The sequence below is a fragment of the Streptomyces abyssomicinicus genome (assembly GCF_008974245.1).
Lineage (GTDB): Bacteria > Actinomycetota > Actinomycetes > Streptomycetales > Streptomycetaceae > Streptomyces > Streptomyces abyssomicinicus.
Genome location: NZ_BBZI01000005.1, coordinates 502,666 through 618,008, shown reverse-complemented (window position 1 = coordinate 618,008; position 115,343 = coordinate 502,666). Strand labels below are relative to the sequence as shown.

The following is a 115,343-nucleotide window of genomic DNA, read 5'->3' as shown; positions in this document are numbered from 1 at the left end:
GGTCCGGCCACTTTGTGAAATGTTTCACCCGACCTCTTGGCCGGAACATCTGAATCGTGCTGAGATTCCGCCACCACCACATCCGGCTCGATGGCGTGCTCGGGGAGGGCAACGTGGCGTACACCGCCATGTCCGGTACCGCAACGACCACAGCGACGACCGCAGGCGAGGAGTCCGTCCATGCAGCCGTATGGCGTCTGCGGTCCCGGGCGTGCTGGGCCGACGCCGCCGCCCTGCTCCCCCGCGACACCCCCGACGACGCCCTGCACCGGGCCGCGCTGCTCGTGGAGCGCTGTCTGTACACCGAGGAGGGCTGGGAGGACGCCGAGGACGAGCTGCGCAACGCGGAGGCGATGGCCGGCACCGGCGAGGAGCGGGGCGGGGCGGCCTGCGAGCGCGGCTACCTCGCCTACACGGCCACCCTGCACGGCGTGCGCGACCGCGCGGACGAGGCGCGCTCCGCGCTCGGCCGGGCCGCGGCGCTGATCCCGCCCGGGACGCCGCGGCGGGCCCTGCTGGACTTCCGCCGCGGTCTGGTCGCCCAGAACCTCTCCCTGGCCCCGCAGGCGGCCCGGGCCGCCTACCGCAGGGCGCACGCCGGGGCCACCGCCCATCCCGACCCGCTGCTGCTCTCCTTCACCTGGCGGCACCTGGCCGCCCTCGCCCTCCAGGACGGCGACGTCGCCGAGGCGCGGCACGGCTTCGCCGAGTCGCTGCGGCTGCGGGTGGAGCTGGGCTACCTGGTGGGCACGGCCCCCGCGCTGCTCTCCCTCGCCGACACGGAGCCGGAGCCCAAGGCCCGCCGCCTGCGCGCCGAGGCGCGACGGCTGCACCGGCTGCTGGGGGGCGTGCCGACCTGGCTGTCCCGCCATCTGGAGCAGGACGGCGCGGACCCCTCCGACGAGCCCGCCACGGTGGACGGCGCCTAGGGTCCGGCGGCTCACGGCCCGTGTGACGGCGGCCGGGCGCCGCCGGAGCACCGGCGGAAGCGACGGCCCGTACGGCTCGGGCGACGGAACCGGACGGCCCGCACGACGCGGGCGACGGAACCGGACGGCCCGCACGACGCGGGACGACGACATCGTTCAGGCAGGAAAGGGCGGCATGCGGCTCCTCCTCACATCGGCCGGCATACAGAACCCGAGCATCCACGACGCGCTGCTCGACCTCCTCGGCAAACCGGTCGCCGAGTGCGACGCCCTCTGCGTCCCCACCGCCGCGTACGGTCACCCGCAGGTCACCCCCGCCGCGGCCTGGCGCTTCATCAGCGGCCGCGAGCAGACGCCCATGTGCGAGCTGGGCTGGAGGTCGGTGGGGGTCCTGGAGCTCACCGCGCTGCCCAGCATCGGCCGGGACCGCTGGGTCCCCTGGGTCGAGGAGGCGGACGTCCTGCTGGTGGGCGGCGGCGACGCGCTGTACCTGTGCCACTGGATGCGGCAGTCGGGACTGGCGGACCTCCTGCCGTCGCTGCGCGACAAGGTCTGGGTGGGGCTGAGCGCCGGGAGCATGGTGATGACGCCCCGCATCGGGGAGTACTTCGTCGAGTGGGAGCCGCCGGAGGGCGGCGACGCCACGCTGGGGGTCGTCGGCTTCTCGCTCTTCCCGCACCTGGACCACGAGGCGCTGCCGTGGAACACCACGGCCCACGCCGAGCGGTGGGCGGCCGGGATCGGGGTCCCCTCGTACGCGATCGACGACCGGACCGCCGTGAAGGTGACCGACGAGGGCGTCGAGGTCGTCTCCGAGGGGCACTGGAGGGCGTTCACCCCTCCGTCCTGACCGCCGGCGGCCCGCACGGCCGCCCCGCGCCGCGGACCGCTACAGCTCCGCGCTCGCGAAGTGCTCGCGCACCAGCCGCCGGACCGCGTCCAGGTCCCGCTCCGCCAGGGCGTCCAGCAGCGCGCCGTGCTCGGCCGCGTCGGCGACCAGCTCGCCGTGCCCGCGCGTCCCCGCCCCGGTCTGCCCGGGGGCCGGGGGCCACTGCGAGCGCCGGTGCAGGTCCTCCGCGATCCGCACCAGCTCCGCGTTGCCCGCGAGGGACAGCAGGGCGCGGTGGAAGGCCCGGTCCGCCTCGGCGTAGGTGGCCGGGCAGCCCGTGGAGGCGGCCAGCACGGTCCGTTCGGCCAGCGGGCGCAGCTCGGCCCACCGTTCGGCGGGCACCGTGCGGGCGAGCCGCAGCACCACCGGCACCTCGATCAGGGCCCGCACCTCGGCCAGCTCGGCCAGTGCCCGCGCGCCTCGCTCGACGACCCGGAAACCCCGGTTGAGGACCACCTCGACGGCGCCCTCCAGCGCCAGCTGCTGCATCGCCTCACGCACCGGCGTCGCCGACACCCCGAACCGCTGCCCCAGCACCGGCGCCGAGTACACCTCGCCGGGCGTCAGCTCCCCGGAGACCAGGGCCGCCCGCAGCGCCCGCAGCACCTGCTCGCGCACGGAGGACCGCCTGACCGCGGGCCGGGCCCGCGGCTCCCGCGGTGCGGGCAGCGGCGCAGCGGCCGTCGCCCCGTGGGTGTGGTCCCCGCGCGCCGGGGTCGCGCCAGCGCCGCTCGGCGACGCCGACGCGTCCGCCCGCTCACGCGGACGTGCCTGTTCCACGGGGACCTCCTGGCCAAGGCTTCGGTTGCCGGGTTCCGAGGTTCGGGGCCCGGGGTCCGGGGCCGGATTCCGGTTCCGCTCCGGTTCCGTTCGGACTCCAGCACGATAAGCGCAGGACCTCGGTGTTCCCACCCCCGGCAACTATGAGTAAGGTAAGGCTTACCTGTCATCGCCTCCGCAGCTCACGGGAACGGGAGTCCGTCGTGCCCCTTGCCACCTCGGTCTTTCAGGACGCCTACGACCGTCTCACCGAGGCCTACTCCGGCCTGATCGTGACGGAAGTCGCGCCCGGCGAGCCGCTGCCCTGCGAGCGGTCGGACGCCGAGCCCGGCTGGACGTCCGCCGCCCGCTTCGCCGAGGAGGGCCCCGAGATCGCGGAGCTGGTAGCCCGGGACGAGGCGATGGTCGAGGGCTACTACGGCCGGCGGCCCCGTCCGGACGTGGGCGCCACCCTCGCCCTGCACCGGTACGCCTGGCCGGTCTGTCTCCTGTTCACCGCCCCCGCCTTCCTGGCCCGCCGGGTGCCGCGGCTCACCGTGGACGACGTGGCCGTCCACCACCCGTCCGGCCGGATCGCCGTGCGTCCGCGTGCGTTCGCCTGCCTGCCGGACGACCCCGCCGCCGCGCTGCCCGGTGCCCGGGTGGTGCCGGACGAGGACGCCCTGCGCGCCGAGGTGCGGGCGGCGGCGGCCGAGCACATGGGGCCGGTGCTGGGCGTCTTCGGGCCGCGTATGCGCCGCCGCGGCCGCTCGCTGTGGGGGATGGTGACCGACGAGCTGGTCGAGGGCCTCTGGTACATCGGCAACCTGCTGGGCGAGGAGCGGCGGGCGATGGAGGAGCTGGGCCGGATGCTGCCCGGGGCGACCCTCCCGCTGCCCGGCGCCGCCGGTTTCCGGGAGCTGCCCGGCCCGGCCGGCGAAGCGCTGACCACCCGCGACCGGGTCACCTGCTGCCTGGTCTACACGCTGACCGACAACAACACCTGCGTCACCTGCCCGCGCACCTGCGACACGGACCGGGTCGCCAAGCTGACGGCGGCGCAGGCAGCCTGACATCTGATCGGATCTACGCCCGTCCACCGTCAGGCGGCCTCCCGCCACACCACCCCTGAGGGCGATTTCCCTTCGAACTCCCCTCGCATCCCTAGGGCGCGCGTTCGAGAATGAGGGCGCGAACCCGCCCCTCCGCACCACTCCCTCGGTTCCTCTTGTCCGGAAACCCCGTGCGGGCCACGCCGGTTGGGTCAACATGGCCGCCAGCTACGCCCTTCCCACGCAGGCCCGACGCAAGGGACAACCGGATGAGATTGACCGACGTTTCGCTGGACTGGCTGCTTCCGGGCGCCGTACTGCTCCTCGGCGTGCTGGCGGCGGTGGCGGTGCTCGCGCGCGGCCGGAAGGCGTCGGCGGCGGGCTCGGCCTCCTCGGACGACACCTGGGAGCGCAGCGAGGAACGCCGGCGGCGCAAGGAGGCCGTCTACGGGACCGCGTCGTACCTGCTGTTGTTCTGCTGTGCGGCGGTGGCCGCCGCGCTCTCCTTCCACGGCCTGGTCGGCTTCGGCCGCCAGAACCTCGGCCTGGCCGGCGGCTGGGAGTACCTGGTGCCGTTCGGCCTGGACGGGGCGGCGATGTTCTGCTCGGTGCTCGCGGTGCGCGAGGCGAGCCACGGCGACGCCGCCCTGGGGTCCCGGATGCTGGTGTGGCTGTTCGCGGGCGCGGCCGCCTGGTTCAACTGGGTGCACGCCCCGCGCGGGCTGGGCCACGCGGGCGCCCCGCAGTTCTTCGCCGGGATGTCGCTCTCCGCCGCGATCCTCTTCGACCGCGCCCTGAAGCAGACCCGCCGTGCCGCCCTGCGCGAACAGGGCCTGATCCCGCGGCCGTTGCCCCAGATCCGGGCGGTGCGGTGGCTGCGCGCGCCGCGCGAGACCTACCGCGCCTGGTCGCTGATGCTGCTGGAGGGCGTGCGGAGCCTGGACGAGGCGGTGGAGGAGGTCCGTGAGGACAGCCGGATGCGGGAGCAGACCAGGCGGCGCCGTCGTGAGCAGAAGCGGGTGGAGCGGGCCCACCTGAAGGCGGTCAGCCGTGGGCACGCCCCCGCCGCCCTGCCGGAGCGGTCGGCGCCCCAGGTGGAACTCGAGCGCGCCGACGGCGCCGGCCCGGCCGCGGCGGAGCCCGAACAACTGCCGCTGCGCAGCCGTCCGTCGCTCCCGGCGCCCGAGGAGGACACCATGGCGCTGCGGCAGTTGGACACGCTGGAACGCAAACTGAAGGACTTGGAGCAGCAGTTCGGCTGATCCTCCACCGCGCGCGGGGCCCGCTCGGCCCGCCTCCGGTCAGCGGGCCCGGGCCGTCCCGCCGTGCGCCAGCTCGAACCACACCGACTTGCCGAGGGCGTGGCCGCGCACTCCCCAGGTGTCGGCAAGGGTGGCCACCAGGAGCAGGCCTCTGCCGCAGGTGGCGTCCTCGTCGGCCTCCTGGCCCACCGGGAGCCGCCGGGGGCGCACGAAGTCCCGCACCTCCACCCGCAGCCGCCGCCGGTCGACCTTCACCTTGAGCACCGCGCCGCGGCCCGTGTGCACCAGTGCGTTGGTGACCAGTTCGGTGGTGAGCAGTTCCGCCGTCTCCAGTACGTCGCCGTCCTGCGGCCAGCCCGGCGCGTCGCACCGCACCAGCTCCCGTAGCGCTCGCCGCGCCCGGGGCACGGCGCCCAGGTCGGCCCTGCGCAGCCGTTGCCGCAGTCGCGGCCGCCGTATTCGGAGGCGGGGCCGGGGGGCCGGGACGCCGCCCGTCTCCCGTACCGCCGGTCGCACGACTGGTCCGGTGGACGGCTCCGCCGCGTCGGCGACGGCGGAGCTGCCCGCCTGTGGTGCCTGCCTCTTCATGACCCCCCGTTCGCGCCCGTTCGCGCACTTCGTTCTCGAACACGCTCACGGGAATGCATGCCCGCGTCCGGAACGCGGCACTCATCCCGATCCGGCGGGCGGCGGGGAACGGCCCGTCGCCGCGTCAGGGGCGGGGGACGTTGCGCAGGTTGGAGCGCGCCATCTGCAGCATCCTTCCCACACCGCCGTCCAGCACCACCTTGGAGGCCGAGAGCGCGAACCCGGTCACCATCTCCTTCTTGATCTTCGGCGGGATGGACAGCGCGTTCGGGTCGGTCACCACGTCGACGAGCGCGGGCCCCTTGTGCCGGAAGGCGGCCTTCAGGGCGCCCGCGAGGTCCTTCGGCTTCTCCACCCGCGCCCCGAAGGCGCCGCACGCCTCGGCGACGGCGGCGAAGTCCGGGTTGGTGTTGGCGGTGCCGTGCGAGGGCAGGCCGGCGACCAACATCTCCAGCTCGACCATCCCGAGCGAGGAGTTGTTGAACAGCACCACCTTCACGGGCAGGTCGTACTGCACCAGGGTGAGGAACTCGCCCATCAGCATGGCGAATCCGCCGTCCCCGGACATCGAGACGACCTGCCGTTTGCGGTCGGTGAACTGCGCCCCGATCGCCATCGGCAGCGCGTTGGCCATCGAGCCGTGGGAGAACGAACCGATCACCCGGCGCCGCCCGTTGGGGGTGATGTAGCGCGCGGCCCACACGTTGCACATGCCGGTGTCGACCGTGAACACGGCGTCTTCGTCGGCGAGTTCGTCGAGCACGGAGGCCACGTACTCGGGGTGGATCGGTACGTGCTTGTCCACCTTGCGGGTGTAGGCGCTGACCACTCCCTCCAGCGCGTCCGCGTGCTTCTTCAGCATCTTGTCGAGGAACTTGCGGTTCTTCTTCGGTTTCACCCTGGGGATCAGGCACCGCAGGGTCTCCTTGACGTCGCCCCACACCGCCAGGTCCAGCCGGGAGCGGCGGCCGAGGCGTTCGGGGCGGACGTCGATCTGGGCGATCGGCACGTCGTCGGGGAGGAAGGCGTTGTAGGGGAAGTCGGTGCCCAGCAGGATCAGCAGGTCGCACTCGTGGGTGGCCTCGTAGGCGGCGCCGTAGCCGAGCAGGCCGCTCATGCCCACGTCGTACGGGTTGTCGTACTGGATCCACTCCTTGCCGCGCAGCGCGTGCCCGACCGGCGACTTGAGCAGTTCGGCGAGCCGCATGACCTCGCCGTGCGCGTCCTTGCAGCCGGCGCCGCAGAACAGGGTGACCTTGTCCGCCTTGTCGATCAGCTCGACCAGCGCGTCGAGTTCGGTGTCGCCGGGGCGGACCGACGGCCGGGAAGTGACCAGGGCGGTGTCGTACGCGCCCTCGGGCGCGGGCTGGTCGGCGATGTCGCCGGGCAGGGTGACGACGCTGACGCCGGAGCGGCCCACCGCGTTCTGGACGGCGGTGTTCAGCAGGCGCGGCATCTGCGCCGGGCTGGAGATCATCTCGCTGTAGTGGCTGCAGTCGCGGAACAGCCGGTCCGGGTGGGTCTCCTGGAAGAAGCCGAGCCCGATCTCCGAGGAGGGGATGTGCGAGGCGAGGGCCAGTACCGGGGCCATGGACCGGTGGGCGTCGTACAGCCCGTTGATCAGGTGCAGGTTGCCGGGACCGCAGGAGCCGGCGCAGGCGGCCAGCTGCCCGGTGATCTGCGCCTCGGCGCCCGCGGCGAAGGCGGCGGCCTCCTCGTGGCGCACGTGCACCCAGTCGATGCCCTTGTGGCGGCGGACGGCGTCCACCACGGGGTTGAGGCTGTCCCCGACCACCCCGTACATGCGCCGCACGCCCGCGCGGGTGAGGATGTCGACGAACTGCTCAGCGACGTTCTGCTTGGCCATGGTGAGGCGTGCCCTTCGCTGCGTGCTCACGATCCGTGTCCGGACCGCTCGTGTCCCCGTTCTGGGGACCATCAATCCACGCGGCCCGGGATCACGCCTCCCAGACGGCCACCGCCGTACGGTCGTCGGCGTAACCCTTCACCCGCACCTGCACGTCCGCCAGGAAGCCGGCGAGTCCGGGCGGCTCGGGCGCGGCCCACCGCCGTGCCAGGTGGGTGAGGAGCGCGGGCTCGTCCTCCATCGGTTCGGCCAGGCCGGCCGCGGACATCAGCAGCCGGTCCCCCGGCCGGGCGACACAGGTGCGGAACCGGAACGGCGCGCGGGGCGGTTCGGGCGCCGGTTCGTAGGGGCTCGGAGGGGTGGCTATGCCGAGGTCGAGGGTGAGCTCGCCGGGCTTCGCCCCGGGCCCGGCGGGGCGGGGTTCGAGGTCCTGCCAGTCGCCGTCGCGCAGCCGGTGCAGGCCGCCCTCGCCGACGCCGAAGAACACCCGGGTGCGGCATTCGGGGTCGGCGGGCAGCAGCAGGCAGCGCAGCGACGCCTCGCCCCCGCCGGGCTCGCGGCCCTCACCGGCGGCGGCGCGGAGACGGCCGAGGCTGCGGTCGGTGAGCCGTTGCAGGCCCGCCCGGAGGTCGGCGCGGCGCCCTTCGCGGATGTCCTCGGCGAGCCGGGCGGCGCTGCGGCCGACGGCCTGGCCGATCCAGCGGCAGGCCGTGGCGGCGGCCCGCTGCCCCTCGGGGGTGGCGCGGGCGCCCGTGGCCACGGCCACCAGGACGAGCGCGCGGTCGCCCACCCCGAACCGGGCGGTCAGCAGCGCGTCGCGCCGGACCTCGCCCCGGTAGCGGGCGGAGTCCCCGCGCACGGACGCGGCCCGCAGGGTCAGCGCGCCGTGCCGCGCGCCGTCCAGGACGGTGTCCGGCACCAGGTCCTCCAGGGCCCCGGGGTCCGCCATGGGCAGCGAGGTCGGCTCGGGCTCGTAGCTCGGCGGCTCCTCCCCCACGTACGCCAACGCCCCGGCCCGCCCTTCGCCCTCGTCCCCGGCACCGGTGCCGGCGAGGTCCAGCGTCACGCGGTCGGGGGGTGGCCCACCGGCCCCCTCGGGCCGTGCCTGCGGCGGCACCCCCCGGTCCCCGGAGGCGCCGGCGCCTCCGGGGGCTCCCGCGGCGTCGCCCGCGCCGGACGTGCCCGCGACAGGCGTGCCCGCGACGGCGCCGGTGCCGGGACCGGCCGCCCGCGCGGGGCTGTCGGCGGGTCCGGTTCCGCTCCGCACGCCACGGGGCGCCCCGGGAACTCCGGCCGCCCGGTCGCCGCCTCGGCCCCCGCCACCGGACGCGGCCCCGCCGTCCCCGACGCCCACACCGCCGGCGCCCCACGACGCCCCACCCGGGCCGCCCCCGCCCCGCGCACCACCGGGCGCCCCGGGCCTGCCACCCGCACCGGCACCGTCCGCCGGATCTCCGGGGTCACGATCACCAGGACCCGTGCTCGTCGGGTAGCCGCTCGAGGCGCCCGCACCGCCGACCGGGTCGGCATCGGCGTCGGCCCCGATGCCGTCGGCCGGGCCGGACCCACTCCCGTAGCCGCCGGGCACTCCCGGCCTGCCACCCGTACCAGCGCCGTCCGCCGGATCTCGGGGGGCACGGTCGCCTGGTGTTCCGCCGTCGTCGGCACCGGGGCCCGGGCGCGAGGTGTAGCTGTTCGGTGCGACCGCGCCGCCGGACCCGGGGCGGCCGGCCAGGCCGGACGCGCTCCCGTTGCCGCCGGGCCCCCTGTCACCGCTCCCGGTCCCGGTCCCGGTCTCGGTCCCGGTCCCGGTCCCGCTCCCGCTCCCGCTCCCGCGAGGACGGTCCGCCGGACCGGCGCCCCGGACGGTGCCCGCACCGGTGCCGAACCACCCGGCCGCACCGGACGTCCAGCGATCGCCTCCCTCCCGGGCGCCGGACGCGGCGTCGTCGGCACGCGGCCCCGTCGCAGGTCCCGGCCACGCGTCCGGACCGCCCTGCTCGGCACCGCCGCCGGCGCCGGCCCGGGGACCGCCCTCCTCGGTCCCGCGTCCCCCCGTGCCACCCCGGTGGTCGCCGTCCCTCATGTAGCCGGGCACCCTCGGTCCCGGCGCGCCCCCACCGCCCGGCGGCCCCGGCCTCCGGTCCTCTCCCTGCGCGGCCCCCAGCGACCGTCCTGTGCCCCGGCCGTCCGGCTCGGCTCCGTCCCCGGCCCCGTCGGGAGCGCCGTCCGTGGCGGCGTCGGACCGCCGCGCCCGGTCGCCCGGCCCGGCCCCGCCGCCCTCCGCCCCGGCGGCCGGGCGGTCGGCATCACCTGCGCCGGCCCACCACGGGGCCGTGGCGCGCGGCCCCACGCCCTCCTTCCGCGGCGGCACGGGTCCGCCTTCCGCACCCTCCTCCCACTCGGCCGGTCCCGCCGCGTCCGCGAGGCCCGGCCGGCGCTCCGGCGGTCCACCGTCGGCCGAAGGGCCCACCCGGTCGGACGGTCCGGTGTTCCCCGGGGCGTCCACCACCCGGTCGGCCGGTCCGGGCCCCCGCACGGAACGCGGCCCGCCGCCCGGCCCCGCCGCAGACCGGTCCCCCGGCGCCTCCCAGGCCACCCCGGCCGGTGGGGCGGAGGGCGCCTCGGACCCGGGCTCGGGCCGCGGCGCGGGAACGCTCCGGCCGACCACCGGGGCACCGTCCTCCGCGCCCGCACCGGCACCCGCACCCGCACCCACCGTCCCCGCCACCGAGGCGAACCGGTCGTCGAGGGAGTCCGGAGCCGCCGTCGGCCCCGTGTCACCGGCGGCATCGTCGTACAACTGGCCCCACCAGTCGTCCTCGGACCCGCCCTCGTCCCGGCGGCCGGTGGGCGTCTCCCCCTGTTGGCTCATGCCCCTAATCATCGACCGCGCCAGGCGTCTGAAACCGCGCATCCGGCATGCGGGCGGGACAGCGCGCCTGGAACACATTCTCGGACGACAACCCGAACAACAATCCGAAGTCACCGCAAACCCACGGCCGCGCCATACCCCGCACACACCGCCCGCTTCCGGCACCCTGGAGGAATGGGAGCGTGGGAACTCCTGCTGGCCGGGGCGGTCATCCTGCTCGGCACCTGCGGAGTCTTGGCGCCCGGGGTCCCCGGGTCCTGGCTCGTGTGGGCCGGTGTGCTGTGGTGGGCGCTCAACGAACCGCGGCCCACCGCCTGGGCGGTGCTGGTGGGCGCCACCCTCCTGCTCCTGCTGGCCCAGCTGCTGCGCGCCCAGCTCGCGCACCGGCAGGGCTCCCGGACCACCGCCGTCGGCCGCCGGTCCGACCTGCGCGGCTACGCGGGCGCCGGCGCGTTCCTCGGCTTCTTCCTGCTGCCGGTCGTCGGCGCCGTACCCGGCTTCCTCGGCGGTCTCTACCTGCACGAACGGGTGCGCGAACGCCGCCGCCCCCGCGAGGCGAGGGCGGCGGTCCGGAACCTGATGCGGTCCGGGGGCACAGTGCTGCTCGTGGAACTCTACGCAGCGCTCCTGGTCCTCGGCGCCTGGCTCCTCACAGTCCTCACAAGCTGAACATCAAGCCTTAACCCCGCAGCGCCTTCAGATCGACCGCCCGTGCCAGCGCCTTCATCCCCGCGTCGTTGAAGTGCAGGTGGTCGCCGGGATCGTAGGCGGGCCGGATCCGGTCCGGCCGCCGCGGATCACGCACCGCCGCGTCGAAGTCCACCACCGCGTCGAACGGCGCGTCCTCGCGGAGGTAGCGGTTGACCTGCTGGCGCAGCGCCTCACGCCCCGGGGTGTAGGCGAGATGCCCCCGGTAGGGCGTGAGCGTCGCGCCGACGACCCTGATCCCCTTCGCGTGCGCCCGCTCGGCGATCGTCCGGTACGCCCTGCGGAACGCCTTGATCCCCTCCCTGCCCGCCGCGTCGGTCATCACGTCGTTGATGCCCTCCAGCACGATCACCGTCCGCACGCCGCTGCGCCGCAGGACGTCGGCGTCGAAACGGTGGAGCGCGCTCGGCCCGGACCGGTCGTTGAGGATCCGGTTGCCGGAGATCCCGGTGTTCAGCACTCCGAGGCGGTGCCGCGGGGGCAGCGCGGCGAGCCGGTCGGCCAGCCGGTCCGGCCAGCGGCTGTTGCTGTCGGGCGTCGTCCCCACGCCGTCGGTGAGGCTGTCACCCAGCGCCACCACGCTCCCGGCCGCCCGCGCGGTGCGGACGTCCACGCCCGTCACGTAGTACCAGGACCGGACGGTCGAGGTGTAGGCCCCGCCGTGGACGTCCGCGGCACGGTCGGTGCCGTAGGCGACGAAGTTGGTCTGCTTGGCGATCCGGTGATACGTCGCCGGCCCGTCGTCGAAGGGCGTGTACACCGACACCAGGAGGTTGGAGTCACCCGGCACCTGGAGCCGCACCGGATCGCTGACGATCTCCTTGCCGGCCGGCACCACCGCCGTGGGTCTGCCGCGGAAGAGCACCTGACGCATGGTGCCCGGCACCGCGTCCGGCCGGGGGAAGTAGCCGTGTTCCTGCAGGGCCAGGGTGACCGAGCCGAGGCGGAGCGGACGGATGCCGAGCCGGTTGGAGAGACGGACCCGCGCCGTGCTGCCGCCGACGCTGGTGTGCACCACGTTGCGGATGGACGCGCCGGGCAGCGGAAGCGCGGTGCCGGAGGCCGCGGCCGCCCAGGTGCCGGTCCATTTCTCCTTCTCCCCCCGACGGTCGGGCGTCGCCGCGTGGGCCGGTGCCGTACCCAGCAGAACCAGGAGCAGCGCCACGATGACCCGTACCGCCTTGACCATGTATTCCGTCCTCCGCACTGTTCAGTTGGCCATGCGTCAGGTGAGCCTTGACTAAGCCGACAGTTCCACAACGTAACGCGACCGACACACTCCGTGTCGGTCGCGTCGTCAAGATCCACCCGCAAGAGGGGTGTGACGGAGGTTTAACCCGGCGTCGACGAGGTGGCGGCGGGGCCGTTCGGCCGCGTCGCCCTCGCCCCGCGCCCTTGCCCTGCGCGCGGTGGCCGCACGTGGCTACCGCGCGCGGCCCCGCTTGGCCTCCATCGCGGCCCGCCCCTCGGCCCCGCGGCGCTTCCACTCGCGCCGCATCTCGGCCCTGGCCCGGGCGTCGGTCTTGGCCACGATGTACTGGTTCTCCCGGAGCAGCTTCCGGTAGCTCTCCAGGCGCCGCTCGGGCAGCTCGCCCGAGTCGAGCGCGGCGAGCACCGCGCACCCGGGCTCGGCGACGTGGGCGCAGTCGTGGAACCGGCAGTCGGCGGCCAGTTCCTCGATCTCCGAGAACACCTGCCCGACGCCCCGGCCGGCGTCCCAGAGCCCGACACCGCGCAGCCCCGGCGTGTCGATCAGCACGCCCCCGCCGGGCAGCGCGAACAGGTTGCGGGTGGTCGTGGTGTGCCGGCCCTTGCCGTCGACCTCGCGCGCGGCCTGCACGGTCATCGCCTCCTCGCCGAGGAGCGCGTTGGCCAGCGTCGACTTCCCCGCGCCGGACTGACCCAGCAGCACGGTGGTCCCGCCGGCCACGGTCGCCGCCAGCACGTCGACGCCCTCACCGGTCTCGGCGCTGACCGCCAGCACCTGCACCCCGGGCGCCGTCCCCTCGACGTCGCGCACCAGGTGCCCGAGCGTCACGGGGTCGGGCACCAGGTCGGCCTTGGTGAGCACCACCAGCGGCTGCGCGCCCGACTCCCAGGCCAGGGCCAGGAACCGTTCGATGCGCGCGTACTCCAGCTCCACCGCCAGCGACACGGCGACGACCACGTGGTCCACGTTGGCGGCGAGCACCTGCCCCTCGGACCGCTTGGACGACGTCGACCGCACGAACGCGGTCCGCCGCGGCAGGTACTCCCGCACGTAGCGGGGTTCACCGCCGACCGGGTCCACGGCGGCCCAGTCCCCGGTGCAGACGACCCGCATCGGGTCGTGCGGGGTGACGAACGCGGTGTCCGCGCGCACCACGCCCTCGGAGGTGACCACGTCGCACTGCCCGCGGTCGACCCGGATCACGCGCCCGGGCAGCAGCCCCTGGGCGGCGTACGGGGAGAACGCGGCCTCCCACCCCTCGTCCCAGCCGAAGCGGGCAAGGGAGTGCGACGAAGCCGAAAGAGAAGAGAGATTCAAGGGAAACCCTTCGAAGGGCGGCCCCGGCACCGCGCATCACAGGCGCGGAAGAAGAGAGAAGTGTCAGCCGGAGGCCACGGAGGTGAACGGAACGAACTGCTGGACGCGGGCAAGGCCCATCACAGAGACAGCCATCGGTCACACCTCCCGGAGAATCTCAACTCGCACGAACAGCACTCACCGAGTGCTTCGCGAACACGGCACAGCTTAGAGCCGGCGACGATCGCGCGCCATCGTATTGTTCTCCGGCCCCCACCTGTCGTGGGAAACCGCTCTCAGAGCGTCGCGAGGCCCGGCACCAGCGGGGCCGCGATCTTGACGAGGCCGAGGGGCAGCAGGAGGAGTTGCTCGCGCTCCTGCTCGGAGGTGAGCGCCTGGCCGGCGTCGGCAAGGCGACCCTCTCGCGCCGTTTCGCCACCCGCGACGAGCTGATCAGCGCCGTCTTCGCCGACCGCATGGACGCCTACGCCGCCGCCACCCGCGAAGCCCTCGCCGACCCCGATCCGTGGCGCGGCTTGCCGATCCTGCTCATGGCCAACGCCGGCGTCCTCCACGCCGCGGGCGACGCAGCCCCCGGCGCCCTGTACCGCGCGATGGTCCGCCTCACCCGCGACACGTCCTGACCCGGGCGGGGCGGCCTTCCGGCGCGTCAGCGCTTCTTGGTCTTCTTCCTCTGCACCGGCGTCCAGTCACCTCGATGCAACTGGCAGCGGGCGTAGCCGATCATCGCCGGGTTCTGACACCTCTTACCCGTCTTGGTCCTGGTCGACCCGCACTTGACCTGCTTCCCCATTCCCCCACACCCCTTTGTCCGGCCGAGATTCCCCATCCACAGCACATGCTCGTCGGACTGGGCATCCACTGCTCTCGGTCCAGCCGAGTTCGACCGGTTAACTACCTTTCCTGCCTGAATCATGATCTTCGGGCTCCGCCGTCAGCCGGGCGAGGAAGGTGGGGCGCCCTGTGGTGGGCCTCACGGAACGGTGGCGCTCGGCCGGCCCGGTGTTCGCGGGGGTTCGGGCCGGCCTGGGGGTGGGTTACCGGCGGCGGCGCTGTGTCACCGGGTTGAGCTTGGCGGCGAGCGCCGTGAGGAAGACCGGGAGTTTGTCGACCATGGCCTTGGGGACCGGGGTGGTCTGGACGGTGCCCGTCCTCATGTCCTGGACGACGAGGATGTGGGCGCCGTTCTCCTCGACGAGTTCGGCGGCGAAGAGCAGTGTCTGCGCGGAGGTTTCCATCAGGGCTCCTGGGTGTGGGTGTCGTCGAGCCACGCGGTCCACGCCTTGGTGGCCTGCTGCTCGTCGGTGTCCTCGGCGAACAGGTGGTGACCGAGCCAGATCGGCACGTTCCAGGTGCTGCCGTTGAAGAAGCGGTACAGGGCGTGCGGGCCGCGCAGTCCGACGAAGTCGGCGCTGAGCCAGTCGACGACCACCTCGACGGGGTCACGGTCCGGGCCGGGGGCGAGGAGCGTGAACCGGTCGCCGACGGCCGCGTCGTCGGCGAGGCCGAGGCGTCGGCGCAGGGCCGCGAAATCGGCCGGGTCGGCGGTGGGTCCGGTGCGCCGGGCCGTGACGTAGACGGCGGGGCGGCCGGCGAAGTACCGGAGGTACTCGGCGAGGCCGTGCTGGTAGAGGTCGACGTGCTTCTCGGCCGCGTCCGCCTTGGCGTCCCAGGCCCATGCCTCGTCGACGACGCCCGTGTGGACCCAGTGGATTCCCATCCGCAGGCGGCTCGTCCGGTCGTCCACCGGTTCGATGTGGTAGCTGAGCGTGTTGGAGAACCCGTCCTCCTGGGTGGCCCGGACGGCGAGGTGCCGCGGCGGCTCCCAGTCCACGACGGTGGCGTCGCCCCGGGTCGCCTTCCCGCCGACGCGGGGCTCGATGTCCATCGGGTAGAGCCAGCCCAGGTTGCCGGCGCCGGTGGCCACCGCGTCCCAGACCTGTTGAGGGGTGGCGGGCAGGTCCTGCTCCCGGCGGACCTCGAACTCTCGGGGCATGGTCGGTGCTGCTCCTTCGTCGTCGTTCACGTGCGGTCGGTGCACGGTCGGTCGGTGCACGGTTGGTCGGTGCACGTGCGGTCGGTGCGCGGTCGGTCGGTGGGTGCGCGGTCAGTAGGTGACCGGGAGGGCGGTCAGGCGCCGCTGCAGCGGGTTGGGCCGCCAGTCCGGCGCCGCCCCGTCGGCCGGCCGCAGCCCGGGCAGCCGGCGGACCAGCGTGCCGACGGCCACCTCCGCCTGGAGCTTGGCCAGCGGGCCGCCCAGGCAGAAGTGCGGGCCGTGGCCGAAGCTCAGGTGCCGGTTGCCGGGGCGGGACAGGTCGAGCCGGTCGGGGTCCTCGAAGCGCTCGGGGTCGCGGTTGGTGGCGCCGAGGAACAGGTACACCAACTCGCCCTCCGCCAGCGTCCGTCCGCCGATCTCCACGTCCTGCGCGACGACCCGGACGATCGCCTGGGTCACCGTGTCGTAGCGGGCGAGTTCCTCGACGGCGCCGCGGATCAGGCCCGGGTCGGCGCGCAGCCGGGCCAGCTGGTCCGGGTGGCGCAGCAGGGCCAGCATGCCGTTGCCGATCAGGTGGGTGGTGGTCTCGTCGCCGGCGGTGATCAGGACGAAGCAGGTGGAGAGCAGCTCGGAGTCGGTCAGCCGGTCGTCCTGCGCCTGGGTGGCGACGAGGGCGCTGATCAGGTCGTCGCCCGGTTCCCATCTGCGCTGCCGGATGAGTCCGGACAGGTACTGCTCGTACTGCTCGATCGCCGCCTCGGACTTGTCGATGTCCTCGCCGAGCCGGCCGAAGCGGCGGAACCAGCTGGTGACCCGCGGCCGGTCCTCGTCCGGGATGCCGAAGAGCTCGCAGACGACGGACATCGGCAGCGGGGAGGCGACCGCCTCGATCAGGTCCATGGCCGGTCCCGCCGCGACGGCCTCGTCGACGAGCCGGTCCACGATCCGCCGGACGCCGTCGCGCAGGGCTTCGACGCGACGGGCGGTGAAGGCCTTGTTGGCCAGCTTGCGCAGCCGGGCGTGGTCCGGCGGGTCGGTGTTGGTCATCACCCGGCCGAGTCGCCCGGTGAGGCGGCTGAGGGCCTTGAGGTCGCCGCCGAGCCCGCTGTAGGCGCGGGCCATCCGGTCCCGGTCGTTGGACAGCCGCAGGTCGCCCAGCGCCGCCTCGACGTCGGCGTACCGGGTGAGGTACCAGATGCCCTGGGGGCTCCGGTGGACCGGGTCCTCACGCCGCATGCGGGCGTAGAGGGGGTACGGGTCGCGCCTGGCCTCGGGCGTGAGCAGGGCCGCGGCGAAGTCGTCGGGCAGGCCGGGGCCCGCGGAGCCGCGGGCCCCGGCCAGTGTGCCGGTGGTGGTCATGTCGGCCTGTTACCGCTGGGCGTCCATGGCGTCGGCGAGGCTCCTGGGCCGCATGTCGGTCCAGGCCCGCTCGACGTGCTCCAGGCAGGCGGCATGGGTGTCGGGCCCGTGGGTGACGGTCCAGCCGGCCGGGACGTCCGCGAACTCGGGCCACAGCGAGTGCTGGTTCTCGTCGTTGACGAGGACGAGGAAGGTGCCGTCCTGGTCGTCGAAGGGGTTGGTCATGGGTCAGTCCTCCTGGTGGGAAAGGGTGAGGTGAGGTGTGTCAGTGGTCTCGGGGGTCGCGAACGTCTCGGGGGTCGCGAAGGTCTCGGGGGCATCGGGGGTCTCAGGGGTGCCACCGGTGACCTCGGCGATCCTGGCGGCCAGGATCGGTCCGATCTGGGCCAGCGAGCCCGCCTGGGTCATCTGGTCGTGCCGGGTGGTGATCTCGTGCGAGTCGATCCGGCCCGCGATGTACGGGCGCCAGACCTCCGGGCCGGCGTCGTCGTCGCCCCGGTCGATGGTGGAGTTGAACAGCAGCAGGTCCCCCTCGTACCGGCCGGGGACGAAGTCGACCGCCAGCTTCGCGTTGTTGATCATGATCTGGACGATCACCTCGACCTGTCGCTCGTTCAGGCCGGCCAGCGCGCTGCCCCGCCGGTTCAGCACCTCGGCGACCTCGGCGTAGGTGATCTCCCGGTCGCCCAGCTCGTCCGGGTCGACGTCGAGCACCCCGACGAGCACGTCCCGCACGGTGGGCACCGGTTCCTCCTCGAACCGCACGTCCTTCACCGGATAGGCGTCGAGGATCGCCAGCAGGTCGGTCCGCTCGCCGCGGGCCTGGAGTTCGCAGGCCAGCGCGTGGGCGATCAGTCCGCCCGCGGACCAGCCGAGCAGCAGGTACGGGCCCTGCGGCTGGATCTTCTGGACGTGGTCCGCGTAGTCGGCCGCCATCTCCTCGTAGGACGCCGGCAGCGGTTCGGGCCGGCCGAGGCCGCGCGCCTGGAGCGCGTGGACCGGGTGCTGCGGCCCGAGGTGGTTCAGCAGCCCGCTGTAGGACCAGCTGATGCCGCCGCCGGGGTGGACGCAGAACAGCGGTGTGCCCGTGCCGGTCGAGCGCAGCGGCAGCAGCACGTCCAGCGCGTCGGCCGGGTCGTTCATGGCCAGGCGTTCGGTGAGCCCGGCCACGGTGGGCGCTTCGAACAGCATGCGCAGTCCCAGCTCCAGGCCGAGGGTCTCGCGGACCCGGGAGGCCAGCCGGGCGGCCAGCAGCGAGTGCCCGCCCAGGTCGAAGAAGCCGTCGTCGATGCCCACCTGCTCCCGGCCGAGGACCTCGGCGAACAGGCCGCACAGCAGCTGTTCCTGCGGCGTGCGGGGCCCGCGTCCGGCGGTGTCCGACGCCCAGTGGTCGGGGGCGGGCAGGGCCGCCCGGTCGAGCTTGCCGTTGGCGGTCAGCGGCAGCGTGTCCACGGTGACGAACGCCGCCGGCACCATGTAGTCGGGCAGTTCGCGGCGCAGCCGGCCGGCCAGGTCGGCCACCTCGGGCGCGCCTTCGGGGGCCGGCACCAGATAGGCGACCAGCCGCTTGTCGCCCGGCCGGTCCTCGCGGGCGACCACGGCCGCCTGGGCGACGCCCGGGCAGCCCGTCAGGACCGCCTCGATCTCGCCGGGCTCGATCCGCAGGCCGCGCAGCTTGACCTGGTGGTCGACGCGTCCGGCGAAGTCCAGCGTGCCGTCGGGGCGCCACCGGGCGAGGTCGCCGGTGCGGTACATCCGGCTTCCGGCGGGCCCGTACGGGTCGGCGGTGAAGCGCTCCGCCGTGAGGCCGGGCCGGCCGAAGTAGCCGCGGGCCACGCCCGTCCCCGCGAGGTACAGCTCGCCGACCATGCCCGTCGGCACCGGCCGCAGCCGGTCGTCGAGCACGTAGGCGCGCATGTTGGCCATCGGTCCGCCGATCGGCACGGTCGCGGCGTTCTCCGGGAGGTCGCGCACCGGGTGGCGGGTGGCCAGGGTGGTGGCCTCGGTGGGCCCGTAGCCGTTGACCACCTCGATGCCGGGGCAGGCCGCGAGCACCCGTGCGGCGGCGGCCGGGGAGACCACGTCGCCGCCGGTCCACACCTCGCGCACCCCGGCGAGCAGGCGCGGTCGCTCCTCGGCGACCAGCCGGAACAGTCCGGCGGTCAGCCACAGTCCGGTCACCCCGTGCGTGGTGACCGTGTGCTGCAGCAGGTCGAGGTCGAGCTGCTCGGGCGGTGCGACCACGATCCGGCCGCCGTTCAGCAGCGGGACCCACAGCTCGTAGGTCGAGAGGTCGAAGGCCGTCGGGGAGTGCATCAGCACCCGCTCATGACCGCCGCCGCGCCATTCGGGGCTCAGCGCGAGGCCCGCCACGTCCCGGTGGGTGACGGCCACGCCCTTCGGCCGCCCGGTCGAGCCGGAGGTGTACATGATGTACGCCACCTGCTCCGCCACGCAGGAGACCTCGGTGTCGCACGGGCCGGTCCCGGACGGGCCGGCGTCCGCGGACCGGGCCAGCGCGGCGAGCACCTCGGGGGTGAGCACCAGGGCGGCTCCGCTCTCCCGCAGGATCAGGTCGATCCGGGAGGAGGGGAAGCGGGAGTCCAGCGGCACGTAGGCGCCGCCCGCCTTGACGATCGCCAGGATCGCCACGACCAGCTCCGCCGAGCGGTCCATCAGGACCGCGACCGGCGTCTCCGGCCGTACGCCCTGGCGGATCAGCGCCCGCGCCAGGCGGTCGGCCCGCAGGTCGAGTTCCGCGTAGGTCAGCTCGGTGCCGCCCGCCGCGACCGCGACCGCGTCGGGGGTGGCCCGCACCTGCCGGGCGAACAAGTCCGGCAGCGAGGCCGACGGCAGTTCCACGGCCGTGGCGTTGAACCCGTGCAGCAGCCGGTGGCGCTCCGCGGCCGACAGGAGGTCGATCCGACTGATCGGCCGGTCCGGGTCGGTGACCGCCGCGCGCAGCAGGCGGGCCCAGCGCTCGAACAGCAGCTGCACGGTGGGCGCGTCGAACAGGTCGGTGGCGTACTCCACCGCGCCGACCAGTCCGTCGGCGCCGCCGTCCGGGCGGAACTGTTCGGCCAGGCTGAACGTCAGGTCGACCCGTGAGGTCCCGGTCGGCGCCTCGAGGTGGCAGGTCTCCAGCCCCGGCAGCGCGAAGTCCCCGACGGGCGCGTTCTGCAGGGCCAGCATGACCTGGAACAGCGGGTGGTGGGCCAGCGAGCGCACCGGGTTGGCCACCTCCACCAGGTACTCGAACGGCACGTCCTGGTGGTCGTACGCGGTGAGCGCCTTCTGCCGCACCCGGCCGAGGAGTTCGGTGAAGCCGGGGTCGCCTCCGGTGTCGGTGCGCAGCACCAGGGTGTTGACGAAGAAGCCGACGAGCTCGTCCAGCGCCTGGTCGGTCCGGCCGGCGATCGGGCTGCCCACCGGGATGTCCGTGCCGGCGCCGAGCCGGGTGAGGAGGGCGGCGAGACCGGCCTGCAGCACCATGAACATGCTGGCGCCGCGCTCGGCTGCCAGGTCCCGCAGCGCCTGGTGCAGTTCGGGGTCCAGCCGGACCACGATCCGGTCGCCGCGCTGGGAGGCCACCGGCGGCCGGGGCCGGTCCGCGGGCAGCTGGACCTGCTGCGGGATGCCGGCCAGCTCGTCCTTCCAGTAGGCCAGTTGCCGGGCGAACAGGCTGTCGGGGTCGGTGGCGTCGCCGAGCAGGTCGCGCTGCCATCGGGTGTAGTCGGCGTACTGCACGGACAGCGGGGACCACTGCGGTTCCTCGCCCCGGCAGCGCGCCGCGTAGGCCGCGGCGAGGTCGCCGGAGAGCGGCCCCATCGACCAGCCGTCGGCGGCGATGTGGTGCACCACGACCAGCAGCACGTGCCGGTCGGGGGCGAGGGCGAACAGCTCGGCCCGCACCGGCGGTTCCGCGGCCAGGTCGAAGCCGCGGCGGGCCGCGTCCGCCAGCCGTTGGACCAGCCGGCTCTCGTCGAGCTCGGTCACCGGCAGCTCCGGGAACGCCCGCACGGGGCTCAGCACGACCTGGTGCGGGACTCCGTCGGTCTCGCGGAAGACGGTCCGCAGGCTCTCGTGCCGGGCGATCACGTCGGCGAGCGCGGCGTGCAGGGCGGCCCGGTCGAGGTCACCGGTCAGGCTCAGCGCGAGCGGCATGTTGTAGGTGGCGCTCGGCCCGTCCATCCGGTGCAGGAACCACAGGCGGCGCTGGGCGAAGGACAGTTCCACGCGCTCCGGGCGGGGCCCGGCGGTCAGCGCGGGCCGCGCCGCGCCCGAACCGTCCAGGTGGGCCGCCAGCTCCGCCACGGTCGGGGTCTCGAACAGGGTCCGGACCTCCAGCTCCGCGCCGAGGGCCGCCCGGACCCGGGAGGCCAGGCGGGTGGCCAGCAGCGAGTGGCCGCCGAGGTCGAAGAAGCTGTCGTCGACGCCGACCTGGGCGAGCCCCAGCACCTCGGCGAACAGCTCGGCGAGGAGCTGTTCCTGCGGGGTGCGCGGCGCCCGTCCGGCCGCGGCCGGTCCGAGGTCGGGGGCGGGCAGTGCGCGGCGGTCGAGCTTGCCGCTGCCGGTCAGCGGCAGCGCGTCCAGCGTGACGAACGCCGACGGGACCAGGTGGTCGGGCAGCCGCCCGCGCAGCCAGTCCCGGAGTTCGCCGAGGAGGGCGCCGGTGCCACGGCCGCCGGTCGGGCGGTTGGTGAGCGAGGACAGCGTCCGGCCCGGGGTCCCGGCGGGCCGGTAGGGCTCGACCGGCGATCCGTGGAGCGTCCGCGGGTCGGCGTAGACGACGTCCACGGCGTCGGCGGCGGTGGCCGACCAGGTGACGGCCACCGCGCGGCCGAACTCCCGGCCGAGGGCGTGGAAGTCCTCGGGATCGGGGAGGTCGCCCGCCTCCGGGATGTGCGACCGCTCCAGCAGGGCGGCGAGCGGCCCGTCCTCGTCCTGTACGGCACGGGCGAGGGCGGTTTCCCCGAGCACCCTGCGGTTCGGCACCCCGGTGATCCGCAGCACCTCGGCGGGCGGCTCGGCGAGCAGCTCGCGCAGCTGGTCCGGGCCGGTGATCTGCCGCCCCCACGCCAGGTCGAGGGACCGGGCCGGGGTCCGCGGGGTGACGGGCGGCTTGTGCAGCGTCACGTCGTAGCGGTGGCGGGTCAGCTCGTTGTGGTGGCGGCCGCGCTTGATCTCCACGGTCACCGCGCCGATGCCGGTGTCGGCGCCCTGCTCGCGCAGGACGGTGAAGAAGTCCGGGTCGACCAGGAGTTCCTTCTCCGTCCGCAGGGCCTGCTCGACCGCGCGGCGCACGGCCGCCCGGTCGGCGTCGTGGCCGGCCCGGTGCAGCTGGACGGCGGTGGCCAGCGGGCGCAGCAGCCGCAGGTTGCGGACGTCGCCGACGAAGAGCGCGCCGCCGGGGGCGAGCAGCCGCATCAGCTTCCCGATCACGTCTGCGAGGTAGTCGGCGGACGGGAAGTACTGCACCACCGAATTGATCACGATGGTGTCGAACTCCCCGGCCGGCAGCCCGTCGGTGTCGTGCGCCGGCCGGGTCTCCAGCATCACGCGTCCGGCCAGCCGCTCCTCCCCGGCCACCTGGGCGGTCAGGGCGTCGATCGCGGTGGCGGAGAAGTCGGTGGCCCGGTAGCTCTCGCAGTGGGGTGCGATCCGCGAGAGCAGCAGACCGGTGCCGACGCCGACCTCCAGCACCCGGCGCGGACGCAGGGCGAGGATGCGGTCCACGGTGGCGTCCCGCCACTCCCGCATCTCCTCGACGGGGATCGGCTCGGAGGTGTAACTGCTCTTCCAGCCCACGAAGTCGTGGCCGAGGTCCACCTTCCCGGGGGCGATGGGCAGGGCGTCGTACAGGTCCTGCCACTCGCCCACGTGGTCCGCCTCCAGACCGCTGTCCCGAGCCGTGTCCTCGCGGGGAACGACGTAGCCGACGAGCGCGTCGCCGTGGGCCGCGACGGCGGCGCGGGCGACGGCGGGGTGCTCGGCCAGCGCGGCCTCGACCTCGCCGGGCTCGACCCGGAAGCCGCGGACCTTCACCTGGTCGTCGGCGCGGCCCACGTACTCCAGCTGACCCTCGGACCGGCGCCGCACCAGGTCACCGGTGCGGTACATGCGCTCACCGGCTCCGAACGGGCAGGCGACGAACCTCCCCGCGGTCAGGCCCGGCCGGTTCAGGTAACCGCGCGCCAGGCCCGCGCCCGCGACGTACAACTCCCCCGTCACGCCCGGCGGCACCGGCCGCAGCCGGTCGTCCAGCACGTACACCCGGGCGTTGGCGATCGGCCGGCCGATCGGCGGCACGCCGGCCTCCGGGGTGAGCGGGTCGCTCATGGTGGCGCACACCGTGGTCTCGGTGGGGCCGTAGGCGTTGATCATGCGGCGCCCGGGCGCCCACCGCTCCACCAGCTCGGCCGGGCACGCCTCGCCCGCCACCACCAGCGTCGACACGGTCACGGTGCCGTCCGGCACGGCGGCCAGGACGGAGGGGGGCACCGTCGCGTGGGTGACGCCGAGGTCAGGGTCGGTCAGCGCGGCGAGCGGGTCGGCGGCAGGAGGCAGCACCAGGGTGGCGCCGCCGAGCAGGGCGGTGAAGAGCTCCGACACCGAGGCGTCGAAGCTGGGCGAGGCGAACTGGAGCACCCGGCTGCCGGGTTCGATCGCGAACCGCTCGATCTGTGCGGCGACCAGGCTCGCCACACCGCCGTGGCCGACCACGACGCCCTTGGGGCGGCCGGTCGAGCCCGAGGTGTAGATGACGTAGGCCGGGTGCCGGACGTCCACCACCACACCCGGATCGGTCTCCGGCCCACCGGAGACCTCGGCCACCACGGCGGGATCGTCGACGACCACGGCGGGCCGCGCGTCCTCCAGCATGAACGCGATCCGCGACGGCGGATACGCCGGATCCACCGGCAGATACGCCGCTCCCGCCTTCAGCACGCCCAGCACCGCCACCACCGACTCCACCGACCGCGGCAGAGCCACCGCCACCACCTGCTCCGGACCCACACCCCGAGCGATCAACGCATGCGCGAACCGGCCCGCCCACGCGTCGAGTTGGCGATACGACAGCTCCCTCCCACCACCGACCAGCGCGACCGCGTCCGGCGTCGCCGCCACCCGCGCCGCGAAGGCCTGGGGCAGCGGGACGGCGGCCACGTCCCGGGCGGTCGCGTTGTCCGTCTCCAGCAGCCGGTGCCGCTCGTCGGCCCCGAGGAGGTCGATGTCTCCGATCGCCTGCTCCGGGTCGGCGGTGACCGCCTTCAGCAGGAGCGTCCAGCGTCGGACCAGGGCCTCGACCGTCGAGCGGTCGAACAGGTCGGTGGCGTACTCGACCGCGCCGGCGATCCCGGCGGGGCTCCCGTCCGCACCGAACCGTTCGACCATGCTCACTCCGAGGTCGAACTTGGCGGTCCCGGTCGCGACCGCGTACGTGGCGACGTCCAGGCCGGGCAGCGAGAAGCGGCCCATGGGCGCGTTCTGCACGGCGAGGATGGTCTGGAACAGCGGGTGGTGGGAGAGCGAACGGTTGGGGTTCAGCGCCTCCACCAGGTGCTCGAACGGCACGTCCTGGTGCGCGTACGCCGACAGCGCCGTCTCCCGCACCCGGCCCAGCAGCTCCGCGAAACTCGGATCACCGCTCGTGTCGGTGCGCAGCACCAGCGTGTTGACGAAGAACCCGACCAGATCGTCCAGCGCCTCGTCCGTGCGCCCCGCGATGGGACTCCCGATGGGGATGTCGGTGCCCGCCCCCAGCCGGGTGTACAGCGCGGCCAGTGCCGCCTGCAGCACCATGAACAGGCTGGTCCCGGTACCGCGTGCCAACTCGGCCAGGGCGGCGTGCAGTTCGGGGTCGAGTTCCAGGTCGACGTGGTCCCCGTGCCGGCCGGCGACGGCCGGGCGGGGCCGGTCGGTGGGCAGCCGGAGCAGCTCCGGCAGGCCGGACAGCTGGCGCCGCCAGTGGTCGAGCTGCTCGGCGAACCGGCTCCGCGGATCGGTGGGGTCGCCGAGCAGTTCGCGCTGCCACAGCGTGTAGTCGGCGTACTGCACCGGCAGGGCAGGGCGGTCCGCCGTCCGGCCCTCGCAACGGGCCGCGTACGCCTCGGCCAGGTCGCGGGCGAGCGGGCCGGTGGACCAGCCGTCGGCGGCGATGTGGTGCATGACCAGCAGCAGCACGTGCTCGTCCGGCGCGAGGGCGAACAGCTCCGCCCGCAGCGGCGGCTCCGTGGCCAGGTCGAAGGGCTGCCGGGCGGACTCCGCGAGGCGTTGCGGCAGTTCGGCCTCCGTCACCTCGTCGGGCCGGGCCCGGAGGCGGACCGCGTCCGGGTCCAGCACGCGCTGGCAGGGGACGCCGCCGGCCTCCGGGAACACCGTCCGCAGGCTCTCGTGCCGGGCGATCACGTCGGCCAGCGCCTGGTCCAGCGCGGTCCGGTCGAGGGTTCCGGTCAGTCGCAGCGCCAGCGGGATGTGGTAGGTCGCGGCGGCGGCGTCCATGCGGTGCAGGAACCAGAGCCGGCGCTGGGCGAAGGACAGCGGCACCGGCCCGGTCCGCTCGGACGGGGTCAGTGCCGGGCGGGCCCGGCCGGCCTCGGCCAGCGCCTCGGCCAGCCCCGCGACGGTGGGCGTCCGGAAGAGCGCGCGCAGTCCGAGTTCCACGCCGAGCACCGAACGCACCCTGGCGGCCAGCCGCGTGGCGAGCAGGGAGTGCCCGCCCAGCGCGAAGAAGTCGTCGTCGACCGAGACCGGGGGCACGCCGAGGACCTCGGCGAACAGTTCGGCGAGGATCTGTTCCTGCGGCGTGCGCGGCGCGCGGCCGCCCGCCGGGGACGCGGCGTCGGGCGCGGGCAGCGCGGCCCGGTCCAGCTTCCCGTTCGGTGTGAGCGGCAGCGCGTCCAGCACCGTGAAGGCGGTCGGCACCAGGTAGTCCGGCAGCCGCTCGCGCAGGTGCGCCGCCAGCTCGGCGGGACGGACGGCCGTGCCGGGGCGGGCCGTCACGTAGCCGGCGAGCCGGTCGCCGTGGGCCGCGACGGCGGCCTGTGCGACGGCGGGGTGCTCGGCCAACGCGGCCTCCACCTCGCCGAGTTCGACCCGGAAGCCACGGACCTTCACCTGCTGGTCGGCACGGCCGACGTACTCCAGCTCTCCGTCCGGACGACGCCGCACCAGGTCGCCGGTGCGGTACATCCGCGTGCCCGCCGGTCCGAACGGGCAGGCCGTGAACCGTCCCGCCGTCAGGCCCGGCCGGTTCAGGTAGCCGCGGGCCAGTCCCGGTCCGGCGACGTACAACTCGCCCACCACGCCCGGCGGCACGACGCGCAGCCGGTCGTCCAGCACGTACGCCCGGAAGCCCGCGACCGGTCGCCCGATGGGCGGCACGCCGGACTCCGGGGTGAGCGGGTCGCTCATGGTGGCGCACACCGTGGTCTCGGTCGGGCCGTAGGCGTTGATCATGCGGCGCCCGGGCGCCCACCGCTCCACCAGCTCCGGCGGGCACGCCTCGCCCGCCACCACCAGGGTGGTGGCCGTGAGCTCGGCCCCCTCCAGCGCGGCCAGGGCCGAGGGCGGCAGCGTCACATGGGTGACGGCGAGCCGGCCGTCCGCCAGGGCCTCCAACGGGTCCTCGGCGGGTGCCAGGACGAGGGCGGCGCCGGTGAGCAGCGCGGCGCACAGGTCCCAGAAGGACGCGTCGAAGCTGGGCGAGGCGAACTGGAGCACCCGGCTGCCCGGCGCCACGCCGAGCCGGTCGACCTGCTCGGCCACCAGGCCGGACACACCCGCGTGGCTCACGACGACGCCCTTGGGGCGGCCGGTCGAGCCCGAGGTGTAGATGACGTAGGCCGGCTGCCGGACGTCCACCACGACACCCGGATCGGTCTCCGGCCCACCGCAGACCTCGGCCACCACGGCGGGATCGTCGACGACCACGGCGGGCCGCGCGTCCTCCAGCATGAACGCGATCCGCGACGGCGGATACGACGGATCCACCGGCAGATACGCCGCCCCCGCCTTCAGCACGCCCAGCACCGCCACCACCGACTCCACCGACCGCGGCAGAGCCACCGCCACCACCTGCTCCGGACCCACACCCCGAGCGATCAACGCATGCGCGAACCGGCCCGCCCACGCGTCGAGTTCGCCGTACGACAACTCCCTCCCACCACCGACCAGCGCGACCGCGTCCGGCGTCGCCGCCACCCGCGCCGCGAACAGCTCCGGCAGACTCGCCCCGGCAGGCATGTCCTCGGCGGCGGGCAGCAGTTCGCCGCGTTCCTCCGCGGACAGCAGGTCGATCGCGCCGATCGGCCGGTCGGGCGCGGCGGCGACCGCGGCCAGCAGCCTGGTCCACCGGGCGGCCAGGGCCTCGACGGTGGAGCGGTCGAACAGGTCGGTGCTGTACTCGACCGCGCCGCCGAGTCCGGCAGGCGCGCCGTCGCTTCCGTGCTCCTCGGCGAAGCCGAAGGTCAGGTCGAGCCGCGCGGTCCCGGTCAGCACGGCGATCCCGGAGACCTTGAGGCCCGGCAGTGCGAAGTCGCCGCCGGGGGCGTTCTGTACGACCAGACCGGTCTGGAACAGCGGGTGGTGGGAGAGCGAGCGGGTGGGGTTCAGCGCCTCCACCAGGTGCTCGAACGGCACGTCCTGGTGCGCGTACGCCGACAGCGCCGTCTCCCGCACCCGGCCCAGCAGCTCCGCGAAACTCGGGTCACCGCTCGTGTCGGTGCGCAGCACCAGCGTGTTGACGAAGAACCCGACCAGATCGTCCAGCGCCTCGTCCGTGCGCCCCGCGACCGGGCTGCCGATCGCGATGTCCGTGCCGGCGCCGAGCCGCGTGTACAGCGCGGCCAGCGCGGCCTGCAGCACCATGAACAGGGTCGTACCTGAGCGTCGGGCCAACTCCACCAGCTTCGCGTGCAGTTCGGCGTCGATGCGGAGTTCGAGCAGGGCGCCGCCGTACGACATGGCGGCCGGGCGCGGCCGGTCGGCCGGCAGCTGCAACTGGTCGGGCAGGCCGTCCAGCGCTTCCTTCCAGTAGGCGACCTGGCGGGCGAAGACGCTGTCGGCGTCGTGCTCGTCGCCCAGGATCTCGTGCTGCCACAGGGTGTAGTCGCCGTACGTCACCGGCAGCGGCGGCCGGTCCGGCGCCCCGCCGCCCTGCCGGGCGGTGTAGGCGGCGGCCAGGTCGCGGGCCAGCGGGCCCATGGACCAGCCGTCCCCGACGATGTGGTGCATGACCAGCAGCAGCACGTGCTCGTCCGGCGCGAGGGCGAACAGCTCCGCCCGCAGCGGTACCTCCGAGGTCAGGTCGAAGCCGCGCACCGCCGCTTCGCGCAGCAGGGCGGGCACCTCCGTCTCGGCGGCCGTCCGCACGGTCAGCGGGACGGCGATGTCGGCGGTGTCCAGCACCCGCTGGTACGGGACGCCTGCGGTGTGCGGGAAGACCGTGCGCAGGGTCTCGTGCCGGGCCACCACGTCCGCGAGCGCGGCGCTCAGCGCGTCCCGGTCGAGGTCGCCGGTCAGCCGCAGGGCCAGCGGCATGTGGTAGGTGGCGCTCGGCGCCCCGAACTGCTGGAGGAACCAGAGCCGGCGCTGGGCGAACGACAGCGGCATCGGCTCACGGCGGGGCCGTGGCACCAGGGCCTGCCGCGCGGTGCCGGCGTCGTGCAGCCCGGCCGCCAGCCCGGCGGGGGTCGGGTCGCGGAACAGGGTGCGCAGCTCCAGTTCGACGCCGAGGGTCGCGCGGACCCGCGAGACCAGCCGGGTGGCGAGCAGGGAGTGCCCGCCCAGCGCGAAGAAGTCGTCGTCGACGCCGACCCGGGCGAGGTCCAGCACCTCGGCGAACAGCTCGCACAGGATCTGCTCCTGCGGCGTGCGCGGCGCCCGGCCGCTCTCCGCGGGGGCGGCCTCCGGGGCGGGCAGCGCCGCCCGGTCCAGCTTCCCGTTCCGGGTCAGCGGCAGCGCGTCCAGCGGCACGACGGCGGAGGGCACCAGGTACTCCGGCACCCGGTCACGGAGGTAGGAGGTCAGCGCGGCCGGGCTCGCCGCCGCCCCGCCGGAGGGGACGACGTAGGCGACGATCCGGTCATCCCGGGCGAGCACCGCGACCTGGGCGACGTCCGGGTGCGTGGTGAGCTCGGCCTCGATCTCGCCCGGCTCGATCCGGAACCCGCGCACCTTGACCTGGTGGTCGACCCGGCCGGCGAACTCCAGCTCGCCGTCGGCGCGTCGGCGCACCAGGTCACCGGTGCGGTACATCCGCGCGCCCGCCGGACCGTACGGGTCGGCGACGAAGCGCCCGGCGGTCAGCGCGGGCCGGTTCAGGTAGCCGCGGGCGACCCCGGCACCGGCCAGGTACAGCTCGCCCAGCACCCCCGGGGCGACCGGCCGCAGCGCCGCGTCCAGGACGTAGGCCCGGCAGTTGGCGATCGGGCGGCCGATCGGCACCGGCAGCGGGCAGTCGGCCGGGTCGGCCGGAAGCGCGTAGGCGGTGATCACGTGGGTCTCGGCGGGCCCGTAGTGGTTGTGCAGCACCCGGCCCGGCCGGCGCGCCCGGAAGCGGCGCACGGCGCCGCCCAGCCGCATGGCCTCTCCGGCCTGGGCGACCAGCCGCAGGTGCGGCAGGTCGAGCCCGGCCTCCTCGGCGGCCTCGGCCACCGCCTCCACCACCAGGTTCGGCGCGAACAGTTCCTCGACCCGGTGCCGGTCCAGCCAGTGGGCGAACAGCTCGGCGCTGCGGCGCTGTTCCTCGGTCGGCACCACCAGGGTCTTGCCGTACAGCAGCGCGGACAGCGTCTCCTGCACGGAGACGTCGAAGCTGATCGCGGTGAACTGCGCGGTACGCGTGCCGGGTTCGCCGCCGACGGCCCGGTGGTGCCACTCCAGCAGGTTCAGCAGTCCGGCCGCGGGCATCACGACGGCCTTGGGCCGGCCGGTGGAGCCGGAGGTGTAGATGACGTAGGCCGGGTGCCGGGTGTCGGCGGGGACGGCCGGATCGTGCTCGGGGAGTTCCCCGGCCGGTGCGACGGCCGCCAGGTCGTCGAGCACCACGGCCGGGCGGGCGTCGTCCAGCATGAAGGCGATGCGGGCGGCCGGGTAGTCCGGGTCGACCGGCAGGTACGCCGCGCCCGTCTTGAGCACCGCGAGGACGGCGACCACGAGCTCGGCCGAGCGGGGCAGTCGCAGGGCGACGACCTGCTCCGGGCCGACCCCGCGCGCGATCAGCGCGTGGGCCAGGCGGTTGGCCCGCCGGTTCAGCTCGCGGTAGGTCAGTGCGGTGTCCTCGAACAGCACCGCCGGGGCGTCCGGCGTCGCCCGGACCCGCGCCTCGAACAGCGCGGGCAGGGTGGTGTCGGGGACCGGGTGGGCGGTGTCGTTGCCGGCGACCAGCAGCTCGTGCCGCTCCTGGGCGGTGAGGACGTCGACGCGGCTCAGCGGACGCTCCGGATCGGCGACCACCGCCGCCAGCAGCCGCAGCCACCGGGCGACCAGGGTCTCCACCGTGCCGTGGTCGAACAGGTCGGTGCTGTACTCGACCCGCCCGACGATGCCCTCGGCCGCTCCCCCGGTCCCGCCGCGCTCCAGCAGGTGGAAGCCCAGGTCGAACATGGCGGTCGGCGTCCGGACCAGGACGATCTCCGAGGACAGGCCGCTCAGCGTGAACTCGGTGCGGGGCACGTTCTGCAGGGCGAGCAGCACCTGGAACAGCGGCTGCCGGCTCTGCGAACGGGACGGGTTGAGAGCCTCCACCACGTGCTCGAAGGGCAGGTCCTGGTGCGCGTACGCGCCGAGCGCGGCCTCCCGGACCCGGCCCAGCAGCTCGGCGAAGGACGGGTCACCGCCGGTGTCCGTGCGGAGCACCAGCGTGTTGACGAAGAAGCCGACGAGGTCGTCCATCGCCTGGTCGGTCCGGCCGGCGATCAGGCTGCCGACCGGGATGTCCGTGCCGGCGCCGAGCTTGTCCAGCAGCGACGCCAGGGCGGCCTGGAGCACCATGTAGACGCTGGCGCCGTGCTCCCGGCCCAGCCGGACGAGCCCGGCGTGCAGTTCGGCGTCCAGCTCGATGGCCAGGTGACCGCCGCAGTAGGTGGGGGTCGCGGGGCGGGGGCGGTCGGCGGGGAGGCTGATCTGCTCCGGCAGGCCGGACAGCTGGCGCTTCCAGTGGTCGAGCTGCTCGGCGTGCCGGCTGCGCGGGTCGGCCGGGTCACCGAGCAGCTCGCGCTGCCACAGCGTGTAGTCGGCGTACTGCACCGGCAGCGGCGCCCACCCCGGCTCCTCGCCCCGGCGGCGTGCCGCGTACGCGGTGGCCAGGTCGGCGGCCAGCGGGCCGAGCGACCAGCCGTCACCGGCGATGTGGTGGATCACCAGCAGCAGCACGTGCTCGTCCGGCGAGACGGCGAACACCTCGGCGCGCAACGGCGGTTCGGCCGCGAGGTCGAAGCCGCGCGCGGCGGCCGCGGCCAGCAGGCGCGGCAGGGTCCGCTCGTCGGCCGGGGTGACCGGCAGCCCCGGGCGCGCCCCTCCGGTGGCCAGCACCTGCTGGCGGGGCACGCCGTCCGTGGCGGGGAAGACCGTGCGCAGGGTTTCGTGCCGGTCGACGAGGTCGCCCAGCGCCGCCTCGAGGGCCGCCAGGTCCAGGGGTCCGGACAGGCGCCACGCGAGCGGCATGTTGTAGACGGAGTCGGCGCCCTCCAGCTGGCGCAGGAACCACAGCCTGCGCTGGGCGGACGACAGCGGGACCACGTCCGGGCGCTGCGCCCGCTCCAGGGCGGGCCGCGCCCGGTCCGCGCCGTCCAGCCCGGCGGCCAGTTCGGCCACCGTCGGGGTGCGGAACAGGGTGCGCAGCTCCAGTTCGACCCCCAGGGTCGCGCGGACCCGGGCCACCAGCCGGGTGGCCAGCAGCGAGTGCCCGCCGAGGTCGAAGAAGTCGTCGTCGACGCCGACCCGCGGCAGGCCCAGCACCTCGGCGAACAGTCCGGCCAGCACGTGTTCCCGCGGCGTGCGCGGCGCGCGGCCGGCCCGCGTCGTGGCGAACTCGGGCTCGGGCAGGGCGCGCCGGTCGAGCTTGCCGCTGCCGGTCAGCGGCAGGGTGTCGAGGCGGACGAACACGGCCGGCACCATGTGGTCCGGCAGCCGCTCGCGCAGATGCGCCCGCAGGTCCTCCGGGCGGGGCTCCGCCCCGTGGGTGGGCTGCAGGTAGGCGACCAGGCGGGAGTCCCGCTCCCGGTCCTGCCGGACGAGGACGGCGGCCCGCGCGACCCGCGGGTGTTCGGCGAGGACGGCTTCGATCTCGCCGAGTTCGACCCGGAAGCCGCGGATCTTGACCTGGTCGTCGGTGCGGCCGAGGAACTCCAGGTCGCCGTCCGGGTTCCACCGCACCAGGTCGCCCGTGCGGTACATGCGCGTACCGCCCGCTCCGAACGGGTCGGCCACGAACCGCCCCGCGGTCAGGCCGGGTCGGTTCAGGTAGCCCCGGGCCAGCCCCGCCCCGGCGATGTACAGCTCACCCTGCACACCCGCCGGAACCTGCCGCAGCGCGGCGTCGAGCACGTACAGCCGGACGCCGTCGAGCGGTCGGCCGATCACCTGTCGCGGGCTCGACCCGAGCGGCGCGAAGACCGAGTCCACGGTGCACTCGGACGGCCCGTAGTAGTTGAGGGAGAACACCCCGTCGGCCGCCCGCAGCCGCTCCCAGAGCCGCTCCGGGACGGTCTCCCCGCCCAGCCCGACCATCGAGGGACGCCACGTGGGGTGGTCCAGCAGGCCGTGGTCGACGAGGACTTGCAGGTAGGTCGGGGTGCCGCCGACGGTGTCCAGTCCGGTGCGCGCGGCGTACTCGAGGTAGGCCCGGGGGTCGGACCAGGTCGCCTCGTCGAGGACGTGCAGCTCGTGGCCCGCGAAGAGGGCGAGCAGCTGGTCGCAGGAGCCGTCGAACGACACGGACGTGGTCAGGCCCACCCGCATCCGCCCGCCCGTGCGGAGGACCAGCCGGCACTGGGCGGCGAACAGGTTGAGCAGGCCGCCGTGGGTTGCCACCACACCCTTGGGCTTCCCGGTGGAGCCGGAGGTGTGGATCACGTACGCCGGGTGGGCCGGGTCGACGGCCACCATCGGGTCCGTCGCCGGGCAGCCCGCCAGCAGGACGGCCGTCTCGGGGTCGTCCAGCACCAGCCGCCCGACCGCACCCTCCTCGGGCAGACGCTCCCCGCTCCGGGAGTCGGTCACCGTCAGCACCGGCCGCGCGTCGTCGAACAGGTACGCGATCCGGGCCGCCGGGTACGTGGGATCGACCGGGACGTACGCCGCACCGGTCTTCAGCACCGCCAGGATCGCCACCACCAGCTCGGCCGACCTCGGCAACGACACCGCCACCAGCCGCTCCGGCCCCGCACCCCGCGCCATCAACGCGTGCGCCAGCCGGTTCGCCCGCTCGTCCAGCTCCCCGTACGTCAGGGAGACGTCGCCGCACACCAGCGCGGGGGCCTCGGGCAGCGCGCGCACCTGGGCCCGGAACAGCTCCGTCAGGCTCTCGGTCGGAGCCACCGCGGCCGGCCCGGTGCCCAGCGCCGCCAGCTCATCGTGTTCCTCGGCGGTGAGCAGGTCGATCCGGCTGAGCGGACGCCGCGGGTCGGCGACGGCGGCGCGCAGCAGCCGCTCCCACCGCCGGACCATCGTCTCGACGGCGGCCGGGTCGTACAGGTCGGCGGCGTACTCGACGGACCCGTCGATCCCCTCCGGGGAGCCGTCCTCCGTGTGGCGCTCGGACAGGGTGAGGAGCAGGTCGAGCTTGGCCGTCGTCGACGTCGGCGGCAGGTCCTCGACGCGCAGCCCGGGCGGCGCGAAGTCGGCCCGGGGGGCGTTCTGGAGCACCAGCATGACCTGGAACAGCGGGTGGCGCGCCAGCGACCGGGACGGGTTCAGGACCTCGACCAGGTACTCGAACGGAAGGTCCTGGTGGGCGTACCCGGCCAGCGCGGTGTCCCGGACCCGGTGCAGCAGCTCGGCGAAGGTGGGATCGCCCGAGGTGTCGGTACGGAACACCAGGGTGTTGACGAAGTAGCCGACCAGCTCGTCCTGCGCCTGGTCGGTGCGGCCCGCGACCGGGCTGCCGACGGGGATGTCGTCGCCCGCGCCGAGCTTGCTCAGCAGCGCCGCGAAGGCTGCCTGGAGCACCATGAACAGACTGGTCCCGTGCGCGCGGGCGAGCTCTCGCAGACCGCGGTGCAGATCGGCGTCCAGGCCGGCGGCCACGGAACCGCCCCGGTGCGAGGCGACGGCCGGGCGGGGCCGGTCGGTGGGCAGCTGGAGCTGCTGCGGCAGGTCGGCCAGCTGCCGCGTCCAGTAGGCCGCCTGGCGGGCGAACAGGCTTTCGGGGTCGGCCGCGTCGCCGAGCAGTTCGTGCTGCCACAGCGTGTGGTCGGCGTACTGGACCGGCAGCTCCTCCCACCGCGGCTCCTCGCCCCGGCGGCGCGCCGCGTAGGCGGTGGTCAGGCCCCGCACGAGCGGGCCCATCGACCAGCCGTCGCCCGCGATGTGGTGGAGCACCAGCTGGAGGACGTGCTCCTTCGGCGCGAGCTCGAAGAGTTCGGTCCGCAGCGGCACGTCGACCGCCAGGTCGAACCGGCGGTCCTTGGCCTCCGCCATGGCGGCCGGCAGCTCACCCTCGGTGGTCCGGCGCACGCGCAGCCGCGGACGGGCCGCCACGACGTCCAGCACCCGCTGGTGGGGCACGCCGTCCACCGCCGGGAAGACGGTGCGCAGGCTCTCGTGGCGGGCCACCACGTCCGCCACGGCGGCCTCCAGGGCCCGCCGGTCCAGGTCTCCGGTCAGCCGCCAGGCCAGGGAGATGTGGTAGTTGGCGCCGGCACCCTCCAACTGGTGCAGGAACCACAGCCGCCGCTGCGCGAACGACAGCGGGACCGCCTCGGGGCGCTCGCGCCGGGCGAGGGCGGCCTGCGCCGGGCCGGCCGCCACCAGGGCGGCGGCCAGGCCCGCCGGGGTCGGCGCCTCGAACAGGGCGCGCAGCGGCATCTCCACGCCGAGCGTCGCGCGGATCCGGGCCGCCAGGCGGGTGGCGAGCAGCGAGTGCCCGCCCAGCTCGAAGAACCCGTCGTCGACGCCGGCCGACGCCACCCCCAGGACCTCCGCGAACAGCTCGCAGAGGATCTGTTCCTGGGGCGTGCGCGGCGCGCGGGAGGTGGCCGTCGGGGTGAGGTCGGGAGTGGGCAGCGCCCGGTGGTCCAGCTTGCCGTTGACGGTCAGCGGCAGCGCGTCCAGCACGACGAACGCCGACGGCACCATGTACTCCGGCAGCCGCTCGCGCAGGTGCCCCCGCAGGTCGGCGGCGGTCGGTGCGGCGCCCGCGGCCGGCACCAGGTAGGCGGTCAGCCGGGTGTCGTCGGCCCGGTCCTGCCGGGCGAGGACGGCGACCTGGGCGACGCCCGGGTGGGCGGCCAGCACCGCCTCGATCTCGCCGAGCTCGATCCGGAAGCCGCGCACCTTCACCTGCTGGTCGGCCCGGCCGACGTAGCGCAGGCCGCCGTCCGCCGCACGGCGCACCACGTCGCCGCTGCGGTACATCCGGGAGCCGGGCGGGCCGAACGGGTCGGCCACGAACCGCCCGGCGGTCAGGCCGGGCCGGTTCAGGTAGCCGCGCGCCAGGCCCGCTCCCGCGACGTACAGCTCGCCGGGCACGCCCGGGGCGACCGGCCGCAGGCCGTCGTCGAGCACGTACGCCCGCAGGTCCGGCAGGGCGGTGCCGATTCCGCCGGCGGCGGTGCCGGACCGGTCGAGCGCCGTGTGCGTGACGTGCACCGTGGTCTCGGTGATGCCGTACATGTTGACCAGTCGCGGCGCGTCCTCGGGGTGCCGGTCGTACCAGCTCGCCAGCCGGGCGTGTTCCAGTGCCTCGCCGCCGAACACGACGGTGCGCAGGGCGAGCCGTCGCCCGGTCTCCGGTGCCTCGGCGTCCGCCTGCATCAGCTGGTGGAAGGCGGACGGCGTCTGGTTGAGCACCGTGACCCGCTCGCGGACGAGCAGTTCCAGGAACCGCCCGGGCGAGCGGCTGGTCTCGTGGTCCACGACGACCAGGCGGCCGCCGTGCAGCAGCGGGCCCCACAGCTCCCACACCGAGAAGTCGAAGGCGTAGGAGTGGAAGAGGGTCCACACGTCCTCGGCGGTGAAGCCGAACAGCGCCCGCGTGGTGTCGAAGAGGCGCACCACGTTTCGGTGCGGGACCACGACGCCCTTGGGAGCGCCGGTGGAACCGGAGGTGTGGATGACGTAGGCGGCGTGCCCCGGGTCGACGGCGACGCCCGGGTCCGTCTCCGGCCGCCCGTCCAGGTCGGCGGTGTCCAGGAACAGCCGGTCCACGTGCTCCGCGCCCGGCAGCTCGCCCATCCGGCTCGTCGTCACCAGCAGCGCGGGCCGGGTGTCCTGGAGCAGGTAGGCGATCCGGGCGGCCGGGTACTCCGGGTCCACCGGTACGTACGCGGCACCGGCCTTGAGCACCGCGAGCACCGCCACGACCAGCTCCGCCGAGCGCGGCAGGGCGAGTGCGACCAGCTGCTCCGGTCCCACGCCCCGGTCGATCAGGACGTGCGCCAGCCGGTTGGCGCGGGCGTTCACCTCTCCGTACGTCAGGCTCGCCCCACCGTCCGTGAGGGCGGTCGCGTCCGGGGTCGCCCGCACCTGCCGCTCGAACAGCGCGGGCAGGCTGCTCCCCGGCAGCTCCTCGCCCTGGCCGACAGCGGCCGGCAGCAGGGCCCGGAGTTCGTCGGCGGACAGCACGTCCACCCCGCCGATCCGTCGGCCGGGGTCGGCGGCCACGGCGCGCAGCAGCCGCAGCCACCGCTCGACGATCCCGCTGACGGTGTCCGCGTCGAACAGGTCGGTGCTGTACTCGACCACGCCCGACAGCCCGTCCGCGCCGGGCTGTTCGGCCAGGACGAAGGTCAGGTCGCACTTGGCTGTCCCGGTGGGGACCAGGTCGGCCGTCACCCGCAGCCGCGGCAGGCCGAAGGTGCCCGAGGGCGCGTTCTGCAGGGTGAGCATGGTCTGGAAGAGCGGGTGGTGCGCGAGCGTCCGGGTCGGGTTCAGCGCCTCCACGAGGTGCTCGAACGGCACCTCCTGGTGGGCGTACGCGGCCAGCGCGTCGGAGCGCACCCGGCCCAGCAGTTCGGTGAACGACGGGTCGCCGGACAGGTCTGTGCGCAGCACCAGGGTGTTGACGAAGAAGCCGACCAGGTCGTCCAGGGCCTCGTCGGTGCGTCCGGCGACCGGTGTGCCGATCGGTACGTCGGTTCCCGCGCCGAGCTTGCCCAGCAGGGCGGCGAGACCGGCCTGGAGCACCATGAAGAGGCTGGCTCCGCCCTCGCGGGCGAGTTCGCGCAGGTCCCGGTGGAGCCCGGCGTCGATCCGGACCGGCCGCTGGGCGCCCCGGTAGGACATCGCCGCCGGCCGGGGCCGGTCGAAGGGGAGCTCGATCCGCTCGGGCAGGTCCGCCAGCCGCTCCCGCCAGTAGGCGAGCTGGGTGCTGAGCAGGCTGTCGGGGTCGTCGCCGTCGCCCAGCAGTTCCCGCTGCCACAGGGTGTGGTCGGCGTACTGCACCGGCAGCGGCGACCACTCGGGCTTGCCCCCCTCGCTCCGGGCGGCGTAGGCGGTCGCCAGGTCGCGGGAGAGCGGCCCCGTGGACCAGCCGTCCGCCGCGATGTGGTGCACGACCAGCAGCAGCACGTGCTCCTCTGCGTCGAGCCGGAACAGTTCGGCGCGCAGCGGCGGCTCCTCGGAGAGTTCGAAGCCGTGCCGTGCCGCCTCCGCCAGCCGGTCCGGCAGGTCGCGCTCGCCGGTCTCGGTCATCCGCAGCCGCGGCCGTGCCGCGTCGAGGTCCAGCACCCGCTGGCACGGCACGCCGTCGACCACCGGGAAGACGGTGCGCAGGCTCTCGTGCCGCTCGACCACGTCCGCCAGGGCGGCCCGCAGGGCGTGCTGGTCGAGGGTTCCGGAGAGCCGCAGGGCCAGCGGGATGTTGTAGGTGGCGCTCGGGCCCTCCATGCGGTGCAGGAACCACAGGCGGCGCTGCGCGAAGGACAGCGGGACGGTCCCGGGCCGCTCGCTCGGCCGCAGCGCCGGGCGCGCCCCGGCGGCGACGTCCACCACGGCCGCCAGTTCCGCCACCGTCGGGGCGTCGAACAGGTCGCGCAGCCTCAGCTCCACGCCGAGCACGGACCGGATCCGGGAGACCAGCCGGGTGGCGAGCAGGGAGTGCCCGCCGAGGTCGAAGAAGTCGTCGTCGGCACCGGCCTGCGGCAGGCCCAGCACCTCGGCGAACAGCCCGGCCAGCTGGTGCTCGACCGCGGTGCGCGGGGCGCGGCCCGGCGCGGCGGGCTGCCACTGCGGTGAGGGGAGGGCCCGCCGGTCGACCTTGCCGTTCGGGGTCAGGGGCAGCGCGTCCAGCACCACGAACGCCGACGGCACCATGTGCGCGGGCAGCCGCTCCCGCAGCCGGTCCCGCAGCGCCTCCGCCCGGACGGCCCGCCCCGCGGCGGGGACGACGTGGGCGACCAGCCGGGGCTCCTCGTCGGTGCGCACCGTGACGACGGCCCGCGCGACCTGCGGGTGTTCGGCGAGGACGGCTTCGATCTCGCCGAGTTCGACCCGGAAGCCGCGGATCTTGACCTGGTCGTCGGTGCGGCCGAGGAACTCCAGGTCGCCGTCCGGGTTCCACCGCACCAGGTCGCCCGTGCGGTACATGCGGGTGCCGCCCGGCCCGAACGGGTCGGCCACGAACCGCCCCGCGGTCAGGCCGGGTCGGTTCAGGTAGCCCCGGGCCAGCCCTGCCCCGGCGATGTACAGCTCACCCGGCACCCCCGGGGGCACCTGCCGCAGCGCGGCGTCGAGCACGTGCAGCCGGGCATTGGTGACGGGACGGCCGATGACCGGGCACGGGCTTGAGGCCGTGGACGCGGTCACCGAGTTGACGGTGCACTCGGAGGGCCCGTAGAGGTTGACGCGGAAGGCCCCGTCGTCGGCCCGCAACCGCTCCCAGAGCCGCTCGGGGACGGCCTCGCCGCCGGCCGCGACCAGCGCGGGACGGCGCCGCGGATCGTCCAGCAGGCCGTGGGCGACGAGGACCTGGAGGTAGGACGGGGTGGCCTCGACGTAGTCCAGCCGGTGGCGCGCCGCGTGGTCGACGAAGGCGTCCGGGTCGGTCCAGGTCGCGTGGTCCACGACATGCAGTTCGTGGCCCGCGAAGAGGGCCATCAGCTGGTTCCAGGAGGCGTCGAACGAGACCGAGGTGGTCAGCGCCACCCTCAGCCGCCGCCGCTCCTCCAGCAGCGGTGCGAACAGGGCCAGCCGGTGGTCGGTGAGCAGGTTGAGCAGGCCGCCGTGGGTTGCGACCACACCCTTGGGCTTCCCGGTGGAGCCGGAGGTGTGGATCACGTACGCCGGGTGGGCCGGGTCGACGGTCACCATCGGGTCCGTCGCCGGGCAGCCCGCCAGCAGGGCGGCCGTCTGCGGATCGTCCAGCACCAGCCGCCCGACCGCACCGCCCTCGGGCAGACGCTCCCCGCTCCGGGAGTCGGTCACCGTCAGCACCGGCCGCGCGTCGTCCAGCAGGTACGCGATCCGGGCGGCGGGGTACTCCGGGTCCACCGGGAGGTACGCCGCACCGGTCTTCAGCACCGCCAGGATCGCCACCACCAGCTCGGCCGACCTCGGCAGCGACACCGCCACCAGCCGCTCCGGCCCCGCACCCCGCGCCATCAGCGCGTGCGCCAGCCGGTTCGCCCGCTCGTCCAGCTCCGCGTACGTCAGGCAGGCGTCGCCGCACACCAGCGCGGTGAGGTCCGGAGCCGACCCGACGTGCTCCCGGAACAGCTCCGGCAGGCTCTCGGCCGGAGCTCCGGCGGCCGGCCCGGCGCCGAGGGCGGCCACCTCGCCGTGCTCCTCGGGGGTGAGCAGGTCGATCCGGCCCACCTCCTGGTCCGGGTCGCAGTCCGCGACCGTGTCGAGGAGGGTCAGCAGTCGCTGCTGGTGCGCGGCGAGGTCGTCGTCGCCGTACGCGTCCGGTGCGCCGTGCAGCCGCAGGAGCGGGGGGTTGCCGTCCCGGTAGTCGAAGACCCAGACGGCCAGGTCGGTGGTCGAACCCGACACGAAGTGGTGCACCGAGGCGGGGTGCCCGGCGAAGCTGGGCCTGGCGTTGAAGGCCATGATGTTGACGATCAGCGGGAACGCCGTGCCGATGCCGCCGGGCGCGCCGAGGTCGCGCAGCAGGTCCTCGCTGCGGTAGCGCTCGTGTGCGACGGCCGACTCGACCTCCCGCGCCGCCTGGGCGACGAGTTCGCCCCACGGCATGTCCGGGCGTACGGTCAGCCGCAGGGGCACCACGTTGGACATCGTGCCGGGCACCGACATCAGGTCGCGGCCGGAGCCACGGCGGGCGGTGACGGGGAGGGCGAGCACCACGTCCTGGGCGCCGCTCAGCCGGTGGGCGTAGAGCGCGGTGGCCGCGACCACCACCCGGGACCACCGGACACCGGCCCGGCCTGCCGCGGCCCGCAGGGCCTCGGGGGTGCGCAGTTCCCGCTCCCCGGCCACGCGCAGGGTCCGGTGCGGGTCGGTCGCGGTGGTGTGGCTGAGCCGTGTCGGGGCGGGCAGGTCGGCGAAACGCCCGGTCCAGTAGGAGCGGTCGGCGGTGAAGTCGGCGGACGACCGGTAGGCGGCGTCGCTGTCGACCAGGTCCCGCAGCGTGCCGAACGGGCAGGCCGGGACGGCGCCGTCCTCGGCCAGCGCCGAGTACACCTCGCCGACGCGCTGCCGGACCATGGAGGCGCTGATCGCGTCCAGCACCACGTGGTGGTAGTTGAGGTACCAGAGGAACTCCGTCGCCGAGAGCCTGATCAGCGCGTGGCCGAACAGCGGATCACGGGCGAGGTCCAGCGGACGGGCCAGGTCCCGCTCCATCCACTCCCCGGCCGCCGCCCGCGGGTCGGGCTCCGCCTCGAGGTCGAGGTGGACGGGCGCCCAGTCCCAGCTCTCGCGGAGGATCTGGCGCGGGCCGTCACCGTCGTCGGCGAAGGTCACGTGCAGGGCGTCGACCTCGTCGACCACCCGGCGCAGCGCGGTGTCGAACAGCTCGGGGTCGACCGGCCCGTGGATCTCCAGGCACTCACCGACGCGGTAGCCGGGGATCGGCGTCCGGGAGCGCTGCTCGGCGAGCCAGATCTCCCGCTGGGCCGCGGTCAGGGGAAGGACGTCTCCGTCGCGACGGGACATGGGGGTACCTCCAGAAGTACGGGTGGGCAGGCGCGCAGGGCGTGCCGGGCCGCGCCGACCGCGGTGGTGTCACGCGGTCGGCGGGCGGGCCGGCTTCTTTTCTGCGGTCAGGCGGCGAGTTCGCCGGCCTGGAGCTGCCAGAGGGATGCGTAGAGTCCGTGCTGGGCGAGGAGTTCGTCGTGGGTGCCCTGTTCGGCGACGACGCCGCCCTTGTCCATGACGTAGATGCGGTCGGCGTGGCGGACCGTGGAGAGGCGGTGGGCGATGACGACCATCGTGCGGTCGGCGGCGAAGCCGCGCAGTGTGCGCTGGATGGCGGCCTCGGTCTCGTTGTCCACGGCGGAGGTGGCCTCGTCGAGGATGACGACCGGGGGGTCCTTGAGGATGGCGCGGGCCAGGGCGATCCGCTGCCGCTGGCCGCCGGAGAGCGCTGCGCCGCGTTCTCCGATCAGGGTGTCGTAGCCGTCCGGCAGCGTCGTGATGAAGGTGTGCGCCTCGGCCATGGCGGAGGCCCGCATCACTTCCTCGTCGGAGGCCCCGAAGCTGCCGTAGCGGATGTTGTCGGCGATGCTGCCGTCGAAGAGGAACGGGTCCTGGGCGACGAAGCCGATGGCGCGGCGCAGCCCGTGCCGCCGCAGGTCCCGTACGTCCTGACCGTCGATCAGCACCCTCCCGCATTCCGGGTCCTGGAAGCGCATCAGCAGTTTGGCGACCGTGGTCTTGCCGGAGCCGGTGGCGCCCACCATGGCGGTCACCTGCCCGGCCGGGATGGTCAGCGAGAGGTCCTCCAGAGCCGCCGGCCGGCCGGGGTAGGCGAAGGTGACCCGGTCGAGGACGATCTCGCCCCGTACCTCGGCGGGGTCGAGCGTGCCGGCGCCGCCGTCGGCCTCGACGGGCAGGGCGCGCAGCCGCTGGATCCGGTCGTAGGAGGCGAGGGTGCGCTGGTACTGGTCCGCGATGCCGCCGAGCCGGCTCATCCGCATCAGCAGCATCTGGGGCAGGCCGATCAGCGGGCTGAACACCTCGAAGCGCAGGGTGCCGTTGAGCACCGAACGGCCTCCGACCAGCAGGGTGCCGGCCATCGAGGCGGTGGTGCAGGCGCGGACGGTCTCGGCGTGGCGGATCGTGCTCCGGTCGGCCCGCCGGGTGCTCTCCTGGACCTCCTCGCTCAGCTCGTCGACGCGTTCGGCCTCGTACTCCTCGGTGCAGGAGCTCTTGACGGTCGCGCCGGCCTCGAGCGAGTTGATCACCTGGCTGCCCAGCCTGGCCCGGCGCTCGCCGGTGTCGGCGTACTCCGCCGCCGCCCTGTCCTGGTGGCGCAGCGACAGCCAGGCGACGACCGGGATCGGCAGGAACGCGATCCAGGCGATCTGCGGTGCCAGCAGGAGGAACGCCGGTACCAGGAGGGCGATGCTGGTGGCGAGTTGCAGCACGTCGTTGGCGGGTCCGGCGAAGAAGGCGCCCAGCTGGCCGACGTCGTTGGTGAGCGCGCCGGCCACCCGGCTGGTCCGCTCGCCCTCCAGGTGCCCGAGTTCGAGGTGCTGGACGTGCCGGTAGGTGCGGCTGCGCCAGTCGTGCTCGATGTCCTGGCCGAGTCGGCGCCACTGGAGGTTCGAGGCGTAGGAGAGACCCGCCACCGCGGCGCAGGCGGCGGCCACCAGCCCTGCCAGGCCCCAGAGTTGTGCGGTGGCGGTGGTCAGCCCCAGCCGGGCCAGCGGAGCGGCCTCGCCCTTGATGAGCACCAGGCCGGTCCAGCCGAGGAGGGTGCCGAGCGCCACCTCCGCCGCCTGGCAGGCGACGGACAGGGCGGCGGCCCGGTGGAGGCGGCGTCGGTGCGGTCCGGCGATCTCCAGCAGGGGATGGCGTTCGGCACCGGGCCCGGCCGCGTCCCGGGAAGCGCCGGCCGTTCCGCGCCAGGCCTTCCGGAGGATCACCGCGGTCGCGGCGGCCACCCCGCCCACCGCCACCAGCTGCCTGCTCGGCGCCGACCCCTTGATCAGCGCGACCCCGGCCGCGACACCACCGCCGACGGCGAGCACCGGGCGCACGACCGGGCCGCGGCCCGCCCGCGGGGCCGGCGCGGATGTGGACCGGACCGCCGCCGGACGGCCCGCCCCGGTCGGATTCTCCGCGACCCGCACGACGGTGCCGCGGACGATCCGGCCGACCTCCGTGGCGCGCAGCCGCGCGTCGTGCCGGACGAGCAGCCCGCCGGTGACCGGGTTCGCCTGGGCCTCGGTGATCCCGGGAACGCGGCGCAGCACTGCGGCGAGGATCTCGGCCGTCCGGGGTCGTCCGAGCACCAGCTTGACGTCCCAGCGCTGGCGGCCCGGAATGACCGAGCGCGGGCTCGCAGTCGCTTCCGCGGAGCGGAATGCGGCTGGGGCACCCAGGAGCGATGGCATTGTGTTGGTTCACCTATTTGCAGAGGTCACGAAAACCCGTCACGGACACGACGGATCACGGCGACAGGGCGGAAAATTCGGAGCGGCTGTTTCTGTAAGGACGGACGTCCCACGGACGAACGGCTTGCGGGCGCACGGCCGGTGGGCGCACGGCCGGGGACGAGCGGCCTGCGGGCGGACGGCCTGCGGGCGCACGGCCCACGGACGAGCGGCCCGCCGGGCGCACGGCCCGCGGACGAACGGCCCACGGACGAACGGTCTACGGGCGGACGGCCCGCGGACGGCCACCGCCCGGGCGCGTTGCGTCGCACGGATGTCGACATGCGCGCCCGGCGGCGGCCGCCGAACCCGACGGGTCGTCAGCGCGCCTTCGCGGCGGCGGCGGTCGCGCGGGTCTTCGGGATCCTCGCGCCCTTCTCGGCAATGTCGGCGGCCTCGTCCTTGGCGTCTCCACCGGCGGCGTGCGCGTCGTCGACGGCGGGGGCCTGGATGCCGCCCGCGGCGATCTGGGCGGCCACCACGTCGGCGGCCACCTCGGCCGCGAGGTCGTGGATGTTCTCCCCGGCTTCATGAGCCGCCTTCTTCACCTCCATCGCGATGCCGACGGATGCCTTGATGACTCCACGTACCAGGGGCTTCAGCAGGCGCTTGGTCAGCGGCGCGGCGATGAGACCGATCAGGAAGGGCGGTACTACGGGCGGCATGATGCTCCATCCTCTACGTACACGTATGACAGGGAACCCGGATAAGGCAACCACCGGAACAGCGCACAGCCGGGCGGATAAAGCATTCCCTCCGGAAGTGCGGGATTCACCTGGCGAAGCGAATTCCCGGACAACGGAATGCACCGTCCGATCCAGTGATCACCGTAGTCGAACCAGGCCCACCTGAGCCAAATGGCGGCCCCCGGGTTCACTCCTGCGTGTAAGCACGACCTGCGATTGTCCGATCATCACGCTTATATTCGCGCGCAGCATTCTCCCGTCAATTCGAACGTTTATGCCGCACTCGTTGGTTGACTTATCACCGCGAATCCCCGGTGGCACCATGACGCCATGCCTCGACGCACCCCTCCGGTCGTCCTGATGGCCGCCCTCACCGCCTCGGCCGTCGCCCTGAGCGGCTGCCGCGACGGCGCCGCTTCTTCGACGACCACCCCCTTGGTGGACCACGGCACCGTCCGGATCGCCCAGTCCAGCGAGACGCCGAGCTTCGACCCGTACTCCACCTTCGGCGCCTCCCAGGCCCACTACGCCTACGACTCGCTGGTCAACCTGGCCCCCGACGGCGCCCTGGTCACCGGCCTGGCCGCCTCCTGGCGGGCCACGGCCACGACGGCCGCCTTCACCCTCCGCCCGGGTATCACCTGCTCCGACGGCACCCCCCTCACCGCCTCGGCGGTGGCCAGGGCGCTGACCTACGCCGGCGACCCGGCGCACCAGCTCGCGGGCGCGCGGACCGTCCTGCCGAGCGTCCCGTTCACCGCGAGCGCCGACGACCGGGACGCGACGGTGTCGGTGACCGCCGCGGCCCCCTTCCCGTTCCTCACCCGCACCGTCGGCCTGCTGCCGATCGTCTGTCCCGCCGGGCTCGACCGGCCCCTGTCACTGGACCGCACCACCCACGGCACCGGCCCCTACGTGCTGACCCGCTACACCCCGGGCGGGCCGTACGAGTTCACCGTCCGCGACGGGTACTCCTGGGGACCGGCCGGGGCGACCACCGCCGAGCCGGGCCTGCCCGCACGCATCGTGCTCTCGGTGGTGCCCCAGGCCTCCACCGCGGCCAACCTGCTGCTCACCGGGGGCGTCGAGATCGCGCACGTGAGCGGGCCGGACCGCGCCCGGCTCACCGGCCGGGGTCTGGCCGTCACCGACGTGCCCACCGTCGTGGGGCTGACCTTCTTCAACCAGCGGCCCGGCCGGCCCCTGGCCGACCCGGTCCTCCGCCGCGCCATGGTCTCCGCCCTCGACCGCCGGGGGCTCGCCGACGTGGCCGTCGGCGGCAACGGCAGACCCGCGGCCGACTTCGGCGCCGAGGGCTCCCTCTGCCACGCCGACCTCGCCGACGCGCACCTGCCCTCCCAGGACGCCGCCGAGGCCCTGCGGGCCGGCGGCTGGACCCGGTCCGCCGACGGCCGGCTGACCAAGGACGGCCGCCCGCTCCGGATCCGCCTGATCACCAGCCCCGACCTCGGCCCGACCCTGCCGTCCGTCGCCGAGCTGATGGCCCGGGACTGGACGGCGCTCGGCGCGGACGTCGAGCTGGTCACCGAGAGCCTGCCCGCCCTGGTCAACGCCATGTACCGGAGCGCCGACTTCGACGTGGTGGTCGGCAGCACCCCGGGCTTCGCCCTGCCGGTCGGCTTCGTCCCCTTCTTCTCCGGCCCCGCCCCCGCCCGCGGCCTCAACTTCGCGGCGGTGACCAACCCCGAGTACGACGCCCTGGTCGCCCGGGCCCTCCGGAAGACCGACACGGCGGGCTGCGACACCTGGAACCGGGCCGCCGCCGCGCTCTTCCGCTCGGCCGACGCGCTGCCGATCGCCGAAGGCCAAAGCGGCGTGTACGGCCACCGCACCACCTTCGCCACCACCTTCGGCGGCCGGCTCGTCCCGACCAGCATCCGCCTCCACCAGTGACCGCCGACCCCGGCGCACGCCGACGCCCGTGACCGCCCACATCCGTGACCGCCCACAACAGTGACCGGGGGCCCACCATGTCCGTACCCCAGCTGCTGCGACATCCCTGGACGCTGTTCCTCGGCCGCCGCACCGTGCGGCTGCTGCTCTCCCTCCTCCTCGTCCTCACCGCGTCGTTCGCGATGATCCGGCTCGTCCCCGGCGATCCGGTCCGGGCCGCGCTCGGCGTCGACGCCGCCCCCGACCTGGTGGCCGCCCGCAGACACGCCCTCGGGCTCGACGCGCCGTTCCTGTCCCAGTACCGGCACTACCTCGGCGGCCTCCTGCACGGCGACCTCGGCACCTCCCTGGTCACCGGGACACCGGTCGTGGAGCTGATCCGCACCCGGCTGCCGGCCACCCTGGAGATCGCCGGGCTCGCCTTCGTGGTCACCCTCGCCGTCGCCCTGCCCGGTGGACTGCTGGCCGCCGTCCGCACCCGCGACGGCCGCCGCCCGCGCACCGAGCTGGCGTTCACCACGGTCACCGCCGCCCTGGCCGGAGTGCCGGACTTCGTCCTGGCCGCCGGGCTCACCGCGCTGCTGGCCGTCGGCCTCCAGTGGCTCCCGGTGGCGGGCGCGGCGGGCGTCGGGTCCTTCGTCCTGCCCGTCCTGGCGCTCTCCCTCGCCCCCACCGCCGTCCTGCTGCGCATCGTCCGGGTGGAGGCGCTGAAGGTGCTGGGCGAGGACTACCTGCGCACCGCCCGGAGCAAACGGCTGTCCCCCGCACGCCGTTACCTGTGGCACGTGGCGCCGAACACGGCCACCGCCGCGCTCACCGTCGCCGGGAGCCTGCTGCCCGCCCTTATCGCCGGCACCGTCCTGGTCGAGAAGGTCTTCGCCTGGCCCGGCATCGGCTCCGCCATGGCCCAGTCCGTGGTCGCGCAGGACTACCCGGTGGTCCAGGCGATGGTGCTGGTGCTGGGCACCACCGTGCTGCTCGCCGGCCTCCTGGTCGACGTGCTGCTCGCCGTGATCGATCCCCGTTCGGCGATCCGGGAGATGTGACCGTGCGCCTGCCCTCCCGCCTCCGTCACTCGCCCATGGCCTGGGTCACCGCGGTCATGCTGGCGTCGCTCGTCGCGCTCGCCCTGGCCGGCCCGCTGGTCTGGGGCGCGGCAGCCGACCGCCCGGACCCCTCGGCCGTGCTCCAGGGCCCCTCCGCGGCCCACCCCTTCGGCACCGACGGCCTCGGCCGGGACCTGCTCGCCCGGGTCCTGGCGGCCACCCGGCCGTCCCTGCTGCTCGCGCTGGCGGCGGTGCTGCTCGGCGCGGGCTCGGGAATCCTCGTCGGGGCCTGCACCGCCGTCCTCGGACGGCGCGGCCGCCGGCTGACCGCCGGGCTGACCAACCTGCTGCTCGCCTTCCCGGCGCTCCTCGTGGCGATGTTCCTCGCGGTCGTGTTCGGCGCGGGCGCCGCCGGGGCGGTGCTGGCCCTCGCGGCCGCCGGCGTCCCCGGCTTCGCCCGGCTCGCCCAGACCCTCGCCGCCGGCGTGGCGGGCACCGACCACCTGGCCGCGGCCCGGGTCCTCGGCCTGCGCCGCCACCGGCTGCTGTGGCGGCACGTCCTGCCCAACATCGCCGAGCCGCTGCTCCTGAGCACCACCACGGCGGCGGGGACCACCCTGGTCGCCCTCTCCGGGCTGAGCTTCCTCGGTCTGGGCGTCCAGCCGCCCGGTTACGACTGGGGGCTGCTGCTCAGCCAGGGGCTCGACCGGATCTACGCCGAGCCACTGCCCGCACTGGCCCCGGGCCTGGCCGTCCTCTACGCGGCGCTGGCCTTCCAGATGCTCGGCGAGGTCCTGGCCGGGAGCGTCGCCCGCCGCGCCCCGGCGTCGCGCACACCCGCACCGGCGCCCGGCCCGGGCTGCGGCCCCGCCGAGGACGGGGCGGTCCTCCAGGTCGAGGACCTCACCGTCGACCTCCCCACCCCGGGCGGCACGATCCGGCCGGTGCGCGGGGTGAGCCTCTCGCTGCGGCCGGGCGAGGCCGTCGGGCTGGTCGGCGAGTCGGGGTCGGGCAAGTCGCTCACCGCGCTCGCTGTCGCCGACCTGCTCCCGCACGACGCCCGGGTCTCCTGGCGCACCCTGCGCCTGCTCGGAGCCGACCTGGCCACCCTGGCGCCGAGGGAACGGGACCGGCACCTCGCGACAGGCCTGGCCATGATCTTCCAGAACCCGGCCTCGGCGCTCAACCCGTCCCTGCGGATCGGCACCCAGCTCACCGAGGCCGTCCGGGCCCACCGCGGCGCGAGCCGTGCGCGGGCCGCCGTGGAGGCCGCCGACGCCCTGCGCCGGGTCGGCCTGCCCCCGGCGCTGCTGCGCGCACGTCCTCACCAGCTCTCCGGCGGCCAGCGTCAGCGTGTGATGATCGCCTCGGGGCTGATGGTGCGGCCGGGGCTGATCATCGCCGACGAACCGACCACCGCGCTCGACGTCACCGTGCAGCGGCAGATCACCCGGCTGCTCACTGGCATCCGGCGGGACACCTCCGCCGCGCTCCTGTTCATCAGCCACGACATCGCCCTCGTGCGCGACGTCTGCGAGCGGGTCCTGGTGATGTACGCGGGCACCGTCGTCGAGTCCCTGCCCGCCGGCCGGCTCGCCGACGGCGCCCGGCACCCCTACACCCGGGCGCTGGCGGCCTCGGTGCCGGACCTCGCCGCCGACCGTGACCGGCCGCTGCCGACGATCGAGGGCGCACCGCCCGACCCGAGCGCGCCCGCACCGGGCTGCCCGTTCGAGCCCCGCTGTCCACGGCGCCAGGATCTCTGCGCCGAGCAGTCTCCCCCGCTGCAGGACCTCGGCGCCGGCCACCAGGTCGCCTGCTGGCTTCCCGTGCCGGTGACGGCTGCCCCGGAGTCGGTGACGTCGTCATGACCTCCCTCCAGGTGACCGACCTGACCGTCCGCCACCCCGGCCCCCGTGTCTCCCCCGCCGCCGTGGACGGCGTCTCGCTGGAGATCCCGTCCGGCACCACGCTCGGGCTCGTGGGCGAGTCGGGCTCCGGGAAGTCCAGCCTGGCCCGCGCGGTCGTCGGCCTCGTGCCCGTGCACGGCGGCCGGATCCTGGTCGACGGCCGGGAGGTCCGCACCCGCACCGTCCGCGACCGGCGCCGGCTCGGCCGCCTCGTCCAGATCGTCCTCCAGGACCCGGACACCGCGCTCGACCCGCGGATGACGGTCCGCCAGGCGCTCGCCGAAGCGGCCACCGTCTTCCGCCGGCTCGACCGGGCCACCCGCGCCGAGCGCGTCACCGAGCTGCTCGGCCTCGTCGGCCTGGACCCCGGGCTCGCCGGCCGCCTGCCGCGGCAGCTGTCCGGAGGTCAGCGCCAGCGGGTCGCCCTCGCCCGCGCACTGGCCGTCGAGCCCGGCCTGCTGATCGCCGACGAGATCACCTCGGCGCTCGACGTCTCGGTGCAGGCCTCCGTCCTCAACACGATCCGCGAACTCCAGCGGCGGCTCGGACTGACCGTGCTGTTCATCGGCCACAACCTGCCGGCGGTCTGTCACGTCTCCGACGCCGTGGCGGTCATGCGGCACGGCCGGATCGTCGAGACCGCCCCCACCGACACCGTCCTGCGCGCGCCGGAGCACCCCTACACCCGGACGCTGCTCACCTGCGTGCCGTCCCTGCGCGTTCCCCCGCCCCGGCGGAGCAGCCCTTGACCGGCAGGCGGTCAGGGGCGGTTCCCGCGCAGCTCCCGCACCAGGTCCCCGACCACGCCGGCCACGAACGCGGGCGCCTCGTGAGGGAAGCCGTGGCCCGTTCCCTCCGGTGAGTGCACCAGCCGGGACGCCGTCGACGCCGCCAGGTACCGGACCCTGGTCCGGAGGTAGAAGCGGCTGATGCGCTCGGCCTCGGCGGCGTCCCGGGCCCCGGCGAGCACCGCCTCGCCACCGGCGAGGTCCCGGGGTATCACCAGCACCAGCGGCAGGTCCCCGAGATCCCCGTCGTACACCACGGTCTCCCAGCCGACCCTTGCCAGCCCGGACGGCGACAGCTCGGCGAAGACCGACGCCGCGGCGCAGCTCTGCCCGGCCCGGTTCCCGAGGCCTCGGTGGGCACCGAACAGGTGCCGCACCGCCGTCAGCAGGAACCCGCGTCGTATCCGGGTGAGCCGGCGGGCCCGCGGCGCGAAGGCGACGGCCTCCGGGGGCGTCGGATCGAGCAGCACGAGCCCGGCCACCAGGTCCGGCCGGCGCCTGGCCGCGTTCGCGACCAGCAATCCGCCGAGGGAATGGCCGACCAGCACGAAGGGCGGCTGTTCCCCTGCTCCCTCCAGCGCCGTCAGCAGCTCCTCCGCCTCGCCCGCCGTCGTTCTCGGGAAGGTCCCGGTATCGCTCCATCCGGTGCCGAACCGGTCGATCAGCACCGACCGGGTCCGGGCGGAGAGCATCGTGTGCAGTGGCCGGCAGTCCTCACCGGGGGCGTGCCCGCCGGGCATCCAGACCACCGTCGGCCCGCCCTGGGCCTCCCCCTCGGCGAGGACGTGCATCCTCCGGCCACCCACATCCACCAGCCGCCCCGGCGGGGGGTTCTCCCGCCGCTCGCGGGCCATCAGGACCAGGTGACGTACGGCTCCCGCCGCCAGCAGCACGCCGACGGCCATCGCCAGGCCGCCGAGCGCCGTCGCCCACGCCGTCCCCGCCGCGGCCGGCCCCGCGCCCGCCCCCGCCACGAGCACCGCGACCGGCACGCCGATCCATTCCCGGCTCAACAACGCGAGCAGGGAATTCGCGATGCGTCCGTCCCGTCCGTCCCGTTGGTCGTGCCGCATCGGCCCCTCCGCGAAGGCACAAGAAAACCGATTCACCGCCAGTATCCGCCCTCCGCACCCAGTCGTGTCCATGCGATGCACGACAAATATTTCCCGACAGTGCGACGTCAAGCAGTCATAGCTTTTCTCACCCTCATTGATTAATGAGTGATCTTGAGATCCGTATCCCGTGAGACGATGCGGCGGCGCGGGAATGCGCCCGGCCCCAGGCGCCGGGAATTCACGCGCCGAAAGAGAAAGGAACGGCCCATGGACATTCTCCGAGGCGCACCGGACTCGCCCGAGCGGAGCGCCGCTGCGTGACCGTAGCCCTGGACCAGACCCTGTTCCACCAGACCGGTGCCGGCCTGTCCGTGCCGTTCGCCATCGCCGGAACCGGGATGCACCTGCCACCGACGGTCGTCACCAACCAGGAACTCACCCGCACCCTGGACACCAGCGACGAATGGATCACCAGCCGCACCGGTATCCGCGAACGCCGCCGTCTGGCCCCGCGCCTGGCGACCTCCGACATGTGCATCGCCGCCGCCCACCCGGCCCTGGCCGCCGCCGGCGTCGGGCCCGCCCAGCTGGACGCGGTCGTCGTCGCCAGCTACACCGGGGACCAGCCGCTCCTGTCGACCGCGCTGATCGTCAAGGACGCCCTCGGTGCCCACCGCGCCCTGTCCCTGGACGTCACCCAGGCCGCCTGTGCCTCCGGCATCCAGGCCATGCTGATCGCCGCCCACCTCCTGCAGAACCCCTCCATCACCACCATCCTGCTCCTCGCGGCCGACTGCGCCTCCAGGGTCACCGACCCCGGCGACCGCACCACCGGTGTCTTCTTCGGGGACGCCGCGGCAGCCGTCGTCCTGACCCGCCGCGACACCCCCGGTGCGGGCCTGCTCTCCTACAGCCTGGGCTCCCAGCTGTCCTACGACGTCCAGATCTGCGCCGGAGGCTCCCGGCTGCCCGCCAGCAGTGCGACCGTCGCGGCCGGGGACCACTACCTGTCCATGGACGGCCGCGCCGTCTGGAACACCGCGACCACACGCCTGCCCGAGAGCATCACCAGCGCCGCCCACCACGCCGGCGTGCCGATCGACCAGGTCCGGCACTTCTTCCTGCACCAGGCCAACCTGAACATCCTCACGGAGACCATGGCCGCCCTGGGCGTCCCCCGTGAACGTGCCCCCGTCACCATCGACCGACTGGGCAACACCGGTTCGGCCGGCCTGTTCACCGCACTCCACACCACCATCACCGAAGGCTCCCTGCTCCCGGGGGACGCCTACGTGCTGTCCGGGATCGGCGCGGGCTTCCAATGGGGAACCCTTTGTCTCCGGCACGCCTGACCGGTCACGCGACCCGCCGGCCCGAGCCGGAGCACTGACGTCGCGTCGCCGCCCCGGCCGTTCACGGACGAGTGAACCCCCGGCCGATTCCCGGTACCGCCACTGCCGCGAGCACCAGCATGGGCGGCATGGTCACCACGCACTCCCGGGCCGAACGGGCCGCCCAGGCCCGGGCGGCCGAAGCCCAGCTCGCCGCCGACGACATCGACGGGGTGGTGTTCGGCTGGGTCGACAACTCCGGGCTCACCCGGGTGAAGTCCGTCCCGCTCGCCCGGCTCGTACACGCCGCCGAGTACGGTGTCGGCGCCGTACCCTGCTTCGACGTCGCCCTGGTGGACGACTCCTTCACCACCGCGCCGTCGAGTACCGGTGCGACGGGCGACCTGCGGCTCGTCCCCGACCTCGACCGGCTCACCCCGCTCGCCGCCCAGCCCGGCTGGGCCTGGGCACCGGCCGACCGCTACACCCAGGACGGCGCCCCGCACCCCGGTTGCCAGCGAGGCTTCGCCCGCCGGGCCACGGAGGCGGTCGAGCGGCGCGGGTTCTCGGTGCGGGCCGGGATCGAGATCGAGTGGGTGGTGGCCGACGCCGCCGGGGAACCGGCGACTCTCGCGCCCGGGTACGGGATGACCCGCTTCATCGAGCACTCCGACTACCTGCGGGCGTTGTCGCGCGCCCTCACCGCGCAGGGGCTGGACGTGCTGCAGATCCATCCCGAGTACGCCGCCGGGCAGTTCGAGGTCTCGGTCGCCGCCGAGGGGCCGGTCGAGGCGGCCGACACCACGATGCTGGTGCGCCACACCATCCGGGCCGTCTCCGCCCGGCACGGTCTGCGGGTCTCGTACGCGCCCGTCTTCACCGAGGGTTCGATCGGCAACGGCGGCCACCTGCACCTCAGCCTCTGGCGGGAGGGCCGGAACCTCGGGCACGGCGGTCCGGGCCGCCACGGGCTCCACCCCGACGCCGAGCGGTTCCTCGCCGGCGTACTGGCGGAGCTGCCCGCCCTGCTCGCCCTCGGCGCGCCCGGCGTCGCGTCCTACCTGCGCCTGGTCCCCTCCCACTTCGCCGGGGCCTACCGCTGCTGGGGCCTGGAGAACCGTGAGGCGGCGCTTCGCCTGATCGCCGGCTCCACCGCCGGCCAGGCCAACGCCGAGTTCAAGTGCTTCGACGCCACGGCCAACCCGTACCTGGAGATCGGCGGCGTGCTGGCGGCGGGACTCGCCGGTCTCGACGCCGGGCTGCCCCTGCCCCCCGAGACCCGGAGCGACCCCGCCGCCCTCGGCGCCGCCGAGCGTCTCCCGGCGAGCCTGTCGGAGGCGACCGACGCGTACGAGAAGTCCGCGCTGCTGCGGCAGGCACTCGGCCGGGAACTCTACGAGGCCGTGCTCGCCGTCCGTCGGGCGGAGGCGGAGCTGTTCGCGACGCACACGGACACTGACGTCATCGAAGCGGTGCGCTGGCGGCACTGACCGTGCGTCGGCCCCGCTCCCCCGGCCGGCGGCGCGCCGGCGGCCCGGGGAAGCGCTGGGAAGCGCCCTGGGGCCGCGGGCGGGCCCGGCCGTTCGCGGACGGCCGGGCCTGGCGCCTGCCGCACGCTCAGCTCCGCGTCGTCCCGGCAGACGTCCTGGCAGGTGTCCCGGCGAAGGCCCCGGCAGGCGTCCCGGCAGAGGCGCCGGCAGAGGCCCCGGCGCTTCCCAGGGGCTTCGCCATGTAGAGCGCGTCGGCCCCGTAGCTCGCGGGCAGCCCGACATCGGGCCGCCCGCGGTAGCCCAGCCTGCTCCACAGCTCCCGCGAGCCCTGCACGGAGACCAGGGAGAGCGTCTCGTAGCGGGCCGCCCGCCCGGTCTCCTCCAGTCGCTGCTGCATCCGGCGGCCCAGGCCCTGGCCGCGTGTCTGCTCGGCGATCACCAGGTCGTGGAGGTGCAGGTTGCTTCCCTCCCCAGCGCCTTCCTCGGCGAGGCCCAGGTCCGGGCAGCGCAGGGGCGGGTACGGCAGTGCGAGCAGGTAGCCGCCGAAGCCGCCGGCGTGCTCCAGCACGAAGCAGGTCGAGGGCGAGGCACCGTGCCGGGAGCGCAACGCCGCCTCTCCCTCGGAGAGGCCGCTCGCCGCGTAGGCGCGTTCCTCCAGCGTGACCACCTCCTCCCAGTCCTCCTCCCGGAGCAGCCGGATCAGGATGTCGCTCACGCGCCTTCTCCGTCGGGAACGGGGCCGCCGACGCAGGAGTACGGCAGCGGCGCGAAGCCGTTGAACCCCACGGTGGCGTAGGCGGCGGCGTACGCACCGCAGGACAGGACCCAGACCGGGTCTCCGGAGGCGACGGCCCACGGGACCCGCACCCTGCCGTCCCGGGCGTACGCGTCGTCGCTGTCGCAGGTCGGACCGGCCACCACGGCGTCGACGAACTGCCCGCCGTGGTGGGTCGGGAACTCCAGTGGGTACTGCAACTGGTCCATCTCGTACAGGCCGTTGAACTTCCCGCAGCTGAGGTAGAGCCAGTCCTCACGGGTGCCGTCGAGCCGGTGGCGGGAGGTGAGCCGGGCGACGTGGGCACGGATCGCGCCGTGGTCGGCGACCAGGTGGCGGCCGGGCTCCAGCAGGAAGTCCAGCGGGGCGGCGTTGACGGCGCGCAGTCGCTCCATGCCTTCGCGGATCACGGTGAACATCGTGTCCAGCGGGGGTTCCAGCGGCCGGCCCCGCCGGTCGAGGACACCGAGGGCGGGCAGTCCGCCCCCGAGGTTGATCCGGTCCAGGACGATGCCGTGCCGGTTGAGCTCCTCCAGCGCGGCGGCCAGTGTCTCGATCGCCTCGCTCCAGGCCCCGGCCGTCATCTGCTGGGACCCGACGTGCACCGACAGACCGGAGGGCACCAGTCCGGCGGCCCGGGCGGCACCGAGCACCCGCAGGGCGTCCTCGGGCGAACAGCCGAACTTGTGGCTCAGGCCCCACAACGCCCCGTGTCCGGTGGTGGCGATCCGGCAGAAGACCCTTGCTCCGGGGGCGTGTCGGGCGATCGCGGCGACGTCCTCCAGGCTGTCGGTGGCGAAGTCCCGCACGCCCAGCCGGTAGGCCTCGGCGATGTCGCGGTCGGACTTGACGGTGTTGCCGTAGTGGATCAGCTCGGGCGCCGCCCCGGTGCGCAGCGCCTGGGCGATCTCCTGCGGGCCGGCCGCGTCGAAGCCGGAACCGAGCCGGGCGAGGTGGCCGAGCACCTCGTCCACCGGGCATGCCTTCATCGCGAACCGGACGGCGAGACCGGGGAGTTCGGCGCACAAGGCGGTGTACTGGCGGCCGATGCCGTCCAGGTCGTAGATGACGACGTCCTCGGAGGCCGCGGCGAGCGCGGCACGCAGGACGGGGATGTCGTGCCGGCCCGGACGGTCGTACCGGCCTGTGTGGGGGATGGTGGCCGCGTGCACGGCGGTCGACACGGTCAGGGTGCGTCCGGTTCTGGCACGGTCGGCCGTCCAGCGCTGTTCGACGATCTGACGCGTGTCGGTGGCCTGAGGCCTCACGTGGGAACTTCCAATCCGACGGGGTGAACGATGCCCGGGACTTGCCGGCATCCATGAGAGGAAACGAGGAGAGCGAAGGTCGGTTATGACGCCTGACCCGGCTTTTCTCCCCGCCGGGAGCAGGTCGGAGCGGCCGCCGCCGAGGGCGCCGAGACGTCCGCGCGGCTCGGTCCCGCCCGGCGCGGCGGGGCCGGCCGGATCCGGCGGTGGCCGGTCGGGAAGAGGGTCACCTGTCCGGAAGGACGGCATCGGGCGGAGACCGCACCGCCGGAGACTGGGCACGGTCGGCCTCGCCGCCGGTGCGGCGTGGGACCACCGTCCCCGCGCCGCCCGCCGGCCAGGGCGTACGGTGACAGGACCACCACCCGGGAGGAACGCCGGTGCCGACGTACCACGACGACATGGGCACGCCCGTGCCCCTGCCCCGGCCGCCTCGACGCGTGGTGTCCCTGGTGCCGTCCCTCACGGAGGCGGTCGCCGAGAGCGTTCCTGACGTTCTGGCCGGTGCGACCCAGTGGTGCGGCCGTCCCTCCGGACTCGACGTGGCACGGGTGCGAGGCACCAAGAACCCGGACCGCGCGGCGATCGCGCGGCTCCGCCCGGACCTCGTGATCGCCAACAAGGAGGAGAACCGCGAGCGGGACGTCGTCCGGCTGCGGGCCGCGGGGATCCCGGTGTGGGTGACCGTCGTCGAGACCCTCCCCCAGGCCCTCCATTCGCTCGGACGGCTGTTCACCGAGGCGCTGGCCGCGCCCGTGCCGGACTGGCTCGCCACGGCCCGGTCGCTCTGGAGCGGGCCCCTCCCCCCGGTGTCCGCGACCGTCGCCGTGCCCGTCTGGCGCGATCCCTGGATGGTGGTCGGGCGGTCCACCTTCACCGGCGACCTGCTGCGCCGTGCCGGTCTCGCCAACGCCTTCGCCGAGCACCCGGACCGCTATCCGCACACCACGCCTCAGGAGATCGACCGACCGGGGGTGGACGCCGTCCTCCTGCCGGACGAACCGTACGTGTTCACCGCCGACGACGGTCCGGAGGCCTTCCGCCGCACGCCGACCCGGCTGCTCAGCGGCCGGCTGATCACGTGGTACGGGCCGTCGCTGCTCCCGGCGCACGCGACGCTGCACCACCTGGCCGCCACCCTCCACCGCGGCTGACGGGAGCTCCGGGCCGCGCCGGGCCCCTCCCGGCCGGTATCGGCCGACGACGGCCCTGGTCCCGGAAGATCTGCGACGATGACCGGATGGACGAAGAGGTCATCCCCATCCTTCGCGTCGGGGACGTCGCGGCGGCGGTCGCCTGGTACGAGCGGCTGGGCTTCGCCAAGGAATGGGAGCACCGCTTCGAACCGGGACTTCCCGCGTTCGTCGAGGTGGCCCGGGGCCGGGTGCGGCTGTTCCTGTCGGAGCACACGGGGGATGCCCGCCCCGGCACGTTGGTCTATCTCCGCGTCCACGACGTCGAGGCCGTCGCCTCCGAGTTCGGTGTGCGGGCAGAGGAGCTTCCGTGGGCGCGGGAGATCGAGCTGCGCGACCCCGACGGCAACCGGCTCCGGATCGGCACCCCGGCGGAGTGACGCCATGCGCCGCTCCCCGCGGGGCCATCGCCCGTGCGGGCCCCGGACCTCAGTCCGGGTCCGGGGCCGCCGCCGTGACATGGCTCAGCACACACAGCCAGCGGCCGTCCCGCTCCACGAACACGTCCGTCGTCCACTCGTCGGCGTCGAAGCGCTCGCCCAGGTAATGGGCCGTGTTCGTCACCCGTGCCGTGAGGACCGCGGCAGCGCCGTGGACACGGATCCTCGGCAGGCCGATGGCGGTCATCGCCGAGTGACGCAGGTTCCCGGAGGCGACGAGGGAGAGGAAATCTTCCCTGGTGGAAACGCCCGACGCGGAGACGATGACCCACTCCTCGGCCATGAAACCACCGATCCGGGTGACGTCGTTGGAGACGATGGCGTCCGCCCAGTCGCGCGAGAGCGCGACGAGACGTGTGCGGACGTCGTCGCCCTCGGGGTCCCTCCGGGGTGTGCCTGCGCTGTGGCCCATCGTTCGACGGTAGTGGGGGCGCCCCGGCCGTCACCGTCCGCCACGCCCACGCCCACGCCCCCCGGCCGCTCCCCCTCGTCCTTTCCGCTCCGGATCAGGGTCCGTTCCGGCCGTCGGACCACCGGCGTCTCCCGGCGCGGAGGCCGAGGCGGGGGCGGCCTCGCGTACGGTCGACACCCTGGTGCCCGTGCCGGCCGGGCGCTCGAGCCTTTCGTACGGACGAGGAGACGACCCGTTGAGCACAGACAATCCGCCGACCGCCGGGGACGACGCGTTCTGGCAGGAGCGCCGGCCCTGTTTCCTCACCACCTTCCGGCCCGACGGAACCCCGCACCTCGTGCCCGTCGGGGTCACCTACGACCCGAGGACGCGGATCGCCCGTGTCATCAGCGACGGCGGCAGCCGGAAGGTACGCAACATCCGGGCCGCCCTCGCCGCCGGCGGGGAGGCGCGCGTCGCCGTGGGCCAGGTCGAGGGACGGTGCTGGTGCACCTTGGAGGGGACGGCCGTCGTCAAGGACGACCCCGCCTCCGTCGCCGAGGCCGAGGCCAGGTACGCCGACCGGTACAAGACGCCGCGGGTCAACCCGAACCGGGTCGTCGTCGAAATCACCGTCACCCGCGCCATGGGCACCGCCAAGCCCTCCGGCTGGTAGTTCGGCGCACCCGGCGTCCGGCCCGGCCGGTGACCGCCTCCGCCCGAGGGGCGCGGGGACCGGGGTCCCCGCGCCCCTCGGGCGGCCCGTGCCGCGGCGGACGCCTCACGCACTCGCCGGAAGGCGGGGGCGCGTCCCGCCGTCGGCCCTCTAAAGTGGCTCCATGCCTGCCAGGTTGAGTGCCACGCGAACCCGCACAGCCCTGCGTACGTCGGCGCGCACCAGCGTCGACCTGCTGTTGGTCCTGCTGATGGTCACGGCGGGGCTGTGGCTCCTCGGCCGGATGTGGCCGGTGGTCTGGCCGCTGGTCGTCGCCCTGTTCCTCACCACGCTCACCTGGCCGATGGCGCGCTTCCTGCGCCGGCACGGCTGGGCTCCCGCCCTCGCGGCCTCGGTGGTCACGGTGGTGTCCCTGGTGATCGCGGCGGGCGTGGTGGCGCTGATCGCCGTGCCGGTGACGTCCCAGTCGGGGGAGCTGGTGGACGGTGTGATCGCCGGCATCAAGCACCTGCGGGAATGGGCCGCCGGCCCGCCGTTGAACATCGACGACACGGAGATCACCAAGGCGCTCGACTCCGCGGTGGACCGTCTGCAGAACAGTATGGGGGCCACGGTCTCCGCCGTCGTCACGGGTGTGGGGACCGTCATCAACGGCGTCGTCACGGCCGTGCTCGCCGTGTTCCTCATGTTCTTCTTCCTGAAGGACGGCCCGCGGTTCCTGCCCTGGCTGACCCGTCAGCTGCCCGGCCGGCTCGCCGTCCACGTGCCCACCGTGGCCGAGCGGGGCTGGGACACCCTGGGCGCGTTCATCCGGTCGCAGGCGCTGGTCGGACTGATCGACGCCGTCCTCATCGGCCTCGGCCTGTGGATCCTCGACGTGCCGTTGGTGCTGCCGCTGTCGGTGCTGACCTTCGTCTCCGCCTTCGTGCCGGTCATCGGCGCCCTGTTCGCGGGATTCGTCGCGGTGCTCATCGCGCTGGTGTCGAACGGGCTGACCGACGCGCTGATCGTGCTGGCGATCATCGTCGGCGTGCAGCAGCTGGAGGGCAACGTCTTCCAGCCCATGATCCAGAGCCGGGGCCTGGGCCTGCACGCGGCGGTGATCCTGCTGGCGGTGACGCTGGGCGGCAGCCTGGCGGGCATCGTGGGCAGCCTGCTGGCCGTGCCCGCCTCCGCGCTGATCGCGGTGGTGTGGAACTACATACGGGAACAGCTCGGCGAGCCCGAGGAAGGGCCGGAGGACACCGGGGCTACCCTCGCGGACCCAGCGGCATCCTGACCGGTGTCCCGGACCTGTTGATCAGCAGTTCCGGGACCCATTCCTCGTAGAACCTGATCTGGCCGATCACTCCCTCGGTCCTGGCGTGGAGTGCCAGCCGCTCCACCAGCGCGTGGAGTTCGGGCAGCAGCTCGGCGTGCAGTTCCTGCCGCGCCGTCAGCGCCCAGCCGTCACGCGCGCGGACCAGCTCCCCGGTCCGCACCCCGCCGATGCGTCTCGCCGGACCGCGCCCTGCCAGCAGAGCGGTCAGGTCTCCCTCGCTCTCGCCTCCGCCGTCTCCCTGGTCCGCGCCGCTCGGGGCGTCAGGGGCGCCGAGGTGGAAGCGCAGTTCGTCGAGCACGGCGGCCGGCACGGTGGGCGCGAGATCGAGCGCCAGGTCCACGGCATACATGTCACCCATGGGCCCGACCCTAGGGCGCATCTGGCGATCGGAACCAAAAGGCTTGGAACCAGGCCGAGTTGTGGTGCGTCTGTGACGATTGCGGGCCTCGATTGCGCGACCGCTGCCGGGGCGGCGAAGATGAGGAGAACTGTCGCGACGGATCGGTCGTGATCCTCGCGGTGACCCGACCGGGGGAGGCTTCATGAAGTTCGACATGGGTGCGCAGACGCTGTCGACGCTGCAGCGTGATTCGCGTGGTTCGAGTGATGATCTCGGTGCGTTGGTGCGTCAGTTGGTGGTGGCGGTGCAGCCGTTGGAGGGGAAGTTCAACGGTTCGGGCCGGGTGATGTTCGACCAGTTCAAGGCGCAGGCGGATCAGATCGCGGCGGATCTGAACGGTTCGCTGGGCGCGATTCTGGGTGGTCAGGCGGGGATGGATTCGGCGTTCGCGTCGGGTGACCAGGAGCAGGGTGACAACGCGCGGCAGCAGATGTCGGCCGCGAACTTCGACGCGGCGCGCTTTCGTTGATGTGCTGGCCAGGGTGGCGGGGGCCGGTGCTGCGGCTTCCTGGTGCGGCGGGTTCTTTCTGTCGGGTTCGTCTTTCGGGGAGTGATGTGTGATGGCGGGTGCGGGCGCTGATCGCCGGTCCTACGATTCGGGCGCGTCGTCGGACGCGCAGGCCAACATCCAGGCGGTGGTGGGCCGGCTGGAAGGTCTGCTCACGCAGCGTGAGCAGCAGGTGAAGGCGGCGATGGCGGACTTCGTCGCCGACGGTGTGGCCGACGAATACCACGGCAAGGAGCAGCGGTGGATCAACGCCTCGCAGGAGGTGCGGAACATCATCGCGCTGCTCAAGTCGACGCTGGAGCAGAACGACGGCACGGCGCAGTCGACGATCCAGCGCGCCAAGGCCGCGGTCGACAACATCGGGTGACCGGCGCGCACCTGGGCCGCCACCGGACGCATGCACGTCGTGGCGGGGCGGTCCAGGGCGGAGCACGCCGGCGGGTATGAACGGCCTTCTGTTCGTTTCCAGGCAGTACGGGGGTTTTCGGTGCCGAACTGGGATCTGACGCCACAGGGGATCTCGCACGTTCTGAAGACGACGGGTGAGACGGCGTCGTCGATGGAGGGGTACGCGAAGTCGTTCGGTGAGCATCTGCAGTCGGCGGCGACCAGTGCCGGGACGATTTCCGCGGAGGGTGGTGGCGGGGGTGAGCAGGCGGGTGGTCTGGTCGCGTTGGCCTTGTCGCAGTACGCGGAGAAGGCTGCCAAGGAGTTGCAGTTCGTCGCGGCGCGGGCGGGGAAGTCGCTGACGGGTGCGGTGGAGGCGACGACGGCCTATCTGAACGGTGATCTGGAGATGGCGGCGGAGGCGCAGCGTAAGGCGTTGCTGGCGCCGAAGCTGGATATGCCGGGGGTGGGGAAGGCGTGATTCAGCCGGGGCAGATACCTCAGTTCACCGGGAATCTGGCGCAGTTGGAGACGGATTACGGTGCGTTGAGGACCGACGCGGGGAATGTGCGGTCGGTGGGGGCGAAGGTCCACAGTCAGTTCCAGGGTTTGGCGGCGTATTACAAGGCGCCGGAGGCGGAGAAGCTGTTCGCCACGACGCAGGTGGCGAAGGACCGGGCGGATACGTTCGCCGATGGTCTGGAGACGGTTTCGTCGGCGTTGTCGTCGTATGCGACCGAGGTTCGTCCGTTGGTGGACCGGCTGAGGCAGTTGAAGGCCGAGGCGACCACGTTCGTGGCGTCGGTTGAGGACGACGACGAGTGGGAGTACGACGGGGACAAGGTCGAGGAGCACAACCGGATCCGGGATGACATCACCGCGACGGTGGCGGCGTTCTGGGCGGCGGAGCGGGCCTGTCACAACAAGATCACCGCCTTGTGGGGCGGGACGCAGATGGTGGCGGGTGACGGGTCGGATCGTAAGGACCAGTACGGGTTCGACGCCGGTGACATGAAGAACGCGAAGCTTCCCTGGGGTGACCCGGTGGAGGAGAAGCATCACTGGTACGAGGTCGGCCACTGGGTGAAGTCGTTCGTGTGGGACGGGCTGATCGTCGACGGTGTGTGGGGCACCATCAAGGGTTTGGGCACGCTGGTCGGCTTCGGTGGCTGGGAGGCGATGAAGCAGGCGTGGAAGGGTCTCGCGCAGCTGGCCACGGGGCTGCTGATCTCGGCGGTGCCGATCGCCGGGACCTTGTTCTGGACGTTGCCGGACGACAAGCTGCCGTCGTGGATCCGTGATTCGCGTACGGCGATGAAGGAGACCGGCAAGGCGCTGGTGGCGTGGGACGAGTGGGGCAAGAACCCTGCCCGTGCGGCGGGCGCGGTGACCTTCAACGTGCTGACGACCGTGTTCACCGGTGGCGCGGGTGGTGCGGTCTCGGGTGCGGGCAAGGCGGGTGCGGTCGCGAAGGTGCTGGGTGCGGCGGGCAGGGCGATCGATCCGATGACCTACATCGCCAAGGGTGCGGGTGCGGGGCTGTCGAAGATCGGTGACATCGCGACCGCGTTGAAGGGTGTCGGCAACATCGAGATCCCGCCGCTGCCGGCGAACGCGTTCGAGCTGCCGCCCGGTTCGGTGAAGCTGCCCGACGGGACGTTCGACTTCCCGGAGGGTGCGACGCTGCCGGACGGGGCGACGCGGCTGCCCGACGGCAACGTCAAACTGCCGGAGCAGACCGTGCCGCTGCCGCAGGGCACGACGAAACTGCCGACGGAGCCGGGTGCCCCGGCGCAGTACCTGGATCCCGAGGGCAACATCCTCGACGACGCCGGCAACGTCGTGCAGCGGGCCGACGACGCCCCGCGCGAGCCGGGCGGCACCGACCTCGACCCGCCCGCCGGCGCGGACAACCCCCACACACCCACACCGGTGCGGGAACCCGCCCTGGTCGGCGCGGGCGCCCACACCGCCGACAACGCCGCCCACGCCGCGGACAACGCCGGAGGCCAAACCGTCCGCCTCGGCAGCAACGCGGACGACGGCCTCGGCGACCTCGGCCGCACCGGCGACGACACCGGGGTGGAGACCGGCGCCAACATCCCCGCACAGGCCGGCGCCAACATCCCCGTCCAGGCGGGCGCGCACGTGCCCGCACAGGCCGGCGCCAACATCCCCGTCCAGGCGGGCGCGAACATCCCCGCACAGGCCGGCGCCAACATCCCCGTCCAGGCGGGCGCGCACGTGCCCGTCCAGGCGGGCGCGCACGTGCCCGTGCAGGCCGGCGCCGACATCCCCGTGCGGACCGGTGGCGGCGGGCTCCCTGGCGGGAACGTCGGGGACAACCTGCCGGGCGGAAGCGCGGGCGACAACCTGCCGGGCGGAGGCGCGCGCGAACACGGCCCCGGTCCCTCGGCGAGCCACACCGCGACCGATGCCGGCCGCACGGACGTCGGCAACGACGGCCCCGGCAGCACCGGTCAGGGCGGGCCGGGCGGTCAGGGCGGCGGTGACGCCGACTTGCCTGGCAGCCGTGGCTCCGACGACGTGTCGACCGGCGGTGGGGGCGAGACACCGCCGCCCGCCGGGTCGCTGGACGACCTCGGCCGCACCGGTGACGACGCCGTCGGCGATGCCGGTGCCCAGGCCGACAACGCCGACGACGCGGCGGCCGCGGGCCGTGGTGACCAGGAACGACCGCTCACCGCGGCCGAGCGGCAGGAGATCAGCCGCCAGCAGGTGGAACGGGCCAACAACGACCCCGTCTGGCGCGACCGCTACTACGAGCCGGACGGCACCCGCAGGAGCGCCACCGCCAGGGACGAGAACGGCCACGAACTGACGCGGCTCCGGCAGAAGGAATCGGGCGAGTGGTACGACCCCACCACGAGTCCCTCAGCCGGCGCGGAGCAGTACAAGCCCATCAAGCCCGTCGAAGGCATCCGCGACACGGTCGACGACGCTCACCTGCCCAAGCTCGACGAGTCGGCCGTCCACCGCGAGGCCGCCCTCGAACTCAACCGGGCGGAGCGGGCGTTCAAGGCCGACCCGAGCGAGGCGAACGCGGCACGCGTCGAAGCCGCGCAGGAAGCGGCCGGCATGGAGAAGTACAACACCAAGCCGAGCGAGAAATACGGCGAGGACGTTGTGCGGTACCACGCCGTTCCGGACAATTTCCCGAACGCTCACGAGGTCACTCCCCCCGGCACGGGCAACCGGCGTTTCGACCACATCTACGAGAACGGCGACCGGCACCTCCTCGTCGAGGCCAAGGCCCCCGACGGCGTGCTGAAGGACCGGGACGGCGTGGGCCCCATCAATGGTGTGGGCGACGATTCGAGCGGTATGCGGGTCAAGCAGGGCACGCCGCAATACATCCTGGCGACCATCAGCGACATGATGAAGCGTCCGGGCGAAAAGGGACTGGCCCTCAAACTCCTCAGCCAATTGAAGAACGGTAAGCTGGACTACGTATTGGTCCAGGCCGCGGAGACCGCCGGTGAACACGTCGGTTACACGATGAAGCACTTCAAGATTGACTAGAGGGAGTAACGCGGTGCCCGCAATCGTCACTCGTCACGACTACCCGACAGCGGGTGCCGAAGAGGAGAACGAAACGCTCCGTCAGGCCGCTGCCGAAGCGATCGACGGACTGGAGGAAGACCCGCGGAACCTCGAGTTCGCGTTCATGATCACGCTCACCGAGGCGGAAGCGCGGTGCGCGACCGACCCGTCGGCGCAGTACGCGCCGACCTGGCGGGCCTGGGTGGCGGCGATGCAGGTCGGTTCCGCGCTGTTCGCCGCCGCCGACGCGTCCGAGGGGCACGTCGAGACACGGATCGCCGGCAAGGTGCGCTCCCTTCCGGCCACCGGCCCGCACCGGGCCGCGCACGCGGGCAACTGGATCAAGGCGTTCTGGCTGGCCGTCGTCTGCCGTGAGCAGGACCGCATGACCCAACTGTGCCAGGTACCGGTCTCCCTGCTCCGGGCCTCCGGCGCCGAGTTCGACGAGTACGTCTACGCCTGGATCGACACCCTGCAGAGCTACTGGCTGCGCCGTGGCGGCGTGGGCGAGAAGCTCGTGGCCGCCTCGGCCGGCGCGGTGCCCCGGAACGCGGAGATCGCCGGCCCCGACCTGCTGGTCATGGTCCTCGCCCAGCCGATCGAGCTGTTCCACCGCTATCTGCGCCAGGACCCGGTGGAATTCAACAGGGCCTTGGAGGAGAGTCTGCGGCTGCACAAGGAGTACTGGACCGCCGAGGAGGACCGCGCCCTCAGCAGCGAAGGCCTCGTGGCGCTCGGCCCGCTGGCGATGGCGTGCCTGGCGTACGACGCGGAGATGCCGCTCGAGGTCACGTCGGACTACCTGCCCGAGGTCCTGGTGAAGGCCAAGTGGGTCGGTGAGTTCGACACCTGACAGGTGCGCGCACGAGGCCCGGGGCCTCCGGACACCGACTGCGACGAGGGCGGCGCCCGTCAGGTGGTGCCCGCTGCGTCCGGGCGGGCACCCAAGTGCGCGTGTTGAGCGCGGTGTTACTGGAACCCGACTGTACGTGTGGCGCGTCCATGTCCTATGTTGCGATGGCCGGGCCGCAAGCCCGGCTCTCGCTCCAGGTCAGGCCCGGGCGGCCGACGTCCGCCGGTGATCCGGCCGACCACGACCGGCCCGAACCCCATCCTCGATCCAGGACGAACCGAATGGCACGGGACTACGACAGCCAGCTGCTGGAGTCGGTGGCGGTGCGCCGGCGGCGGATGCGGGACGCGCTGCTGTTCGGTGCGCAGCGGGCACGGCGGACGGCGGACGAGCGGTTCGGGAAGGTGTTCGCGGGGATCGCGATCGCCGCCGTGCTGTGCGCCGGGTGCGTCGGCTGGTCGTTCCTCCAGGCCACGATGGCGAAGCAGAAGGCCGAGCAGGAGAAACAGCGGCAGCAGCAGGAGCAGTTGTACAACCCGTCCCCCGCCGCTTCGCCCGGCGGGAACGGCGACAAGCAGTGAACGTGGGGCGGGCGGACGGGAGTTCGCGTGATCATGTCCCTGCAGGGGCCCTCCAGGCCCGTCACGACGCGACGATAGGTTCCGGTGAGCGGTGAGCGCAGCAACGACGTTCCGGACCCAGCTCAGCAGGGTCACTCTGATAGGTGAGCGGCGGCGCGCCGACCTGGTCCTTCCGTCGGACACCCCGATCGGTCAGCTTCTGCCGGACATCCTGCGGTTGCTGGACGACCGGGTGGCGACCCGGCCCACGACGCGGCAGTTGCTGACGGCGGACGGTGCCGCGCTGCCGCACGACGCCACGCTCGCCTCGGCCGAAGTGCCCGACGGCGCGGTGCTGCGCCTGGTGCGGGCCCATGCCGCGCCGCCGGCACCGGTGGTGCACGACGTCACCGACCAGGTGGCGGACGACCTGGACCTGCGGGCCTGGCGCTGGCGGCCCGCCGCGCGCCGGATCTCCGCCGGTGTGGCGGCCGTGGTGTTCGCGCTGGTCGCGGCGCTGCTGGCCCGGCGGGAGTTCGCGCTGGAGGCGGTGGCCGTCGGGCTGGCGGTCGTGACGGCGGTGTGTCTGATCACCGGGGCGGCGGTCGCGAAGATCGGCAAGGGCAACGTGGGTCTGGCCACGGCGCTGCTGCTGGCGTCGGGCGGGCTGGGGCTGATGGCGGCGTGGACCGCCGCCGACGCCTACGCCTGGTCCCCCACCGCCCGGCTGGCGGGCGTCGCGGTCGCGGTGGCGCTGACGCTGGTGCTGCTCGCCCACTGTTCGCCGCTCGGCCGCGGCGGGCTGATCGGGGCCGGCGCGGTCGTCCTCGCGACCGTCGTGTGGGAGGCCGTCGCTCTGCTCCAGGACCGGGGCGACCGGGTCGGGGCGGTGATGGCCGTGGTCTCCGTGGTCCTGCTGGGACTGCTGCCACGGTTCGCGCTGATGGCCTCGGGGCTGACCGCGCTGGACGACAAGCGGTCCTCGGGCACCTCGGTCAGCCGTCACGAGGTGGCCAACGCCCTCGCCGCCACCCACCGGGGACTGGCGCTCGCCACCGTCGTCACCGCCGTGTCGGCGGCGGCGGGCGGCTGGCTGCTGACCTCCTCGGCGGGGTGGAACGTCTGGACGGTCTGCCTGGCGTCGCTGACCGCCGTGGTGCTGCTCTCCCGGGCCCGGGCGTTTCCACTGGTCGCCGAGGTGGTGGCGCTGTTCGGGGCGGCGGGGCTGATCGTCGTGCGCCTCGCCGTGCTGTGGCTCGGCCACTCGGGAGGCGCCGGCGCGCTGGCCCTCCTCGGGGCGGCGGCGCTGCTGCCGCTGCTGGTGCTGGCGGTGGAGCCGCCCGAGCATGTCCGGGTGCGGCTGCGGAGGTTCGCCGACCTGATCGAGTCCATCGGGGTGATCGGCCTGTTCCCGCTCGCGCTCGGGGCGTTCGGGATCTACGGGCAGCTGCTCGACAAGTTCTGACATGGCACGTCCGGTACGTCGGAGACCGGACGCCGGCCGGTCGCCGTTCCTGGCGGGACGGGACCGGACGGCGGCGCGGGAGGGGAGAAGGCGAGATGCCGAGCGGGGACAACTGGCAGAGCGACGTGCTGCGCGACCTGAGGGGCGGCGGTGCGTCCCAGCAGGCTGCCCCGCCCTCGGGCGGGTGGCCCCAGCAAATACCGCAGCGGACACCGCAGCAGACACCGCAACCTGCGCCACAGCCGGCACCGCAGGAGCCACCCCAGCAGGCCTCCCGTCAGGCACCGCGGCAGACGCCCCAGCAGACACCGCGGCAGGCGGGGACGCCCGCGCCGGCGGGGCCCCCGCGGGGGGAGCCCCAGGGGCCGCCGCAGGCCCAGGCAGCCCCCGCCCCCGCCCCCGGCCGGCCGCGTACCCCCGCCCCGCGGGCCCGCGCCCCCCGCTCCGCCCCGGACTCGCGCCCGGTGGTGGACGGCAAGCTCGCCGTGGCCGGCCGCGCGCCGCGCCGGGGGGAGCCGTTCGCGGCGCGTGCCCTGCGGGCGGTGCGGCGGACCGTCTCCTCGTCGGCCGCCCGTGAGGTCGCCGAGACCACCGCGACCGCCGAGGTGCTGCAGCAGCCGGTCACCACCGGCCGTCAGATCGCGGTGACGTCCATCCGCGGCGGGTCGGGCAAGACGACGGTGGCCGCGCTGCTGGGCACGACGTTCGCGCACTACCGGCAGGACCCGGTGCTGGTGGTGGAGGCCGACCCGGCGCTCGGTTCGCTGCCGCTGCGGCTCGGCGCGGAGAGCCTGCGCTGGACCACCGGCGACCTCGCCGACCTGGTCGAGCCGCAGATGACGCTGCTCGACGTCACCGGCTATCTGGTCAAACTGCCGGGCAACGCCTGGCTGTTGCCCGCCAGCCAGGGCCAGGTCGGCACCATGCTCAGCACCAAGGCATACGAACGGGTCATGGTGTCGACCCGCCGCTACTTCGGGGTGACCGTGGTGGACTGCGAGACCATGCCGGCCGAGGTCGCCCGTACCGCGCTGTCCGCCGCGCAGGCCCGGGTGCTCACGGTGCCGGCCACGCTGGAGGGCGTGGCCAGCACGCTCGCGGTGCTGGAGTGGATGCGGGGGCTGCCGCGGGACATCACCACCTCGACCGTGGTGGTGATCTGCGAGACCGTGCCGCACTCCGGCGTCGACCTGGCGAAGGCCACCGAGCGGCTGGAGGCCACGGGGGCGCGCGTGCGGGTCCTGCCCTACGACCGCCACCTGGCGGCGGGCGGGACGATCCGCACCGGGCTGCTGGCCCACGACACCCGGGAGGCCGCCACCCGGCTGGCGGCGGAGGTCTTCCGGCTCTCCCAGCAGAGGCGCTGACCGCCCGCCCCGTCCGGCGGCGCACCCACCGGCCCGCGCACCGACAGGCCCGCGCAGCCACGGGCCCGCGAACCCACCGGTCCGCGGCGCCGCAGGCCGCGACACCGAGGACGCCGAGGAGAAGGCAAGGACGATGAGCACGCGACTGATCCACCGGCCGGCCCGCACCACCCGGCCCCCGGCCTCCCCCGAGCCGCGCACCATCGAGGCGCCTCCCAACCTGCCCGAGGGCAGGGCGGGTTCGGTCGCCACCTCGCTGCTGCCGGTCGCCGGTGTGATGTCGTCCGTCGTGATGATGACGGTCATCCGCAGCAGCCAGTTCGCGGCGCTGGGCGCGATCATCCTCGTCGTCACCGTGGTCGGCGCGATGGTCCTGCTCTTCTCCCAGCGCGGCAAGGCGCAGCGCACCCGCCGCACCCAGCGCGAGGCCTACCTGTCCTACCTGGAGGACCTGCGGGAGGAGCTGTTCCAGGAGGAGACACGGCGCCGGGAGCGCGCCCAGGTGCTCAATCCGCCCCCGGACGCGCTCCACGACATCGTGCGCGACCCCGCCCGGCTGTGGGAGCGGCGCCGGACGGACGCCGACTTCCTGCGCGTGCGGGTGGGCACCGGTGAGATGCCCGTCCGCGATCTGAAGGTGGGCCAGCCGAACTCCACCGTGCTGACCCCGCCCGACGAGTTCATGCTCAACGAGGCCTCCGCGCTGGTGTCGCGCTTCGGCATCGGCACCGCGCTCCCCCTCACCGTGCCGCTGGACCGGGTCGGCGACGTCAGTGTCGTCGGCAGCCGCGAGGACACCCTGCGCGTGGCGCGGGCGCTGATGGCACAGGCCGCGGCCACCCACGCGCCGGACGACGTGGCGATGGCGCTGGCGGTGCCCGGTGACCGGGCGGCCGACTGGGAGTGGGCCAAGTGGCTGCCGCATCTGCTGGACGGCGAGCAGTTCGACGGGCCGGTCGCCGCCCGCCGCATCGAGCCCTCGCTGCTCCAGCTGGCCCGCCGTCTGGGGCCCGAGCTGCGCCGCCGCGCCTCCTACGCGGCCGAGGTCCGCCGGGGGCTGTCCGACCGTGCGGCCCTGTCGATGGCCTCCCGGCTGCTGGTGGTGGTCGACGGGCACGGTGACGACGCGGTGGACCTGCCGCGGCCCGACGACGCGGTGGGGCTGCGCGACATGGGGGTCACCGTGCTGCACCTGCTGGACCGGCGGGTGCAGGAGCCGGGCAGCGTGAGCCTGCGGATCACCGTCGAGGGTGACCGGGTCGAGGTCGAGGACCTGCGCATGCCGGAGCCGATCGCCGCCGGCGGCACCGTCGACGACATCGGCGTCCCCTTCGCCGAGGGCCTCGCCCGGATGCTGGCCCCGCTGCGGCTGTCCGCCGAGTCGATGGCCGACGCGCCGCTCGCCGGGCCGGTCGGCTTCGCCGAGCTGCTCGGCATCGACGACGTCGCCGACCTCGACCTGGACCGGCTGTGGTCGCCGCGCGGCGAGCGCGCCTTCCTGCGGGTGCCGATCGGCGTGGGCGACTCGCACGAGCCGGTGCTGCTCGACCTGAAGGAGTCCTCCGAACTCGGCATGGGGCCGCACGGCCTGTGCGTCGGCGCGACCGGTTCCGGCAAGTCGGAGCTGCTGCGCACCCTGGTGCTCGCCCTGGTCGCCACCCACCCGCCGGACGACCTCGCCCTCGTCCTCGTCGACTACAAGGGCGGCGCGACCTTCGCCCCGTTCGCGGACCTCCCGCACGTCGCCGGCGTGATCACCAACCTGGAGAACCAGGCCGGCCTCGTCGAACGCGTCCACGCCTCGCTCGCCGGAGAGGTCAAGCGCCGTCAGCAGGTACTCAAGAACGCGGGCAACGTCGCCGACATCGGCCACTACGCCGCGCTGCGCGCCGAGAAGCGGCCCGACCTCGATCCGCTGCCGCACCTGTTCGTGGTGATCGACGAGTTCGGCGAACTCCTCACGGCGAAGCCGGACTTCATCGACCTGTTCCTGTCGATCGGCCGGATCGGCCGCTCCATCGGCGTCCACCTGCTGCTGTCCAGCCAGCGCATCGAGGGCGGAAAGCTCAAGGGGCTGGACACCTACCTGTCCTACCGGCTCGGTCTGCGCACCTTCTCGGCCGACGAGTCCCGCACCGTCCTGGACACCACGGACGCCTTCCACCTGCCCCCGCTGCCCGGCTTCGGCTATCTGAAGGTCGACACCAGCCACTACGAGCGGTTCAAGGCCGGCTACGTCTCGGGCGCCTACAACGGCCCGGTGCGGCGCGAGAGCGAGGACAGCGGTCCGCTGGCCCTGGAGTACGCGGCGTACAACACCCTCGGCGAGGACGGCGAGGGCACGGCCGAGGAGCCGAAGGCGCGCCGCCGGGAGACCGGGCCCACCCAGATGGGCATGATGATCGACCAGCTGGAGCGGGCGGGCGCCCGCCCGGTGCGCCAGATCTGGCTGCCCCCGCTGCCCTCCGCGGTCGCCCTGGACAAGGTGGCGGGCCCGGTGGCGGTGGGGGCGCGGGGCATGCAGCTGGCCAGGCGGCGCGGCCCGCTCCAGGTGCCGCTCGGCGTCCTGGACGACCCGACCAGGCAGTGGCAGGGCCAGTGGTACCTGGACCTCACCCTGGCGGGCGGCCACGCGGCGGTGATCGGCGGGCCGCAGTCCGGCAAGACCACCCTGCTGCGCACGCTGGCCCTGTCGCTGGCCCTCACCCACACCCCGCAGGAGGTCGGCGTCTACGGGCTCGACCTGGTCGGCGGCGGCCTCCAGGTGCTGTCCGGGCTGCCGCACGTCGGCGGGGTCGCCGGCCGCGCCGACCGCGAGCGGGCCGCCCGCACCGTCGAGTCGGTGCGCGCCATGCTGGACCAGCGCGAGGAGCTGTTCCGGATCCACGGCATCGACTCGCTGGAGCAGCTGCGCACCCGGCGCGCCGCGGGGCAGGTGCCGGAGCTGGCGTCCACCGAGATCGTGCTGCTGATCGACGGGTTCGGCGCCCTGCGTGACGACTTCGAGGAGCTGGACGACGCGGTCACCGACATCCTCAAGCGCGGCGGCGGCTACGGCGTCCACGTCGTCGCCGGCATGCTCCGCTGGAACGACGTGCGCATCGCCACCCAGTCGCAGTTCGGCACCCGGGTCGAGCTGCGGCTGAACGATCCCGGCGAGTCCAGCGTCGAGCGCAAGCTGGCCCAGACGCTCTCCCCGGAGGAGAAGGGCCGGGTCCTCACCGACGGCAAGCTGTTCGCCCAGGTGGCCCTGCCCCGCACCGACGGTCTCGCCGACGCCGACGACCTGGGGGCGGTGCTGGAGCGCACCGCCCGTCAGGTCCGTGCCACCTGGACCGGCGAGGTCGCCCAGCCGGTGCGGGTGCTGCCCCACGTGCTGGAGCCCGACGTGCTGCCGACCGCGGTGGTGGAGCCGCGGCGCGTGCCGGTCGGCCTCGACCAGTCCCAGCTCGAGCCGGTGCTGCTCGACCTGTTCCGGCACGACCAGCACCTGGTCGTCATGGGGGACAGCGAGTGCGGCAAGACCAACCTGCTCAAGGTGGTCGCCCAGGGGCTGATCGAGCGCCACGGGGAGGACGAGCTGGTCTTCGGCGTCTTCGACCCGCGACGCGGCCTGCGGGGCGCCATCCCGGAGGAGTACCGGGGCGGTTACGCCTACAACTCCAAGCTGGCCGCGGGTCTCGCCGCGGGCATCGCCTCGGAGCTGGAGAAGCGGCTGCCCGACGAGGGCACGGACGGCGAGGACCTGGAGCCGGGCAGCTTCTCCGGGCCGCGGATCGTGATCCTGGTCGACGACTACGACGTGCTCACCACCGCGGGGCAGCAGCCCCTCGCCCCGTTCGTGCCGTACATCCCGTCCGCGGTCGACATCGGCCTGCACTTCGTCGTCACCCGGCGGGTCGCGGGCGCCGCGCGCGGCCTGTACGAGCCGCTGCTGCTGGGGCTGCGCGAGTCCGGCGCCTCGGCCCTGGTGATGGCCGGCGACCGCGGCGAGGGCCAGCTCTTCCCCGGTGTGTACGCCGGTGCGCAGCCGCCGGGGCGCGGCGTGCTGGTGCAGCGGGGGCGGCCCAGCCGGCTGATCCAGACCGTCTACGCGGGGAACAGGTGAAACACGCATGACGAAGGACGTCATCACCCTGACGAAGAACATGCCCGACCCCCTGAGCGTGCTCGCGGGACTCCTGGCCGGCGGCCCCGACCAGCTGGCCGGGGTCGAGGGCGAGGGAGCGGTGGTGCGGCTGTGCGACGCGCAGGGCCGCCCACTGGTCTCCGTCGAGGCGCCCCTGCTGGTGCAGGTCAGGGGTGAGGCGGAGCGGCTGCTGGGCGCGAGCGCGCCGGAGGTGCCGTACTGGTGGACCGAGGCCCGCGCCACGACCGGTGTGAAGGAGGCCGAGCGGCTCGCCGGCGCCTTCGCCGCCCGGCTGGCCACGCTGGTCGGCGGGACCGCCTGGCCGCCCGGGGCCGCCTGGTCGCTGGCGGTGGTCGACACGGACGGGATGAGCGCGGCGCCGGTGCCGGCGGCCGCCCAGCCCGCGGTGGACGTCCTCACCGACAAGGTCGCGGTCGTCATTCAGGACCGCCCGGTGATCGCCATGACGGCGTGGCTGGCGGACGCCTTCCGCGCGGCCGCCGAGTCCGAGCTCGGTCTCCAGATCGTCACCCCGGCCGGCACCCGCCTGTCCCCCGCGGTCCGCGCCAACCTCCCGGGCTGGCCGTCCCGTTGGGTGGTGCAGGACGAGCGGGACGGCTACTACGACGGTCTCTCCGGAGCCGTCCTCCAGTGGCGGGACGGCTTCTTCGCCACCGTGGTGCCCCCTGGCGCGACCGAGGAGGACCCGCGCACCCCGGTGGCGGCGAGCTTCCGGGAGGGCCCGTCCGCGAAGGGGGACGCCGGTGAGCGGCAGTTGGCGATCTCCTTCCGCACCGTCCACCCGGCCGACGACCGGCTGGTGCTCGGCGGCGCCCTGGAGGCCGTGTGGCGGGAGGTCACCGGTGGACCGCCGGCCGGCTGGGGCACCGAGGAGCCCGCCAACCTCCCGTGGTCGCTGCGGCAGCTCACCGAGGTGGCGCACGAGCGGGCACCCGCGCCGACCTGGCTGGTGGTCGTCGGTACCCCCGAGCGCCCGGGTCTGGCGACGGTCCGCGTCACCCGCACCGAGGCGGGTGTGGAGGAGGACGTGACGCTGGCCTTCGGCTACGGCCCGGGCGAGCCGCTGCCGACGGAGGCCGTGGAGGCCGCCGCGGACGCGCTCGCCACCCGGCACCAGCTGCAGTCCATGCTGGTGCAGCTCCGTCGGGCGCGCCGGGACCTGTCCGTCCCGCCGTACTTCGAGGGGCCCGGCGTGCCGCTCGCGTTCGTCCTGGGGGCCGAGGAGGTCCGCGCGATGCCCGGCGACCGGGCCCGCCGGACCCCGCTCGCCGAGCCGCCGCGGGAACTCGGCCCCACAACCCGTCCCGCGCTGTACTACCCGCTGCCGGGCGATCCGTCGGACCTGTCGGGCTGGCAGGAGTTCGAGCGGCTGATGCGGCATCTGAAGGGCGAGGGGGCGTGACGGTGAGCGGCGGGCGGGCGTGACGGGCGTGACGCGGCCGCCGGTTCGTGCCCGCCGGTTCAGCCGTGTGCGGGGCGTTCGTGCCGCAGAGCGGTGTCGAGGAGGCGGAGGAGTTCTCCGGTGCGGCCGCCACCGGCCGGTGCCGGCGGGTAACGGAGGAGCACGTCGGCCACGGCCGGTGGCGCGCGGCGCGCTGCCCGCCGCACGTGTTCCTCGCCGACCGCCGGATCGCCGTCGTCCGTGCCGAGTTCGGCCGCCCGGGCCGCGTGGGCTGCCGAGCCGAGGATGTGCTTGACCTGGGTGGCCTTGGCCAGCGGGTGCAGATAGGCGGCGCCCGCCGCGGCCATCGCCGCGCGGGCCGCCTCGCGTGCGGCGCCGTCCGCCTCCTGGCCCGCCTTGAGCGCCGCCCACGCCGCGTCGCGCAGCGCCTTGCCCCGCTCGCCGCCCCGGGCGAACTCCCGGGCGGTCTCCACCGCGCGGCGGGGACGCGGGTCGTCCGGCCGGTCGGCCTCGAAGACGCCGAGCACCTCCTCCGCGCAGCCCGCCGCGAACGCGGTCACCTCACGGAGGTCCTGACGGCTCAGCTCGATCTGCGGCGCGTGCTCGGTCATGGCACCATCCTCGGGCATCCGGCGGCTTCCTCACGCGGCCCCGTCCGGCCCGGTCGCCGCACCGGGTCCGCCCCCGTCCGGGAGCGGACCCGTGTCGAACGGAGCCGCGGACCCGGGCAGCCTCACGGGCGCGGACAGCCTCACGGGCGCGAGCAGCCCCACGGACCCGAGCAGCCCCACGGACCCGGACAGCCCCACGGACCCGAGCAGCCCCGCGGACCCGGGCGGAGCCGGCGTGGCGACCGGGGCCGGCCTGCGGGCGCGGGCCGGCCCGGGGGTCCCGTCAGCCGACCTCGGTCACCGTCCCCGCGGCCACCGTCCGGCCGCCCTCACGGACGGCGAAGCCGAGCCCCGGCTCCAGCGGGACGGCGGTGCCCAGCTCGACCGTCATGTCCACGGTCTCGCCCGGCCGCGCCGTGCCCGCCTCGCCCAGGTCGACGTCGCCCACCACGTCGGCCGTCCGGATGTAGAACTGCGGGCGGTAGCCCGTGGACACCGGCGTGCGGCGTCCGCCCTCGCGCGCCGACAGGATGCGGGCCCGCGCGGTGAAGCGCCTGCCGGGCGTGACGCTGCCGGGCGCGGCGACGACGTGACCGCGGCGCACCGCGTCCCGCGCCACGCCCCGCAGCAGCAGCGCCACGTTGTCCCCGGCCTGCGCCGACTCCATGGGCCGGCCGAAGGTCTCCAGCCCGGTGACCACCGACTCCAGCCCCGCGCCGAGCACCTCGACCCGGTCGCCCGTGCGGACCGTGCCCCGCTCCACCGCCCCGGTGACGACCGTGCCGCGCCCGGTGATGGTCAGCACGTTCTCCACCGGCAGCAGGAAGGGCGCCCCCAGGTGCCGTTCGGGCATCGGCACGCAGGTGTCGACGGCGTCCAGCAGCGCCTCGACGGCCGCCACCCAACGCGGCTCGCCCTCCAGGGCCTTGAGCCCGGAGACCCGGACGACGGGCACCGCTTCGCCGGGGTAGCCGTGGGCGCTGAGCAGTTCGCGGACCTCCAGCTCCACCAGGTCGGTGAGCTCCGGGTCACCCGCGTCGGCCTTGTTGAGCGCGACGACGATGTGCTCGACGCCCACCTGCCGGGCGAGCAGGACGTGTTCGGCGGTCTGCGGCATCACCCCGTCGAGCGCGGAGACCACCAGCATCGCGCCGTCGAGCTGGGCGGCGCCGGTGACCATGTTCTTGACGTAGTCGGCGTGCCCGGGCATGTCGACGTGCGCGTAGTGCCGGGTGTCGGTCTCGTACTCGACGTGCGCGATGTTGATGGTGATGCCCCGCGCGGCCTCCTCCGGGGCGCGGTCGATGCGCTCGAAGGGGACGTAGCGGGAGGCGCCGCGGTCGGCGAGCACCTTGGTGATGGCGGCGGTCAGGGTGGTCTTGCCGTGGTCGACGTGCCCCATGGTGCCGATGTTGAGATGCGGCTTGGTGCGCACGAATGCCGTCTTGGGCATGGCTGTTCCTCGCGAGGTGGCGTGCGGGCTCCGGCCCGCTCACGGAAGGGAGCGGGCCGGGCGGCGACCCCGGGGGCGGTTCTCCGACCCTCCCCCTACGGGGTCCGCCGGAGGTTCTGTCCGGGGAGGGTCACCTTCGGGCGCCGTCGGCGGCCGCGCCGACTGCGGCGCCCGCTGCGAGGAACACGGCGGCAGCCTTCGCGGCATCCGCGACCGCGGATGCCGCAACAAGGGTGAAGGCGTGCCGGAACATGACGCAGAGGATGTCCGAGCGGCGCGGTGCGCGTCGAACGGTTTTCCGTGGCGCCGGCCGCGGAGCGTCCGCGGCGCCGTCCGCCGCCCAAGGGCCCGCCGGGGTACGCGGGTCGGCGGGCCGGGCCTCGCCGCGGCGCCGCGGCGAATAACCACGTGCCGGGGCCCGGCCGGTGGGGCAGACTCGCGCGCATGGCGGAGATGGCGACGTTCCGGGACGCGGTCGGGAGCTGGGCGGCCGGCGGCTGTGCCGGTCCCGCCGGTGAGCTGGCCACGCGGCTCGGGCTGCGCACCGCGGTGCTGCTGGAGGGGCCGAGCGATCTCGCGGCCGTCGACGCGCTGGCCGCCCTGCGCGGCCGGGACCTCGCGGCGGAGGGCGTGTGCGTGCTGTCGATGAACGGCGCCATGAACGCCGCCCGCTTCGCCCGGGTCCTCGGCCCTCCGGGGCTCGGCCTGCGCCTGACGGGCCTGTGCGACGAGCGTGAACGGCCGTACTACGACCGGGGACTGGAGCGGGCGGGCGCGCCGCTCGGCGGCGTCTTCGTGTGCGTCGCGGACCTCGAGGAGGAGCTGATCCGCGCGCTCGGCGCGGAGCGGGTCGAGGAGACGGTCCGGGCCGAGGGCGACCTGCGCGCCTGGCAGACCTTCCGGAGCCAGCCCGCGCAGCAGGGCAGGTCCCGCGAGCGGCAGTTGCGGCGGTTCCTCGGCACCAAGAAGGGCCGCAAGATCCACTACGGCCGCGTCCTGGTCGAGGCCCTCGGGCCCGACGAGACCCCCGCCCCGCTCCACGGCCTCTTCTCCGGCCTGTGACGTCCACCGCCGCCGGTCCCTTCCGGCCCCACGACCTTCCGGCCTGTCTTCCCCGGCCCACCCCGCACCTTCCGCCCCGCGAGACCGAGAGCGACGACACATGACCTCCCACCTGCACGCGCTCACCTTCGACGCGCTCGATCCGGCCGCCCTCGCCCGCTTCTGGGCGGGCCTCCTGGGCCGGAAGACCGACGACGACACCGCCGACGGGGTCACCGTCCTGCCGGGCGACGGGACCGGCCTCCCGCTCCGGTTCGTCCGGACCCCGGAGCCCAAGTCGGGCCAGAACCGGCTGCACTTCGACCTGACGAGCGTCTCCCCGGACGACCAGCGGGAGACCGTGGCGCGGGCGCTCGCGCTCGGTGGCCGTCACACCGACGTCGGCCAGCTCCCGGAGGAGTCCCACGTGGTGCTCGCCGACCCGGACGGCAACGAGTTCTGCGTCATCGAGCCGGGCAACGGCTTCCTGGCGGGCTGCGGGCTCGTCGGGGCGCTCGCCTGCGACGGTTCGCAGGCGGTCGGGTACTTCTGGAGCCGGGCGCTGGACTGGCCGCTGGTCTGGGACGAGAACGAGGAGACGGCGATCCGGTCGCCCGCCGGCGGGACGAAGATCACCTGGGGTGGTCCTCCGATGATGCCGCGCCTCGGCAGGGACCGGATCCGTTTCGACCTCGCGGTCCGGGCCGGTGACGACCTCGAGGCGGAGGTCGGGCGCCTGCTCTCCCTCGGCGCCGCCCGGCCCGGCGGCGACCGGCGCGAGGACGGCGGACGCGTGGTCCTGACCGATCCCGACGGCAACGAGTTCACCGTGCGGACGGCCCGATAGCCTTGCCCCAGGTCAAGATCGCAGAGGGGCGGAGACGATGACGGACATCGTGAAGGCGGCGGCGCGCAAGGTCTTCGAGCGTTACGACGTCGACGGGGACGGCCAGGTGACGGCCGAGGAGTACCGGCAGGTCGTGTCGGAGCTGGAGGGCGCCGAGATCACCGAGGAGCAGGCACGGGAGCTGATCGACTCGCTCGACACCGACGGCGACCGGCAGATGTCCTTCGAGGAGTTCTGGGCCGCCATGAACGGCTGAGAGGCGTCGGCGAAACACCCGGGCCCGGTGCGCGAGACGCACCGGGCCCGGACGGTCTTCCCCTGTGTACCCCCGGCCGGGATGGCGCTACGGTCTGCGCATGGCCGGATCCCCGTACCGCTACAGCTTCTCCTTCATCGACCGCTGGGAGAAGCGGCTCACCCGCATGATCCTGATCGGCTTCGGCGTGGGCGCCCTGCTGGTCCTGATCGCCCTGGGCGTGGGCGCGTCGCTGGACGGGCGGGTACCGGACGACGATCCGCTCTGGATGTGGGCGTGGGGCCTGATGATCGCCGGCGCGGTGATCGCCGGGGGCCTCGGCATCCTGGTGCCGCTGCTCCTCGGCTGCGTGATGGGCGGGCTCTCGCTGCACCCGAAGGGCTGGGCCCCCGGGCTGGTGCTCTACCTGGGCGTCCTGGCGTTCGCCGTCGGCGCCGCGCTCGACGACGCGTACCTGGGCGACCTGCTGGACGCCTGGCTCGCACCGGCCGGGCTGGTCGCGCTGGTGGTGGGGACGGTCTGGTTCCGCGTGCTGGGCCGGCGCCGCGGTGTTCCGCTGTCCGGCGGCCGGGCCCACGGGACGGACGACCCCGCGTAGGCGCGGCCCGGGAGGGCCGTGACGTTCCACGGCCCCGCCGCCCCTCACCCCGCGGCGGAGGCCTGGTCGGGGCGGCGGCACAGCCAGCCGTTGACCGCGAAACGGCTGTCCTCCGGCCGCCCGCTCGGGCAGCTCACCTTGCGCACCTCGTGCCAGTGGGTGGGCCGGAAGAAGACGATGCTGTCGTGCAGGGGCTCCCAGTCCCGCCACGTGCGGTCCTCCCACCGTCTCGTCCTCCTCCTGTCGAGCGGCTCCGCGCCGTCGAACACGCGCAGTTCGCCGCCCTGGAAGGGCCGGGGCGTGCCGTGGAGGTAGTAGACGAACGTCAGCAGGCGGTCGGCGCACTCGACGCCGTCGGTGTCCTGGTGCGCCCGGTAGAAGTCACCGTCGTTGTGCACGTTCAGGGCGTACGAGGGCACGGTGTCGCGGCAGGGGACGCCGAGCGTCTGCTCCACCGCCGGCAGCACGTCGCCGATGGCGTCGAGGAGTTCGGGGGCGGCGAACCAGCCGGACCGGGAGCGTCGTACGTGGGGAACGACCTGGCGGCCGTCGACCGTGGACGGTTCCAGGGCGCCGGCCGCGGCGACGGCTCTTCGCAGCAGAGCGGCCGATGCCTGCTCCCCCAGGAAGCCGGTGAGCCGGCAGACCACGGGGGCGAGCCGCCAGACCGCGTCCATGGACACCGTGGTCCGTCGCCGGGCCGGCCGCGACGTCGCCGTCGCCGCCGCCGGGTCCTGCACCGTCATCGTTTCCCGCCTTCCTGATCAGGTCCGGCCACCGGCCGTCCGCGGGACGGCCCACCCGGGGAGTGCCGAAGCCGCCGCGGTCGGGCCCGCCGCCCGCAGGACCGGCGTCCGGGTGAGCCGTGCGCTGCGGTCGGATCGCGCTCTCCTCACGGGTCGGCACCGGACGGAAAAGCTGATCGACTGCTGAGAAGCTAGACGCCGCATCGGCCGGACGGTCAGGGCGACCCGCCGGGACACCCGCACGGCACGGCGCATTCCGCCGGACGGCCGCACGGCGGCCCGCGCCGCCTCGCGGGGCCGGACGGTTCCGCTCAGCCGGCGGTCCCGCTCAGCAGGCGGCGCGCCCCGCGGCCAGCGTGATCTCCTCACGGATCCGCTCGAGCCGGTCGTCCAGGTAGAAGTGGCCGCCGGGGAAGGTGAGCAGCCGGAAGGGGCCCGTGGTGTGGCCGGCCCACGCCTCCACCTCGGACACCGCCACCGCCGGGTCCTCCTCGCCCGCGAGGCCGGTCACCGGGCAGGTGAGGCGCAGGCCGGCGGGGGCACGGTAGTGGTTGCTGGCGTGGAAGTCGTTGCGGACGGCCGGCAGGACCAGCTCGAGGAAGGCGGGGTCGTCCGGGATCGGCGTGGCGGAGTCGCCGCCGAGCTGCTTCAGGATGCCGAGCAGTTCCGCGTCGGTGTCCAGCGACGGCGGGGCGCCCTCCAGGGCGAGGGACGGGGCGCGCCGGGCCGAGGCGAACAGGGCGCGCACGGTCGTCCCGCGCCGCTCCAGCCGCACGGCGGTCTCGAAGGCGACGGCCGAGCCGAGGCTGTGGCCGAACAGCACCAGGGGGAGGCCGGACCAGGGTTCCAGCTCCTCGGCGACGCGGTCGGCCAGCTCCCCGACGTCCGCGACGCAGGGCTCGGCGATCCGGTCCTGCCGCCCCGGGTACTGGACGACCAGCGCCTGGACCTGCGGCTTCAGCGCGCGGGACAGCGGGTGGAAGGAGGTGGCCCCCGCGCCTCCGTGCGGGAAGAGCACCACGTGCGGCGCGTCCTGCGCAGCGGTGTGGAACCGTCGTATCCAGGCCGTCCGCCTCGGGCGCTCGGTCACTGCCTGTACCTTCCGTTCGACCCGTCCGACTGCACTCCCCCGGCCCTGATCATCGCACCGCCTCCCCGGACTCCCGGGTACCGGCCCTCCCGTTCCGGCGGCGAGGCACCGGCTCCGGCCTGCGCGTTCGGGGAGCCTGCGGAACTCCTGCGGCTTCCGTCACACGAACGGGAATGTTCCGGTTCGCACCAAATGTTGTGATAGATGCGAAGGGAGACCACTGATGACCACGACCACGGCAGCGCCCTCGACCCCGACCACCACCGACGCCCGCACCGACGCACCCCCCGGCGGCGGGCGCACGAGCGGCGGTGACGCCTGGCGTGGCTTCGAGGGGACCCGGTGGCGGGACCGGGTGGACGTACGGGGCTTCATCCAGGCCAACTACACGCCCTACACGGGCGACGCCTCGTTCCTCGCCGGCCCCACCGGGCGGACCCGCGCCGTCATGGAGCGGCTGAACGGCCTGCTGGCCGAGGAGCGCCGCCGCGGGGTCCTCGACGTGGACGCCGCCACGCCCTCCACGATCACCTCGCACGCCCCCGGCTACCTCGACCGCGCCCGCGAACTCGTCGTGGGCCTGCAGACGGACGCGCCGCTGAAGCGGGCGATCATGCCGAACGGCGGCCTGCGGATGGTGGAGAACGGGCTGCGGGCGTACGGCTACGAGCCGGACGCGAAGGTCTCCGAGATCTTCGGCACGTACCGCAAGACCCACAACGACGGCGTCTTCGACGCGTACACCCCGGACATGCGGGCGGCCCGGCGCGCCCACGTCATCACCGGCCTGCCGGACGCCTACGGCCGGGGCCGGATCATCGGCGACTACCGCCGCGTCGCGCTCTACGGCACGGACCTCCTGATCGAGCGGAAGAAGGCCGAGCGGGCCCTGCTGGACGCGCGGCCCTCCACCGAGCACGTGATCCGCGACCGCGAGGAGCTGGCCGAGCAGACCCGGGCGCTGGCCGAGCTGACCGCGATGGCCGCCACCTACGGCGTCGACGTCTCCCGCCCCGCCGCCACCGCGCACGAGGCCGTGCAGTGGCTGTACATGGGCTATCTGGCGGCCGTGAAGGAGCAGAACGGCGCGGCCATGTCGCTGGGCCGCACCTCGACCTTCCTCGACGTGTACCTGGAGCGCGACCTCGCCGAGGGGACCCTCGACGAGTCCCGGGCCCAGGAGCTGATCGACGACTTCGTGATCAAGCTCCGGATGGTCCGTTTTCTGCGCACGCCCGAGTACGACGCCCTGTTCTCCGGCGACCCGACCTGGGTGACCGAGTCGATCGGCGGCATCGGCGAGGACGGCCGGCCGCTGGTCACCCGCACCTCGTTCCGCTTCCTGCAGACGCTGTACAACCTGGGCCCGGCGCCCGAGCCCAACATGACCGTGCTGTGGTCGGCGGCGCTGCCCGCCGGTTTCAAGGACTTCTGCGCCCGGGTGTCCATCGACACCAGCGCGGTCCAGTACGAGTCCGACGAGCTCCTGCGCGCCCACACCGGCGACGACACGGCCATCGCCTGCTGCGTGTCGGCCATGCGGGTCGGCGAGCAGATGCAGTTCTTCGGCGCCCGGGTCAACCTCGCCAAGGCCCTGCTGTACGCCATCAACGGCGGCCGGGACGAGATGACCGGCGAGCAGGTGGCCCCCGCGGCCGAACCGCTGACCGGCGAGTACCTGGACCACGCCGAACTCTCCGCGGCCTACGACCGGATGCTGGACTGGCTGGCCGGGACGTACGTCGACGCGCTGAACGTCATCCACTACATGCACGACAAGTACGCCTACGAGCGCCTGGAGATGGCCCTGCACGACCACCCGGTGCACCGGTTCATGGCCTGCGGCATCGCCGGCCTGTCGGTCGCCGCCGACAGCCTCTCCGCCGTGAAGCACGGCCGGGTGCGGGTGGTGCGCGACGAGACCGGGCTGGCCGTCGACTACGTGCTGGAGGGCGACGGCGAGTACCCGGCGTACGGCAACAACGACGACCGTGCCGACGCCATCGCCGGGGAACTGGTCGAGTCGTTCATGGCCAAGGTGCGCACCCACCCGGCGTACCGGGACGCCGAGCACACCCAGTCGGTGCTGACGATCACCTCGAACGTGGTCTACGGCAAGCACACCGGCAACACCCCCGACGGCCGCCGCGCCGGCGAGCCGTTCGCCCCCGGCGCCAACCCGATGAACGGGCGGGACCGGCACGGGGTGGTCGCCTCCGCGCTCTCGGTGGCCAAGCTGCCCTACGAGCAGGCACGCGACGGCGTCTCGCTGACCACCACCGTGACCCCGGAGGGGCTCGGTCACTGGCCCGAGGAGCGCCCCGGGAACCTGGTGGGCATCCTGGACGGCTACACCGGCGGCGGCGGGTTCCACATGAACGTCAACGTACTGGACAAGGCCACGCTGGAGGACGCGATGGAGCACCCGGAGCGTCATCCGGAACTGACCGTCCGGGTCTCCGGCTACGCCGTCAACTTCGTGCGGCTCACCCGCGAGCAGCAGCTCGACGTGATCGGCCGCACCTTCCACGGAAGCGTGTGAGATGACGACCGCCACCGCCCCGCGTGAGGCCCCCGCCACGGGGGCCGCCACCACCGGCCGGATCCACTCGTGGGACCTGTCCACCGGTGTGGACGGTCCCGGGACCCGCTTCGTGCTGTTCCTCAGCGGCTGCCCGCTGCGCTGCCTGTACTGCGCCAACCCGGACACCTGGCGGATGCGGGACGGGCAGGAGCGGACCGTCGGCGAGGTGATGGCGGAGATCGACCGCTACCGCGGCTTCATCGCCGCCTCCGGCGGCGGGGTCACCGTCAGCGGCGGCGAGGCGCTGCTCCAGCCGGCCTTCACCGGCGAGCTCCTGCGCCGCTGCAAGGAGGCGGGCCTGCACACGGCGCTGGACACCTCGGGTTTCCTGGGCGCGCGGGCGGGCGACGAACTGCTCGCGGACACCGATCTGGTGCTGCTGGACATCAAGTCCTTCGACGCCACCCGCTACCGCGAGCTGACCGGCCGTTCCCTCACGCCGACGCTGGAGTTCGCCCGGCGGCTGGACCGGCTGGGCGTGCGGACCCGGATCCGGTACGTGCTGGTGCCGGGGTGGACGGACGACGCCGGGGCGATCGACGGCCTCGCCCGCTTCCTCGCCCCACTGGGCTGCGTGGAACAGGTGGATGTGCTGCCGTTCCACAAACTGGGCGCCGCCAAGTACGAGGCGATGGGTTTGCCGTTCCCGCTGAAGGACACCCCGTCGCCGGACGCTCGACTGGTGGAGCGGGTCCGCGGGCAGTTCCGGTCGCAAGGGCTGCGCGCCCACTGAGCCGGCGGGCCCGGCGACAGGGGCGGCCGGGCCCCGCTACAGGGGCCGTCGGTCCCGGCGACGGGGCAGGCGGCACCACAACGACCACCGGAGGGTCACCGGCCTCCGACCTTCCGGCCGAGGGTCCGGGCGCGAGGCGGCTTTGGGGAGCCGCGGACCGCCCGGACCACTCATCACCCCGCCCTTCCCCGATGCCTCCACGGGCTGCGATCATGGCCTGACCTTGCCTTTCGTCCCGCCCAGGAGGTTCTGCGTGACTTCGCACGCCGCCCCTTTCGACGTCGCCGCCGTGCGCGCCCACTTCCCGGCTCTGCTCACCTCCGGCTGGGCCCGCTTCGACGCGCCCGGCGGGACGCAGACCCCCGCGCCGGTGGTGGCCGCGATGGCCGAGGCCCTCACCCGCCCGCTGGCCAACCGCGGCCGGGTCACCGAGGGGCAGCGCAACGCCGACGACATCGTGGCCGGGGCGCGCCGCGCCATGGGCGACTTCCTCAACACCCCCGCCTCGACGGTGGTGTTCGGCCGCAGCGCCACCCAGCTGGTCTACGACCTCGCGCGCACCCTCGCCAAGGGCTGGGGGCCCGGGGACGAGGTCGTCGTGACGCGGCTGGACCACGACTCCAACATCCGCCCCTGGGTACAGGCCGCCGAGGCCGCGGGCGCCGGCGTGCGGTGGGCCGACTTCGACCCGGCCACCGGTGAGCTGCGGCCCGAGCACATCGAGGCGGTGCTGTCCCCCCGTACCCGCCTGGTCGCGGTCACCGCCGCATCGAACCTCAACGGGGCCCGCCCCGACGTGCCGGCCATCGCCGCGCTGGCGCACGCGGCCGGAGCGCTGCTGCACGTTGACGCCGTGCACTACGCGGCGCACGTCGCCGTCGACCTGCCGGCGCTCGGCGCGGACACCCTGGTCTGCTCCCCGTACAAGTTCCTCGGCCCGCACCTCGGGGTGCTGACCGGACGGGCCGAGCTGCTGGAGTCGCTGCACCCCGACAAGCTCCTCCCGTCGAGCGACGCCGTCCCCGAGCGCTTCGAACTGGGCACGCTGCCTTACGAGTTGCTGGCGGCGACGCGGGCCGCCGTGGACTTCCTCGCCGATCTGGCCCCGGCGGGTGCCGGTCCGGGCCGCCGGGAGCGGCTGGTGGCCTCCTTCGCCGCGGCGGAGGAGCACGAGGACCGCCTCCGCGAGCGGATCGAGGAAGGGCTGGCGAAGCTGCCGGGCGTCACCCTCCACTCCCGTGCCGGGCTGCGCACCTCCACCCTGCTGTTCACGGCCGGCCCGGTTCCCGCGGCGGAGGTCTCGCTGCGGCTGGCGGAACACCGCGTGGACGCCCCGGCGAGTTCCTTCTACGCCCTGGAGGCGTCCCGTCACCTGGGCCTGGGCGACGAGGGCGGGGTGCGGGTGGGTCTGGCCCCGTACAACGACGACGAGGACGTCGACCGTCTGCTGGCGGCGCTCGGGCAGATCCTGCGCTGAGTCCGCCTCCTGCCCCTCCTGCGCCTTCTCAGCCGGCGGGCCGGGGGAAGCGGAAGGCGGAGCCCGGCCTGCCGGGCTCCCACCCCGCGGCTCGCGCCGCGCGTACGGCGGCCGCCACGTCGGCCGGGAGGACGGGTACCGCCTCGGCCCGGAAGGCGTTGTCGGGACGCGGGTGGCCGGTCGTGACGAGCAGCACCGTGCCGCCCGCGCGACCGGTTCCGGCCGCCTCCACGGCGTACGTCAGGGGTGACCGCCCGCAGCAGCCCTGGCCGCAGGTGGCCTGCCGCCTGATCCGCCGGCGGCACTCGGTCCCGTCGACGACGATGCGGCGGGACCCCTTCGTGTGCAGGGCCATGCGCCGGACGATATCGAGCGGGCCTGCCCCCGTGCGCCACCTTTTCGCGTCCGCCCGTGGACCGGCCGGACGCCCCCGGCGGTGGGTGTCGCTCCGCCGCCGTGGGGGGCCGCACCGGACCGCGCGAGTCTTCACACAACCTGCCCGGATCGGGGGTGTGAACCCGGAACCGCCGGTACCGAAGGGCCGTCCTCCCCCGTGTTGTAGGAGAGTGCAGGGGAGGCATTTCGTGGCTTGGCAGAACAACCCGCAGCCACCACCACCGCCGGTTCCGCCGCAGCAGCCGGCGACCGCGCCCAGCCGTGCGAAGGGCTGCCTGAGCAGCCTGGTGTCGCTCGGCGTGGTGATCGCGCTGGGATTCGGCGCCTCGCAGCTGTTCAAGGACGACGACACCGGCACGTCGTCGTCCTCGACCGGCGCGACGGACTCGGCGGACGACCAGAAGTCGCGCAGCTGGGAGAAGGGCGACTGCGGCGGTCCCGACCCGGAGAAGGGGTCGGACAGCTACACGATGTTCGACTGCGACGAGTCGGGCGCGACCTTCAAGGCGCTGGAGATCATGGACGGCAGCATCATGCCGGAGTCCATCCAGTGCCCGGCCGGGACGGACCTGATCATCGAGGTGTCGATCTCGTACGGCGGGAGCGACGCGGCCGGCGGCATTCCCAGCGAGACGGTCTGCGGCCGCAACCTGTCCGACGACCACCCCGGCGACGCCGGTGCGGGCGGCGGACAGCTGGTGGAGGGGGACTGCGTCGACAACCAGGCGCAGGAGATCGCCTGCTCCGGCGCGGGCGGGACCGACTACAAGGTCCTCGGTCTGGTGAAGACGAAGGACAAGTGCCCGGCCGGCACCACCGAGCCGATGGAGCTGATGTTCGCGATCGGCAGGCCCTACGACGTGATCTGCGGCGGCAAGGCCTGACCACGTGGCCGAGGGCCCGCTCCCCCGTTCTCACCGGCGGGGTGCGGGCCCTCGGGCCGTGGGTCAGGGTGAGGGAGGTCAGGGTGAGGGGAGCCTGCCCGCGAGGCGTTCGTGGATGCGGGCGCTGGGCTCGTTGAGACCGACCACCGTGACCCGCTTGCCGTGCCTGGCGTACTTGGTCTCGACGGCGTCCAGCGCGGCCACCGAGGAGGCGTCCCAGATGTGCGCGGCGGACAGGTCGATGACGACGTCGTCCGGGTCGCCCTGGTAGTCGAACTGCGTGACCAGTTCGTTCGACGAGGCGAAGAACAGCTCGCCGGCGACACGGTAGACCACCTGGCCGTCCTCCGGCCGGACGGCCGCGGTGACGTCCACCAGGTGCGCGACCCGCCGCGCGAAGACCACCATCGCGGTGATCGATCCGACCACCACGCCGACGGCCAGGTTGTGGGTGACCACCACGCAGACCACCGTGATCACCATCACCATGGTCTCCCCCGGCGGCATCCGCCGGAGCGTCCTGGGGGCCACCGAGTGCCAGTCGAAGGCGGTGACCGAGACCATCACCATCACCGCCACCAGGGCCGCCATGGGGATCTCGGAGACCACCGGTCCGGCCGCCACGCACAGGATCAGCACGAAGACGCCCGCCAGGAAGGTCGACAGCCGTGTCCGGGCGCCGGAGACCTTGACGTTGATCATGGTCTGTCCGATGACCGCGCAGCCGCCCATGCCGCCGAAGAGGCCGGTGACGATGTTGGCGATGCCCTGGCCCACGGACTCGCGGGTCTTGCTGGAGCGGGTGTCGGTGATGTCGTCGACCAGCTTGGCGGTCATCAGCGACTCCATCAGTCCGACCAGCGCCATGGCGAAGGAGTACGGCGCGACGGTGGTGAGGGTGTCCAGGGTGAGCGGCACGTCGGGCAGGCCCGGGACCGGCAGGGCGGACGGCAGCTCGCCGCGGTCCCCGACGGTCGGCACGGCGATGCCGGCCGCCACCGTGATCACGGTGAGGATCACCACCGTCACCAGCGGCGCGGGCACCACCGTGGTCAGCCGCGGGAAGAACACCAGCATGGCCAGACCGGACAGCATCAGCGGGTACACGGCCCACGGGACGTCGTGGAGCTCGGGGACCTGCGCCAGGAAGACCAGGATGGCCAGCGAGTTGACGAAGCCGACCATCACCGAGCGCGGCACGAACCGCATCAGCCGGGCGACGCCGAGCAGGCCGAGGGCGATCTGGAAGACGCCGGCCAGGATCACCCCCGCGATGAGGTACCCGAAGCCGTGCTCCCGGTTGAGCGGCGCGATCACCAGGGCGACCGCCCCGGTGGCCGCGGAGACCATCGCCCGGCGGCCGCCGACCACCGAGATGGTCACCGCCATCAGGAACGAGGCGAAGAGACCGACCGCCGGGTCCACGCCCGCGATCACCGAGAAGGAGATCGCCTCGGGGATCAACGCGAGACCGACCACCAGACCGGCCAGCACCTCGGTGCGCCAGACCTTGGGGTCACGGACCCAGGCGGGCAGGCCGGGCAGGGCAGGGCGGCGGCCTGTGCCGGACGGGGCCGGGGACCACGTGGAGGACATGGGACCGCTCCTGATTCGGGGCTGTGCGAGCGAGGCCGTGCGGGGGCCGGGCCGGGAACGACGGGGGAGGGTGACGGGAGGAGGAGCGGGGGACGCGGTCAGCGGCCGTTGTAGCGGCCGGGCCGGTGGTTCATCGCTATGACCAGGTTGAGCACGGCGACGCCGGCCAGCGAGGCGAGCACCACCCCCGGCTCCACCAGCGGCAGCGCGCAGAGGATCACCACCGCGTCGAGGCCGAGCTGCACGTAGCCGGCCCGCCAGCCGTACCGGTCCTGGAGATGGAGGGCGAGGATGCCGAAGCCGCCGCCGCTCGCGTTGTGGCGGAACACCACGATCATGCCGAGGCCCACGCAGAGGCCGCCGAACACGGCGGCGTACCAGGGACTCATCCCGGAGAGCGTGACCAGCTCCTGCTGGAGGGGCGTCAGCGCCGAGGTGAGCCCGACCACCGCCAGGGTCCGCAGGGTGAAGGACCAGCCCATGCGCCGCACCGCGAAGTAGTAGAACGGCAGGTTGACGGCGAAGAAGACCGCGCCCAGCGGCACGCCGCCCGCGTAGCTGACGAGGAACGACGCGCCGGCGAGACCGCCGGTGACGCCTTGGACGGCGTGCAGGAGGGTCAGCCCCCAGGACATCAGGAAGGCGCCGATCACGTACGCCGCGATGTTCTCCGCGAGGGTGTGCGGAGCGGCCTGGGAGCCGGGCGGGGCCGGCGGGACGGCCGGGGCCGGAGAGGCGACCGGGGCCCGGGTGTCGGCCTCGGTCGAGAGCGCAGAACTCGACATGACCGAAAAAGTATCACCCATTTTTCGCACGCCTGTTTCCCGACGATGTCACGCCGTGGTACAGAGCCGCGGCGCGGCAACCCGGGGAGCGGAAGGCCCCGTGCGGACGACGGCGCCCCGCGCGCCGGCCCTCGAAGGGGGTGGCGCGCGGGGCGGGAGCGGGCCGGACGGTGTCCGGTCAGGCCTGCTCGACGGCCGCGGCGGTGATCTCGTTGTCCACGTACGTCTCGTCGGCGGGGAGGCTGTCCATGAAGGAGCTCACCGAGAAGACGGCGCGACCCGGACCGGGCGGGCCGTAGCCGGGCGGGGAGGAGAGACCGAAGTCCTCCATCGTCCGGCGGTAGGCCTGGAGCAGACGGATGTGGTATTCCAGCGGCGCACCGTCGGGGTTGGTCTTCCCGAGCGGCGTGGTCGGCTCCGGGCACCAGGTGGTGAACCGGGGCGTGATGCCGTTCGACATGAAGAACCGCAGGCCCTCGGTGGTGGAGGCGATGGCCTCGTCGACCGTCTTGAAGCCGAACGGCTCGGCCATCTCGACGCCGGCCACGAAGTTCGGGATCACGTTGCGCGGGCCGAAGATCTCCGCGGAGTCCAGGATGCGCTTGTGCCACTCGTCCCGGCCGACGTAGCGCTCCTTGCCGGGGCAGTACATCTTGAACAGGTACTCGTCCCACACCTCGAAGTTGGGGTGGTAGATCTTGACGCCGTAGTCCTTGAACCGCTGGACGTCGTCCCTGGGCAGCGCCTGGGCCACGACCTTGCCGATCCAGCGGTCCGGGAAGCGCTCCTCGATGGCCTTGGCGTAGTGGCCGTAGAAGTCGGCCTCGTCGCGCCCGGCGACCTTGGAGGTGATGGCGCCGCCGGTGAGCGTGTAGGCGGTGGAGGTCTTCTGGGTGTCGTACTTGTCGATGATCTCCAGGGCCTCCAGCACCTCCTCCACGTCCTTGACGCCCGTGTAGGGGCGGCCGGCCTTCTTGTGCTGGCGCCAGTTGTGGTTGATGTCGCAGTACTGGCACTCCTCCTTGACGCCGAAGTACTGGCACACCCGGAAGACCGTGAGGTAGATCAGGTAGCCCCACTGGATGGTGGGCGCCACCTCCATCACGGACTTCCCGTTGGAGAGCTTGTGCCGGTAGTACTCGGGCATCGGCGGCACGCCGACGTCGGCGATCCGCTTCCCGTCGAGGTAGAGGCCCAGCACGCCGTGGTCGTCGGCGGCGACGCGGTACGGCGAGTTCGGGTTGACGCGGACCGAGACGACGGTGCGCCGCAGGTCGTAGGGGCCGCCGGTGAGGATGATCTCCTCGGGCGGCCGGCGCAGCGCGGCCTCGCCGAGTTCGGGGAGGGTGCCGTGGTCGAAGGAGAAGATGAAGTAGGACTTCGGTTTGACCTCGCCGTCCTCGTTGTCGCTGAGCGCCGAGGCGTCGAAGGCGACCCCGCCTCGCAGCAGGTCCTCCTTGAACACGGCCTCCCGCGGTACCCCGGGGAACCGCTCCATCAGATCCTCGACCAGCGCGGTACGACTGCCCGTGCCCGTGCTCATACCGTTCTCCTTCCCATGCGCGACTTCTCACCGTATGCCGCCGGTGACGCGAGCGCGGTACCGGGTCCCCGTGTCACGCCGTGAAGCCCCCCTGGATGTGGGGCACCTCACAGTCGTCGGCGCAGGTGAGGGGTTTCCCGCCGGTGGGTGAGAGGCTGAGTGCGGGCCGCGCGCCGCGCGCCCGTCACCGCGGTTTCGCGCACGCTCCGAAGGAACCCCGCATGCCCCGCACCACCGCCGCCGCCCCGACCAACTGGGCGGGCAACATCGTGTTCTCCACCGCCGGGCCGATACGGCCCGCCTCGCTCGGCGAACTCCGGGAGACGGTGGCCGGCGCGGGCGCGGTGCGGGTGCTGGGCAGCGGGCACTCCTTCAACACCATCGCCGACCCCGGCCCGGACGGCGTCCTGCTCTCGCTGGACGCGCTGCCGGCCGACGTCGAGGTGGACACCGCGGCCCGCACCGTCCGGGTCGGCGGCGGGGTGCGGTACGCCCGTCTGGCCCGCGAGGTGCACGCGCACTCTCTGGCGCTGCCGAACATGGCGTCGCTCCCGCACATCTCGGTGGCGGGGTCGGTCGCCACCGGCACCCACGGCTCCGGCGCCGCCAACGGCCCGCTCGCCTCGGCGGTGCGCGAGGTGGAGCTGGTCACCTCCGACGGCTCGCTGCTCCGGATCGGCCGCGACGACGCCCGCTTCGGCGGCGTGGTCACCTCGCTGGGCGCGCTGGGCGTGGTCACCGCGCTCACCCTGGACCTGGAGCCGGCCTTCGAGGTCGAGCAGCGGGTCTTCACCGAACTGCCGCTGGAGGGGCTGGACTTCACCGCCGTCTCCGGATGCGCCTACAGCGTCAGCCTGTTCACCTCCTGGCGGCGTCCGGTGTTCGAGCAGGTCTGGGTCAAGCACCGGGTCGGCCACGGCCCCCTCGACTTCGGCTGGGCGCCCGCGGCGGCCGGTCCGATGCACCCGGTTCCGGGGATGCCGGCGGTCAACTGCACCGAGCAGTTGGGCGTGCCGGGCCCCTGGCACGAGCGACTGCCGCACTTCCGGGCCGAGTTCACCCCCAGCAGCGGCGACGAGCTCCAGTCCGAGTACCTGCTGCCGCGTTCCAGCGCCCTGGAGGCGCTGCAGGCCCTCTCCGCGATCCGCGAGGCCGTCGCCCCGGTCCTGCAGATCTCCGAGGTCCGCACGGTGGCCGGCGACGGTCAGTGGCTGAGCCCGTCCTACGGCCGCGACAGCGTGGCGCTCCACTTCACCTGGGTGGACGACACGGCCGCGGTCCTGCCGGTCGTCTCCCGCGTCGAGGAGGCGCTGGCGCCCTTCGACGCGCGGCCGCACTGGGGCAAGGTCTTCACCGTGCCGGGGCCGGTGCTGCGCGAACGGTACGCGCGGCACGCCGAGTTCGCCGCCCTGGCCGACGAGCTGGACCCCCGCCGCGCCTTCCGCAACGCGTTCGTCCGCGACTTCCTGGGCGGCTGACGCCCTCTCCCCCGGCGGGCCCCGCGCGTCCTACCGTGTCGGCATGACGCGCCGCCTGCTGGTCCACACCCGCACCACCGGGTACCGCCACGACTCGATCCCCGCCGCCCTGGCCGCGGTCGGCCGCTTCGACGGGTTCGCGGTGGACGCCACCGAGGATCCCGCCGCCCTGGAGGACGACCTCTCCCGGTACGCGGCCGTGGTGTTCCTCTCCACCTCCGGCGACATCCTGACCGACGCCGGCCGCGCGGGGCTCGCCGCGGCGGTGGAGTCCGGCACGGGCTTCGCCGGCGTGCACTCGGCGGCCTGCACCGAGGAGAGCTGGCCCTGGTTCACCGGGAGCCTCCAGCGGTCGCGGTTCGCCGGTCACCCGCCGTACGGCCCGGGACTCATCCGGGTGGAGGACCGGGCGCATCCGGCCACGGCCCACCTGCCCGAGGCATGGTCGTGGAGCGACGAGTGGTACGACTTCGCCCCCTGCCCCGACCCGGCCGAGGTCCGCGTGCTGCTCCGTGGCGGCGAGGACCGTCACCCGCTGGCCTGGCACCACCGGCAGGGACGCGGCCGCGTCTTCTGGACCGCCCTGGGGCACGCCGAGGAGGCGTACCGCGACCCTGCCTTCCTGGCCCACCTGCGGGGCGGCCTGGAGTGGATCTGCGGGGGGCGGGGGTGACGGGGGTGGGGACAGCCCCCGTACGGCGAAGGGGGCACGCCGGATCGTGACGGCGGGCCCGGCTCCGTAGCGTCGGTAGCGTCGGCAACGGCCGACGCGAAGCCTCGTCCGACCTGAACGGAGGCCCCCCGTGGCCGCAGTCCCCCGCACCGCCCGTGTCGCCCTGGTCGCCACCGGCACCGTCCTCGCACTGGCGGCGCTGAGCGGCTGCGGCGCCGACCTGGAGGACGCCGAGCCGGAGAAGCGCTCCTTCACGACGGCCGCCGACCGCCTCACCATCGACACCGACAACGGGGACCTCTCGGTCCGCCCCGCCGACGTCGACAGCATCGAGGTCACCCGGTGGTTCGCCGGCTGGGCGCTGATCGGCGAGCCGGAGGCCACCTGGAAGATGGACGGCGACCGTCTGGAACTGAAGACCGACTGCGGCCCTGTCGTGGGCGGCTGCTCGGCCCGCTACGAGGTGCTGGTCCCCCGCGACATGCGGCTGACCGTGACCGGGGACAACGGGGACATCCAGGCGGCGGGCTTCACGACGGCGCTGCGCATCGTGACGGACAACGGTGACGTCGAGGTGTCCGGGTCCACCGGCCCCCTCACCCTGGAGGGCGACAACGGGGATCTCCGGGCGACCGGCGTCACCTCCCGCGAGGTGGACGCCGTCTCCGACAACGGCGACGTCCGGCTGGTCTTCGACACCGCGCCGCAGCGCACCAGCGTGGAGTCGTCCAACGGCGACGTGACCCTGGAGGTTCCGAAGGGCACCGCCTACCGGGTGGACGCCCACGCCTCCAACGGTGACGTGAGCACGAAGCTGCCCACCGACCCGGACGGCGCGCACCGGCTCGACGTCCGCTCCGACAACGGCGACATCAACCTGCACACGGCCGGCTGACGCCTCCCGGGCGGCGCCGCCACGGCGGTCCGGTCAGCCCCGCGGTGCGGGCCGGCCGAGCAGCTCGGTCAGCCCGTCGGCGAGTTCGGTGCGCCAGCACAGGTAGTCGTGCCCGCCGTTGAACCGCCGGTGGGAGAAGGCCGCGCCCCGTTCGGCCAGCGCTTCGCAGAGGTGGTCGGTGGCCGGGAGCAGCACCCATTCCTGTGCGCCGGAGGCGAGTCGGATCCGGACGCCGTCGGGCACGCCGTGCTCGCGGATCGCGGCGGTGATCCATTCGCCGTCGGTCTCGGCGTGGTTGGGCCACCAGAACGAGCCGGAGCAGGAGAGGGCGTTGCCGAACCGTTCGGGCGCGCTCACCGCGGCATACAGGGCGGCGAGTCCGCCGAGGCTCTGTCCGGCGACCACCGTGCGGGCCGGGTCGTCGGTCAGCGGGACCCGCTTGCCCGCCCAGGGCAGGAGTTCGGTCCGCAGGAACTCCACGAAGGTCTCGCTGGGGGCGAGTTCGCGGTAGCGGCGCTCGGAACCGAGCGATTCCGGCATCACGGCCGCCACCGGTGGCAGGGCGCCGTCGGCGATCAGGTTGTCGAGCAGGGCGGCGACGTCGAGTTCGGGCTGCCACATCTCGGCGTCGAAGAGGACCACGACGGGGAGTCCGGCGTCGTGGCCGGCGTCGCGGTCGGCGTGGGCGCCCGTTGCCCGGGCGGGGCCGGGGGCCTGTGGGGGCGCCGGTTCGTAGAGCCACACCCGCCGTTCGTTGCCGAGGAGTTCGCTGCGCAGCCGGTGTTCGGTGACGGTACCGCGCGCCACGCCGGGGCGGCGTCGCCAGAGGTGCTCGGCGGTGGGCGCGCCGGGCAGTTCGAGCACGGACTGCGGCACGCCGCCCCAACGGCGGGGCAGGGTGCGGGGGTTGAAGGGGTCCACGCGTGGGCGGGAGCGCAGCCACTGCCAGTAGGTCCGCTCGCCGGGCCGGGGGGCGTGCGGGTCGTCGCCGTCGTCGACGCAGATCGAGTAGGTGGCCTGCCAGTCGCCGCGCATCCGCAGCGTCCAGTGCCACACGTCGGTGCCGGGCACCCGGCGCATCAGGTTGGCGGCGGGGTCGCGCGGGTCGGCCAGCTTGTTGGGCAGGGCCAGGGCGGCGCGGACGCGGTCGTCGCCCCGCCAGAGGAAGGTGACCAGTACGTGGTCGGGCGAGCCCTGGGGGTCGGGTTCGACCAGGGGGGTGCCGGTGGCGCGGACCGACTCCCAGAACGCCTCGGTGCTCTCCGCCCCGGCCTCCAGCGCCGCGAGGCGCGGGCTGTCGGCGAGCTCCATGGCGGCCGGCCTCGGGGTGCGCGGCGGGTGGGGGAGCGACTCGCGGGGCGGGGCGGGGAAGGACATCGGGCGGCTCTCCAGGGGCTGCGGACTCACCGGCCACCCTACGTGGGGGCCTCCGGGCGGAGAACCGGGGACTCCGGGTCGCCGCGGGTGGCGCCCGTGGCGCCACCGGTCGCCGACGACGGCGCCGACGACGACCGGGAGCGGTCCGCGGCGCGATCCCGCCGCCCGGTCCCAACCGTCCGGAGGCCGACGGCGGAGGCGAGGACCGGGCCGGGGCCGACAACCCCGGGCGAAGGCCCACAACCCGGGGCGAAGGCCAGGCCGGAGGCCGGCCCGAAGACCGAAGCGCCGACAGCCCGAGGCAAGGACCAGGCCGGAGACCGACGACCCGGGGCGAAGGCCGGTGCAGGAACCAAGAGCCTGCGCCCGGGCCCCGGCACAAGCCCCGGCACAGGCGCAGGCCCCGGCATAGGCGCAAGCCCTGGCCCGGGCACAGGCGCAGGTCCGGGCCCAGGCACGGGCACGGGCGCAGGGACGGGCACGGGCACGGGCGCAAGCACAGGCGCAGGTCCGGGCACAGGCACGGGCGCAAGCACAGGCGCAGGTCCGGGCACGGGCGCAAGCACAGGCGCAGGTCCGGGCACAGGCACAGGCGCAAGCCCCCGGCACGGGCCCCAGCAGAGGCACAGGTCCGGGCACAGGCACGGGCGCAAGCCCCGGCACGGGCCCCGGCACAGGCACAGGTCCGGGCACAGGCACGGGCGCAAGCCCCGGCACGGGCACGGGCACAGGTCCGGGCGCAGGCCCTGGCACAGGCGCAAGCACGGGCACAGGTCCGGGCGCAGGCACAGGCGCAAGCCCCGGCACGGGTCCGACGGCTGTGGCTCCCGGGTGGCCGGGGGCGGCGGGCCCTCCGCGGCGGCGACGCGTCGCCGCCGCGGAGGGACGCGTCAGGCGACCGGCCGGGCCCGCTCGACGATGTCGGCGAGGTGCGGCGAGTGCGGCAGGGTGCCGAACGCGGTGCCCCAGTCGCCGCCCAGCCGGGAGGCGCAGAACAGGTCGGCGACCGCCGGCGGGGCGAACCGGACCAGCAGGGAACCCTGGAGGACCAGCGCCAACCGCTCCACCACCCGGCGGGCCCGCGCCTCGGCGCCCTCCATGTCCGCGAGCTCGGTCAGCAGCTGCTTGATCGCCCCGTCCAGCCGGTGGTCCGCGCCACGGGCCTGTCCCACCTCGCGCAGGAAGGCGTCCAGCGCGGCCGGTTCCCGGCGCAGCGCGCGCAGCACGTCGAGCGCCTGCACGTTGCCGGCGCCCTCCCAGACCGAGTTGAGCGGCGACTCGCGCAGCAGCCGCGGCATCCCGGACTCCTCGACGTAGCCGTTGCCGCCCAGGCACTCGGCGGCCTCGGCCACCAGTGGCGTGCACCGCTTGGTGACCCAGTACTTGGCCGCCGGCACGGCCAGGCGCAGCAGGGCCCGCTCGCGTTCGTCGCCGTCGTCCTGGACGGCGTCGTAGGCGGCCGCCAGCCGGATCGCCAGGGCGGTGGCGGCCTCGGACTCCAGCGCCAGGTCGGCCAGCACGTTGCGCATCAGCGGCTTGTCGATCAGCAGCCCGCCGAAAGCCTCGCGGTGGCCGGCGTGGTGCACGGCCTGGGCGACGGCCTGCCGCATCAGGGCGGCGGATCCGAGCACGCAGTCCAGGCGGGTGGCGGCGACCATCTCGATGATCGTGCGCACCCCGCGGCCCTCCTCGCCGACCCGGCGGGCCCAGGTGCCGTCGAACTCGACCTCGGCGGAGGCGTTGGAGCGGTTGCCGAGCTTGTCCTTGAGCCGCTGGATGCGGAAGACGTTGCGGGTGCCGTCGGCGAGGACGCGCGGCAGCAGGAAGCAGGTGGGGCCCTCGCCGGCCTGGGCCAGCACCAGGAAGCCGTCGGACATCGGCGCGGAGCAGAACCACTTGTGGCCGGTGAGCTCGTAGGCGCCGTCCTCGGCCAGCGGCCGGGCGACGGTGGTGTTGGCGCGGACGTCGGAGCCGCCCTGCTTCTCCGTCATGCCCATCCCGAAGACCGCTCCGGGCTTCTCGGCGGCCGGGGCGAGCGCCGGGTCGTACAGGGTGGAGGTGAGGCGGGGCTCCCACTCGGCGGCCAGCGACGGTTCGGCGCGCAGCGCGGGGACGGCGGCGTGGGTCATCGACAGCGGGCATCCATGTCCGGCTTCGGCCTGCGACCACACAAGGAAGCCGGCGGCCCGCCGCACGTGCCCGCCGGGGCGGGACCATGCCGCGGTGAGCTGCGCGGAGATGCCCTTGCGCATCAGCTGGTGCCAGGAGGGGTGGAACTCGACCTCGTCGACGCGGTGGCCGTAGCGGTCGTGGGTGCGCAGCACGGGCGGGTTCTCGTTGGCCAGCCGCCCCCAGTCCTGCACCTGGGCGGATCCGGCGCTGCGGCCGAGGCCGGAGAGCTCCTGCCGGGCCTCGTCGAGCAGTTCTGGGTCGAGGTGGCGTTCCACGGCGTCGGTCAGCGCGCGGTCTGCGCCGTACACGTCGTACCCGGTCAGGGGCGGAGGCTGATTCGTCACGGAGTGCGTTGCCGGCATGGGCCGGAACCTACCGTGCCGGGCTCCGTGATCACAGGGTCCGGTGCCGCCTTCGCCCGCTCAGCGGGGCCGACGCCCGCCCCAGGATGTCAGGGACGCGCCGCGCTGCCGTTACCTTTACCCCGTGCAGGCAGCAAGTGAAAACACCGACGAGCCCTCCGGCGGCCGCCTCCACCGGGCCCGCGTCCTCTACCGCAACGTCTCCAAGCGCCGGACGGCCTGGCTCCTGCTGAAGGACACCGTCAACTCGTGCATGGAGTACCGCATCCTCGGCCTGGCGGCCGAGGCGGCCTTCTTCACCCTGCTGTCGGTGCCGCCGCTGCTGCTGAGCCTGGTCGGGCTGCTCGGCTACGTGGACGCCTGGACGGGCGCGGAGACCATCCAGGGGGTGGAGCACAACATCCTGGAGGCCTCCCGCAGGGTCCTCACCGACCGGGGCGTCACCGGGATCGCCCAGCCGATCCTGGACGACGTCACCTCCGGCGGCCGGCCCGACGTGATCTCGCTCGGCTTCCTGCTCGCCGTGTGGTCCGGGTCCCGCGCGGTCAACGTCTTCGTCGACACCATCACGGTGATGTACGGCCTGGACGGGGTTCGGGGCATCGTGCGGACGCGGCTGATGGCGTTCCTGCTGTTCATCGTGGGGCTGCTGATCGGGTCGGTGGCGCTGCCGCTGATGGTGGCCGGTCCGGACGTGGTGATGCGGATCCTGCCGTGGTCCCAGACGCTGGTGCAGCTGCTGTACTGGCCGGTCGTCATGGTGCTGTCGGTGATCTTCCTGACGACGCTGTACCACGTGTCGGTGCCGGTGCGTTCGCCGTGGATGGAGGACATCCCGGGGGCGCTGGTCGCCCTCGGCATGTGGGTGGTGGGCAGCGCCCTGCTGCGGCTGTACCTGACCTCCACCATCGAGGGGCCGACCATCTACGGCTCGCTGGCGGCGCCGGTGGCCATCCTGCTGTGGATCGGCGTGTCGGCGTTCGCGGTGCTGGTGGGCGCGGCGGTCAACGCCGCCATCGACCGGGTCTGGCCGGCCGCCGCGACGGCCGCGGCGCGTGAGGCCAACGAGCGGATCCGCAAGGCGCAGATCGTCGAGTACGTCGCGCGCACCACGACGCCGGGCGCCGACGACGACCCGGACACGCCGTCGGAGTTCCCCGAGCGGTGGTCGCGTTTCCTCCCGCCGGAGGACGTCACCGGACGCCTGCTGCGCGCCCACGCCCGGCACGCCGCGAAGAACGGGGGCGCGAGGAACGGCACGGTGAAGAACGGCAAGGGCCTGGACGAGACGGTCAAGGACGACACCGAGGCGGTGCGCAACAACGAGGCCGCGAAGAAGGGGCTGACCGACCCCGAGCCGTAGGCTCGGTGGCATGACCGGCGCCCGCAGCACCTCCACGACCTCGCGTTTTCCCGCCGCCCTCGCCTCCGCCCCGGGCGGGCTGGTGCTGGACGGCGGCCTGTCGAACCAGCTGGAGGCCGCCGGGCACGACCTGAGCGACGAGCTGTGGTCGGCGCGGCTGCTCGCCGAGCGCCCGGAGGCGGTCACCGAGGCCCACCTGGCCTACTTCGAGGCCGGCGCGGACGTGGCGATCACGGCGAGCTACCAGGCCACCTTCGAGGGGTTCGCCCGCCGCGGGATCGGCGGGCGGGACGCGGCCGCACTGATGACGCGGAGTGTGGAGCTGGCCAGGGCGGCGGCGCGGCGGGCGCGGGAGCGGGGCGTGGACCGGGAGCTGTACGTGGCGGCGTCGGCGGGGCCGTACGGGGCGATGCTCGCCGACGGCGCCGAGTACCGGGGGCGGTACGGGCTGAGCGTGGCCGAGCTGGAGCGTTTCCACCGTCCCCGGCTGGAGGTGCTGGCCGCGGCCGGGCCCGACGTGCTGGCGCTGGAGACGGTCCCCGACACCGACGAGGCACGGGCGCTGCTGCGGGCGGTGCGGGGGCTGGGGGTGCCGGCCTGGCTGTCGTACACCGTCGACGGCGACCGCACCCGGGCCGGGCAGCCGCTGGAGGAGGCGTTCGCGCTCGCCGCGGACGCGCCGGAGATCGTGGCGGTGGGCGTCAACTGCTGCGCGCCCGGGGACGTCGTCCGGGCGGTGGCGACGGCGGCACGGGTGACGGGCGGGCCGGTGGTGGCCTACCCGAACAGCGGCGAGGCGTGGGACGCCGCCGCCCGTGGCTGGACCGGGGGTTCCGCCTTCGACCCCGCGGCGGTCGCCGCCTGGCGCGGGGCGGGGGCGCGGCTGGTCGGCGGCTGCTGCCGGGTGGGGCCGGACGCGATCGCGGCCGTCGCCCACGCGTCCCGCCCCTGACCCGGCGCCCGCGCCGCGGCCGTCCCTCGCCACGGCCGTCCCGCGCCAGGCCGTCCCTCGCCAGGCCGTCCCGCACCACGGAGCCGCGCCCGGCCCCCGACGCCGCGCGCCGTCACCGCACGTCGCGGACCTCGAGCAGTTCGATCTCCACCCCGGACGACTCCGGCCGCGGTGCGGCGGCGCGACGCCGGGGGTCCGCCCGGTAGGCGGCGAGGTCCTCCTCGTGCGGGAAGGTGACGAGGTGGGCCTCGACCCGGTCGTCCGGGGTGCGCAGCCGCCGCTCGAGTCGTCCTCCGTACGCGGCGAGCAGGGGCAGGACGGCGTTCTCGTAGGCGTCGAAGGCCGCCAGGCCCCCCTCGGGTATCCGGGCGAGCATCAGGTAGGTGACGGCCATGGCTTCCTCGCAGCGGTCCCGGGACGGTGGTCCGCCGAGCGTAGCGGCGACGGATCCGCGCGGCCCCGACGCCGGCGCGACGGATCCTAGCCCGGTCGTGCCGGGCCCTGGCGGCGGAGGCGGCGGGGTGCGGGATCGGCCGTACGGCGGGCGCGGCGGGCGAAGGTCCCCGGGAGCGGGAGGGTACGGCGCTGCTCCACGGGCGACGGGACCCCCGGCGCGGTCCACAGGGCGAGTTCCGCGTCGCGCGGGCCGAGGACGGTGCGCGGCCCGCCCGCGTCGAAGACCCGCACGGGGTGCGCCGCGTGCCACGCCTCCCACCCGGGCCCCTCGCCCCGCGCGAACCGCACCCACGCCCCGTGCATGGCCTCGGCCAGTTCACGCGGCGCGCCCTCCCCGGCCATCATCAGCGCCGCGCGCGTCTCCCCGCTGTCGAAGACGAACCCGAGTTCCAGACTGTGGCAGGACCCCAGGTCCGGCAGGTTGGACTCCCAGGCGAACTCGTACAGGTAGGCCCGGCCGCGCCCGGTGGCCGCGGCCCCGGCCCGCGCGTCGGCCATCCTGCGCAGCGGCAGCCGCAGCAGATGGTCCGTCACCATCTGCCCCACGATCTCCGCCGTCCCGGCCCCCGGACGCAGCGCCCGGTAGCCGCGCGGTACGTCCACCGCGCTGCGGCACCGCGCCCGCGCCCCGGCCAGGGCCAGCGGCCCGAGCCGGTCGACCCTCTCCAGGAGTCCGCCCGGCACCAGCCACAGCCGGTACTCGTCCTTCGTCCAGCCCATCAGCAGCTCGACGTCGGCGGCCGCGCCGCCCTCGGCCAGGGCCCGCAGCGGGTCGCCCGGCACCACGTCGCCGTCCTCCACGATCCCGAAGGCCGGCCCGCCCAGCAGGGGGCTGCTGAGCCGCCCGGCCTCCGCCTGCGCGTGCAGCAGCCGTTCGCGGTCGACCTCGGCGAAGGCCGCCGCCGTGGCCGGCACCTTCAGCCTGGCGGCCATCCGCCGGACCATCCGCCGCGCCTTGTCCCGCTCGGTGACCTCCGGCGCCCCGCTCTGCAGGACGGCGCGGCGGAAGAGGCCCCGGGCGCGGGGTGAGGCCAGCAGCGCCCCGACGCTCACGGCGCCGGCGGACTGCCCGGCCACCGTGACGTCGTCCGGATCGCCCCCGAACCCGGCGACGGCGTCCCGCACCCATTCCAGCGCGGCGATCTGGTCGCGCAGCCCGAGGTTGGCCGGGGCGTCCGGGAAGAGACCGTAACCCTCCACGCCCAAGCGGTAGTTGGCGGAGACCAGGACGACACCGTCGCGCGCGAAGCCGGCTCCGTCGTACACCGGTACCGCCGAGGAGCCCCGGGTGAGCGCACCGCCGTGCAGCCAGACCATCACCGGCAGCCGTGCGCCCAGCCCCGGCTCGGGAGTCCAGACGTTCAGGTTCAGGCAGTCGTCGCCCGGGATCGAGGGGTCCGACAGGAACCGTGAGAAGGCGTCCGAGTAGGGCGGTTTGGGCGCGGTCGGCCCGAACTCGACGGCGGGGCGGACTCCCTGCCAGGGTTCCGGGGGCGCCGGCGGGCGGAACCTGCGGGGCCCGAACGGCGGCGCGGCGTAGGGGATTCCGCGGAAGACCGCGATCCGGTCCTCCCACCGTCCGGCGACCCTTCCGTACGGTGTCAGGGCCACCGGCGCCGCGGACGGCCCGTTCCCCTCCGTCATGCGCGTCCCGCCCTTCCGGCTTCCCGCCTTCGTCCCGTGGCCGGCCGACAGCCGCACGGTACACGCCTGACGGGGTGCCACCGGGCTGCTACCGGGCCATCGCCTTCCCGATGTCCTCCAGCACCGACACCGCCGCCAGCGCGCCACCGAGGCTGGTCCACTTGGAGCCGTCGATCTCGGTGACCGAGCCCGACTTCACGGCGCCCAGCTGGGCGAAGGCCGGCTTGGCCCGGAGCTCGTCGAGGAGGGTGCCGTCGGCCGGGGTGAGGGTGCCGATGAAGAGCCAGTCGCCGTCGATCTCGGCCAGGTTCTCGTCGCTGAGCGGGGTGGAGTGGCCCTCGCCCTGCTCCTTCTGGATGCCCGGACGCCGGAAACCGAGGTCGTTCAGCACGTCGGAGATGAAGACGCCCTGCTGCATCACCGCGGTGCCCTTGGGCGAGTAGCGGGCGACGGACACCTCGGCGCCCGACCTGTCGCCGAGCTTGTCCTTGAGCGCCCCGGCCTTGGCGTCGTAGTCGGCGAGGAAGGCCTTGGCCTCGTTCTCCTTGGCGAGCACCTGCCCGGTGATCTCCAGGGCCTTCTTCCAGTTCTTGGTGTCGTCGATGGTGATGACGGTGGGGGCGATCGCCTGGAGCTGCTCGAGGACCTGCTCGTCGGCGAGCTGGCCGGCCAGGATGACGTCCGGCGCGGCCTCGACGACCTTCTCGATGTCCGGGCCGGTGACCGCGCCGACGACCGGGATGCCCGCGGCCCGCTCGGTCAGGTAGGCGGGCGCGCCCTGCTGGCCGCGGCCGGCGGTGAGACCGACCGGCTGGACGCCGAGGGCCAGCGAGGCGTCCAGGTCCATCTCGCTGAGCACGACGACGCGCTCGGGCGCCTCGGGCACCTCGACCTTCTTGCCGGTGGCGTCGGTGACGCTCACCTTGGCGGCCCTGTCGCCGCCCTCCGCCGCGCCGTCCTCGGTGCCCCCGCCGCAGGCAGTCAGCGTGAGCGCGCCCGTGACGGTGGCGGCCACGGCCGCCACCCGGACGCGAGACATTCGGGCATTCATACGCATGATCGGGCACTCCGGAAATACATCGAACAGCGGGCGGGACAAAGGCAGATGCGACACATCCACCCGGCGTTTCATAGGTTAGGCTAACCTAATGTTGATTGCGCAAGAAGGGGTGGGTGGGACGAGCGACCCGCTCCGGGAGGCCGAGGGCCGACCGCACCGGCCCACGCTCTGGACGGCCCTAGGCCTCCTGGCCGTGCTCCTGGCCTGTGCCCTGCTGTCCCTGCTCGTCGGCACCGGGAACAGCCCCGTCGCCCGCGCCTGGGACTTCCTCGCGGGCGAAGCGACGGCACGCGCCGACGCCCAGCTCCGTCTCGCCGTGGTCGACGTCCGGCTCCCCCGCACCGTCGCCGCCGTTCTGGTCGGCGCCTCGCTGGGTGTGGCCGGCTGCCTGCTCCAGGCGGCCACCCGCAACCCGCTCGCCGAGACCGGGCTGCTCGGCGTCAACTCCGGCGCCGCGCTGGGCGTCGTCGTCGGGCTGACCTATCTGGGCGTCGAGTCCTCCTACGGCGTGCTGGTGTGCGCGCTGCTCGGCGGCATGGCCGCCAGCGCGGTCGTCCTTCTGCTGGCCGCCTCCGGGCGCGCGGCGGGATCGCCCCTGAAGCTGGTGCTGGCCGGCTCCGCCCTCGGCGCCACCTTCCACGGCATGACCTCCTACGTCCTGCTGGGGACGCAGTCGACGTTCGACGTCTACCGCTACTGGACCATCGGCTCCCTGGCGGGCGTGGAGACCTCCGACACCTACCCGCTGCTCCCGCTGATCGCGCTCGGCCTGCTGATCGCCTACGGCAGCTCCCGCCCGCTGGCCGCTCTCGCCCTCGGCGACGACAGCGCCCGGGCGCTCGGTCACCACCCCGGCCGGGTACGGCTGGTGGTCGCCGTCTCCGTCACCCTGCTGGCCGGCTGCGCGGTGGCCCTCGCCGGGCCGATCGCCTTCCTCGGCCTGCTCGCCCCCTACGTCGCGCGTGCCGTCACCGGTCCGCGGATCTCGGGGCAGTTGACGCTGTCGGCCCTGACCGGCGCGTGCGTGATGATCGTGGCGGACATCCTCGCCCGGGTCGTCATCCGCCCCTGGGAGACGCCGGTCAGCGTGCTGCTCGCCTTCATCGGCGGGCCGCTGCTCATCTGGATCGCCCGCTCCCGGCGGTTCTCCACGGCGGGAGGCGCGGCATGACCCCCCACGGGACGGCGCACGGGACGAAGGCGCCCGTCACCGCCGGAGAGACGTTTCCCGGGACGGGGCCCGGGCCGGAACCCGAGGCGGGAGCCGGGGCGGGAGCCGGGGCGCCCGACGTGACGCCCCCGGACAGCACGGTGATCCGGGCCGGCCGGCTATCCTGGCTGTTCCCGCGCCGCACCGCCGTCGCCGCCGCCGGCCTGGCGCTGCTCGGCGCCGTCGTGGTCGCGCTGGCCTCGTTCGCCAGCTCCACCGGCATGAGCCTCTCCCGGACCGTCGAGGGCCTGCTGGGCACCGGCGACGCCGCGACCGTGATGCTGGTCCAGGACTTCCGGCTGCCGCGCATCGTGGTGGCCCTGCTGGTCGGCGCCGCGCTGGGCGTGGCCGGCTGCCTGCTGCAGACCCTGGCCGGCAACCGGCTCGCCACCCCGGACGTGATCGGCGTGAACGAGGGTGCCACCGCCGTGGTGGTGGCCTCCGTCGTCGGCTCCGCCACGGGCACCATCGGCGACTGGTGGCTGGGCCCGCTGGGCGCGGCGGCGGCCGCGGCGCTGGTGGTGCTCTGCGCGGGCGGCGTCGGCACCCGCGGCCACCGGGTGCTCGTCGTCGGCATCGGCGTCTCCACCGTCGTCGCCGCCGTCACCGACCTGGTGATGTCCCGGGAGAACGACAACACGGCGGGCGGTGTCTTCCTGTGGACCGTCGGCAGCCTCAGCGGCCGTGACTGGTCGGTGGGCACGCCGCTGCTGTGGGTCCTGGCCGCCTTGGTGCCGCTCGCGCTGGCCGCCGGCAACCGGCTGCAACTGCTGCGGCTCGACGACGAACTGGCCGCGAGCCTCGGTGTCGACCTGCGCCGGACCCGGGGCGCGGCGCTCGCCCTGGCGGTCGCCCTGTCCGGCTGCGCCGTCGGCGTGGGCGGTCCCGTCGCCTTCGTCGCGCTGGCCGCGCCGATCGTCGCCTCACGTCTGGCCGGTCCCACCCGGGTGCCGGTCCTCGGGTCGGCCCTGACCGGGGCCGTGCTGATCGCCGCCGCGGACGCGCTGGGCCGCGTCATCGCCCCCGTGGAGATCCCGGTGGGCGTCGTCACCAGTGTGCTCGGCGGCCCCTTCCTGCTGTGGGTGCTCTTCCGCGACCCCGCCGAGAACGCCTGAACCCCCGCACGCCCGCACGCCCGCACCCCTGCACGCCCGCACGCCCGCACGCCCGCACCGCTGAACGCCTATACGCCTGAGCGCCTGAGAGGAACAACCGTCTTGAGCCTGAAGAGCTCCGCCGAAGGCCTCCGCCTGGAGGTCCAGGGCCTGGTCGCCGGCTACCCCGGCCGACGGGTCGTCGACGGCGTCGACCTGTCGGTGCCGGCGGGCGAGGTGGTCGCGATCGTCGGGCCCAACGGGTGCGGCAAGTCCACCCTGCTGCGTTCCGTCGCCCGGCTGCACGATCCCGAGGCGGGCACCGTGCGGGTGGGCGACGAGGACGTCCGGCGGCTCGGGCGCCGTACCGCCGCGCGCCGCATCGGGCTGCTGCCGCAGGCGCCGACCGCGCCGGAGGCCGTCACCGTGGCGGGGCTGGTGCGCTACGGGCGCCACCCGCACCAGGGGCTGCTGCGGCAGTGGTCCCGCGAGGACGAGGCGGCGGTGCGGGCCGCGCTGGAGGCCACCGGCACGCTGGAGCTGGCCGGCCGCAGGGTCGACCGCCTCTCCGGCGGGCAGCGGCAGCGGTGCTGGCTGGCGGTGGTGCTCGCCCAGGAGACGCCGGTGGTGCTCCTCGACGAGCCGACCTCCGCGCTCGACCTCGGCCACGCGGTGGAGGTGCTGGAGCTGGTCCGTGAGGTCGCGGCGGCGGGGCGCACGGTGGTGATGGTGCTGCACGACCTCGCTCTGGCGGCACGGTACGCGGACCGGGTGGTCGCCATGAAGTCGGGCAGGGTCGTGGCCGAGGGCGCGCCCCGTGACGTCGTCACCGCCGCCCTCGTCAAGGACCTCTACGGCATCGACGCCGACATCCTCACCGCCCCCGGCGACGGCTCCCCCGTGGTCGTCCCCACCGCCCGCGTCCGCGCCCCGCTGTGACCCCGCGGCGGCCACGGGGCGGCTCGGGTCCGCCGGTGCCGGAGTCCGTGCCGGAGTCCGTGCCGGAATCGGAGTCGAAGCCGGTGCGGCAGTCCGTGCCGCGGGCGTAAATGGGATGAAGCGTGCGCGACGCCCCGTTAGGTTCGCCCCATGACCACCCCTCACCCCGCACACATCGCCATGTTCTCCATCGCCGCCCACGGCCACGTGAACCCGAGCCTGGAGGTGATCCGCGAACTGGTGCGGCGCGGGCATCGCGTCAGCTACGCGATCCCCGCGGCCCTCGCCGGCAAGGTGGCGGCAACCGGCGCGCAGGTCACTCCGTGGACCTCCACGCTGCCCTCGCCCGAGGACCCGCCGGAGGCATGGGGCTCCACCCTGCTGGACAACGTCGAGCCGTTCCTCGCCGACGCGATCCAGGCGCTCCCGCAGCTGGAGGCCGCCTACGAGGGCGACCGCCCCGATCTGGTCCTGTACGACATCGCCGCCTACCCCGCCCGCGTCCTCGCGCACCGCTGGGGCGTTCCGGCGGTCTGCCTCTCGCCCGCCATGGTGGCCTGGGAGGGGTACGAGAAGGAGGTCGGCGAACCGCTCTGGGAGGAGCCGCGGAAGACCCCGCGGGGCCAGGCGTACTACGCCCGGTTCCAGAAGTGGCTGGACGACAACGGCGTGCCGCTGGACCCCGACTCGTTCGGCGGGCGCCCCGACCGTGCCCTGGTCCTCATCCCGCGTGTCCTGCAGCCCAGCGCCGACCGGGTGAACGAGGACGTGTACACGTTCGTCGGCGCCTGCCAGGACGACCCGGCGGCCCAGGGCGGCTGGGAGCGCCCGGCCGGGGCGGACAAGGTCGTCCTGGTGTCGCTCGGCTCGGCCTTCACCCGGCGGCCCGGGTTCTACCGCGAGTGCGTGAAGGCGTTCGGCGACCTGCCCGGCTGGCACACCGTGCTGCAGATCGGCAAGCACGTCGACCCGGCCGAACTCGGCGAGGTTCCGCCCTCCGTGGAGGTCCACGACTGGGTCCCGCAGCGGGCGGTGCTCGCCGAGGCGGACCTGTTCGTCACCCACGCGGGCGCCGGAGGCAGCCAGGAGGGCATGGCGAGCGCCACGCCGATGATCGCGGTCCCCCAGGCGGCGGACCAGTTCGGCAACGCCGAGACGCTGGTGGCCCTGGGCGTCGCCCGGCAGGTGCCCACCGAGGAGGCCACGGCGGCGACCCTGCGCGCCACCGCCCTCGCCCTGGTCGACGACCCTCAGGTGGCGGCCCGGCTGGCCGCGATCCGCGCCGGGATGGCCGAGGAGGGCGGCACCCGCCGCGCCGCCGACCTGATCGAGGCGGAACTCCCGCGCCGCTGACCGCCGTTCAGTGCGGCGCCCCGGGCCGCCCGCCGTGCGGCGCGGGCAACGCGTCGACGGCCGCCTGCCACGGGTAGGCGGCCACGTCGTCCTGTCTCGGCCGGTGCGGGACGAACCCTCCCTCGCCGAGCAGCACCCGGGCGCCCGCGTCCCGCAGGAACGCCGCGTGCCGGCCGACGGCGGGGTGCGCGGCCAGCGCGTCGTTGAAGTACGGCAGCGCGACGACGGGCAGCCCCCGGCCGAGCCCTTCGGTGAGCGCCAGCAGGGCCCGGTTGTCGCACATCGCGCAGGCCCACTTCGCCAGCGAGTTGACCGTCAGCGGCGCGGCCAGCAGCGCGTCGGGCGCGGGCAGGGGGTCCTCCTCGCCCCCGTACTCCCACCGCACGGGACACCCGGCGCGGGCCTCCAGCTCCCAGGGGTCCCCCACCCACTCCCGCGCGGCGGGCGTGAGCAGGACGCACACCTCCCACCCGGCCTCCCGGGCCAGCCGCACCCCCGTGTCGATCCGGTCCAGCGGCGGTGCGGCGCACCCGATCAGATACAGCGTCCTCGTCCTCGTCACCCGCGCAGTCCACAGCGGTCGCGTAACCCCGCGCAAGTCCGGGCCCCGCCGTAATGTGGCCGCCATGACGACGTATGCGGCGCTGCTGCGCGGGATCAACGTGGGCGGCGGGCGGAAGCTGCCGATGGCCGAACTGCGGTCCCTGCTGGAGGAGCTCGGACACGCGGAGGCGCGGACGTACCTGCAGAGCGGTCAGGCCGTGTTCACGGCCGCGCACGGTGACGAGGAGTCGCTGGCCGCGGAGCTCTCCACGGCGCTGGCGGAGCGCTTCGGCTTCACCTGCGACGTGCTGGTCCGCGACCACGCCTACCTCGCCCGGATCGTCGCCGGCTGTCCCTTCCCCGCCGCCGAGCTGGAGGGCAGGCAGCTGCACGTCACCTTCCTGGACCGTGACGTGCGGGAGGACCGCTTCGACGGGCTGGACCGCGAGGCGTACCTCCCGGAGGAGTTCCGCCTCGGCGACCGCGCGCTCTACCTGTACCTGCCCGACGGCATGGGACGCTCCAAGCTCGCGGAACAGCTCGCCAGGCCCGGCCTGACCAAGGGTCTCGTCGCCACCACCCGGAACTGGAACACGGTCCTCAAGCTGTCAGAGCTGACGACGGCCCCGTGAGCCCGCCCTCCGCCGCCCGGCGCGCCGCGTCGTAGCGCGCCAGCAGGAGCCGCGCCACCTCGGGTGCCGGGCCGAGGACGTCGGCGAGGACGTCCGCGCCGGCCGCGGCGGCGCCGGCCGCGATGCGGTCGGGGAGGCGGCCCGGGGCGAGGACGTAGGGGGCGACGGCCACCCGCTCGCATCCGGCGGCCCGCAGTTCCCGCACGGCGTCCTCGGTGCGCGGGAACCCCCCGGGAGTCGCCGCGGAGGCGAACGCGGGTCGCACGGCGCACCAACCGGTGTGCCGCCACTCCCGCGCGATGTCAGCGATCACCGCGATCGCCTCCGGGTCGGTGGAGCCCGCCGAGGCCAGGACGACCCCGGTGGCCGGCTTGTCGGCGGGGGCCAGTCCCGCCTCGTGCAGCCGCCGCTCGAGGGCCAGCAGCAGCAGCGGGTCCGGGCCCAGCACCTCGGCGGTGCGGATCCGCAACGACGGCGGTGCCTGGCGCAGCACCGCGGGGATGTCGGCCTTGGCGTGGAAGGCGCGGGTGAGCAGCAGCGGCTGGACGACCACGTCCCGGACCCCCTCGCCGGCCAGCGACTCCAACGCCCCGGTCACCGAGGGCAGGTTGAAGTCGAGGAACGCGGTCTCCACCCGCAGGCCGGGCCGGCGGTCCCGCGCCCGCCGCACCAGCGCGTGGACGGTGGCGGCGTGGCGGGGGTCGCGGCTGCCGTGGGCGACGACGAGGAGGACGGGGGCGTGGTGCATGACGGGAACCGCTCAGCTCTTGACGAGGAGACCGCGGCCGCGCAGGATCCGCCGCTCCAGGGGACTGAAGATCAGCAGGTCGATGGCGATGCCGACGACCAGGATCAGGATGATGGCGAGGAAGACCATGGACATGGAGGAGGCGTTGCGGCCGTTCTCCAGCAACTGGCCCAGCCCGACGCCGAGATCGGGCGAGGAGGCGATGATCTCGGCGGCCATGAGGGAGCGCCAGGAGAACGCCCAGCCCTGCTTCATGCCGGCCACGTAGCCGGGCAGCGCGGCCGGCATCACGATGTGCCAGGCACCCTTGAGCCCGGTGGCGCCCAGGGTGCGTCCGGCCCGCAGGAACAGCGGGGGCACCTGGTCGACGCCGGAGACCAGCCCGTTGGCGATGGAGGGCACGGCGCCCAGCAGGATCACCGCGTACATCATGGAGTTGTTGAGGCCGAGCCAGATGACGGCGGGCGGCACCCAGGCGACCGAGGGCAGCGACTGGAGGCCGGAGAGGATCGGTCCGATCGCGGCGCGGACGAACTTCACCCGGGCGACCAGCAGACCGAGCGGGGTGCCGATGGCCAGGGCCATCAGGAAGCCGAGCAGGCCGCGGGAGACGCTGGTCCAGATGTAGCCGAGGAGTTCACCCTCGAGCCACGACGCCTCGACCTCGGCCCAGACCTCCGAGGGGGCGGGCAGCTTGGTGGGGTCGTCGACGATCTTCAGGGAGACCAGCAGCTGCCAGACCACACCGACGAGCAGGACGGCGACGACCGGGGGGAGGACCTTGCGCAGCAGGGTCTGCCGCAGCGGTGTGCGCCAGGGCTCCACCGCCTCCAGGGCGTCGAGGCCTGCCTCGAGCCCGGCGGTGTCGTCGGCCTGCCGGTCTTCCTTGGCGGCTGCGGAGGTGTCAGTGCTGGCCATGACGGCGGATCTCCCCACGGAGTTGTTCGGTGATCTCTACGGACAGCTCGGCGACCGCGGCGTCCTCGATGCGGCGCGGGTGCTCGATGTCGACCTGCCACTGGCGGGCGATGCGGCCGGGCCGGGAGGAGAGCAGCACGACCCGCTGCGCGAGCCGTACCGCCTCGCGCACGTTGTGGGTGACGAAGAGGACCGAGACGTTGGTCTCCCGCCAGATCCGGGTGAGTTCGTCGTGCAGCACGTCGCGGGTGATGGCGTCGAGCGCGGCGAACGGCTCGTCCATCAGCAGCAGCCGGCTGTCCTGGGCGAGGGCGCGGGCGAGGGCGACGCGCTGGCGCATGCCGCCGGACAGCTCGTGGACGCGCTTGCCGTACGCGCCCTTCAGACGCACCAGTTCGAGGAGTTCCTCGGCCCGCTCGCGGCGCAGGTTCTTCTCGACGCCCCGGAGCTTCAGGGCGAGTTCGATGTTCTTGCCGGCGGTCAGCCAGGGGAACAGGGCGTGTTCCTGGAACATCAGGGCGGGGCGGCCGTCGGTGGTGATGGCGCCCGAGGTCGGCCGGTCGAGGCCGGCGACCAGGTTGAGCAGGGTGGACTTGCCGCAGCCGGAGGCCCCCAGAAGGGTCACGAACTCGCCGGGGGCGACCTCGAGGCTGATGTCGTCCAGGACGAGCTGGGTTCCGGCGGGCCCGGCGAAGGACTTGGAGACGTGCTCGATGCGCGCGGCGCTGCGGACGTCGGTCCCGGTGTCCTCTGCCGTGGCGAGGGTGAAGGTCGCCATGGTCACCTCCTGGGGGAGCTCACGGATGGATGTGGTCGCCCGCCGTGGACCGGCGGCGCGATCGTGGTCAGTCGGTGCCGAGGCCGGCGTCGCCGACGGCGGGCTTCGCGTCCTGCTTCAGGACCTTGTTGAGGAGCCGCAGGTCGTAGATGCCGTCCAGCCGCGGGTTCTCCAGGAGGCCCGCGTCGACGGCGTGGGAGGCCTGGGTGTCCAGGGTGGCGGCCAGCGGGTCGTCGGTGATCCGGATGGACTCCCACGCCGGGTCGAGGACCTCGGCGGGCAGCGCCTTGCCGGAGTCCTGTTCCAGCTGGGCGTTGGCGGCCCGCTTGGCCTCGTCGGGGTGGGCGTTGATCCACTCGTTGGCCTTGACGGAGGCCCGCAGGACGGCCTCGACGGCTTCGGGGTGCTCGGCGAGGAACGTCTGGGAGACGACGATGTTGGTGATCACGAACTGCTGGTCCGGCCACAGGCTCGTCTCGTCCAGCAGTACCTTCCCGCCGTCGGCGACCAGCTTGGAGGCCGTCGGCTCGGGCACCCAGGCGCCGTCGACGGAGCCGGACGCGAAGGCTCCCGGGAGCACCTTGTTGTCGGAGCGGACGACGGAGACGTCGCCCCTGCCGCTCTCCGCGTCGACCTTCCAGCCCTGCTCGGAGATCCAGTGGAGGAAGGCCACGTCCTGGGTGTTGCCGAGCTGCGGGGTGGCGATCCGCTTGCCCTTGACGTCCGCCGCCGACTTGACCCGGTCCGGGTTCACCACCAGTTTGACGCCGCCGGAGGCGGACCCGCCGATGATGCGGAGGTTCCTGCCCTCGGACCTGGTGTAGCCGTTGACGGCCGGTGAGGGGCCGATCCACCCGATGTCCACGGAGCCCGAGTTGAGCGCCTCGATCTCGGAGGGGCCCGCGTTGAACACCTGGTAGGTGGCCCGCGTACCGCCGAGCTCCTTCTGGAAGAAGCCCTGGTTGTTGGCGACCAGCGGGGTGGCGTGGGTGAGGTTGCCGAAGTAGCCGATGCGGACGGAGTCCAGGCCGTCGGTCTTCTTCCCCACGGGCACGGCGTTCCGCGTGTCGCTCTTCGCCTGGGAGCCGTAGCCGCACGCGGCGAGCGCCAGCAGCGGGAGCACGGCGACCAAGGCGGCACCCCGGCGGAACGGGGAGCGGTTGGCAGGCACGGGGAGGGTGTCCTCTCGGTGGCCCCGCGGTCACCGCCTGCGCGTCTGTCAGGCGGTGACCGGGAGGTGGTCGGATCTTCGTTCGGTGCGGGGTCGGTGGCGCCGGATGTGCCGGCCGCGGCCCGCACATCGGGCGACTCCGCCCTGCCCGCTGCCGAGGGTGCCGCTGCCGACACGGCCGCCCTCCTTGGCGAACGTGCCGAAGAAACCCGGGGTGTTCATGGTCAGAAGTCCCAACCGTCCTCGTCCGCCGCGGCCGGGGCGGCCTCGGCGGTGCGCCGGGCGGAGGCGAAGGAGTCGCCGGCCATGCCCGCGGTGAGGGTGGAGCCGTCGGCCGGGTCGATCAGGAGGAACGCGCCGGTGGTCCGGGACTGCGCGTAGGCGTCCAGCGGCAGCGGCTCGGCGGTGCGCACGACGACGCGGGCGATGTCGTTGGCGACGAGCTGCCCGGGCCGCGGGTGCAGGGAGAGGTCGTCCAGGGTGAGCCGGGAGGGGATCTCCTTGACGATCGCCTTGACCAGGCGGGTGCCGTGCTTGAGGAGGACCCGGTGGCCCTCGGTGAGCGGCGCGTCGGCGACGTGGCAGACGGTGGCCTCGACGTCCTGGGTGACGGCGGGGGCGGCATCGGTCGGGGCTATCAGGTCGCCGCGGGAGATGTCCAGGTCGTCGGCGAGGAGCAGGGTCACCGACTGCGGGGCGTGGGCGCTGTCGACGGGCACGCCGAGCAGGTCGATGCCCGAGATCCGGCTGGTGCGGCCGGAGGGCAGCACGGTGATCTCCTGGCCGACGCGGAAGGAGCCGGCGGCGATCTGTCCCGCGTAGCCGCGGTAGTCGGGGTGCTCGGCGGTCTGCGGGCGGATCACGTACTGCACCGGGAGCCGGGCCGGGAGCTGGTCGTCGGTGCCGTCGACCCGGACGGTCTCCAGGTGTTCGAGCACCGTGGGGCCGCCGTACCAGTCCATGTGCGCGGAGGGCTCGACGACGTTGTCGCCGGCCAGCGCGGAGATCGGGACGGTGGTGACCTCGGGCACGCCCAGCTCGGTGGCGTAGGCGGTGAACTCCTCGGCGATGGCCGCGAACACCGGCTCCGCGTAGTCGACCAGGTCCATCTTGTTGACGGCGAGGACGACGTGCGGGACGCGCAGCAGGGCGGCGAGGGCGGCGTGCCGGCGGGTCTGCTCGACGACGCCGTTGCGCGCGTCGACCAGGATCACGGTGAGGTCGGCGGTGGAGGCGCCGGTGACCATGTTGCGGGTGTACTGCACGTGGCCGGGGGTGTCGGCGAGGATGAACCGCCGCCTCGGCGTGGCGAAGTAACGGTACGCCACGTCGATGGTGATGCCCTGCTCCCGCTCTGCGCGCAGGCCGTCGGTGAGCAGCGCCAGGTCGGGGGCGTCCTGGCCGCGGCTGGCGGAGGCCCGCTCGACGGCCTCCAGCTGGTCGGCGAGGACCGACTTGGAGTCGTGCAGCAGCCGGCCGACGAGGGTGGACTTGCCGTCGTCGACGGATCCGGCGGTGGCGAACCGCAGCAGCGTGGTGGGCTCGGCGGCCTGTTCGGTGCTGGTCGTCATGGTTAGAAGTACCCCTCGCGCTTGCGGTCTTCCATCGCTGCCTCGGAGAGCTTGTCGTCGGCGCGGGTGGCGCCGCGCTCGGTGAGACGGGAGGCGGCGATCTCGGCGATCACCTGGTCCAGCGTGGCGGCGTCGGAGTCGACGGCGCCGGTGCAGGACATGTCACCGACGGTGCGGTAGCGGATCAGGCGGCTCTCGACGGTCTCGCCGTCCTTGGGGCCGCCCCACTCGCCCGCGGTCAGCCACATGGAGTCGCGCCGGAAGACCTCGCGCTCGTGGGCGAAGTAGATCGACGGCAGCTCGATCGCCTCGCGCTTGATGTACTGCCAGACGTCCAGCTCGGTCCAGTTGGAGAGCGGGAAGACGCGGACGTGCTCGCCGGGGGCGTGCCGGCCGTTGTACAGGTTCCACAGCTCGGGGCGCTGGCGGCGCGGGTCCCACTGGGAGAACTCGTCGCGCAGGGAGAAGACGCGCTCCTTGGCGCGGGCCTTCTCCTCGTCGCGGCGGCCGCCGCCGAAGACCGCGTCGAACTTCTCGCTCTGGATGGTCTCGGTGAGCGGGACCGTCTGGAGCGGGTTGCGGGTGCCGTCGGGGCGTTCGCGGAGCACACCGCGGTCGATGTAGTCCTGGACCGAGGCCACATGGAGGCGCAGCCCATGTGCGGCCACCACACGGTCGCGGTACTCGATGACCTCGGGGAAGTTGTGTCCGGTGTCCACGTGGAGCAGGGTGAACGGCACCGGCGCGGGCGCGAAGGCCTTGAGCGCCAGGTGCAGCATCACGATGGAGTCCTTGCCGCCGGAGAAGAGGATCACCGGCCGTTCGAACTCGCCCGCGACCTCG

84 protein-coding genes (1 of these 84 running past the window's edge) are annotated in these 115,343 nt (G+C 74.1%); 44 read left to right on the top strand and 40 right to left on the bottom strand.

The genetic code is table 11. From position 1 onward, the window contains the following. The first annotated feature begins 128 nt into the window (after positions 1–128). Positions 129–929 (top strand): hypothetical protein, encoded by an 801-nt coding sequence (locus GBN72_RS02475; protein ID WP_151770886.1) that lies wholly within the window; start codon positions 129–131, stop codon positions 927–929. 175 nt (positions 930–1,104) lie between these two features. After that, on the top strand, positions 1,105–1,779 hold the full coding sequence (locus GBN72_RS02470) for a Type 1 glutamine amidotransferase-like domain-containing protein (protein ID WP_151769956.1): 675 nt from the start codon (positions 1,105–1,107) through the stop codon (positions 1,777–1,779). A 39-nt stretch (positions 1,780–1,818) separates the two neighbouring features. Here GBN72_RS02470 and GBN72_RS02465 read toward each other — a convergent pair whose 3' ends face one another. Next, positions 1,819–2,598, bottom strand: a complete 780-nt coding sequence (locus tag GBN72_RS02465; RefSeq protein ID WP_151769955.1) for a GntR family transcriptional regulator — start codon at positions 2,596–2,598, stop codon at positions 1,819–1,821. A 203-nt stretch (positions 2,599–2,801) separates the two neighbouring features. On the opposite strand from GBN72_RS02465, the gene GBN72_RS02460 reads away from it, so the two are divergent. Both GBN72_RS02460 and GBN72_RS02455 read left to right on the top strand, forming a co-directional pair. Further along, entirely contained in the window at positions 2,802–3,650 is an 849-nt protein-coding gene (locus tag GBN72_RS02460) for a (2Fe-2S)-binding protein (RefSeq protein WP_151769954.1), read from the top strand. Between the two features lie 248 nt (positions 3,651–3,898). Next, a complete protein-coding gene (locus tag GBN72_RS02455) occupies positions 3,899–4,891 on the top strand; it encodes a DUF2637 domain-containing protein (RefSeq protein WP_151769953.1) in 993 nt (330 codons plus the stop codon). A gap of 39 nt (positions 4,892–4,930) precedes the next feature. On the opposite strand, the gene GBN72_RS02450 is transcribed toward GBN72_RS02455, so the two are convergent. The 3 genes from GBN72_RS02450 to GBN72_RS02440 form a co-directional block, all read right to left on the bottom strand. Then, complete coding sequence (locus GBN72_RS02450; RefSeq protein ID WP_151769952.1) at positions 4,931–5,479, bottom strand: ATP-binding protein; 549 nt, start codon at positions 5,477–5,479, stop codon at positions 4,931–4,933. A 124-nt stretch (positions 5,480–5,603) separates the two neighbouring features. Beyond that, the gene (locus tag GBN72_RS02445) at positions 5,604–7,346 is read right to left on the bottom strand and encodes a pyruvate dehydrogenase (RefSeq protein ID WP_151770885.1); all 1,743 of its coding nucleotides are present in this window, start codon (positions 7,344–7,346) and stop codon (positions 5,604–5,606) included. Between the two features lie 91 nt (positions 7,347–7,437). Then, positions 7,438–8,412: a protein phosphatase 2C domain-containing protein gene (locus tag GBN72_RS02440; protein ID WP_246212214.1), complete on the bottom strand. Its 975-nt coding sequence runs from the start codon at positions 8,410–8,412 to the stop codon at positions 7,438–7,440. A 1,983-nt stretch (positions 8,413–10,395) separates the two neighbouring features. Here GBN72_RS02440 and GBN72_RS02435 point away from each other — a divergent pair. Then, positions 10,396–10,890: a DUF456 domain-containing protein gene (locus GBN72_RS02435; RefSeq protein WP_151769951.1), complete on the top strand. Its 495-nt coding sequence runs from the start codon at positions 10,396–10,398 to the stop codon at positions 10,888–10,890. Positions 10,891–10,900: 10 nt separating this feature from the next. Here GBN72_RS02435 and GBN72_RS02430 read toward each other — a convergent pair whose 3' ends face one another. Both GBN72_RS02430 and rsgA read right to left on the bottom strand, forming a co-directional pair. Then, positions 10,901–12,118 (bottom strand): SGNH/GDSL hydrolase family protein, encoded by a 1,218-nt coding sequence (locus tag GBN72_RS02430; RefSeq protein WP_151769950.1) that lies wholly within the window; start codon positions 12,116–12,118, stop codon positions 10,901–10,903. Positions 12,119–12,352: 234 nt separating this feature from the next. Next, a complete protein-coding gene (rsgA, locus tag GBN72_RS02425; RefSeq protein ID WP_151769949.1) occupies positions 12,353–13,456 on the bottom strand; it encodes a ribosome small subunit-dependent GTPase A in 1,104 nt (367 codons plus the stop codon). 344 nt (positions 13,457–13,800) lie between these two features. Between rsgA and GBN72_RS36150 the strand changes: the two genes are divergently transcribed. Beyond that, complete coding sequence (locus GBN72_RS36150; RefSeq protein ID WP_218042008.1) at positions 13,801–14,079, top strand: hypothetical protein; 279 nt, start codon at positions 13,801–13,803, stop codon at positions 14,077–14,079. Positions 14,080–14,105: 26 nt separating this feature from the next. Here GBN72_RS36150 and GBN72_RS33945 read toward each other — a convergent pair whose 3' ends face one another. The 8 genes from GBN72_RS33945 to GBN72_RS34980 all read right to left on the bottom strand — a co-directional run bounded on the left by GBN72_RS33945 (position 14,106) and on the right by GBN72_RS34980 (position 44,196). After that, the gene (locus GBN72_RS33945) at positions 14,106–14,249 is read right to left on the bottom strand and encodes a hypothetical protein (protein WP_164540325.1); all 144 of its coding nucleotides are present in this window, start codon (positions 14,247–14,249) and stop codon (positions 14,106–14,108) included. Between the two features lie 244 nt (positions 14,250–14,493). Continuing rightward, on the bottom strand, positions 14,494–14,694 hold the full coding sequence (locus GBN72_RS02415; protein WP_151769948.1) for a hypothetical protein: 201 nt from the start codon (positions 14,692–14,694) through the stop codon (positions 14,494–14,496). Then, the gene (locus tag GBN72_RS02410) at positions 14,694–15,452 is read right to left on the bottom strand and encodes an SRPBCC family protein (protein WP_151769947.1); all 759 of its coding nucleotides are present in this window, start codon (positions 15,450–15,452) and stop codon (positions 14,694–14,696) included. The genes GBN72_RS02415 and GBN72_RS02410 overlap by 1 nt, the downstream gene beginning before the upstream one ends. Positions 15,453–15,563: 111 nt before the next feature. Then, the gene (locus GBN72_RS02405) at positions 15,564–16,811 is read right to left on the bottom strand and encodes a cytochrome P450 (protein ID WP_151769946.1); all 1,248 of its coding nucleotides are present in this window, start codon (positions 16,809–16,811) and stop codon (positions 15,564–15,566) included. Between the two features lie 9 nt (positions 16,812–16,820). Beyond that, positions 16,821–17,036, bottom strand: coding sequence for an MbtH family protein (locus tag GBN72_RS02400; RefSeq protein ID WP_151769945.1), 216 nt, complete (start codon positions 17,034–17,036; stop codon positions 16,821–16,823). A 3-nt stretch (positions 17,037–17,039) separates the two neighbouring features. Further along, complete coding sequence (locus tag GBN72_RS02395; protein ID WP_151769944.1) at positions 17,040–41,087, bottom strand: non-ribosomal peptide synthase/polyketide synthase; 24,048 nt, start codon at positions 41,085–41,087, stop codon at positions 17,040–17,042. Positions 41,088–41,194: 107 nt separating this feature from the next. Next, a complete protein-coding gene (locus GBN72_RS02390; protein WP_246212213.1) occupies positions 41,195–43,390 on the bottom strand; it encodes an ABC transporter ATP-binding protein in 2,196 nt (731 codons plus the stop codon). A gap of 461 nt (positions 43,391–43,851) precedes the next feature. Beyond that, positions 43,852–44,196, bottom strand: a complete 345-nt coding sequence (locus GBN72_RS34980; protein ID WP_246212212.1) for a DUF5132 domain-containing protein — start codon at positions 44,194–44,196, stop codon at positions 43,852–43,854. A 351-nt stretch (positions 44,197–44,547) separates the two neighbouring features. Here GBN72_RS34980 and GBN72_RS02380 point away from each other — a divergent pair, with 351 nt between their 5' ends. The 4 genes from GBN72_RS02380 (at position 44,548) to GBN72_RS02365 (ending at position 49,836) form a co-directional block, all read left to right on the top strand. Further along, complete coding sequence (locus GBN72_RS02380) at positions 44,548–46,131, top strand: ABC transporter substrate-binding protein (protein WP_151769942.1); 1,584 nt, start codon at positions 44,548–44,550, stop codon at positions 46,129–46,131. Between the two features lie 77 nt (positions 46,132–46,208). Then, positions 46,209–47,177 carry an ABC transporter permease gene (locus GBN72_RS02375; protein WP_151769941.1) on the top strand — a complete coding sequence of 323 codons (969 nt, stop codon included), beginning with the start codon at positions 46,209–46,211 and terminating at the stop codon, positions 47,175–47,177. A 2-nt stretch (positions 47,178–47,179) separates the two neighbouring features. Next, on the top strand, positions 47,180–49,048 hold the full coding sequence (locus tag GBN72_RS02370) for a dipeptide/oligopeptide/nickel ABC transporter permease/ATP-binding protein (RefSeq protein ID WP_246212211.1): 1,869 nt from the start codon (positions 47,180–47,182) through the stop codon (positions 49,046–49,048). Further along, a complete protein-coding gene (locus GBN72_RS02365) occupies positions 49,045–49,836 on the top strand; it encodes an ABC transporter ATP-binding protein (RefSeq protein WP_151769940.1) in 792 nt (263 codons plus the stop codon). The genes GBN72_RS02370 and GBN72_RS02365 overlap by 4 nt, the downstream gene beginning before the upstream one ends. An 11-nt stretch (positions 49,837–49,847) precedes the next feature. Here GBN72_RS02365 and GBN72_RS02360 read toward each other — a convergent pair whose 3' ends face one another. Then, entirely contained in the window at positions 49,848–50,948 is a 1,101-nt protein-coding gene (locus GBN72_RS02360) for an alpha/beta hydrolase (protein WP_164540323.1), read from the bottom strand. A gap of 299 nt (positions 50,949–51,247) precedes the next feature. Here GBN72_RS02360 and GBN72_RS02355 point away from each other — a divergent pair, with 299 nt between their 5' ends. Continuing rightward, positions 51,248–52,282, top strand: coding sequence for a 3-oxoacyl-ACP synthase III family protein (locus GBN72_RS02355; RefSeq protein ID WP_151769938.1), 1,035 nt, complete (start codon positions 51,248–51,250; stop codon positions 52,280–52,282). A 128-nt stretch (positions 52,283–52,410) separates the two neighbouring features. Beyond that, the gene (locus tag GBN72_RS02350; RefSeq protein ID WP_151769937.1) at positions 52,411–53,751 is read left to right on the top strand and encodes a type I glutamate--ammonia ligase; all 1,341 of its coding nucleotides are present in this window, start codon (positions 52,411–52,413) and stop codon (positions 53,749–53,751) included. A gap of 127 nt (positions 53,752–53,878) precedes the next feature. Here the strand turns inward: GBN72_RS02350 and GBN72_RS02345 are convergent, their stop codons facing one another. Together GBN72_RS02345 and GBN72_RS02340 are read right to left on the bottom strand one after the other, a co-directional pair. Continuing rightward, positions 53,879–54,466, bottom strand: a complete 588-nt coding sequence (locus GBN72_RS02345; RefSeq protein WP_151769936.1) for a GNAT family N-acetyltransferase — start codon at positions 54,464–54,466, stop codon at positions 53,879–53,881. Further along, positions 54,463–55,641, bottom strand: coding sequence for a type III PLP-dependent enzyme (locus GBN72_RS02340; protein WP_246212328.1), 1,179 nt, complete (start codon positions 55,639–55,641; stop codon positions 54,463–54,465). Before GBN72_RS02340 ends, GBN72_RS02345 begins: the two co-directional genes overlap by 4 nt. Positions 55,642–56,195: 554 nt before the next feature. Here GBN72_RS02340 and GBN72_RS02335 point away from each other — a divergent pair. Both GBN72_RS02335 and GBN72_RS02330 read left to right on the top strand, forming a co-directional pair. After that, a complete protein-coding gene (locus GBN72_RS02335; protein WP_151770882.1) occupies positions 56,196–56,948 on the top strand; it encodes a helical backbone metal receptor in 753 nt (250 codons plus the stop codon). A gap of 86 nt (positions 56,949–57,034) precedes the next feature. Further along, positions 57,035–57,367, top strand: coding sequence for a glyoxalase superfamily protein (locus GBN72_RS02330; RefSeq protein WP_151769934.1), 333 nt, complete (start codon positions 57,035–57,037; stop codon positions 57,365–57,367). Positions 57,368–57,416: 49 nt separating this feature from the next. Here GBN72_RS02330 and GBN72_RS02325 read toward each other — a convergent pair whose 3' ends face one another. Then, positions 57,417–57,839: a nuclear transport factor 2 family protein gene (locus tag GBN72_RS02325; protein ID WP_151769933.1), complete on the bottom strand. Its 423-nt coding sequence runs from the start codon at positions 57,837–57,839 to the stop codon at positions 57,417–57,419. 235 nt (positions 57,840–58,074) lie between these two features. Here GBN72_RS02325 and GBN72_RS02320 point away from each other — a divergent pair, with 235 nt between their 5' ends. Together GBN72_RS02320 and GBN72_RS02315 are read left to right on the top strand one after the other, a co-directional pair. Then, positions 58,075–58,494, top strand: coding sequence for a TIGR03618 family F420-dependent PPOX class oxidoreductase (locus tag GBN72_RS02320; RefSeq protein ID WP_151769932.1), 420 nt, complete (start codon positions 58,075–58,077; stop codon positions 58,492–58,494). Between the two features lie 163 nt (positions 58,495–58,657). Then, positions 58,658–59,773: an AI-2E family transporter gene (locus GBN72_RS02315; RefSeq protein ID WP_151769931.1), complete on the top strand. Its 1,116-nt coding sequence runs from the start codon at positions 58,658–58,660 to the stop codon at positions 59,771–59,773. On the opposite strand, the gene GBN72_RS02310 is transcribed toward GBN72_RS02315, so the two are convergent. Continuing rightward, positions 59,745–60,173, bottom strand: coding sequence for a hypothetical protein (locus tag GBN72_RS02310; protein ID WP_151769930.1), 429 nt, complete (start codon positions 60,171–60,173; stop codon positions 59,745–59,747). The two genes, GBN72_RS02315 and GBN72_RS02310, sit on opposite strands and share 29 nt — an antisense overlap. A gap of 184 nt (positions 60,174–60,357) precedes the next feature. Between GBN72_RS02310 and GBN72_RS02305 the strand changes: the two genes are divergently transcribed. From GBN72_RS02305 to GBN72_RS02260, 10 genes are all read left to right on the top strand, one after another. Next, entirely contained in the window at positions 60,358–60,684 is a 327-nt protein-coding gene (locus tag GBN72_RS02305) for a hypothetical protein (RefSeq protein ID WP_151769929.1), read from the top strand. 91 nt (positions 60,685–60,775) lie between these two features. Further along, the gene (locus GBN72_RS02300; RefSeq protein WP_151769928.1) at positions 60,776–61,090 is read left to right on the top strand and encodes a pore-forming ESAT-6 family protein; all 315 of its coding nucleotides are present in this window, start codon (positions 60,776–60,778) and stop codon (positions 61,088–61,090) included. 120 nt (positions 61,091–61,210) lie between these two features. Beyond that, the gene (locus GBN72_RS02295; RefSeq protein ID WP_151769927.1) at positions 61,211–61,591 is read left to right on the top strand and encodes a DUF6507 family protein; all 381 of its coding nucleotides are present in this window, start codon (positions 61,211–61,213) and stop codon (positions 61,589–61,591) included. Next, on the top strand, positions 61,588–64,653 hold the full coding sequence (locus tag GBN72_RS34975) for a hypothetical protein (protein ID WP_369695869.1): 3,066 nt from the start codon (positions 61,588–61,590) through the stop codon (positions 64,651–64,653). The genes GBN72_RS02295 and GBN72_RS34975 overlap by 4 nt, the downstream gene beginning before the upstream one ends. 13 nt (positions 64,654–64,666) lie before the next feature. After that, positions 64,667–65,527 (top strand): immunity 49 family protein, encoded by an 861-nt coding sequence (locus GBN72_RS02285; protein WP_164540321.1) that lies wholly within the window; start codon positions 64,667–64,669, stop codon positions 65,525–65,527. A gap of 281 nt (positions 65,528–65,808) precedes the next feature. Next, complete coding sequence (locus tag GBN72_RS02280; RefSeq protein WP_151769926.1) at positions 65,809–66,108, top strand: hypothetical protein; 300 nt, start codon at positions 65,809–65,811, stop codon at positions 66,106–66,108. A 91-nt stretch (positions 66,109–66,199) separates the two neighbouring features. Beyond that, positions 66,200–67,552 (top strand): type VII secretion integral membrane protein EccD, encoded by a 1,353-nt coding sequence (gene eccD / locus GBN72_RS02275; protein WP_151769925.1) that lies wholly within the window; start codon positions 66,200–66,202, stop codon positions 67,550–67,552. Between the two features lie 467 nt (positions 67,553–68,019). Beyond that, positions 68,020–68,919, top strand: coding sequence for a MinD/ParA family ATP-binding protein (locus GBN72_RS02270; protein WP_439959737.1), 900 nt, complete (start codon positions 68,020–68,022; stop codon positions 68,917–68,919). 133 nt (positions 68,920–69,052) lie between these two features. Continuing rightward, the gene (gene eccCa / locus GBN72_RS02265; protein WP_151769923.1) at positions 69,053–73,027 is read left to right on the top strand and encodes a type VII secretion protein EccCa; all 3,975 of its coding nucleotides are present in this window, start codon (positions 69,053–69,055) and stop codon (positions 73,025–73,027) included. 7 nt (positions 73,028–73,034) lie between these two features. After that, positions 73,035–74,471, top strand: a complete 1,437-nt coding sequence (locus GBN72_RS02260) for a DUF6177 family protein (protein ID WP_151769922.1) — start codon at positions 73,035–73,037, stop codon at positions 74,469–74,471. Between the two features lie 59 nt (positions 74,472–74,530). Here the strand turns inward: GBN72_RS02260 and GBN72_RS02255 are convergent, their stop codons facing one another. Together GBN72_RS02255 and tuf are read right to left on the bottom strand one after the other, a co-directional pair. Further along, complete coding sequence (locus tag GBN72_RS02255) at positions 74,531–75,082, bottom strand: putative immunity protein (protein ID WP_151769921.1); 552 nt, start codon at positions 75,080–75,082, stop codon at positions 74,531–74,533. Positions 75,083–75,365: 283 nt separating this feature from the next. Continuing rightward, on the bottom strand, positions 75,366–76,535 hold the full coding sequence (gene tuf / locus GBN72_RS02250) for an elongation factor Tu (protein WP_151769920.1): 1,170 nt from the start codon (positions 76,533–76,535) through the stop codon (positions 75,366–75,368). Positions 76,536–76,979: 444 nt separating this feature from the next. Here tuf and GBN72_RS02245 point away from each other — a divergent pair, with 444 nt between their 5' ends. The 4 genes from GBN72_RS02245 to GBN72_RS02230 all read left to right on the top strand — a co-directional run bounded on the left by GBN72_RS02245 (position 76,980) and on the right by GBN72_RS02230 (position 79,277). Then, a complete protein-coding gene (locus tag GBN72_RS02245; protein WP_151769919.1) occupies positions 76,980–77,597 on the top strand; it encodes a TOPRIM nucleotidyl transferase/hydrolase domain-containing protein in 618 nt (205 codons plus the stop codon). A gap of 100 nt (positions 77,598–77,697) precedes the next feature. Continuing rightward, positions 77,698–78,423 (top strand): VOC family protein, encoded by a 726-nt coding sequence (locus tag GBN72_RS02240; protein ID WP_151769918.1) that lies wholly within the window; start codon positions 77,698–77,700, stop codon positions 78,421–78,423. Between the two features lie 37 nt (positions 78,424–78,460). Beyond that, positions 78,461–78,679 (top strand): EF-hand domain-containing protein, encoded by a 219-nt coding sequence (locus tag GBN72_RS02235; protein ID WP_151769917.1) that lies wholly within the window; start codon positions 78,461–78,463, stop codon positions 78,677–78,679. Positions 78,680–78,779: 100 nt separating this feature from the next. Then, a complete protein-coding gene (locus tag GBN72_RS02230) occupies positions 78,780–79,277 on the top strand; it encodes a hypothetical protein (protein WP_151769916.1) in 498 nt (165 codons plus the stop codon). A gap of 44 nt (positions 79,278–79,321) precedes the next feature. Here the strand turns inward: GBN72_RS02230 and GBN72_RS02225 are convergent, their stop codons facing one another. Both GBN72_RS02225 and GBN72_RS02220 read right to left on the bottom strand, forming a co-directional pair. Continuing rightward, positions 79,322–80,023 (bottom strand): 2OG-Fe(II) oxygenase, encoded by a 702-nt coding sequence (locus GBN72_RS02225; protein ID WP_151769915.1) that lies wholly within the window; start codon positions 80,021–80,023, stop codon positions 79,322–79,324. A gap of 328 nt (positions 80,024–80,351) precedes the next feature. Next, the gene (locus tag GBN72_RS02220) at positions 80,352–81,113 is read right to left on the bottom strand and encodes a thioesterase II family protein (RefSeq protein WP_151769914.1); all 762 of its coding nucleotides are present in this window, start codon (positions 81,111–81,113) and stop codon (positions 80,352–80,354) included. Positions 81,114–81,336: 223 nt separating this feature from the next. On the opposite strand from GBN72_RS02220, the gene pflB reads away from it, so the two are divergent. The 3 genes from pflB (at position 81,337) to GBN72_RS02205 (ending at position 85,907) form a co-directional block, all read left to right on the top strand. Beyond that, positions 81,337–83,655, top strand: coding sequence for a formate C-acetyltransferase (gene pflB / locus GBN72_RS02215; protein WP_151769913.1), 2,319 nt, complete (start codon positions 81,337–81,339; stop codon positions 83,653–83,655). 1 nt (position 83,656) lies between these two features. Then, positions 83,657–84,430, top strand: coding sequence for a pyruvate formate-lyase-activating protein (pflA, locus tag GBN72_RS02210; RefSeq protein WP_151769912.1), 774 nt, complete (start codon positions 83,657–83,659; stop codon positions 84,428–84,430). Positions 84,431–84,683: 253 nt separating this feature from the next. After that, entirely contained in the window at positions 84,684–85,907 is a 1,224-nt protein-coding gene (locus GBN72_RS02205) for a cysteine desulfurase-like protein (protein WP_151769911.1), read from the top strand. A 28-nt stretch (positions 85,908–85,935) separates the two neighbouring features. Here the strand turns inward: GBN72_RS02205 and GBN72_RS02200 are convergent, their stop codons facing one another. Continuing rightward, positions 85,936–86,262, bottom strand: a complete 327-nt coding sequence (locus tag GBN72_RS02200) for a hypothetical protein (protein ID WP_151769910.1) — start codon at positions 86,260–86,262, stop codon at positions 85,936–85,938. A 229-nt stretch (positions 86,263–86,491) separates the two neighbouring features. Between GBN72_RS02200 and GBN72_RS02195 the strand changes: the two genes are divergently transcribed. Further along, positions 86,492–87,187 (top strand): hypothetical protein, encoded by a 696-nt coding sequence (locus GBN72_RS02195; protein WP_369695868.1) that lies wholly within the window; start codon positions 86,492–86,494, stop codon positions 87,185–87,187. A 78-nt stretch (positions 87,188–87,265) separates the two neighbouring features. Here the strand turns inward: GBN72_RS02195 and GBN72_RS02190 are convergent, their stop codons facing one another. From GBN72_RS02190 to GBN72_RS02180, 3 genes are all read right to left on the bottom strand, one after another. Beyond that, positions 87,266–88,783: a SulP family inorganic anion transporter gene (locus GBN72_RS02190; protein WP_151769909.1), complete on the bottom strand. Its 1,518-nt coding sequence runs from the start codon at positions 88,781–88,783 to the stop codon at positions 87,266–87,268. Positions 88,784–88,881: 98 nt separating this feature from the next. Further along, positions 88,882–89,568 carry a YitT family protein gene (locus GBN72_RS02185; protein ID WP_151769908.1) on the bottom strand — a complete coding sequence of 229 codons (687 nt, stop codon included), beginning with the start codon at positions 89,566–89,568 and terminating at the stop codon, positions 88,882–88,884. A gap of 178 nt (positions 89,569–89,746) precedes the next feature. Beyond that, on the bottom strand, positions 89,747–91,111 hold the full coding sequence (locus GBN72_RS02180; RefSeq protein ID WP_151769907.1) for a radical SAM protein: 1,365 nt from the start codon (positions 91,109–91,111) through the stop codon (positions 89,747–89,749). A 221-nt stretch (positions 91,112–91,332) separates the two neighbouring features. Here GBN72_RS02180 and GBN72_RS02175 point away from each other — a divergent pair, with 221 nt between their 5' ends. The 3 genes from GBN72_RS02175 (at position 91,333) to GBN72_RS02165 (ending at position 94,157) form a co-directional block, all read left to right on the top strand. Beyond that, entirely contained in the window at positions 91,333–92,589 is a 1,257-nt protein-coding gene (locus tag GBN72_RS02175) for an FAD-binding protein (protein ID WP_151769906.1), read from the top strand. 43 nt (positions 92,590–92,632) lie between these two features. Further along, a complete protein-coding gene (locus GBN72_RS02170; protein ID WP_151769905.1) occupies positions 92,633–93,262 on the top strand; it encodes a ThuA domain-containing protein in 630 nt (209 codons plus the stop codon). A gap of 130 nt (positions 93,263–93,392) precedes the next feature. Beyond that, positions 93,393–94,157, top strand: coding sequence for a DUF4097 family beta strand repeat-containing protein (locus tag GBN72_RS02165; protein ID WP_151769904.1), 765 nt, complete (start codon positions 93,393–93,395; stop codon positions 94,155–94,157). Between the two features lie 33 nt (positions 94,158–94,190). Here the strand turns inward: GBN72_RS02165 and fes are convergent, their stop codons facing one another. Together fes and GBN72_RS02155 are read right to left on the bottom strand one after the other, a co-directional pair. Beyond that, positions 94,191–95,564 (bottom strand): enterochelin esterase, encoded by a 1,374-nt coding sequence (gene fes, locus GBN72_RS02160; RefSeq protein WP_369695867.1) that lies wholly within the window; start codon positions 95,562–95,564, stop codon positions 94,191–94,193. 860 nt (positions 95,565–96,424) lie between these two features. Next, the gene (locus GBN72_RS02155) at positions 96,425–98,068 is read right to left on the bottom strand and encodes an acyl-CoA dehydrogenase family protein (RefSeq protein WP_151769903.1); all 1,644 of its coding nucleotides are present in this window, start codon (positions 98,066–98,068) and stop codon (positions 96,425–96,427) included. 124 nt (positions 98,069–98,192) lie between these two features. On the opposite strand from GBN72_RS02155, the gene GBN72_RS02150 reads away from it, so the two are divergent. Both GBN72_RS02150 and mmuM read left to right on the top strand, forming a co-directional pair. Next, a complete protein-coding gene (locus GBN72_RS02150; protein ID WP_151769902.1) occupies positions 98,193–99,431 on the top strand; it encodes a YihY/virulence factor BrkB family protein in 1,239 nt (412 codons plus the stop codon). A gap of 10 nt (positions 99,432–99,441) precedes the next feature. After that, on the top strand, positions 99,442–100,383 hold the full coding sequence (gene mmuM / locus GBN72_RS02145) for a homocysteine S-methyltransferase (protein WP_151769901.1): 942 nt from the start codon (positions 99,442–99,444) through the stop codon (positions 100,381–100,383). Between the two features lie 112 nt (positions 100,384–100,495). Here mmuM and GBN72_RS02140 read toward each other — a convergent pair whose 3' ends face one another. The 3 genes from GBN72_RS02140 to GBN72_RS02130 all read right to left on the bottom strand — a co-directional run bounded on the left by GBN72_RS02140 (position 100,496) and on the right by GBN72_RS02130 (position 103,522). Next, positions 100,496–100,777 (bottom strand): hypothetical protein, encoded by a 282-nt coding sequence (locus GBN72_RS02140; protein ID WP_151769900.1) that lies wholly within the window; start codon positions 100,775–100,777, stop codon positions 100,496–100,498. Between the two features lie 86 nt (positions 100,778–100,863). Next, positions 100,864–102,483 (bottom strand): carboxylesterase/lipase family protein, encoded by a 1,620-nt coding sequence (locus GBN72_RS02135; protein WP_151769899.1) that lies wholly within the window; start codon positions 102,481–102,483, stop codon positions 100,864–100,866. Between the two features lie 88 nt (positions 102,484–102,571). Then, positions 102,572–103,522 (bottom strand): ABC transporter substrate-binding protein, encoded by a 951-nt coding sequence (locus GBN72_RS02130; protein WP_246212209.1) that lies wholly within the window; start codon positions 103,520–103,522, stop codon positions 102,572–102,574. Positions 103,523–103,631: 109 nt separating this feature from the next. Here GBN72_RS02130 and GBN72_RS02125 point away from each other — a divergent pair, with 109 nt between their 5' ends. From GBN72_RS02125 to mgt, 4 genes are all read left to right on the top strand, one after another. Further along, a complete protein-coding gene (locus GBN72_RS02125; RefSeq protein ID WP_151769897.1) occupies positions 103,632–104,714 on the top strand; it encodes a FecCD family ABC transporter permease in 1,083 nt (360 codons plus the stop codon). Next, entirely contained in the window at positions 104,711–105,868 is a 1,158-nt protein-coding gene (locus GBN72_RS02120) for a FecCD family ABC transporter permease (protein ID WP_151769896.1), read from the top strand. The genes GBN72_RS02125 and GBN72_RS02120 overlap by 4 nt, the downstream gene beginning before the upstream one ends. Positions 105,869–105,970: 102 nt before the next feature. Further along, on the top strand, positions 105,971–106,786 hold the full coding sequence (locus tag GBN72_RS02115) for an ABC transporter ATP-binding protein (RefSeq protein WP_246212208.1): 816 nt from the start codon (positions 105,971–105,973) through the stop codon (positions 106,784–106,786). Positions 106,787–106,936: 150 nt separating this feature from the next. After that, positions 106,937–108,139 carry a macrolide-inactivating glycosyltransferase gene (mgt, locus tag GBN72_RS02110; protein WP_151769895.1) on the top strand — a complete coding sequence of 401 codons (1,203 nt, stop codon included), beginning with the start codon at positions 106,937–106,939 and terminating at the stop codon, positions 108,137–108,139. 7 nt (positions 108,140–108,146) lie between these two features. Here mgt and GBN72_RS02105 read toward each other — a convergent pair whose 3' ends face one another. Then, positions 108,147–108,701 carry a flavoprotein gene (locus GBN72_RS02105; protein WP_246212207.1) on the bottom strand — a complete coding sequence of 185 codons (555 nt, stop codon included), beginning with the start codon at positions 108,699–108,701 and terminating at the stop codon, positions 108,147–108,149. Between the two features lie 64 nt (positions 108,702–108,765). On the opposite strand from GBN72_RS02105, the gene GBN72_RS02100 reads away from it, so the two are divergent. Next, on the top strand, positions 108,766–109,314 hold the full coding sequence (locus GBN72_RS02100) for a DUF1697 domain-containing protein (RefSeq protein WP_151769893.1): 549 nt from the start codon (positions 108,766–108,768) through the stop codon (positions 109,312–109,314). Here the strand turns inward: GBN72_RS02100 and GBN72_RS02095 are convergent. From GBN72_RS02095 to cysD, 7 genes are all read right to left on the bottom strand, one after another. Further along, a complete protein-coding gene (locus tag GBN72_RS02095; protein ID WP_151769892.1) occupies positions 109,283–110,062 on the bottom strand; it encodes a sirohydrochlorin chelatase in 780 nt (259 codons plus the stop codon). The genes GBN72_RS02100 and GBN72_RS02095 overlap by 32 nt on opposite strands. A 12-nt stretch (positions 110,063–110,074) precedes the next feature. After that, positions 110,075–110,980, bottom strand: coding sequence for an ABC transporter permease (locus tag GBN72_RS02090; protein ID WP_151769891.1), 906 nt, complete (start codon positions 110,978–110,980; stop codon positions 110,075–110,077). After that, complete coding sequence (locus GBN72_RS02085) at positions 110,967–111,758, bottom strand: ABC transporter ATP-binding protein (RefSeq protein ID WP_151769890.1); 792 nt, start codon at positions 111,756–111,758, stop codon at positions 110,967–110,969. Before GBN72_RS02085 ends, GBN72_RS02090 begins: the two co-directional genes overlap by 14 nt. A 67-nt stretch (positions 111,759–111,825) precedes the next feature. Further along, the gene (locus GBN72_RS02080; RefSeq protein ID WP_151769889.1) at positions 111,826–112,929 is read right to left on the bottom strand and encodes an aliphatic sulfonate ABC transporter substrate-binding protein; all 1,104 of its coding nucleotides are present in this window, start codon (positions 112,927–112,929) and stop codon (positions 111,826–111,828) included. A 48-nt stretch (positions 112,930–112,977) separates the two neighbouring features. Beyond that, positions 112,978–113,151 carry a hypothetical protein gene (locus tag GBN72_RS33940; RefSeq protein WP_164540319.1) on the bottom strand — a complete coding sequence of 58 codons (174 nt, stop codon included), beginning with the start codon at positions 113,149–113,151 and terminating at the stop codon, positions 112,978–112,980. A 2-nt stretch (positions 113,152–113,153) separates the two neighbouring features. Beyond that, positions 113,154–114,500 carry a sulfate adenylyltransferase subunit 1 gene (locus tag GBN72_RS02075; protein WP_151769888.1) on the bottom strand — a complete coding sequence of 449 codons (1,347 nt, stop codon included), beginning with the start codon at positions 114,498–114,500 and terminating at the stop codon, positions 113,154–113,156. Positions 114,501–114,502: 2 nt separating this feature from the next. After that, a protein-coding gene (gene cysD, locus GBN72_RS02070) for a sulfate adenylyltransferase subunit CysD (protein ID WP_151769887.1) crosses the window boundary here: on the bottom strand, positions 114,503–115,343 show its 3' portion. 95 nt of this gene lie beyond the right edge of the window; the window shows 841 of its 936 coding nt (coding positions 96–936); its start codon lies beyond the right edge, outside the window; it ends in the stop codon at positions 114,503–114,505.

Bases quoted from the DNA above. Each gene is read 5' to 3' on its own strand.
- GBN72_RS02125 (WP_151769897.1), top strand. From the start codon at position 103,632: ATGTTGATTGCGCAAGAAGGGGTGGGTGGGACGAGCGACCCGCTCCGG.
- GBN72_RS02255 (WP_151769921.1), bottom strand. From the start codon at position 75,082: ATGACCGAGCACGCGCCGCAGATCGAGCTGAGCCGTCAGGACCTCCGT.
- GBN72_RS02335 (WP_151770882.1), top strand. From the start codon at position 56,196: ATGGGCACGCCCGTGCCCCTGCCCCGGCCGCCTCGACGCGTGGTGTCC.
- GBN72_RS34980 (WP_246212212.1), bottom strand. From the start codon at position 44,196: ATGCCGCCCGTAGTACCGCCCTTCCTGATCGGTCTCATCGCCGCGCCG.
- GBN72_RS02395 (WP_151769944.1), bottom strand. From the start codon at position 41,087: ATGTCCCGTCGCGACGGAGACGTCCTTCCCCTGACCGCGGCCCAGCGG.
- GBN72_RS02455 (WP_151769953.1), top strand. From the start codon at position 3,899: ATGAGATTGACCGACGTTTCGCTGGACTGGCTGCTTCCGGGCGCCGTA.
- eccCa (WP_151769923.1), top strand. From the start codon at position 69,053: ATGAGCACGCGACTGATCCACCGGCCGGCCCGCACCACCCGGCCCCCG.
- GBN72_RS02430 (WP_151769950.1), bottom strand. From the start codon at position 12,118: ATGGTCAAGGCGGTACGGGTCATCGTGGCGCTGCTCCTGGTTCTGCTG.
- GBN72_RS02470 (WP_151769956.1), top strand. From the start codon at position 1,105: ATGCGGCTCCTCCTCACATCGGCCGGCATACAGAACCCGAGCATCCAC.
- GBN72_RS02415 (WP_151769948.1), bottom strand. From the start codon at position 14,694: ATGGAAACCTCCGCGCAGACACTGCTCTTCGCCGCCGAACTCGTCGAG.
- mmuM (WP_151769901.1), top strand. From the start codon at position 99,442: ATGACCGGCGCCCGCAGCACCTCCACGACCTCGCGTTTTCCCGCCGCC.
- GBN72_RS02235 (WP_151769917.1), top strand. From the start codon at position 78,461: ATGACGGACATCGTGAAGGCGGCGGCGCGCAAGGTCTTCGAGCGTTAC.
- GBN72_RS02350 (WP_151769937.1), top strand. From the start codon at position 52,411: ATGGTCACCACGCACTCCCGGGCCGAACGGGCCGCCCAGGCCCGGGCG.
- GBN72_RS02185 (WP_151769908.1), bottom strand. From the start codon at position 89,568: ATGTCGAGTTCTGCGCTCTCGACCGAGGCCGACACCCGGGCCCCGGTC.
- GBN72_RS02310 (WP_151769930.1), bottom strand. From the start codon at position 60,173: ATGGGTGACATGTATGCCGTGGACCTGGCGCTCGATCTCGCGCCCACC.
- GBN72_RS02120 (WP_151769896.1), top strand. From the start codon at position 104,711: ATGACCCCCCACGGGACGGCGCACGGGACGAAGGCGCCCGTCACCGCC.
- GBN72_RS02155 (WP_151769903.1), bottom strand. From the start codon at position 98,068: ATGCCGGCAACGCACTCCGTGACGAATCAGCCTCCGCCCCTGACCGGG.
- GBN72_RS02245 (WP_151769919.1), top strand. From the start codon at position 76,980: ATGGCGGAGATGGCGACGTTCCGGGACGCGGTCGGGAGCTGGGCGGCC.
- GBN72_RS02260 (WP_151769922.1), top strand. From the start codon at position 73,035: ATGACGAAGGACGTCATCACCCTGACGAAGAACATGCCCGACCCCCTG.
- GBN72_RS02380 (WP_151769942.1), top strand. From the start codon at position 44,548: ATGCCTCGACGCACCCCTCCGGTCGTCCTGATGGCCGCCCTCACCGCC.
- GBN72_RS02230 (WP_151769916.1), top strand. From the start codon at position 78,780: ATGGCCGGATCCCCGTACCGCTACAGCTTCTCCTTCATCGACCGCTGG.
- pflB (WP_151769913.1), top strand. From the start codon at position 81,337: ATGACCACGACCACGGCAGCGCCCTCGACCCCGACCACCACCGACGCC.
- GBN72_RS02200 (WP_151769910.1), bottom strand. From the start codon at position 86,262: ATGGCCCTGCACACGAAGGGGTCCCGCCGCATCGTCGTCGACGGGACC.
- mgt (WP_151769895.1), top strand. From the start codon at position 106,937: ATGACCACCCCTCACCCCGCACACATCGCCATGTTCTCCATCGCCGCC.
- GBN72_RS02280 (WP_151769926.1), top strand. From the start codon at position 65,809: ATGGCACGGGACTACGACAGCCAGCTGCTGGAGTCGGTGGCGGTGCGC.
- tuf (WP_151769920.1), bottom strand. From the start codon at position 76,535: ATGCCCAAGACGGCATTCGTGCGCACCAAGCCGCATCTCAACATCGGC.
- GBN72_RS02130 (WP_246212209.1), bottom strand. From the start codon at position 103,522: ATGTCTCGCGTCCGGGTGGCGGCCGTGGCCGCCACCGTCACGGGCGCG.
- GBN72_RS02405 (WP_151769946.1), bottom strand. From the start codon at position 16,811: ATGACCACCACCGGCACACTGGCCGGGGCCCGCGGCTCCGCGGGCCCC.
- GBN72_RS33945 (WP_164540325.1), bottom strand. From the start codon at position 14,249: ATGGGGAAGCAGGTCAAGTGCGGGTCGACCAGGACCAAGACGGGTAAG.
- GBN72_RS02305 (WP_151769929.1), top strand. From the start codon at position 60,358: ATGAAGTTCGACATGGGTGCGCAGACGCTGTCGACGCTGCAGCGTGAT.
- GBN72_RS02135 (WP_151769899.1), bottom strand. From the start codon at position 102,483: ATGACGGAGGGGAACGGGCCGTCCGCGGCGCCGGTGGCCCTGACACCG.
- GBN72_RS02225 (WP_151769915.1), bottom strand. From the start codon at position 80,023: ATGACGGTGCAGGACCCGGCGGCGGCGACGGCGACGTCGCGGCCGGCC.
- GBN72_RS02445 (WP_151770885.1), bottom strand. From the start codon at position 7,346: ATGGCCAAGCAGAACGTCGCTGAGCAGTTCGTCGACATCCTCACCCGC.
- GBN72_RS02085 (WP_151769890.1), bottom strand. From the start codon at position 111,758: ATGGCGACCTTCACCCTCGCCACGGCAGAGGACACCGGGACCGACGTC.
- GBN72_RS02095 (WP_151769892.1), bottom strand. From the start codon at position 110,062: ATGCACCACGCCCCCGTCCTCCTCGTCGTCGCCCACGGCAGCCGCGAC.
- GBN72_RS02075 (WP_151769888.1), bottom strand. From the start codon at position 114,500: ATGACGACCAGCACCGAACAGGCCGCCGAGCCCACCACGCTGCTGCGG.
- GBN72_RS02170 (WP_151769905.1), top strand. From the start codon at position 92,633: ATGACGCGCCGCCTGCTGGTCCACACCCGCACCACCGGGTACCGCCAC.
- GBN72_RS02180 (WP_151769907.1), bottom strand. From the start codon at position 91,111: ATGAGCACGGGCACGGGCAGTCGTACCGCGCTGGTCGAGGATCTGATG.
- GBN72_RS02360 (WP_164540323.1), bottom strand. From the start codon at position 50,948: ATGCGGCACGACCAACGGGACGGACGGGACGGACGCATCGCGAATTCC.
- GBN72_RS02375 (WP_151769941.1), top strand. From the start codon at position 46,209: ATGTCCGTACCCCAGCTGCTGCGACATCCCTGGACGCTGTTCCTCGGC.
- GBN72_RS02190 (WP_151769909.1), bottom strand. From the start codon at position 88,783: ATGTCCTCCACGTGGTCCCCGGCCCCGTCCGGCACAGGCCGCCGCCCT.
- GBN72_RS33940 (WP_164540319.1), bottom strand. From the start codon at position 113,151: ATGAACACCCCGGGTTTCTTCGGCACGTTCGCCAAGGAGGGCGGCCGT.
- GBN72_RS02450 (WP_151769952.1), bottom strand. From the start codon at position 5,479: ATGAAGAGGCAGGCACCACAGGCGGGCAGCTCCGCCGTCGCCGACGCG.
- GBN72_RS02365 (WP_151769940.1), top strand. From the start codon at position 49,045: ATGACCTCCCTCCAGGTGACCGACCTGACCGTCCGCCACCCCGGCCCC.
- GBN72_RS02240 (WP_151769918.1), top strand. From the start codon at position 77,698: ATGACCTCCCACCTGCACGCGCTCACCTTCGACGCGCTCGATCCGGCC.
- GBN72_RS02090 (WP_151769891.1), bottom strand. From the start codon at position 110,980: ATGGCCAGCACTGACACCTCCGCAGCCGCCAAGGAAGACCGGCAGGCC.
- GBN72_RS02300 (WP_151769928.1), top strand. From the start codon at position 60,776: ATGGCGGGTGCGGGCGCTGATCGCCGGTCCTACGATTCGGGCGCGTCG.
- pflA (WP_151769912.1), top strand. From the start codon at position 83,657: ATGACGACCGCCACCGCCCCGCGTGAGGCCCCCGCCACGGGGGCCGCC.
- GBN72_RS02435 (WP_151769951.1), top strand. From the start codon at position 10,396: ATGGGAGCGTGGGAACTCCTGCTGGCCGGGGCGGTCATCCTGCTCGGC.
- GBN72_RS02100 (WP_151769893.1), top strand. From the start codon at position 108,766: ATGACGACGTATGCGGCGCTGCTGCGCGGGATCAACGTGGGCGGCGGG.
- GBN72_RS02325 (WP_151769933.1), bottom strand. From the start codon at position 57,839: ATGGGCCACAGCGCAGGCACACCCCGGAGGGACCCCGAGGGCGACGAC.
- GBN72_RS02410 (WP_151769947.1), bottom strand. From the start codon at position 15,452: ATGCCCCGAGAGTTCGAGGTCCGCCGGGAGCAGGACCTGCCCGCCACC.
- GBN72_RS02315 (WP_151769931.1), top strand. From the start codon at position 58,658: ATGCCTGCCAGGTTGAGTGCCACGCGAACCCGCACAGCCCTGCGTACG.
- GBN72_RS02330 (WP_151769934.1), top strand. From the start codon at position 57,035: ATGGACGAAGAGGTCATCCCCATCCTTCGCGTCGGGGACGTCGCGGCG.
- GBN72_RS02400 (WP_151769945.1), bottom strand. From the start codon at position 17,036: ATGACCAACCCCTTCGACGACCAGGACGGCACCTTCCTCGTCCTCGTC.
- GBN72_RS02140 (WP_151769900.1), bottom strand. From the start codon at position 100,777: ATGGCCGTCACCTACCTGATGCTCGCCCGGATACCCGAGGGGGGCCTG.
- GBN72_RS02475 (WP_151770886.1), top strand. From the start codon at position 129: ATGTCCGGTACCGCAACGACCACAGCGACGACCGCAGGCGAGGAGTCC.
- GBN72_RS02175 (WP_151769906.1), top strand. From the start codon at position 91,333: ATGCCCCGCACCACCGCCGCCGCCCCGACCAACTGGGCGGGCAACATC.